At 73.5% G+C, this 110,800-nt stretch carries 101 protein-coding genes and 5 pseudogenes; 52 read left to right on the forward strand and 54 right to left on the reverse strand.

Going from position 1 to position 110,800, the window contains the following annotated elements; all coding sequences use genetic code 11:
* Window positions 1-145: 145 nt before the first annotated feature.
* The 3 genes from ACFZAU_RS19420 to ACFZAU_RS19430 are packed head-to-tail and all read right to left on the reverse strand — an operon-like array spanning window position 146 to window position 5,372.
* Window positions 146-3,265 carry an alpha-mannosidase gene (locus ACFZAU_RS19420; protein WP_500553172.1) on the reverse strand — a complete coding sequence of 1,040 codons (3,120 nt, stop codon included), beginning with the start codon at window positions 3,263-3,265 and terminating at the stop codon, window positions 146-148.
* A 14-nt stretch (window positions 3,266-3,279) separates the two neighbouring features.
* On the reverse strand, window positions 3,280-4,623 hold the full coding sequence (locus ACFZAU_RS19425; RefSeq protein ID WP_500553173.1) for a 6-phospho-beta-glucosidase: 1,344 nt from the start codon (window positions 4,621-4,623) through the stop codon (window positions 3,280-3,282).
* Window positions 4,620-5,372 (reverse strand): DeoR/GlpR family DNA-binding transcription regulator, encoded by a 753-nt coding sequence (locus ACFZAU_RS19430; RefSeq protein WP_499600835.1) that lies wholly within the window; start codon window positions 5,370-5,372, stop codon window positions 4,620-4,622. Before ACFZAU_RS19430 ends, ACFZAU_RS19425 begins: the two co-directional genes overlap by 4 nt.
* Before the next feature lie 197 nt (window positions 5,373-5,569).
* Between ACFZAU_RS19430 and ACFZAU_RS19435 the strand changes: the two genes are divergently transcribed.
* From ACFZAU_RS19435 to ACFZAU_RS19450, 4 genes are all read left to right on the forward strand, one after another.
* Window positions 5,570-6,622, forward strand: coding sequence for a carbohydrate kinase family protein (locus ACFZAU_RS19435; protein ID WP_500553174.1), 1,053 nt, complete (start codon window positions 5,570-5,572; stop codon window positions 6,620-6,622).
* Between the two features lie 9 nt (window positions 6,623-6,631).
* On the forward strand, window positions 6,632-7,906 hold the full coding sequence (locus tag ACFZAU_RS19440; protein ID WP_500553175.1) for an ABC transporter substrate-binding protein: 1,275 nt from the start codon (window positions 6,632-6,634) through the stop codon (window positions 7,904-7,906).
* A 142-nt stretch (window positions 7,907-8,048) separates the two neighbouring features.
* The gene (locus ACFZAU_RS19445; protein WP_499600938.1) at window positions 8,049-8,933 is read left to right on the forward strand and encodes a carbohydrate ABC transporter permease; all 885 of its coding nucleotides are present in this window, start codon (window positions 8,049-8,051) and stop codon (window positions 8,931-8,933) included.
* Window positions 8,930-9,769, forward strand: a complete 840-nt coding sequence (locus tag ACFZAU_RS19450; protein ID WP_500553176.1) for a carbohydrate ABC transporter permease — start codon at window positions 8,930-8,932, stop codon at window positions 9,767-9,769. Before ACFZAU_RS19445 ends, ACFZAU_RS19450 begins: the two co-directional genes overlap by 4 nt.
* A 51-nt stretch (window positions 9,770-9,820) precedes the next feature.
* Here ACFZAU_RS19450 and ACFZAU_RS19455 read toward each other — a convergent pair whose 3' ends face one another.
* On the reverse strand, window positions 9,821-10,576 hold the full coding sequence (locus tag ACFZAU_RS19455; RefSeq protein WP_500553177.1) for a DUF4097 family beta strand repeat-containing protein: 756 nt from the start codon (window positions 10,574-10,576) through the stop codon (window positions 9,821-9,823).
* Between the two features lie 235 nt (window positions 10,577-10,811).
* Between ACFZAU_RS19455 and ACFZAU_RS19460 the strand changes: the two genes are divergently transcribed.
* The 8 genes from ACFZAU_RS19460 to ACFZAU_RS19495 all read left to right on the forward strand — a co-directional run bounded on the left by ACFZAU_RS19460 (window position 10,812) and on the right by ACFZAU_RS19495 (window position 16,262).
* Window positions 10,812-11,276 carry a Na+/H+ antiporter subunit E gene (locus ACFZAU_RS19460; protein ID WP_500553178.1) on the forward strand — a complete coding sequence of 155 codons (465 nt, stop codon included), beginning with the start codon at window positions 10,812-10,814 and terminating at the stop codon, window positions 11,274-11,276.
* Complete coding sequence (locus ACFZAU_RS19465) at window positions 11,273-11,551, forward strand: MrpF/PhaF family protein (protein ID WP_499600841.1); 279 nt, start codon at window positions 11,273-11,275, stop codon at window positions 11,549-11,551. Before ACFZAU_RS19460 ends, ACFZAU_RS19465 begins: the two co-directional genes overlap by 4 nt.
* Complete coding sequence (locus tag ACFZAU_RS19470; protein ID WP_500553179.1) at window positions 11,548-11,850, forward strand: monovalent cation/H(+) antiporter subunit G; 303 nt, start codon at window positions 11,548-11,550, stop codon at window positions 11,848-11,850. Before ACFZAU_RS19465 ends, ACFZAU_RS19470 begins: the two co-directional genes overlap by 4 nt.
* On the forward strand, window positions 11,847-12,140 hold the full coding sequence (locus ACFZAU_RS19475) for a Na(+)/H(+) antiporter subunit B (protein WP_499600843.1): 294 nt from the start codon (window positions 11,847-11,849) through the stop codon (window positions 12,138-12,140). The genes ACFZAU_RS19470 and ACFZAU_RS19475 overlap by 4 nt, the downstream gene beginning before the upstream one ends.
* The gene (locus tag ACFZAU_RS19480) at window positions 12,137-12,865 is read left to right on the forward strand and encodes an MnhB domain-containing protein (RefSeq protein ID WP_500553180.1); all 729 of its coding nucleotides are present in this window, start codon (window positions 12,137-12,139) and stop codon (window positions 12,863-12,865) included. Before ACFZAU_RS19475 ends, ACFZAU_RS19480 begins: the two co-directional genes overlap by 4 nt.
* Window positions 12,862-13,206, forward strand: coding sequence for a sodium:proton antiporter (locus tag ACFZAU_RS19485; RefSeq protein WP_500553181.1), 345 nt, complete (start codon window positions 12,862-12,864; stop codon window positions 13,204-13,206). The genes ACFZAU_RS19480 and ACFZAU_RS19485 overlap by 4 nt, the downstream gene beginning before the upstream one ends.
* Before the next feature lie 11 nt (window positions 13,207-13,217).
* Window positions 13,218-15,095 (forward strand): complex I subunit 5 family protein, encoded by a 1,878-nt coding sequence (locus tag ACFZAU_RS19490; RefSeq protein WP_500553182.1) that lies wholly within the window; start codon window positions 13,218-13,220, stop codon window positions 15,093-15,095.
* 294 nt (window positions 15,096-15,389) lie between these two features.
* Entirely contained in the window at window positions 15,390-16,262 is an 873-nt protein-coding gene (locus ACFZAU_RS19495; protein ID WP_500553183.1) for a DMT family protein, read from the forward strand.
* A gap of 21 nt (window positions 16,263-16,283) precedes the next feature.
* Here ACFZAU_RS19495 and ACFZAU_RS19500 read toward each other — a convergent pair.
* A pseudogene (locus ACFZAU_RS19500) lies at window positions 16,284-18,662 on the reverse strand (phosphoketolase family protein); the annotation flags it as partial.
* A gap of 288 nt (window positions 18,663-18,950) precedes the next feature.
* On the opposite strand from ACFZAU_RS19500, the gene ACFZAU_RS19505 reads away from it, so the two are divergent.
* Window positions 18,951-20,864, forward strand: a complete 1,914-nt coding sequence (locus tag ACFZAU_RS19505) for a PAS domain S-box protein (RefSeq protein WP_500553184.1) — start codon at window positions 18,951-18,953, stop codon at window positions 20,862-20,864.
* Here the strand turns inward: ACFZAU_RS19505 and ACFZAU_RS19510 are convergent.
* Window positions 20,839-21,261 (reverse strand): VOC family protein, encoded by a 423-nt coding sequence (locus ACFZAU_RS19510; RefSeq protein WP_500553185.1) that lies wholly within the window; start codon window positions 21,259-21,261, stop codon window positions 20,839-20,841. The two genes, ACFZAU_RS19505 and ACFZAU_RS19510, sit on opposite strands and share 26 nt — an antisense overlap.
* Window positions 21,262-21,396: 135 nt before the next feature.
* Between ACFZAU_RS19510 and ACFZAU_RS19515 the strand changes: the two genes are divergently transcribed.
* Window positions 21,397-22,128 carry a class I SAM-dependent methyltransferase gene (locus ACFZAU_RS19515; RefSeq protein ID WP_500553186.1) on the forward strand — a complete coding sequence of 244 codons (732 nt, stop codon included), beginning with the start codon at window positions 21,397-21,399 and terminating at the stop codon, window positions 22,126-22,128.
* Window positions 22,129-22,139: 11 nt separating this feature from the next.
* Here ACFZAU_RS19515 and ACFZAU_RS19520 read toward each other — a convergent pair.
* The 4 genes and pseudogenes from ACFZAU_RS19520 to ACFZAU_RS19535 all read right to left on the reverse strand — a co-directional run.
* Window positions 22,140-23,168: pseudogene (locus ACFZAU_RS19520) on the reverse strand (alpha-hydroxy-acid oxidizing protein); the annotation flags it as partial.
* Window positions 23,169-23,186: 18 nt separating this feature from the next.
* Complete coding sequence (locus ACFZAU_RS19525; RefSeq protein ID WP_500553187.1) at window positions 23,187-23,723, reverse strand: DoxX family protein; 537 nt, start codon at window positions 23,721-23,723, stop codon at window positions 23,187-23,189.
* Window positions 23,724-23,850: 127 nt separating this feature from the next.
* Entirely contained in the window at window positions 23,851-24,462 is a 612-nt protein-coding gene (locus ACFZAU_RS19530; RefSeq protein ID WP_500553188.1) for an NAD(P)-dependent oxidoreductase, read from the reverse strand.
* A gap of 63 nt (window positions 24,463-24,525) precedes the next feature.
* Window positions 24,526-25,401, reverse strand: coding sequence for an Fpg/Nei family DNA glycosylase (locus ACFZAU_RS19535; protein ID WP_500553189.1), 876 nt, complete (start codon window positions 25,399-25,401; stop codon window positions 24,526-24,528).
* Between the two features lie 147 nt (window positions 25,402-25,548).
* Here ACFZAU_RS19535 and ACFZAU_RS19540 point away from each other — a divergent pair, with 147 nt between their 5' ends.
* A complete protein-coding gene (locus tag ACFZAU_RS19540; protein ID WP_500553190.1) occupies window positions 25,549-26,247 on the forward strand; it encodes a hypothetical protein in 699 nt (232 codons plus the stop codon).
* Between the two features lie 504 nt (window positions 26,248-26,751).
* Here ACFZAU_RS19540 and ACFZAU_RS19545 read toward each other — a convergent pair.
* Complete coding sequence (locus ACFZAU_RS19545) at window positions 26,752-28,533, reverse strand: ATP-binding SpoIIE family protein phosphatase (protein ID WP_500553191.1); 1,782 nt, start codon at window positions 28,531-28,533, stop codon at window positions 26,752-26,754.
* Between the two features lie 709 nt (window positions 28,534-29,242).
* Here ACFZAU_RS19545 and lnt point away from each other — a divergent pair.
* Window positions 29,243-30,694 (forward strand): apolipoprotein N-acyltransferase, encoded by a 1,452-nt coding sequence (gene lnt, locus ACFZAU_RS19550; RefSeq protein WP_500553252.1) that lies wholly within the window; start codon window positions 29,243-29,245, stop codon window positions 30,692-30,694.
* Here the strand turns inward: lnt and ACFZAU_RS19555 are convergent.
* On the reverse strand, window positions 30,666-31,580 hold the full coding sequence (locus tag ACFZAU_RS19555) for a Gfo/Idh/MocA family protein (RefSeq protein ID WP_500466174.1): 915 nt from the start codon (window positions 31,578-31,580) through the stop codon (window positions 30,666-30,668). The genes lnt and ACFZAU_RS19555 overlap by 29 nt on opposite strands.
* A 13-nt stretch (window positions 31,581-31,593) precedes the next feature.
* The gene (locus tag ACFZAU_RS19560; protein WP_500553192.1) at window positions 31,594-32,805 is read right to left on the reverse strand and encodes an FAD-dependent monooxygenase; all 1,212 of its coding nucleotides are present in this window, start codon (window positions 32,803-32,805) and stop codon (window positions 31,594-31,596) included.
* A 638-nt stretch (window positions 32,806-33,443) separates the two neighbouring features.
* Between ACFZAU_RS19560 and ACFZAU_RS19565 the strand changes: the two genes are divergently transcribed.
* Together ACFZAU_RS19565 and ACFZAU_RS19570 are read left to right on the forward strand one after the other, a co-directional pair.
* Window positions 33,444-34,052, forward strand: coding sequence for a TetR/AcrR family transcriptional regulator (locus ACFZAU_RS19565; protein ID WP_500553193.1), 609 nt, complete (start codon window positions 33,444-33,446; stop codon window positions 34,050-34,052).
* A gap of 39 nt (window positions 34,053-34,091) precedes the next feature.
* On the forward strand, window positions 34,092-34,601 hold the full coding sequence (locus ACFZAU_RS19570; RefSeq protein ID WP_500553194.1) for a DinB family protein: 510 nt from the start codon (window positions 34,092-34,094) through the stop codon (window positions 34,599-34,601).
* A gap of 4 nt (window positions 34,602-34,605) precedes the next feature.
* On the opposite strand, the gene ACFZAU_RS19575 is transcribed toward ACFZAU_RS19570, so the two are convergent.
* The 7 genes from ACFZAU_RS19575 to ACFZAU_RS19605 form a co-directional block, all read right to left on the reverse strand.
* Window positions 34,606-34,926 carry a hypothetical protein gene (locus ACFZAU_RS19575; protein ID WP_500553195.1) on the reverse strand — a complete coding sequence of 107 codons (321 nt, stop codon included), beginning with the start codon at window positions 34,924-34,926 and terminating at the stop codon, window positions 34,606-34,608.
* Window positions 34,927-35,122: 196 nt separating this feature from the next.
* Entirely contained in the window at window positions 35,123-35,803 is a 681-nt protein-coding gene (locus tag ACFZAU_RS19580; RefSeq protein WP_500466169.1) for a uracil-DNA glycosylase, read from the reverse strand.
* A 77-nt stretch (window positions 35,804-35,880) separates the two neighbouring features.
* On the reverse strand, window positions 35,881-36,864 hold the full coding sequence (locus ACFZAU_RS19585) for an aldo/keto reductase (protein WP_500553196.1): 984 nt from the start codon (window positions 36,862-36,864) through the stop codon (window positions 35,881-35,883).
* A 100-nt stretch (window positions 36,865-36,964) separates the two neighbouring features.
* On the reverse strand, window positions 36,965-37,726 hold the full coding sequence (locus ACFZAU_RS19590; RefSeq protein ID WP_499600865.1) for an SDR family oxidoreductase: 762 nt from the start codon (window positions 37,724-37,726) through the stop codon (window positions 36,965-36,967).
* Between the two features lie 22 nt (window positions 37,727-37,748).
* Window positions 37,749-38,510 (reverse strand): 3-oxoacyl-ACP reductase FabG, encoded by a 762-nt coding sequence (gene fabG / locus ACFZAU_RS19595; RefSeq protein WP_018558636.1) that lies wholly within the window; start codon window positions 38,508-38,510, stop codon window positions 37,749-37,751.
* A 119-nt stretch (window positions 38,511-38,629) separates the two neighbouring features.
* Window positions 38,630-39,022, reverse strand: coding sequence for a DUF3037 domain-containing protein (locus ACFZAU_RS19600; protein ID WP_499600866.1), 393 nt, complete (start codon window positions 39,020-39,022; stop codon window positions 38,630-38,632).
* On the reverse strand, window positions 39,019-39,837 hold the full coding sequence (locus ACFZAU_RS19605; protein WP_499600867.1) for a HipA family kinase: 819 nt from the start codon (window positions 39,835-39,837) through the stop codon (window positions 39,019-39,021). Before ACFZAU_RS19605 ends, ACFZAU_RS19600 begins: the two co-directional genes overlap by 4 nt.
* A 796-nt stretch (window positions 39,838-40,633) precedes the next feature.
* Here ACFZAU_RS19605 and ACFZAU_RS19610 point away from each other — a divergent pair.
* The gene (locus ACFZAU_RS19610; protein ID WP_499600869.1) at window positions 40,634-41,119 is read left to right on the forward strand and encodes a Rieske (2Fe-2S) protein; all 486 of its coding nucleotides are present in this window, start codon (window positions 40,634-40,636) and stop codon (window positions 41,117-41,119) included.
* Here the strand turns inward: ACFZAU_RS19610 and ACFZAU_RS19615 are convergent.
* Window positions 41,102-41,773 (reverse strand): isochorismatase family protein, encoded by a 672-nt coding sequence (locus tag ACFZAU_RS19615; RefSeq protein WP_500553197.1) that lies wholly within the window; start codon window positions 41,771-41,773, stop codon window positions 41,102-41,104. The two genes, ACFZAU_RS19610 and ACFZAU_RS19615, sit on opposite strands and share 18 nt — an antisense overlap.
* Window positions 41,774-41,858: 85 nt before the next feature.
* Here ACFZAU_RS19615 and ACFZAU_RS19620 point away from each other — a divergent pair, with 85 nt between their 5' ends.
* Window positions 41,859-42,329, forward strand: a complete 471-nt coding sequence (locus ACFZAU_RS19620; protein ID WP_500553198.1) for a pyridoxamine 5'-phosphate oxidase family protein — start codon at window positions 41,859-41,861, stop codon at window positions 42,327-42,329.
* Between the two features lie 32 nt (window positions 42,330-42,361).
* On the opposite strand, the gene ACFZAU_RS19625 is transcribed toward ACFZAU_RS19620, so the two are convergent.
* Window positions 42,362-43,276, reverse strand: a complete 915-nt coding sequence (locus ACFZAU_RS19625) for a LysR family transcriptional regulator (RefSeq protein WP_500553199.1) — start codon at window positions 43,274-43,276, stop codon at window positions 42,362-42,364.
* A 68-nt stretch (window positions 43,277-43,344) separates the two neighbouring features.
* On the opposite strand from ACFZAU_RS19625, the gene ACFZAU_RS19630 reads away from it, so the two are divergent.
* A complete protein-coding gene (locus ACFZAU_RS19630) occupies window positions 43,345-44,349 on the forward strand; it encodes a DMT family transporter (protein WP_500553253.1) in 1,005 nt (334 codons plus the stop codon).
* 13 nt (window positions 44,350-44,362) lie between these two features.
* Here ACFZAU_RS19630 and ACFZAU_RS19635 read toward each other — a convergent pair whose 3' ends face one another.
* Entirely contained in the window at window positions 44,363-45,694 is a 1,332-nt protein-coding gene (locus tag ACFZAU_RS19635; protein WP_500553200.1) for an aminotransferase class I/II-fold pyridoxal phosphate-dependent enzyme, read from the reverse strand.
* A gap of 35 nt (window positions 45,695-45,729) precedes the next feature.
* Here ACFZAU_RS19635 and ACFZAU_RS19640 point away from each other — a divergent pair, with 35 nt between their 5' ends.
* Both ACFZAU_RS19640 and ACFZAU_RS19645 read left to right on the forward strand, forming a co-directional pair.
* The gene (locus ACFZAU_RS19640; protein WP_500553201.1) at window positions 45,730-46,401 is read left to right on the forward strand and encodes a pyridoxamine 5'-phosphate oxidase family protein; all 672 of its coding nucleotides are present in this window, start codon (window positions 45,730-45,732) and stop codon (window positions 46,399-46,401) included.
* A gap of 14 nt (window positions 46,402-46,415) precedes the next feature.
* Entirely contained in the window at window positions 46,416-47,087 is a 672-nt protein-coding gene (locus tag ACFZAU_RS19645) for an FMN-binding negative transcriptional regulator (protein WP_500465043.1), read from the forward strand.
* Here the strand turns inward: ACFZAU_RS19645 and ACFZAU_RS19650 are convergent.
* The 4 genes from ACFZAU_RS19650 to ACFZAU_RS19665 all read right to left on the reverse strand — a co-directional run bounded on the left by ACFZAU_RS19650 (window position 47,051) and on the right by ACFZAU_RS19665 (window position 52,156).
* Entirely contained in the window at window positions 47,051-48,571 is a 1,521-nt protein-coding gene (locus ACFZAU_RS19650; RefSeq protein WP_500553202.1) for an FG-GAP repeat protein, read from the reverse strand. The two genes, ACFZAU_RS19645 and ACFZAU_RS19650, sit on opposite strands and share 37 nt — an antisense overlap.
* A gap of 810 nt (window positions 48,572-49,381) precedes the next feature.
* Window positions 49,382-50,362 carry an EamA family transporter gene (locus tag ACFZAU_RS19655; RefSeq protein ID WP_500553203.1) on the reverse strand — a complete coding sequence of 327 codons (981 nt, stop codon included), beginning with the start codon at window positions 50,360-50,362 and terminating at the stop codon, window positions 49,382-49,384.
* Window positions 50,363-50,374: 12 nt separating this feature from the next.
* On the reverse strand, window positions 50,375-50,914 hold the full coding sequence (locus tag ACFZAU_RS19660; RefSeq protein ID WP_500553204.1) for a peptidase: 540 nt from the start codon (window positions 50,912-50,914) through the stop codon (window positions 50,375-50,377).
* Window positions 50,915-51,073: 159 nt separating this feature from the next.
* Complete coding sequence (locus ACFZAU_RS19665; protein ID WP_500553205.1) at window positions 51,074-52,156, reverse strand: aldo/keto reductase; 1,083 nt, start codon at window positions 52,154-52,156, stop codon at window positions 51,074-51,076.
* Window positions 52,157-52,311: 155 nt separating this feature from the next.
* On the opposite strand from ACFZAU_RS19665, the gene ACFZAU_RS19670 reads away from it, so the two are divergent.
* Window positions 52,312-53,232: an AraC family transcriptional regulator gene (locus tag ACFZAU_RS19670; RefSeq protein ID WP_500553206.1), complete on the forward strand. Its 921-nt coding sequence runs from the start codon at window positions 52,312-52,314 to the stop codon at window positions 53,230-53,232.
* Window positions 53,233-53,236: 4 nt separating this feature from the next.
* Here the strand turns inward: ACFZAU_RS19670 and ACFZAU_RS19675 are convergent, their stop codons facing one another.
* From ACFZAU_RS19675 to ACFZAU_RS19685, 3 genes are all read right to left on the reverse strand, one after another.
* Complete coding sequence (locus tag ACFZAU_RS19675) at window positions 53,237-53,932, reverse strand: pyridoxine/pyridoxamine 5'-phosphate oxidase (RefSeq protein WP_500553207.1); 696 nt, start codon at window positions 53,930-53,932, stop codon at window positions 53,237-53,239.
* 72 nt (window positions 53,933-54,004) lie between these two features.
* Window positions 54,005-55,432, reverse strand: coding sequence for an RICIN domain-containing protein (locus ACFZAU_RS19680; protein ID WP_500553208.1), 1,428 nt, complete (start codon window positions 55,430-55,432; stop codon window positions 54,005-54,007).
* Window positions 55,433-55,733: 301 nt separating this feature from the next.
* Window positions 55,734-57,965 carry a pectate lyase-like domain-containing protein gene (locus ACFZAU_RS19685; RefSeq protein ID WP_500553209.1) on the reverse strand — a complete coding sequence of 744 codons (2,232 nt, stop codon included), beginning with the start codon at window positions 57,963-57,965 and terminating at the stop codon, window positions 55,734-55,736.
* A gap of 594 nt (window positions 57,966-58,559) precedes the next feature.
* Between ACFZAU_RS19685 and ACFZAU_RS19690 the strand changes: the two genes are divergently transcribed.
* The 3 genes from ACFZAU_RS19690 to ACFZAU_RS19700 all read left to right on the forward strand — a co-directional run bounded on the left by ACFZAU_RS19690 (window position 58,560) and on the right by ACFZAU_RS19700 (window position 61,251).
* Window positions 58,560-59,855: a ThuA domain-containing protein gene (locus ACFZAU_RS19690; protein WP_500553210.1), complete on the forward strand. Its 1,296-nt coding sequence runs from the start codon at window positions 58,560-58,562 to the stop codon at window positions 59,853-59,855.
* A gap of 174 nt (window positions 59,856-60,029) precedes the next feature.
* Window positions 60,030-60,458, forward strand: a complete 429-nt coding sequence (locus ACFZAU_RS19695) for a type II toxin-antitoxin system Rv0910 family toxin (RefSeq protein WP_500553211.1) — start codon at window positions 60,030-60,032, stop codon at window positions 60,456-60,458.
* A gap of 166 nt (window positions 60,459-60,624) precedes the next feature.
* Window positions 60,625-61,251: a hypothetical protein gene (locus tag ACFZAU_RS19700; protein ID WP_500553212.1), complete on the forward strand. Its 627-nt coding sequence runs from the start codon at window positions 60,625-60,627 to the stop codon at window positions 61,249-61,251.
* 800 nt (window positions 61,252-62,051) lie between these two features.
* Here the strand turns inward: ACFZAU_RS19700 and ACFZAU_RS19705 are convergent.
* Window positions 62,052-62,663, reverse strand: coding sequence for a PadR family transcriptional regulator (locus ACFZAU_RS19705; protein WP_499600891.1), 612 nt, complete (start codon window positions 62,661-62,663; stop codon window positions 62,052-62,054).
* 210 nt (window positions 62,664-62,873) lie between these two features.
* On the opposite strand from ACFZAU_RS19705, the gene ACFZAU_RS19710 reads away from it, so the two are divergent.
* The 3 genes from ACFZAU_RS19710 (at window position 62,874) to ACFZAU_RS19720 (ending at window position 65,062) form a co-directional block, all read left to right on the forward strand.
* Window positions 62,874-63,494, forward strand: a complete 621-nt coding sequence (locus ACFZAU_RS19710; protein WP_500553213.1) for an L-threonylcarbamoyladenylate synthase — start codon at window positions 62,874-62,876, stop codon at window positions 63,492-63,494.
* 219 nt (window positions 63,495-63,713) lie between these two features.
* Window positions 63,714-64,277 carry a DinB family protein gene (locus ACFZAU_RS19715; RefSeq protein ID WP_500553214.1) on the forward strand — a complete coding sequence of 188 codons (564 nt, stop codon included), beginning with the start codon at window positions 63,714-63,716 and terminating at the stop codon, window positions 64,275-64,277.
* A gap of 335 nt (window positions 64,278-64,612) precedes the next feature.
* Complete coding sequence (locus ACFZAU_RS19720; protein WP_500553254.1) at window positions 64,613-65,062, forward strand: DUF2199 domain-containing protein; 450 nt, start codon at window positions 64,613-64,615, stop codon at window positions 65,060-65,062.
* Window positions 65,063-65,133: 71 nt separating this feature from the next.
* Here ACFZAU_RS19720 and ACFZAU_RS19725 read toward each other — a convergent pair whose 3' ends face one another.
* Window positions 65,134-65,682: a hypothetical protein gene (locus ACFZAU_RS19725; protein ID WP_500553215.1), complete on the reverse strand. Its 549-nt coding sequence runs from the start codon at window positions 65,680-65,682 to the stop codon at window positions 65,134-65,136.
* Between the two features lie 159 nt (window positions 65,683-65,841).
* On the opposite strand from ACFZAU_RS19725, the gene ACFZAU_RS19730 reads away from it, so the two are divergent.
* The 4 genes from ACFZAU_RS19730 (at window position 65,842) to ACFZAU_RS19745 (ending at window position 71,501) form a co-directional block, all read left to right on the forward strand.
* On the forward strand, window positions 65,842-66,444 hold the full coding sequence (locus ACFZAU_RS19730; RefSeq protein WP_500553216.1) for a hypothetical protein: 603 nt from the start codon (window positions 65,842-65,844) through the stop codon (window positions 66,442-66,444).
* Window positions 66,445-66,665: 221 nt separating this feature from the next.
* Entirely contained in the window at window positions 66,666-68,093 is a 1,428-nt protein-coding gene (gene rox / locus ACFZAU_RS19735; RefSeq protein WP_500553217.1) for a rifampin monooxygenase, read from the forward strand.
* Window positions 68,094-68,321: 228 nt separating this feature from the next.
* On the forward strand, window positions 68,322-70,934 hold the full coding sequence (locus tag ACFZAU_RS19740) for a Pls/PosA family non-ribosomal peptide synthetase (protein WP_500553218.1): 2,613 nt from the start codon (window positions 68,322-68,324) through the stop codon (window positions 70,932-70,934).
* A gap of 111 nt (window positions 70,935-71,045) precedes the next feature.
* Complete coding sequence (locus ACFZAU_RS19745; protein WP_500553219.1) at window positions 71,046-71,501, forward strand: tellurite resistance TerB family protein; 456 nt, start codon at window positions 71,046-71,048, stop codon at window positions 71,499-71,501.
* Window positions 71,502-71,598: 97 nt separating this feature from the next.
* On the opposite strand, the pseudogene ACFZAU_RS19750 reads toward ACFZAU_RS19745, so the two are convergent.
* Together ACFZAU_RS19750 and ACFZAU_RS19755 are read right to left on the reverse strand one after the other, a co-directional pair.
* Window positions 71,599-72,572 (reverse strand): annotated as a pseudogene (locus tag ACFZAU_RS19750) (M56 family metallopeptidase).
* Window positions 72,573-72,580: 8 nt separating this feature from the next.
* Entirely contained in the window at window positions 72,581-72,964 is a 384-nt protein-coding gene (locus ACFZAU_RS19755; protein WP_500553220.1) for a BlaI/MecI/CopY family transcriptional regulator, read from the reverse strand.
* A gap of 163 nt (window positions 72,965-73,127) precedes the next feature.
* On the opposite strand from ACFZAU_RS19755, the gene ACFZAU_RS19760 reads away from it, so the two are divergent.
* Window positions 73,128-73,367, forward strand: a complete 240-nt coding sequence (locus tag ACFZAU_RS19760; RefSeq protein ID WP_500553221.1) for a twin-arginine translocase TatA/TatE family subunit — start codon at window positions 73,128-73,130, stop codon at window positions 73,365-73,367.
* 95 nt (window positions 73,368-73,462) lie between these two features.
* Here ACFZAU_RS19760 and ACFZAU_RS19765 read toward each other — a convergent pair.
* Both ACFZAU_RS19765 and ACFZAU_RS19770 read right to left on the reverse strand, forming a co-directional pair.
* Window positions 73,463-74,493 (reverse strand): annotated as a pseudogene (locus tag ACFZAU_RS19765) (hemolysin family protein).
* Complete coding sequence (locus ACFZAU_RS19770; RefSeq protein WP_500553222.1) at window positions 74,490-75,791, reverse strand: hemolysin family protein; 1,302 nt, start codon at window positions 75,789-75,791, stop codon at window positions 74,490-74,492. Before ACFZAU_RS19770 ends, ACFZAU_RS19765 begins: the two are co-directional and overlap by 4 nt.
* A 465-nt stretch (window positions 75,792-76,256) precedes the next feature.
* On the opposite strand from ACFZAU_RS19770, the gene ACFZAU_RS19775 reads away from it, so the two are divergent.
* Entirely contained in the window at window positions 76,257-77,099 is an 843-nt protein-coding gene (locus ACFZAU_RS19775; RefSeq protein ID WP_499600906.1) for an undecaprenyl-diphosphate phosphatase, read from the forward strand.
* A 12-nt stretch (window positions 77,100-77,111) separates the two neighbouring features.
* Here the strand turns inward: ACFZAU_RS19775 and ACFZAU_RS19780 are convergent, their stop codons facing one another.
* Window positions 77,112-78,353: a serine/threonine-protein kinase gene (locus ACFZAU_RS19780; RefSeq protein ID WP_500553223.1), complete on the reverse strand. Its 1,242-nt coding sequence runs from the start codon at window positions 78,351-78,353 to the stop codon at window positions 77,112-77,114.
* 101 nt (window positions 78,354-78,454) lie between these two features.
* Window positions 78,455-79,180 (reverse strand): DUF2625 family protein, encoded by a 726-nt coding sequence (locus ACFZAU_RS19785; protein ID WP_500553224.1) that lies wholly within the window; start codon window positions 79,178-79,180, stop codon window positions 78,455-78,457.
* 131 nt (window positions 79,181-79,311) lie between these two features.
* Here ACFZAU_RS19785 and ACFZAU_RS19790 point away from each other — a divergent pair.
* Window positions 79,312-79,935, forward strand: a pseudogene (locus ACFZAU_RS19790) (TetR/AcrR family transcriptional regulator).
* A gap of 26 nt (window positions 79,936-79,961) precedes the next feature.
* Here ACFZAU_RS19790 and ACFZAU_RS19795 read toward each other — a convergent pair.
* The 4 genes from ACFZAU_RS19795 to ACFZAU_RS19810 form a co-directional block, all read right to left on the reverse strand.
* Window positions 79,962-80,702 carry a GNAT family N-acetyltransferase gene (locus ACFZAU_RS19795; RefSeq protein WP_500553225.1) on the reverse strand — a complete coding sequence of 247 codons (741 nt, stop codon included), beginning with the start codon at window positions 80,700-80,702 and terminating at the stop codon, window positions 79,962-79,964.
* Between the two features lie 125 nt (window positions 80,703-80,827).
* Window positions 80,828-82,273: a glyceraldehyde-3-phosphate dehydrogenase gene (locus tag ACFZAU_RS19800; RefSeq protein WP_499600917.1), complete on the reverse strand. Its 1,446-nt coding sequence runs from the start codon at window positions 82,271-82,273 to the stop codon at window positions 80,828-80,830.
* A gap of 85 nt (window positions 82,274-82,358) precedes the next feature.
* Window positions 82,359-82,835, reverse strand: coding sequence for a hypothetical protein (locus ACFZAU_RS19805; protein ID WP_500553226.1), 477 nt, complete (start codon window positions 82,833-82,835; stop codon window positions 82,359-82,361).
* Window positions 82,836-82,997: 162 nt separating this feature from the next.
* Entirely contained in the window at window positions 82,998-84,944 is a 1,947-nt protein-coding gene (locus tag ACFZAU_RS19810; RefSeq protein WP_500553227.1) for an N-acetylmuramoyl-L-alanine amidase, read from the reverse strand.
* A 655-nt stretch (window positions 84,945-85,599) separates the two neighbouring features.
* Between ACFZAU_RS19810 and ACFZAU_RS19815 the strand changes: the two genes are divergently transcribed.
* The 3 genes from ACFZAU_RS19815 to ACFZAU_RS19825 are packed head-to-tail and all read left to right on the forward strand — an operon-like array spanning window position 85,600 to window position 88,476.
* Window positions 85,600-87,111 carry a GMC family oxidoreductase gene (locus ACFZAU_RS19815; protein WP_500553255.1) on the forward strand — a complete coding sequence of 504 codons (1,512 nt, stop codon included), beginning with the start codon at window positions 85,600-85,602 and terminating at the stop codon, window positions 87,109-87,111.
* 2 nt (window positions 87,112-87,113) lie between these two features.
* Window positions 87,114-87,842: a molybdopterin-dependent oxidoreductase gene (locus ACFZAU_RS19820; protein WP_500553228.1), complete on the forward strand. Its 729-nt coding sequence runs from the start codon at window positions 87,114-87,116 to the stop codon at window positions 87,840-87,842.
* Window positions 87,784-88,476, forward strand: a complete 693-nt coding sequence (locus tag ACFZAU_RS19825) for a cytochrome b/b6 domain-containing protein (protein WP_500465084.1) — start codon at window positions 87,784-87,786, stop codon at window positions 88,474-88,476. Before ACFZAU_RS19820 ends, ACFZAU_RS19825 begins: the two co-directional genes overlap by 59 nt.
* A gap of 73 nt (window positions 88,477-88,549) precedes the next feature.
* On the opposite strand, the gene ACFZAU_RS19830 is transcribed toward ACFZAU_RS19825, so the two are convergent.
* From ACFZAU_RS19830 to ACFZAU_RS19840, 3 genes are all read right to left on the reverse strand, one after another.
* A complete protein-coding gene (locus tag ACFZAU_RS19830) occupies window positions 88,550-89,122 on the reverse strand; it encodes a CGNR zinc finger domain-containing protein (RefSeq protein ID WP_500553256.1) in 573 nt (190 codons plus the stop codon).
* Between the two features lie 112 nt (window positions 89,123-89,234).
* Window positions 89,235-90,203 (reverse strand): SDR family NAD(P)-dependent oxidoreductase, encoded by a 969-nt coding sequence (locus ACFZAU_RS19835; RefSeq protein WP_500553229.1) that lies wholly within the window; start codon window positions 90,201-90,203, stop codon window positions 89,235-89,237.
* Window positions 90,204-90,411: 208 nt separating this feature from the next.
* Window positions 90,412-90,885, reverse strand: a complete 474-nt coding sequence (locus tag ACFZAU_RS19840) for a MarR family winged helix-turn-helix transcriptional regulator (protein ID WP_500553230.1) — start codon at window positions 90,883-90,885, stop codon at window positions 90,412-90,414.
* Window positions 90,886-91,059: 174 nt separating this feature from the next.
* On the opposite strand from ACFZAU_RS19840, the gene wrbA reads away from it, so the two are divergent.
* The 4 genes from wrbA to ACFZAU_RS19860 all read left to right on the forward strand — a co-directional run bounded on the left by wrbA (window position 91,060) and on the right by ACFZAU_RS19860 (window position 94,108).
* A complete protein-coding gene (gene wrbA, locus ACFZAU_RS19845) occupies window positions 91,060-91,668 on the forward strand; it encodes an NAD(P)H:quinone oxidoreductase (protein WP_500553231.1) in 609 nt (202 codons plus the stop codon).
* Window positions 91,669-91,784: 116 nt separating this feature from the next.
* Window positions 91,785-92,435, forward strand: a complete 651-nt coding sequence (locus tag ACFZAU_RS19850) for a DsbA family oxidoreductase (RefSeq protein ID WP_500553232.1) — start codon at window positions 91,785-91,787, stop codon at window positions 92,433-92,435.
* Window positions 92,436-92,513: 78 nt separating this feature from the next.
* A complete protein-coding gene (locus ACFZAU_RS19855; RefSeq protein WP_500465088.1) occupies window positions 92,514-93,401 on the forward strand; it encodes a helix-turn-helix domain-containing protein in 888 nt (295 codons plus the stop codon).
* Between the two features lie 146 nt (window positions 93,402-93,547).
* A complete protein-coding gene (locus ACFZAU_RS19860; protein ID WP_500553233.1) occupies window positions 93,548-94,108 on the forward strand; it encodes a hypothetical protein in 561 nt (186 codons plus the stop codon).
* Window positions 94,109-94,342: 234 nt separating this feature from the next.
* Here ACFZAU_RS19860 and ACFZAU_RS19865 read toward each other — a convergent pair whose 3' ends face one another.
* The 4 genes from ACFZAU_RS19865 to ACFZAU_RS19880 form a co-directional block, all read right to left on the reverse strand.
* Window positions 94,343-95,059 carry an SDR family NAD(P)-dependent oxidoreductase gene (locus ACFZAU_RS19865; RefSeq protein WP_500553234.1) on the reverse strand — a complete coding sequence of 239 codons (717 nt, stop codon included), beginning with the start codon at window positions 95,057-95,059 and terminating at the stop codon, window positions 94,343-94,345.
* A gap of 90 nt (window positions 95,060-95,149) precedes the next feature.
* The gene (locus ACFZAU_RS19870; RefSeq protein ID WP_500553235.1) at window positions 95,150-96,403 is read right to left on the reverse strand and encodes a YbfB/YjiJ family MFS transporter; all 1,254 of its coding nucleotides are present in this window, start codon (window positions 96,401-96,403) and stop codon (window positions 95,150-95,152) included.
* A 116-nt stretch (window positions 96,404-96,519) separates the two neighbouring features.
* Window positions 96,520-96,822 (reverse strand): muconolactone Delta-isomerase family protein, encoded by a 303-nt coding sequence (locus ACFZAU_RS19875; RefSeq protein WP_499611444.1) that lies wholly within the window; start codon window positions 96,820-96,822, stop codon window positions 96,520-96,522.
* Window positions 96,823-97,028: 206 nt separating this feature from the next.
* Window positions 97,029-97,418, reverse strand: a complete 390-nt coding sequence (locus ACFZAU_RS19880) for a YybH family protein (protein WP_499611443.1) — start codon at window positions 97,416-97,418, stop codon at window positions 97,029-97,031.
* Window positions 97,419-97,588: 170 nt separating this feature from the next.
* Here ACFZAU_RS19880 and ACFZAU_RS19885 point away from each other — a divergent pair, with 170 nt between their 5' ends.
* Window positions 97,589-98,620 carry a nitronate monooxygenase gene (locus ACFZAU_RS19885; RefSeq protein ID WP_500553236.1) on the forward strand — a complete coding sequence of 344 codons (1,032 nt, stop codon included), beginning with the start codon at window positions 97,589-97,591 and terminating at the stop codon, window positions 98,618-98,620.
* A 52-nt stretch (window positions 98,621-98,672) separates the two neighbouring features.
* Here the strand turns inward: ACFZAU_RS19885 and ACFZAU_RS19890 are convergent, their stop codons facing one another.
* The gene (locus ACFZAU_RS19890; protein WP_500553237.1) at window positions 98,673-99,293 is read right to left on the reverse strand and encodes an HAD-IA family hydrolase; all 621 of its coding nucleotides are present in this window, start codon (window positions 99,291-99,293) and stop codon (window positions 98,673-98,675) included.
* A gap of 312 nt (window positions 99,294-99,605) precedes the next feature.
* On the opposite strand from ACFZAU_RS19890, the gene ACFZAU_RS19895 reads away from it, so the two are divergent.
* On the forward strand, window positions 99,606-100,664 hold the full coding sequence (locus tag ACFZAU_RS19895) for an alpha/beta fold hydrolase (RefSeq protein WP_500553238.1): 1,059 nt from the start codon (window positions 99,606-99,608) through the stop codon (window positions 100,662-100,664).
* A gap of 383 nt (window positions 100,665-101,047) precedes the next feature.
* On the opposite strand, the gene ACFZAU_RS19900 is transcribed toward ACFZAU_RS19895, so the two are convergent.
* Window positions 101,048-102,733 (reverse strand): cytochrome c biogenesis protein DipZ, encoded by a 1,686-nt coding sequence (locus ACFZAU_RS19900; protein ID WP_500553239.1) that lies wholly within the window; start codon window positions 102,731-102,733, stop codon window positions 101,048-101,050.
* A gap of 120 nt (window positions 102,734-102,853) precedes the next feature.
* A complete protein-coding gene (locus ACFZAU_RS19905) occupies window positions 102,854-103,258 on the reverse strand; it encodes an Ohr subfamily peroxiredoxin (RefSeq protein ID WP_500553240.1) in 405 nt (134 codons plus the stop codon).
* A 216-nt stretch (window positions 103,259-103,474) separates the two neighbouring features.
* On the opposite strand from ACFZAU_RS19905, the gene ACFZAU_RS19910 reads away from it, so the two are divergent.
* The 4 genes from ACFZAU_RS19910 to ACFZAU_RS19925 all read left to right on the forward strand — a co-directional run bounded on the left by ACFZAU_RS19910 (window position 103,475) and on the right by ACFZAU_RS19925 (window position 106,784).
* On the forward strand, window positions 103,475-103,654 hold the full coding sequence (locus ACFZAU_RS19910; protein WP_499611430.1) for a hypothetical protein: 180 nt from the start codon (window positions 103,475-103,477) through the stop codon (window positions 103,652-103,654).
* Window positions 103,655-104,047: 393 nt separating this feature from the next.
* Window positions 104,048-105,064 carry an alcohol dehydrogenase catalytic domain-containing protein gene (locus ACFZAU_RS19915; RefSeq protein WP_500553241.1) on the forward strand — a complete coding sequence of 339 codons (1,017 nt, stop codon included), beginning with the start codon at window positions 104,048-104,050 and terminating at the stop codon, window positions 105,062-105,064.
* An 82-nt stretch (window positions 105,065-105,146) separates the two neighbouring features.
* Window positions 105,147-105,737 (forward strand): TetR/AcrR family transcriptional regulator, encoded by a 591-nt coding sequence (locus tag ACFZAU_RS19920; protein WP_500466157.1) that lies wholly within the window; start codon window positions 105,147-105,149, stop codon window positions 105,735-105,737.
* Between the two features lie 219 nt (window positions 105,738-105,956).
* Window positions 105,957-106,784: a PhzF family phenazine biosynthesis protein gene (locus ACFZAU_RS19925; protein ID WP_500553243.1), complete on the forward strand. Its 828-nt coding sequence runs from the start codon at window positions 105,957-105,959 to the stop codon at window positions 106,782-106,784.
* Window positions 106,785-106,796: 12 nt separating this feature from the next.
* Here ACFZAU_RS19925 and ACFZAU_RS19930 read toward each other — a convergent pair whose 3' ends face one another.
* Window positions 106,797-107,618 carry a CPBP family intramembrane glutamic endopeptidase gene (locus tag ACFZAU_RS19930; protein ID WP_499611420.1) on the reverse strand — a complete coding sequence of 274 codons (822 nt, stop codon included), beginning with the start codon at window positions 107,616-107,618 and terminating at the stop codon, window positions 106,797-106,799.
* Between the two features lie 34 nt (window positions 107,619-107,652).
* Window positions 107,653-109,149 (reverse strand): glutamate-cysteine ligase family protein, encoded by a 1,497-nt coding sequence (locus ACFZAU_RS19935; RefSeq protein WP_500553244.1) that lies wholly within the window; start codon window positions 109,147-109,149, stop codon window positions 107,653-107,655.
* A gap of 561 nt (window positions 109,150-109,710) precedes the next feature.
* On the opposite strand from ACFZAU_RS19935, the gene ACFZAU_RS19940 reads away from it, so the two are divergent.
* The gene (locus ACFZAU_RS19940; RefSeq protein ID WP_499611416.1) at window positions 109,711-110,301 is read left to right on the forward strand and encodes a hypothetical protein; all 591 of its coding nucleotides are present in this window, start codon (window positions 109,711-109,713) and stop codon (window positions 110,299-110,301) included.
* Between the two features lie 248 nt (window positions 110,302-110,549).
* Window positions 110,550-110,756: a DUF5999 family protein gene (locus ACFZAU_RS19945; protein ID WP_499611414.1), complete on the forward strand. Its 207-nt coding sequence runs from the start codon at window positions 110,550-110,552 to the stop codon at window positions 110,754-110,756.
* The last annotated feature ends 44 nt before the right edge of the window (window positions 110,757-110,800 follow it).

Below are 110,800 nucleotides of genomic sequence, written 5' to 3' on the forward strand. Positions count from 1 at the left end.
GCGGGGGGTTTTGGGGGGGGGGGGGGCCCCCCCCGGGGGGGGGGGGGGGGGGGCGGGGGGGGGGGGGGGGGGGGGGGCCCCCCCCCCCCGACGGCCCGGAACGGTGGGGCGGCCGGTGGCCGGACCGCTCCGGGCGGTGGGGCGGCTACGCGCTCGGCGTGAGACGCAGGGTGAGGATCTGGAACGGCCGCAGGGCCAGCCGGACCCCGCCGTCGGGCCCGAGCTCCGCCTCCTCCCCCTCCAGCGGGCGTTCCAGCAGGTCCGTGACCTGCACCCGCGCCACGGGGAACGAGGCCCGCAGGGTCGTCGCGGCGCGCCCGCCGAGGGACTCGTACAGCCGGACGACGACGTCGCCGGAGCGGTCGTCGGCGAGCTTGACCGCCTCGATCGCGGCCCGCGTGCCGTCGAGCGTCACCAGGGGCGCCGCCGGCCCGGCGTCCGCGGCCCCGGCGGTGACCCGCAGCGGCAGGTTGAGCTCGTAGCCGCCCGCCACGGCGTCCTCGACGGCCGCGCCGGGCAGCAGCGCGTACGTCATGCGGTGCGGGCCCTGGTCGGCGTGCGGGTCGGGGACGCGGGGCGCGCGGACGAGGCTGAGCCGCAGCGTCGTGGTGGTCCCGCCGTCCTCGCGTGAGGTGCGGCCCACGTCGTGGCCGTAGGTCGAGTCGTTGAGCACGGCCACGCCGTACCCGGGCTCCGCCACGTGCGCCCAGCGGTGGCAGAACACCTCGAAACGGGCCGCGTCCCAGCTGGTGTTGGTGTGGGTGGGCCGGAAGACGTGCCCGAACTGGATCTCGGCCGCGCTGCGGTCGGCGTGCACGTCCAGCGGGAAGGCCGCCTTGAGGATCTTCTCGCTCTCGTGCCAGTCGATCTCCGTGTCGAAGTCGATCCGCGGGCTGCCGGCGCGCAGCCGTACGGTCTGCGCGAGGCGGGAGCCGCCGAAGGACCGCTCGACGCGGATCGCGCCGACGAGCGGGCCCTCCTCGACGACGGTGATCGCGTCCACGGCCGTCAGGTCGGTGTACTGCCGCCGGTAGTGGCGGTCGATGTCCCAGGCGTCCCACTGGTTGGGCAGGTCGGTGTGGAGCCGCAGCAGGTTGCCGCGCTCGCCGGGGGCCAGCACCTCGCGGCCCGCTCGCAGGTCGAACACCGAGGTGAGCAGCCCGTCGTCGTCGAGTTCGACGCGGACCAGCCCGTTGTCCAGGACGCGTTCGGTGACGGTCACCCTCCCGTCCGGCTCGGCCGCCACGACCGGCCCCGCCCCGGAGGCGGGCAGCTCGGCGAAGACCGCCACCCGGCCGTCGGAGAGCGGCTGGCCCTCGGCTCCGTCCGGCGCCGCCGGCACGGCGACGACCTCCGCCCGGGGCCGCGGCGAGGTGTTGAACACCCACGGCGCCGACGGCCCGGTGCCGGGGTCGCCGGCCACCACCGCGGCGGCGCCCGCGGTGACCGCCTCCAGCTCCTCCTTCAGGCGGGCGTAGGTCGCCTCGGCCTCGCGGTGCACCCACGCGATGGAGGAGCCGGGCAGGATGTCGTGGAACTGGTGGAGCAGGACCGTCTTCCACAGCCGGTCGAGGTCCTCGTACGGGTACGCGTACGACGGGTCGCGCAGCGCGGCCGTGGCGGCCCACAGCTCGGCCTCGCGCAGCAGGTGCTCGCCGCGCCGGTTGCCGGACTTGGTGCGGGCCTGGCTGGTGTAGGTGGCGCGGTGCAGCTCCAGGTAGAGCTCGCCGGACCACACCGGGGCGTCCTCGTACTCCGCGCGGGCCTCGCGGAAGAAGGTGTCCGGGTCCTGGACGACGACCTTGGCCGAGCCCTCCAGGTCGCGCAGCCGCCGGGCCTTCTCCAGCATCTCGCGGGTGGGACCGCCCCCGCCGTCGCCGTGGCCGAAGGGGACCAGGGAGCGCGTACCGCCGCCCTTGTCGGCGTAGTTGCGGACGGCGTGGGCCATCTCCTCGCCGGAGAACACCGCGTTGTAGGTGTCGACGGGCGGGAAGTGCGTGAAGATGCGGGTGCCGTCGATGCCCTCCCACCAGAAGGTGTGGTGCGGCATCTTGTTCGTCTGGTTCCACGAGATCTTCTGCGTGAGGAACCACTCCATCCCGGCCAGCCGGGCGATCTGCGGGTAGGCGCCGGTGTAGCCGAAGGAGTCGGGCAGCCACACCCCCCGGCACTCGACGCCGAACTCCTCGGCGAAGAAGCGCTTGCCGTGGATCAGCTGGCGGGCCATCGCCTCGCCGCCCGGCAGGTTGCCGTCGGCCTCCACCCACATGCCGCCGACCGGCACCCAGTTGCCGGCCTTCGCCGCCTCCTGCATGCGCCGGTACACCTCGGGGTTGCGCTCCTTGACCCAGGCGTACTGCTGGGCCTGGGAGCAGGCGAACACCAGCTCCGGGTAGTCGGCCGCGAGCGCGGTGACGTTGCAGAAGGTACGGGCGGTCTTGCGCCTGGTCTCGCGCAGCGGCCACAGCCACGCGCTGTCGATGTGGGCGTGGCCGACCGCGGACAGCGTGTGGGCGCTGGCGTGGGCGGGCCGGGACAGCACCCCGGCGAGTTCGGCGCGGGCCGCGGCGGCGGTGCCGGCGACATCGGCGATGTCGAGGGCGTCGAGCATCCGCTCCAGGGCGCGCAGCAGTTCGTGGCGGCGCGGCTCGGCCGTGGACAGTTCGCGCATCAGCTCACCGGCGACCTCGATGTCGAGGACGAGGTGCCACACGTCCTCGTCGAGGACGGCGAGGTCGGCGCGGGCCATCGTGTACAGCGGCTCGGCGGGGGCGGTGAGCCGGTCGCCGAGCGGGGTCGGCAGGAAGCCCTTGGCCAGGACGTCGGGGTTGGCGGCGGCCTCCAGCAGCAGTTCCACCGGTTCACCGCCGGCCGCGGGATTCGCCACGGGCACGTACTGGTTGCGCGGCTCGATGCCCTTGACCGGGGTGCCGGAGGCGTCGTGGACCAGGGCCTCGGCCTGGCCGCCGGGCCAGTCGCCGATGAAGCCGAGGTCGAAGACGGCCTCCACGCGGCGGCCCGCCCACTCGGCGGGGACGGTGCCCCGGGCGCGTATCCAGCTGGTCGACCAGGGGGTGCCCCAGCGGTCGCCGGTCGCGAAGGGCACGTACTCGGCGGCGAGTGCCTCGCCCACCGGCACCGGTTCGCCCTCCACGTGCCACGCGGTGAGCGTCAGCGGTACCGACGCGCCGTACACCGCGGGGCGGATGCGCTGTTCCAGGACGCGGTCGAGGCGCGCCTCGACCTGCTTGCGGTCGTCGTGCATGGGTGCTGGTCCCCTCAGTCCCGGAGGTAGGCGAGGTCGGGTACGTGCTTGCGGTATCCGTCGAGCAGGCGCCGGGCGACGGCGACGGAGTCGACGAGCGGGTGCAGCGCGAAGGCCCGCAGTGCGGCGGCGCCGTCGCCGGTGGTGGCGGCGGTGATGACGTCGCGCTCGACGGCCTTGACGGCGGTGACCAGGCCGACGGCGTGGCCGGGCAGCGGGTCGCCGACGATGGGGCGGGCCCCGTTGGCGTCCACGTGGCAGGGCACCTCGACGACGGCCTCGGAGTCGAGCGGCTCGAGGGCGCGGCGGTTGCGGACGTTGAGGATCAGCGTGGTGCGCTCGTCGAGGGCGATGGCCCGCATCAGGGCGAGGGCGACCTTCTCGTAGCCGCCGGACTCCAGGTCGCACGAGTCGCGTTCACCGGCCCCCGCGGCCTCGCGGACGTCGGCGCCGTAGGTCGTCTCGCGCTCCAGGCGGGTGGCGTCCCAGGCGGCGAAGGGTTCGGTGCCCGGGGCGCGCATCTTCTCGTAGAAGCGCTGCTGCTGCTCCAGGAGGAAGGCGCCGCGGGTGTGCTCGGCGTCGCGCGCGGCGGCGACGGCCTCGCGGTTGGAGTAGTAGTAGTTCAGGTACTCGTTGGGCACCGAGCCGAGGGTGCGCAGCCAGTCGGCGCCGAAGAGCTTGCCCTCCTCGAAGGAGGTGAGCGCCGCCTCGTCGGCCAGCAGCCGCGGGAGCAGGTCGACCCCGTCCACGCGCACCGCGCGCAGCCAGCCGAGGTGGTTCAGCCCCGCGTAGTCGAACCAGGCCCGGCCGGGGTCGATGCCGAGGGCGCGCGCCACCCGCCTGCCGAGGCCGACCGGCGAGTCGCAGATGCCGATGACGCGGTCGCCGAGGTGGTGGGACATGGCCTCGGTGACCAGGCCGGCGGGGTTGGTGAAGTTGATGACCCAGGCGTCGGGGGCGAGCCGCGCGATGCTGCGGGCGATGTCGACGGCGACGGGGACGGTGCGCAGCCCGTAGGCGATGCCGCCGGCGCCGACCGTCTCCTGACCGAGGACGCCCTCGTCGAGGGCGACGCGCTCGTCGACGACGCGCCCGGCGAGGCCGCCGACGCGGATCGCGGAGAACACGAAGTCGGCGCCGGTGACCGCGTCGTCGAGGTCGGTCGTGACGGTGACCTCGGGCGCGTCGGGGTATCCCTGCGCCTGCTGCCGCAGCACCCGGACGATGGCGTCCAGCCGTGCGGGGTCGAGGTCGTGCAGGGTGACGTGGGTGACCCGGCCCTCCGCGCGGTCCTCCAGCAGGGCGCGGTGGACCAGCGGGACGCGGAAGCCGCCACCGCCGAGAATCGTGAGCTTCATACTTCGACCACCTCCACCCCCGCCTCGCGCAGCGAGGTCCGGGTCGTCGCGTCCGCCGGGGCGTTGGTCACCACGACGTCGATGTCCTCCGGCCCGCACACCCGGGCCATGCCGGTGCCGGGGAACTTCCCGGCGTCCGCCACGAGCAGCACCTGGTCGCTCGCCGCGATCATGGCCCGTTTGACGGGTACCTCCACGGCGGTCGTGTCCAGTATCTGCCCGTCCGGACGGATGCCGCTGGTGCCCATCACCAGCCGGTCGGCCCGGACCTGGCGCAGGTTGTCCTCGGTGAGGAAGCCGACCAGGGAGCGGTACTCGCGGCGCACCACCCCGCCGAGCAGCACCAACTGCACGTCCTTCTCGTCCTGCAGCTCCTCGTAGACCGCGAGGTTGCTGGTGATCACCGTGAGCGAGCGGCCGCGCAGGTGCCGGGCGACCCGCAGCGCGGTCGTCCCGATGTCGAGCAGGACGGTCTCGCCGTCCTGGATGGTCTCGGCGCAGCGGACGGCGATGGCGTCCTTGGCCTCGACGCGGACCGCGGCGACGTCGGGGAACGGGTCGTCCTCGCCGGTCAGCGGGACCGCGCCGCCGTAGACGCGCTTCAGCAGGCCCTCGTCCTCGAGCTGGATGAGGTCGCGGCGGATCGTGGCCTGGCTGGCGCCGATCCGCTCGGCCAGCGCGGTCACCGAGGTGGGGCCGTCCGACCGCAGTGCGCGGAGGATCAGCTCATGTCGTCGGTCGGGGAGCATGCCCCGAACCCTACCCGGGCTCTCTGCAAAGTCAATCAAAGTCGAGCAGGTTTGTGATTGACCCTTGTCAAACCACTGCACAGCATGCAAGCTCTTGCCTACTTCAGGCCAGGGCGTCCCCCCGTCCGGGCCTGGACCGGGGGGACACGAAGCACCGGGCGCGCTCCGCGCCGGTGCCCCTGGAGAGGTAGGTCGCAATGCCGCGGTCGACACACGCCGGCAGCACCCGGGAGGAGGCAGCCGATGTCTTCCTGTCAGGGCTGCTCTTCTTCGACCTGGGTTTCACCGGGCTCCCCTCGGCGCCCACCCCGGGCGCCGAGGTGTGGACCAAGGACATGGGCACCTCCCCCGGCGGGATCGCCAACTTCGCGGTCGCGCTGAGCAGGCTGGGGCTGCGTACGTCGCTGTCCGCGGCCTTCGGCGAGGACCTGCTCGGCACGCACCTGTGGCACGAGCTGTCCGTCGCCGAGGGCGTCGACCTCTCGCGCTCGCGCCGGTTCGCCGGATGGCCGACGCCGGTGACCGTCTCCCTCGCCTACGACGGCGACCGGGCGCTGGTCACCCACGGCCAGGAGCCGCCGCTCGGCCCGGACGCGATGATCGGCGAACCGCCGCCCAGCCGGGCCGCGATCGCCCACATCGGCGCCGAGCCGCTGGAGTGGGTGGGGCGCGCGCACGCCGCGGGCACCCTGGTCTTCGCCGACGTCGGCTGGGACCCCTCGGAGCGCTGGAGCCCGGCGGTACTGGAGCAGCTCGCCCTGTGCCACGCCTTCATGCCCAACGCCGACGAGGCGATGGCCTACACCCGCACCACCACCCCGCGGGCGGCGTTGTCCCGGCTGGCCGACCTGGTACCGCTCGCCGTGGTCACCGACGGCGCCGGGGGCGCCCTGGCGGTGGACTCCTCGACGGGCGAGACGGCGTCGGTGCCGGGCCTCGCGGTGGACGCCGTCGACACCACCGGCGCGGGCGACGTCTTCGGTGCCGGGCTGGTCGCCGCCACCCTGGCCGGCCGGCCGCTCGCCGACCGGCTGCGCTTCGCCAACCTCGTCGCCGCGCTGTCCGTCGGGCGGATCGGGGGCGCCGCCGCCGCACCGGACCTGGCCGCCGTCGGCCGCTGGTGGCGGGCCGTGCGCGACTCCCCCGGCAACGACGGACTGCGCTCCGCGTACGCCTTCCTCGACCACGCCGTGCCGGCCGCCGCGACGACCGCCGCGGGCCCGCACCACGCCGATCAGCCCGAGCAGTAGGAGAACCCCGTGGACCTTTCCCGCAGACGATTCCTGCAGGCGACCGTGCTCACCGCCGCGGCCGCCGGCCTCACCGCCGCGTGCGGCGGAGGCGGCGCGGGCGGCACCAGGAACGGCAAGAACCTCACGCTCTGGTACTGGGGCGGCGGGCTGAGTGACAAGGTTGTCAAGGACGCCGAGGCGCACTTCACCGAGGTGACCCTGAAGTCCGCGCAGATAGGCGGCGACTTCAAGCAGAAGTTGCTCACGACGCTGACCGGCGGCCAGTCGGTGCCCGACATCACCGGCATCAAGGGCGAGGACATGGCCTCGTTCCTGCCCAACGCCAACCGCTTCCTGGACCTGAACGAGCTGGGCTTCAAGGACATCGCCCCGCAGTACCTGGAGTGGAAGACCAAGCTGGCGCGCAGCGAGGACGGCCGGCAGATCGGCTTCCCGATCGACATCGGCCCCACCGCGATGTTCTACCGCGCGGACTTCTTCGAGCAGGCCGGGCTGCCCTCCGAGCCGAGCGAGGTCGCGGCGCAGATCAAGACCTGGGACGACTGGTTGGACGCGGGCCGGGAACTGCACAAGGCGGTGCCGTCGGCGTCGCTGATCAACAGCGCGAGCGCGGTCTTCGACATCGCCGTCGGGCAGGGCACGCAGCGCTTCATCGACGCCGGCAACCACTTCGTCGGCGACCAGGACCACATCCGTGCCGCCTGGGACCTGGCCGTCCGGCCGTACCAGCTGGGGCTCGACGCCAAGATCAACGACAACAGCTGGAACGCGGCCATCGCCAAGGGCACCCTGGCGACCGAACTCGGCGCCGCCTGGCACGCCCTGGACATCTCCTCCGCCGCCCCCGACTCCAAGGGCAAGTGGCGGGTGGCCCCGATGCCGGGCGGCCCGTCCAACCTCGGCGGCTCGTTCCTGGCGCTGCCCCGCCAGTGCCGCAACCCCGAGCAGGCCTTCAAGGTCGTGAGCTGGCTGCTGAGCCCCGCCAACGACGCCCGCGGCTTCGCCGACGCCGCGATCTTCCCGGCCGCCCCCGCCGCGTACGCCATGCCGCAGATGACCTCCGGCGACCCGTACTTCGGCGGCCAGAAGACCATCGACGTCTTCGGGCCGGCCGCCAAGGCGATCCCGGCGGCGTACGAGGCCCCGGCGGACGCGGCCGTCATGGCCACGTTCAAGACCGAGCTGACCAACATCGAGACCAAGGGCAAGAAGCCGGACGACGCGTGGAAGGACGCGGTGGCCCAGGCCAAGCAGATCGCGCAGCGGCAGGGCGTGCGCTGACATGGCGGCGCCTCCGACCACCGGCCCCGGCTCCGTCGCGGTGGGCACCACCGACGGCGGGGCGGGGCGGCCGCGCTTCCGTCCGCGCCGTTCCGCGCCCGCGCACCATCTGCCGCCGGCGCCGCGCGCCGCCCGGCGCGGGGTGCTCTCCTTCTGGCCGCAGTACCTGGCGATCTCGCCGTTCTACCTGGTCTTCGGCGTGTTCATGCTCTGGCCGGTGTTCTACTCGCTCTACCTGGCCTTCCAGCGCTGGGACGGCATCGGCGAGATGCAGTTCGTCGGGTTGCAGCAGTTCCGCTTCCTGATGGACGACCCGGTCTTCTGGCTGTCGATCCGCAACACCCTGGCCATCTGGGTGCTGTCGACGGTGCCGACGCTCTTCGGGGCGCTGGTGCTGGCCACGCTGCTCAACTCGGTGCGGCGCTTCAAGTCCTTCTACCGGATCGCGCTCTTCCTGCCGAACGTCACCTCGATCGTCGCCATCGCGATCTTCTTCGGCGCGGTCTTCAGCAACAACTTCGGCCTGGTCAACGCGATCCTGCACATGGCTGGCCTGCCCGAGGTCCAGTGGATGAGCAATCCGTGGACCATCAAGCTGGTCATCGCGCTGCTGATGACCTGGCAGTGGACCGGCTACAACATGATCATCTACCTGGCGGGGATGCAGGCCATCCCCGGCGAGGTCTACGAGGCGGCGAGGATCGACGGGGCGGGGCCGGTGCGGACCTTCTTCCGCATCACGGTGCCGATCCTGCGTCCGGTCATCCTCTTCACCGTGGTCATCTCGACGGTCAACGGTCTGCAGAGCTTCACCGAACCGCAGGTGCTGTTCGGCAGCAACGCGGCCAACGCCAATCTCGGCGGCCCCGGCCAGGCCGGCCTGACCACGCTGCTCTACTTCTACCAATCCGCGTTCTCCAACAACGACTTCGGCTACGGCGCCGCCATCGTCTGGGCGTTCTTCGTGCTCATCCTGGTGCTCGTCGCCGTCAACTGGCGCCTCGTACAGCGCGGGAGGAAGTCATGACGCGCACCGCACGGTCGCTGCGGCCCAAGGGGCTCTACGCCCACCTCGTGCTGATCGCCGCGGTCCTCGTCTCGATCTTCCCGTTCTACTGGACGATCGTCATGGCGACCAACACCACGCGCGACATCTACCGGACGCCGCCCAAGGTCTCCTTCGGCCCGCACCTGCTGGACAACGTCCGCACGGTGCTCGACAGCGTCGACTTCTTCGGCTCGATGCTCAACACGCTGGCCGTCGCCTGCGTCTCGACCCTGCTCGTGCTCTTCGTCGACTCGATCGCGGCGTTCGCCTTCGCCAAGTTCGACTTCCCCGGACGCAGGTGGCTCTTCGGGGTGCTCCTCGTCTTCATGATGCTGCCGCTGCAGCTGGCGATCATCCCGCAATACCTGATCATGATGCACCTGGGCTGGCTCGGCACGCTCAAGGCGCTCATCCCGCCCGCGCTCGCCAACGCCTTCGGCATCTTCTGGCTGCGCCAGTACATCAGCGGCGGCGTTCCCGACGAACTCCTCGACGCCGCCCGCATGGACGGCTGCGGCTTCCTGCGCCAGTACTGGCACGTGGTGCTGCCCATGATCCGCCCGGCGCTGGCGTTCCTCGGCATCTACGCCTTCGTCAACGCCTGGAACGACTACGTCTGGCCGCTGATCGCCCTGGTCAACCCCGAGCACATCACGCTCCAGGTCGCGCTGGCCCAGCTGAACGTCGGCCGCTCCACCGACTACAGCGTCGTGATGGCCGCCGTGCTGCTCGCCTCGGCGCCCCTGGTGCTGGTCTTCGCGCTCTTCGCGCGGGGCTTCATCGCGGGCGCGACCGAGGGGGCCGTCCGCGGTTGACCGCACGGCTCCCGGGGCACCGCCGTTCGCCGCGGTGCCCCGGGCGGGCGGTCAGCCCGTCCGCACCGTGACCATGCCGTTCCCGGTGGTGGCGGTGATCCTGCGCGCCGACGACGCATCGGTCGGCACGCTCACCTCGCTCATCCCGACGCCGGTCCGGGCGCGCACGTCGTAGGCGGTTCCGGGGGGCACGGTGACGGTGACCATGCCGTTCCCGGTCGTGGTGGTGACCTCCTCCGGCGCGGCCTCGAAGGTCGCCTCCACCGTGCCGTTCTCGCTCGTCAGCGAGGCCCGGCGGGCGCCGAGGGCGGTGCCGGTGACGCCGCCGTTGCCGGTGCCGAGGTCGACCGCGCCGGTGACGCCGTCCGCCTCGACCTGCCCGTTGCGCACCCTGACGCTGACGGGCGTCGAGGCGGGCACCCTGACGACGTAGTCGACCTTGCACGGCCGGCTGTTCCCGCACCCGGAGCCGGTCAGCCTCAAGGTGCCGCCCTCGACCCGATGGCGGGTGGCCGGCTTCACGGCGCCGTACTCCAGGGTCTCGGTCACCGACATCGGCCCGCTGCCCACGGTGATCCGCACGGAACCGTTCTCGTTGCGCACGTCGAGCGCCTTCGCGCCGGAGATCTCGTAGGAGCGCGGGGAGGACCCGTCGGTCGCGCCGCCGGGCGACCCCTTCCCCGAGGGGACGGCGGAGCCGGTGACGTCGGCACCGGGTGCCCCGTCGCCGCCCGCGTCGCAGGACGCCAGGAACCCCGTCGCCGCGAGTGCCAGGACGACCGCCACCGCGCGCCAACTCTTCACCACTGCCTTCTCCTTGCACGTCGTCAACCATCGCCCCATGCGGAGCATATAGCTACAAAGGGGGCATTCCCGATCCCCCGATGGGGTGACTGGCCCGCCGATGCGCGGGTACACGCGCTTCGACCGCGGTGCGGCGAACGGGTGGCAGCGGCCACGCGGGCGGCGCGCGGGGCGGGCCCCCGGCGCCGCGGCCGGTAGACCTGGCGGGCGGGGCGGCGGACGGGAACGGGAGGGCAGGATGCGGCGCAGGGCGGCCGAGGTGACGGGGTGGCTGCTCGTGCTGCTCGCCCTGTACGTGGTGCTGATCGGGCCGGTCACGGTGCTGGAGGTCGCGGTCGGCGCGGCCGGCGCGCTGCTGGCCGGCATCGCCACGCGCACGGTGCGGACGGCCTCCGGCGCGACGCCGGGCGGTGCGCGGCACGCGGCGCGTGCGGTACGCGCCTGGCCGGGCGCGGTGCTCACGGAGACCTGGCAACTGGCCGTCGCCGCCTTCGGCGGGCGGGCCCACCGCGGCGGGCTGCAGACGCTGCGGCTGCCCGAGGGCGTGGGGGCGGGATGGGCGACGGCGATGCTGTCCGCCACCCCGGGCACCCTCGTGGTGGACGTCGACGACAGCGGCGAACGCGTCGTCACGGTGCACCGGCTCGGCGCCGGGACGTCGGCGATGGAGCGCGCGCTGGGGGCCGAGGAGGTACGGGGATGAACGCCTGGCTGATCGCGGCCACCGTGCTCATGGCCGCCGGGCTCGGCCCGTGCGCCTGGCTGGCGCTGCGCGGGCCGGCGCACGTCCGGCTCGCCGGCACGAGCCTGGCGACGACTCTTGTGGCGGTCGTCTTCCTGCTGCTGGCCCAGGGGTTCGGGCGCTCCTCGTACACCGATCTCGCGCTGGTGCTCGCCGTACTGGGTCCGGTGGGCACCCTGGTCTTCACCCGCTTCCTGGCCGGGGAGCCGCACGAGGGCGGCGGTGCGGCGACATGACGGCCCGTCACGTCATCGCGCTGGCCCTGCTGGTCGCGGGCTGCGCGGTGCTCCTGCTGTCCGCCGCGGCGCTGGTCCTGCTGCCCGGCCCCTACCGCCGCCTGCACGCCCTCTCCCCCGCCGGCGCGCTCGGCGCCCCCCTGGTGGCGCTGGCCCTCGCGGTGGAGACGGGACCGGGCCGGGCCGCCCTGAAGCTGCTGTTCGTCGGGCTGCTGCTGGCCGCCGGCGGCACCGTGACCACGATGGCGCTCGGGCGGCTGACCGTGCGCATGGACGAGCGAAGGGAACCCTCCACGTGACGGGCACCGATGCGCCGGCCGTGATCGCGCTCCTGCTGGTGGCGGTCACCGCCACGGCGGCCGTACTGACCCGCGACCCGGTGCGGCAGTCCGTCGTCCTGGCCTTCCTGGGCCTGGCGCTCGCGCTGCTGTTCACCGTGTTCCAGGCCCCCGACGTGGCGCTGTCGCAACTGGCCGTCGGCTCGGTTCTGACGCCGCTGCTGATCCTGCTCACCGTGCGCCGGGTCCGGCGCGGGCCCGCGGCCGAGCGGGACGGGCGGACCGGGCGGCGCGGGCGGGACGGCCGGTGAGCCGCGCCACGCGGATCCGGCTGTTCGCCGTCGCCGCCGCGGTGCTGTTCGCGGGCTGGGCACTGGCCTGTGCCGAACTGCCCCCGTTCGGCGGTGACGTCCACCCCTACGGCGAGCGGGCGGTCTCCGCGGCCCTGTCCCGGCACACGGCGAACGTGGTCTCCTCGGTCAACTTCGACCAGCGGGCCTTCGACACCCTCGGCGAGGAGTCGGTGCTGTTCGCGGCGGTCCTGGGGGCCACCGTGCTGCTGCGGCTGGCCCGCGACGAGCGCAAGGTCGGCCCGGCGCCCCGGTCGGTGCTGCCGGCCACGCGGCTGTTCGGCGCGCTGCTGCTGCCGGTGGCGCTGCTGACCGGCTGGTACGTCGTCGCGCACGGCCAGTTGAGCCCCGGCGGCGGCTTCCAGGGCGGGGTGGTGCTGGCCGCGGGCCTGCACCTTGCGTACGTGGCCGCCGACTACCGGGTGCTGGGCCGGGTGCGCCCGCTGGCCGTCCTGGAGGTGACGGACGCCCTCGCGGCGGCGGCGTTCACCGCGCTGGGGCTGGTGGGGCTGGCGGTGGCCGGCGCGTACCTGGCCAACACGCTGCCGCTGGGGACCTTCCGCGACCTGGCCTCCGGCGGGCTCGTGCCGCTGATCAACGCCGCCGTCGGGGTGGAGGTGGGCTCGGGCGTCGTCGTCCTGCTCGCCTCCTTCCTCGACCAGGCCGTGGAGGTGACCGACAAGTGAGCGTGCTGCCCTACCTCGTGGCGGGCTGGGTCTTCCTGGCCGGCATGTACGGGCTGGTGACCAGCCGTGACCTCATCCAGGCCGTGGGCTGCCTCAGCGTCGCCCAGGCCGGGACGTACGTGCTGCTGCTGGCCGTCGGCTACCGGCGCGGCGGCACCGCCCCCGTCTTCTCCGACGCCTCCGTGCACACCCCGGTCGTCGATCCGGTCGTGCAGGCGCTGACCCTGACCGACGTCGTGGTGGGCGCGGTGGTGACCGCGCTGCTGCTCAGCCTCGTCATCCAACTGCGCAAGCGGCACGGCACCCTGGACCCGGAGTCGCTCACCGGGCTGAAGGGCTGAGGGCGCCGACCGTGGGGCCGGACGCCCTGCTGCCGCTGGCCGTCGCCGTTCCGCTGCTCGGCGCGGTCCTGCTGGCCGTGTGCGGCCGATGGCTGCCGCGGCTGGGCTGCGACCTGCTGGCGACGGTCTGCGCCGCGGCGGAGGTGCTGGTCGTGGCGGCGCTGTGGACGCGGGCGGGCGACGGGCTGTCCGTGGCGTGGCTCGGCGGCTGGCGGCCGCAGGCCCCGGGCGGCCACGGCGTCGGCGTCGTCCTCGCCGCGGACCGGGTGGGCGGCGGGATCGCGCTGCTCGCCGCGGTCCTGGTGCTGGCGGTGGTCGTGTACTCGTGGCGCTACTACGCCGAGCCGGGCGGCGACCACGCGGGCAACTTCCCCGCACTGCTGCTGCTCTTCGAGGCGGGCATGTGCGGCTTCGCCCTCACCGGGGACCTCTTCGACGCCTTCGTCTTCTTCGAGCTGATGGGCGTGGTCGCGTACGCCCTGACCGGCTACCGCATCGAGGACCCCCGGCCGCTGCAGGGCGCGCTGACCTTCGGCCTGGTCAACTCGCTCGGCGCGTACGCCTCCCTGATGGGCATCGGCCTGCTGTACGCGCGCACGGGCGAGCTGGGCTTCGCCGCGATCGGCCGCGAACTGGCCCGGAACGACGGGCCGGACGCCCTGGTGGTGTGCGGTTTCGTGCTGGTCGTGACGGGGCTGCTGGTGAAGGCCGCGATGGTGCCCTTCCACCTGTGGCTGCCCGACGCGCACGCCGTCGCGCCGACCCCGGTGTGCATGCTGCTGTCGGGCGTGATGGTCGAACTGGGCGTCTACGGGGTCACCCGCGTCTACTGGGCGGTGTTCTCCGGACCCGGCGGCATCCCGCCGCACGCGCTGCGCGACACCCTGACGGCCTTCGGGGTGCTGACGGCGCTGGTGGGGGCGGTGATGTGCTGGCAGCAGCGGCACCTCAAGCGGCTGCTGGCCTTCTCCACCGTCTCGCACGTGGGCCTGTTCCTGGTGGGCGTCGCCACGCTCACCCCGCTGGGCACGGCGGGAACCGCCGTGTACGTCGCCGGACACGCCGGGGCCAAGGCCGCCCTGTTCGGCCTGAGCGGGGTGCTGCTGGACCGGTACGGCTCGGTCGACGAGCGCGGGCTGCACGGAAAGGCCCGCGAACTGGTGCTGCCGGGCGCGCTCTTCCTGCTGGCCGGGCTGGTGCTCGCGGGGCTGCCGCCGTTCGGGACGGGGCTGGGGAAGGCGCTGGCGGAGGACGCGGCGGCGCACTGGCTGGGGTGGCTGCCCGCCGTGTACCTCGTGGCCTCGGCGGTGACCGGCGGCGCCGTGCTGCGTGCCGCGCTGCGCGTCTTCCGCGGTGCCGGGCCGCTTCCCCCGGCCCACCCCGGCGGGCCGGAGACCAGCGGCGAGGGCGAGGAGCCGGAGATCCGCGGGCCGCGCCGGGTCGTGCCGGTGATGATGGTCGCCGTCCCGGCGCTGCTGCTGCTCGGCAGCCTCGCGGTCGGCCTCGTGCCCGCGGTGGGCGCCTCCCTGGCCCGTTCCGCGACGGGGTTCACCGACCACGCCGGCTACGCGGCCGCGACGCTCGGCCCGCCGGGGGCGGCCGCGCCCACCGGGGTCCCGCCGGAGGCCGGATGGACCCCGGAGGGCGTGCTGCTGGGTCTGCTGTCCACGGCCGCCGCCGCCGCGTTGGCGGCGGCCGCCGTGTGGGGCCCGGCTGCCTCCGGCGCCCTGGCGCGGCGCGCCCGCACCGCCGCCTCCGCGGTGACCCGTACGGCCGTGGTGCCGCTGCGCCGGCTGCACTCGGGACTGCCCGGCGACTCCGTCGCCTGGCTGACGGTCGGCGTCGCCGTACTGCTGGTGGCCTTCGGCGCCCAGGCGGGCGGCGGCTGAGACGTCACGCGCGCACCACCGCGCTCCCCAGCGTCCCGTCCGCGCACCCGAGAGGCACCGGGGAACCCGCCATGAGGCCCACCGAAGGCGGCGGTCCGGCAGAGCGCGCAACGGAGAAGCGGGTCGAGGCGTTCGGGACCCGCGTGTCGTTCTGCGTCGGGACCGGGCGCTCGTGCGGGGCACCGGGGCCGCAGGGGGCCGACGCCACCGCGGAGCGGCCCGCCGGGCGCGGTGCGGGGATGTGACGCGTGGCGGTCGTACCGGGCGGCCGCCCTGGGCGGTTACGGTCCGTGCATGGGACCGGGTATCGCGTTCGCGCTGTGTGCCGCCGTGCTGATGGGCACCGCGACGGTGCTCCAGGCCATGGGCGCGCGCCGGGCCGCCGCGGCCGCGCCGGGGGCGCCGTGCGCGGGGGCGCGGACGCTGGTGCGGGCGCTGCGCTGCTGGCCGTTCGTCGCGGGTGTCGGGATGGACGCGCTGGGTTTCGCGGCGGAGCTGGTCGCGCTGCGGTCCGTCGCGCTGTTCGTGGTCGAGGCGGCGCTGGCGTCCTCCCTCGCCGTCACCGCGGTCGTGGCGGCGGTGCTGCTGAAGGTGCGGCTGCGCGCGGCGGAGTGGACGGCCGTCGGCGCGGTGTGCCTCGGACTCGCGGTGCTGGCCGTCTCCGCGGGCCGGGACGGCGGGAGCGAGGGCGACCCGCCGCTGCGGCTGGCGATCCTCGTGACGGCCGTGGTCCTGGCGGTCGCCGGGCGGGTCGTGGAGCGCCGTGCGAAGCGGAGCCGGGCGGCGGTGCTCGGCGCCGTGGCCGGACTCGCGTTCGGCGTCGTGGCGGTGGCGGTGCGGATGCTGATCGGGTTCGCGCCGGGCGAGCTGCTCGCGGACCCGGCGACGTACGCCGTCGTCATCTCGGGCGTCACCGGCTTCGTCTTCCTCGTCGACGCCCTCGCCGCGGGCTCGGTCACCGCGGCGACGGCGGCGATGGTCATCACCGAGTCGCTGTGGCCCGCGCTCTTCGGCGTGGTGTGGCTGGGGGACTCCACGCGGCACGACCGGGCCCCGCTCGCCGTGCTCGGCTTCGCGCTGTCGATCGCGGGCGCGCTGGCCCTGGCCCGGTTCGGGGAGGCGGAGCAGGACGTGCCGCCCGCGTCGGCCGCGGGCGGCACGCCGTAGGACCGGCCGCCGGCAGGCCGGTCAGCGCCCGGGCCACGTCCAGTCGGCGACCTCCGGCAGGTCCGTGCCGTGCTCGCGGATCCACGCGTGGTGCCGCAGCCGTGCGTCCTCCATCAGTTGCCGCACGGGCGCGGCCCGGACCGCGAGTCCCGGCACCCGGTCGATGACGTCCATGACCAGCCGGAAGCGGTCGAGGTCGTTGCGGACGACCATGTCGAAGGGCGTGGTCGTGGTCCCGATCTCCTTGTAGCCGCGCACGTGCAGGTGGGGGTGGCCGGCACGGCGGTAGGCGAGGCGGTGGATGAGCCACGGGTAGCCGTGGTACGCGAAGATCACCGGCTTGTCGCGGGTGAAGAGCGCGTCGTAGTCCGGGTCGGCCATGCCGTGCGGGTGCTCGTCCTTGGGCAGCAGCCGGGCCAGGTCGACCACGTTGACCACCCGCACCGCCAGCTCCGGCAAGTGACGGCGGATCAGCGAGGCGGCGGCCAGCACCTCCTGGGTGGGCACGTCCCCCGCGCAGGCGAGGACGACGTCCGGCTCGCGGGTGCCGTCCTCCGTCCCCGCCCACTGCCACACGCCGGCGCCGCGGGCGCAGTGGGCGCGGGCGGTGTCGAGGTCGAGCCAGTCGAAGCAGGGCTGCTTGCCGGCGACGACGACGTTGACGTAGTCGCGGCTGTGCAGCACGTGTTCGGCGGTCGACAGCAGGGTGTTGGTGTCCGGCGGCAGGTAGACGCGTACGACCTCGGGCGCCTTGTTGAGGATGTGGTCGATGAAGCCGGGGTCCTGGTGGGAGAAGCCGTTGTGGTCCTGCCGCCACACGTGCGAGGTGAGCAGGTAGTTCAGCGAGGCGATGGGCCTGCGCCAGGCCAGTTTCCGGGTGGTGCGCAGCCACTTGACGTGCTGGTTGACCATCGAGTCGACGATGTGGACGAAGGCCTCGTAGCAGGAGAACAGCCCGTGCCTGCCGGTGAGGAGGTAGCCCTCCAGCCAGCCCTGGCAGGTGTGCTCGGAGAGGATCTCCATGACGCGGCCGTGCCGGTCGAGGTGTTCGTCGACGGGGAGGACCTCGGCCTGCCATGCCTTGCCGCTGGCCTCGTAGACGGCCTGGAGCCGGTTGGAGGCGGTCTCGTCGGGGCCGACGAGCCGGAAGTCGCGGCGTCCGGCGGTGTCGGCCATGACGCGTTCCAGCAGGCCGCCGAGGACCCGGGTCGGCTCGTGCAGGGTCGAACCGGGCTTGTCGACCTCGACGGCGAACCGCTCCAGCGGCGGCACGGGCAGGTCGCGCAGCAGCAGCCCGCCGTTGGCGTACGGGGTGGCACCGAGCCGCAGGTCGCCCTCGGGGACGCAGGCCAGCACCTGTGCGGTGGGCGCGCCGTGCTCGTCGAACAGCTCCTGCGGCCGGTAGGAGCGCATCCACTCCTCGAGCTGCCGCAGGTGCTGCGGGTTGTCGCGGACCGCGGCCAACGGCACCTGGTGGGCGCGCCAGGTGCCCTCCACGGGCAGGCCGTCGACCTCGGCCGGCCCGGTCCACCCCTTGGGGGTGCGCAGCACGATCACGGGCCAGCGCGGACGCCCGCGCCCCCCGCCGTCGCGCCCCCCGCCCTCGCGGGCGGCGCCCTGGATCTCCGCGATGCGGTCCAGGGCGGTGTCCATCGCCTCGGCCATCGCCGCGTGCACGGCCCGTGGTTCGTCCCCGGTGACGTGCAGCGGCTCGTGGCCGTAGCCGCGCAGCAGTTCGTCGAGCTCGCTCTCCGGGATCCGGGCGAGCACGGCCGGGTTGGCGATCTTGTAGCCGTTCAGGTGCAGGACGGGCAGGACGGCCCCGTCGTGGACGGGGTCGAGGAACTTGTTGGAGTGCCAGGACGCGGCGAGCGGGCCGGTCTCGGCCTCGCCGTCGCCGATGACGCAGGTGACGACGAGCCCGGGGTGGTCGAAGGCGGCGCCGTAGGCGTGCGAGAGCGAGTAGCCCAGCTCACCGCCCTCGTGGATCGAGCCGGGGGTCTCCGGTGCGACGTGGCTCGGCACGCCCCCGGGGAAGGAGAACTGCCGGAACAGCCGGTGCATGCCCTCCGCGTCGCGCGGGACGTCGGGGTAGGTCCGCGAGTACGTGCCCTCCAGCCACGAGTTCGCGAGGACGGCCGGGCCGCCGTGCCCCGGTCCCCAGACGGCGAGTGCCCGCTGCCCGCGGGCCTTGATCACCCGGTTGAGGTGGGTGTGGACGAGGTTCAGGCCGGGCGAGGTGCCCCAGTGGCCGAGCAGCCGTGGCTTGATGTGCTCGGGGCGGAGCGGCTCGGTCAGGAGCGGATTGGCCATCAGGTAGATCTGGCCGACGGCCAGGTAGTTCGCGGCGCGCCAATGGGCGTCGAGGGTGCGGAGCTCCTCGTCGTGCACGGCTTCCTCCGGGACATCGGGTACGGGAGACCTCTCCTTCCCAGACTCGGCATTCCCGGTGACGGACCGCTAGGGCCGGACGGGGCCTCTTCGGGGCCGTCCGGACGCCGGCGCGATGTCCGACCCGGGCCCTGATGTGGAGTGCGCGTGCCGTAGGAGGAGGCAGGGAAGATCACGGATTGAGCGGATCCGGGCGAACCGGACCGCTTTCGGCGCATCCCCGGCACGGCGGGCCGCCAGGCCCTACGTTCCCGGAACCGGCCCCGTGAGGACGCCGCGAAGGACAGGGGGACGACGATGCACGAGACCCGCACCGACACGGCGGCCCCGGCGGTCGATGACCCGGCCGCCGGGGAGATGTTCCGCGCGCTGCTCGAGGCGGCCCCGGACGCCATGGTCATCGTGGACGGCACCGGCGTCATCAGACTGGTCAACGCCCAGACGGAGTCCCTGTTCGGCCACACCCGGCAGGAGCTGCTGGGCCGCCCCGTCGAGGTGCTGGTCCCCGACCGCTTCCGCGGCCACCACCCCGCCTACCGGCACGGCTACGCGGACAACCAGCAGGTGCGGCCGATGGGCGCCGGCTTGGAGCTGTACGGGTTGCGCAAGGACGGCCGGGAGTTCCCGGTCGAGATCAGCCTCAGTCCGCTGCAGACCGCCGACGGCCTGCTGATCTCCGCGGCGGTCCGCGACGTCAGCGAGCGCAAGGCGGCGGAGGAGCGCATCAACGAGCTGGCGGTGCTCGTCGAGTCGTCCCAGGACGCGATCCTCGCCAAGACCCTCGACGGCCGGATCACCTACTGGAACGCCGCCGCGCAGCGGCTGTACGGCTACTCGGCGGGGGAGGCCATCGGCCGGCACGTGTCCATGCTGGCCCCCGCGCACCTGAAGGAGGAGATCGCGGCCCTGCTGGAACGCCTCGCCCGCGGGGAGCGGGTGGAGCACTTCGAGACGCTGCGGGTGACCAGCACCGGGCGGCTGCTGGACGTCGACGTGACCCTCTGGCCGATCCGCGGCCGCGACGGGGCCATCGTGGGCGCCTGCTCCATCGTGCGCGACATCGCCGACCTCCGGCGCGCCGAGGAGGAGCTGACGGAGCTGTACCGGCAGCAGCGGCACATCGCGCTGACCCTGCAGCGCAGCCTCATGGGGTCGCCCGCCGAACCGCCCGGCATGCGCACCGCCAGCCGCTACTTCCCCGCCACGCAGGGTGCCGGGGTCGGCGGCGACTGGTTCGACCTCATCCCGCTGGGCGGCGGTCAGGTGGGCGTGCTCATCGGCGACGTGATGGGACGCGGCCTGGAGGCCGCCGCGGTGATGGGGCAGCTGCGGTCGGCGGCCCGCGCCCTGGCCAAGACCGGGATACCGCCGCGGCAGTTGATGCAGGCGCTCGACGCCTTCGTCACGGACCTCCCCGACCAGCTCGTCACCTGCTGCTACCTGGTGGTGGACCCCGACGCGGGCGAGGTGACGGTCTGCTCGGCGGGACATCTGCCGGTCCTGCTGGTGGACCCGGGCCCGGGCGCCGCCGTCCGCGAACTGCCCGCGCCGATCAGCGTGCCGCTCGGCGTCGGCGAGGTGCCGCACCAGCAGGTGTGCCTGCCGGTTCCGGCCGGGTCGACGCTCGTGCTGTACACCGACGGGCTGGTCGAGACGCCGCGCTCCGACATCGACGAGCAGCTGCGCCGGCTCGGCGCGGAGCTGCGCACCTCCTTCGCCCGCTCCCCCGGGCTGGAGGAGGCCGCGGACATGGTGCTGGCCTCGCTCCGCCCCGACGCCGACGGCCACGCCGACGACGTCACACTGCTGCTGGCCCGGCTCCCCGAGGCACCCCTCGCCGCGACGGCCATGGAGGTGACGGCCGTCCCCTCGGCGGTCGCCGAAGGGCGCGGCTTCGTCCGCGAGACCCTGGCGCAGTGGGGCTGCGCGGGGGTCTCGGACGCCGCCTGCCTGCTGGCCTCGGAGGTCCTCACCAACGCCGTGCGGCACGCCCAGGGGCCGCTGCGGCTGCGACTGCACCGTACCGAGCGGGAGATCACCGTCGAGGTGACCGACCACAGCACGCACATCCCGCAGCGCCGTCCGGCCGAGCTGGGCGACGAGTCGGGGCGCGGCCTGCTGCTGGTGGAGGCGCTGGCCGCGGGCTGGGGCACCCGGCCGTCCAGCGACGGCAAGACCGTGTGGTTCACCCTCCGGCTGGTGCACGGGTGACGCCGGGGACGGCGGCGCCGCGCGCTTCGGTCATCTCGACGAAGTGCGGGTTGTACATCACGCCGAGCAGGTTCCCGAAGGGGTCGACGGCCGCGCCCGCCACGAAGCCGTGGCCGTGGTCGCGCGGAGCCTCGTGCGGGCGGGCCCCCAGGGAGATCAGGCGCCCCCAGACCGCCTCGACGTCGTCGACGTGCCAGTAGGCGACCACGCCGGCGGGCGCGGAGGGCGTACGGGAGACGCCCAGCTCCTGGCTGTGGTCGCCGAGGCGGAACTCGATGTAGTCCGGTGTGTCGAAGTAGGGCTCGACGCCGAGCAGTTCGGTGTACCAGGCCTTCGCGGCCGCCAGGTCCTCCGCGTGGTAGCGGATGGTGGCCAGACCGCGGAATGTCGTCGTCATACCGTCATGCTCGCGCGCCTTGCGGTCGCTTCCGGTCCGCATCGCGCGAGTCCCGGCGCCCGGACGGTGGTGCGGACGCGGGCCCGGCCGCGCGCCGCCCGTCCCGGTCCGGGGCCCGTCCGTAGCATCGGTTCCATGGCAACCCTGTGGGAGCTCATGCGCGACTGCATCCCCGACGACCACGCCCGCCAGGTCACGTCGCGCTTCTACCTCGACGAGGTCATGGCCTCCGCCCAGGCACCGGACCGGGTGGTGGACCTCGGGTGCGGCCGCGGCACCTCGGCCGCGCTCTTCCGCCGGCACGACCCGCAGGTGCGCTGGGTGGGCGTCGACATCAGCGACTCCCCCGAGGCGCGGCAGCGCACCGCCGGCGGCGACCCGGTCCTCCACTACGACGGCGTCCGGCTGCCCTTCCGCACCGGCGCGGTCCCGCTGATCTACTCGCACCAGGTGTTCGAGCACGTCTCGCGCCCCCGGGAACTGCTGGCCGAGATCGGCCGGGTGCTCCGGCCGGGCGCCGTCTTCATCGGCAGCACCTCGCAGTTCGAGCCGTACCACTCCTTCAGCCTCTGGAACTACACGCCGTACGGTTTCCGGGTGCTGGTCGAGGAGGCCGGGCTCGCTTTGGAGGAGATCCGGCCCTCGCTGGACGGGGTGACCCTCATCATGCGCTCGTACCACGGCCGCCCGTCCGAGTACGGCCGCTACTGGGACGAGACGTCACCCCTGAACGCCGAGATCGACACCTGGGCGCGGCGCACGAAGCGCGGCGCCGCCCTCGCGAACCTCCGCAAGCTGACGTACTGCGGGCAGTTCGCCTTCCGCGTCCGCAAGCCGGCGGAGGCCGGCGCGACGGCGCCTGCCTGACGTTCCGCCACCTACGGCACCTGCTGCAACGACTGCGGACCCAGATCCCCCGGCCGGGAGTGGCCCGACAGGGCGAGGGTGAGGTCGAACTCGGCCAGCAGGCAGCGGATGACGTGCTCGACGCCCGCCTGGCCGTCGAGGCCGAGGCCGTAGGCGTAGGGACGGCCGAGAAGGACGGCGGAGGCCCCGAGGGCGAGGGCCTTGAGGACGTCGTCACCGGTGCGGACGCCGCTGTCGAAGAGGACGGCGAGGCGGTCACCGACGGCACGGGCCACCGCGGGAAGGGCGTCGGCGGCGCCGATGGCGCCGTTGACCTGGCGGCCGCCGTGGTTGGAGACGACGACGCCGTCCATGCCGGCGTCGGCGGCCAGACGGGCGTCGTCGGGGTGCTGCACGCCCTTGAGGACGATGGGGCCGTCCCAGTTCTCGCGCAGGAAGGCGAGGTCGGGCCAGGTCTTGGCGGGGTCCGAGAACATGCCGACGAAGTGCAGGACGGCGGCGTTCAGGTCCTGTTCGACGGGCTTGGCCAGCCCCGCGAGGAACGCGGGGTCGGTGAAGTAGTTGGCGGTGCCGATGCCCTTCAGGAAGGGCAGGTACGCCTGGTCCAGGTCGCGCGGCCGCCAGGCGAGCAGCGGGGTGTCGAGGGTGACGAACAGCGCGGTGTAGCCGGCGGCCTTGGCGCGGCCCAGGAAACTGCGCGTCACCTCGCGGTCCTTGGCCCAGTACAGCTGGAACCAGCGTTCCGCGTCGCCCATGGCCTCGGCGACCTCCTCCATGGGCGTGCTGGACGCCGAGGAGAGCACGAACGGCACGCCCTGCGCCGCGGCGGCACGGGCGGCCGCGCGCTCGGCGTCGGGGTGCACGATGGACAGCACCCCGACCGGGCCCAGCGCGAGCGGGGCGGCCAGCGTACGGCCGAGGACCTCCACGGACAGGTCGCGCGCGGACACGTCGCGCAGCATGCGCGGCACGATCCGCAGCCGGTCCAGGGCCTCCCGGTTGGCGCGTTCCGTGCGGCCGCTGCCCGCGCGCACCGCGACGCCGCGTCCACCGTCCGGTCAGGCCTCTGGCAACTCGGCCGCCATGTCGGCGCGTACGGCCGCGTTGCGGCGGGAGATGACCACCGCGGCGGCGACGGCGCTGGCCGCGAAACAGGCCGCGACCGTCCAGGGGCAGTCCAGTACGTCGCCGGTCACGTGGTCCAGGGAGTAGCGGCCGGGTCCGGCGACACCGATCGCGGCCGCCGTGAAGCCCAGGAACGCCGGGAACTCGAAGCCGCCCGAGGCGGAGAAGAAACCGGCCGGCAGGTGCACGGAGACGGCGCCGGCCATCCCGCCGGCGGCGGCCGCGCCGGCGGCCGGGGTGGCCAGGCCGAGCGCCAGCAGGGTGCCGCCGCCCGCCTCGGCGAGGCCCGAGGCGAGCGCGCTGCGCCGGCCGGGCCGGAAGCCCATGGACTCCATCGCCTCGCCCGTGCCCTCCAGGCCGTGACCGCCGAACCACCCGAAGAGCTTCTGGGAGCCGTGCGCGACGAGCACCGCGCCGGCCCCGAGGCGCAGCGCGAGCAGTCCGAGGTCCTTGCGGCGGCTGTTGGGCATGGGGCGGGGTCCTTCCGGGCGTGGTGCGGGGCGGTGGGGGCGCGTACGGCCAGTCTCGGCGCCCGCCGCGGGCCGCGCCGCCCGCGGTGGGCCGTACGGGCGGTCGGGAGGCGGGGCGGAACGCGGGTCAGGAGGCGATGGCCACGGCCTGCCGCACGCAGTCCTCGGAGCCGAGCGCGCGGAGCATGAAGTCGGCGAGGTCGGCCCGGCTCACCCGGGATCCGAGGCCCAGCCGCAGGTCGGAGCCGGTGCGGTAGACACCGGAGTAGCGGCCGCCGGTGATCACCGCGGGCCGCACGATCGTCCACAGGTCGCCCTCGGCGCGGATGACCTCCTCCTGCCGGTCCTTGTCCCGCATGAGGGCCGGGATGAGCAGCGAGGTCGCGACCCGGTACGCGCCGCGCCTGCCGGGCCCGCACCCGTACGCGCCGACGGCCACCAGCCGCCGTACGCCGAGCGCCCGCATGGCGGGGAGGATCCGCCGCATCCCGTCGGCGCAGACGGTCCCGCCGCGCGGGGGACGGGTGCCCAGGGCGCTGAGCACCCCGTCGGCGCCCGCGACGACCCGCCCGACGGCCTCGGCGTCCCGGACGTCGCCGGGCACCACCGTCAGCCGTTCGTGCGGGGTGAGGGCGGCGGGGTCGCGGGCCAGGGCGGTGACCTCGTGGCCCGCGTCGAGCGCCTGCGTGACGAGTTCGCGTCCCACATGGCCGGTGGCTCCGAAGATCGCGATGCGCATGTCGGCGTGGCTCCGGGTCGGGGAAGGGTCATCAGCCATCCTGGGCCACCGCCCGCCGGGCGGCTACTTCAGCAGCCGCGACATCCTGCGGTCGGCGAGCGGCTTCCCACCCGTCTGGCAGGTCGGGCAGTACTGCAGGGAGGAGTCGCTGAAGGAGACCTCGCGGATGGTGTCCCCGCAGACGGGGCACGCTTCGCCGGTCCGCCCGTGCACCCTCAGCCCGGTCTTCTTCTCGCCCTTCAGATCGCCCGCCGCGAGGCCGCGGGAGCGCTCGACGGCGTCCTGGAGGGTGGTGCGCAGCGCTTCGTACAACCGGCTGACCTCCTCCTCGGAGAGGTTCGCGGCGAGCGCGTACGGCGACATCTTCGCCGCGTGCAGCACCTCGTCCGAATAGGCGTTGCCGACACCGGCGATGACGCCCTGGTCGCGCAGGACGCCCTTGATGCGGCGGCGTTCGCCGGAGAGCAGGCCGGCGAAGACCTCGCGGGTGAAGGCGGGGTCGAGCGGTTCGGGGCCGAGGCGGGCGATGCCCGCGACGTCCTGGAGGTCCCGGACGCAGTACACGGCCAGCCGCTTCTGCGTACCCGCCTCCGTCAGGTCGAAGCCGGCGCCCTCCGGTTCGGCCATCAGCAGCCGCAGCGCCAGCGGGCCCTTGCCCGGGCGGGGCGGCGCCGTGGGCAGGTCGTCCTTCCAGCGCAGCCAGCCGCCCCTGGCCAGGTGGACCGCGAGGTACGGGCCGTCGCCGCCGTCGGTGGTGAACACCAGGAACTTGCCGCGCCGGCCGACGGAGGTCACGGTGCGCCCGTGCAGCGCGTCCAGCGGCGGGTCGTAGGTCTTCAGGACGCTCACCGCCACCGGCAGGACCCTGCCGACGGCGTGCCCGGCCATCCGGCCGGAGAGGAACCCGGCCAGGGCCTCGACTTCGGGCAGCTCCGGCATGCGACCAGTGTGCGCCCCGGGGCGCCGGGGTGCGAACGCCGACGGGACGGTTCCACCCGGTTTCTCCGTCAATACCGCACCATGAACAGACAGTTGGATCTTCGGGAGAACTGGACATCGGGCCGCCGGATGTGAATGATCGCAGCCATGGCCGATTCTCTCCCCCTGCCCGCCGAGGCACCGAACCACCTGGACCCCGGTGCGCTGGATCCCACCGAGGTGATACCCCGGCCGCAGCCGGTGGAGGCCGGTGAGGCCGCGGAGGTCAGGGTCATCAGCGGGGAGGTCGTCGGCGCCCGTCACCGCGGGCAGCGCCGGGGGCCCGGCCGCGGCTCCCTGGGCACGGCCGTGCTGACCGCGACCGGCGCGGTCGCGGGGCTGTCCATGCTCATGCCGCACGGCGGCGCGGGGGGCGTCGCGGAGGCCGCCCAGGAACCGGCCAGCACCGTGCCGGACGGGGTCGTCGAGGACGTCATCGTGCCGACCGCCGCGGGCGCCGCCGTCGCCGCGGAGTCCCCGCAGGCCGGCAACGAGGTGGTCACGAAGGCCGCGTCGACGGGCACGGGTACGGGCACCGCCACGACTCAGGGCACGGGCACGGGATCCGGCACGCGCGACGCCGCCCGGACCGACACCCCGGACGACACCCCCACCCCGGGCCGCCACGCCCGCGTCAGCGGCAGCTGGGACAGCGACGAGTGGCAGGAGGCCGTGTCCCGCGCCATCGCCGCCCACCGCTCGGGCGAGCAGGGACACCACAGCGGCCGCCACCGCGCCGGCAACGACTCCGGCTGGACCGGCACCCAATGGGGCGGCACCCGCCACGGCGGCTGGCCCCGCGGCTGACGCCCCTCCCCATCCCCGAACGCGGCCCCGCGCGACGCGCGGGGCCGCGTCACGTCCGGCGGGCCGCCGGGGCCTGCCGATGACACGATCGGATGAACTGCACGGCCCTCCCTGAGCGGCGCCGGATCACGGGCGGGCGGCACGCCGCAGCTCGCATCGAGCGCCGCACAGTCCGGCGCACCGCTTCGAGCCGATCAGTCCATGCCACGATCGGATGAACTGCGCGGCGCTTCTTGAGCGGCGCCGCATCACGGGCCGGCCCCGTACGACCCGGCCGCCGCTCGCCCGGCGTCAGGCACCGACGCCGGGCGCAGACCCCAGCCGGAACCGTGGCAACGCCGGCGCCCGGCGCCGTCAGGCGCGGGCACCACGGAACCACCCCACGGGCCGCACACCGCTCCGAACCCGCACGCACCGAGACCGGCCGCCGGCCCAGCCCGCACCGCCCCGCGCACGACGCCACCCACACCCGGGCCCGGGCCGGGCACCGCGTCGAGGCCGGGGTCAGGGGAGTTCCTGCTCGGCCCAGATCGTCTTGCCCGTGGGGGTCTGGCGGGAGCCCCACCGCTGGGTGAGCTGGGCGACGAGCAGCAGGCCGCGGCCGCCCTCGTCGAGGATGCGGGCGCGGCGCAGGTGCGGGGCGGTGCTGCTGGTGTCGGAGACCTCGCAGATCAGGGTGGCGTCGCGGATCAGCCGGAGCTGTATGGGGCCGCCGCCGGCGTAGCGGATGGCGTTGGTGACCAGTTCGCTGACGACGAGTTCGGTGAGGAACACGACGTCCCCGAGCCCCCACCTCCGGAGTTGGTCCGCGGCCCTCCTGCGGGCGTCGGCGACGACGGCCGGGTCGTCGGGCACCTCCCAGGTGGCGACCTGGCGGGCGTCGAGCGCCCGGGTGCGGGCGACGAGCAGGGCGATGTCGTCGCCGGGCCGGTCCGGCAGCAGCCCGTACAGCACGTTGTCGCAGAGCTCCTCCAGGCTCCCGGCGGGCCGGATGAGCGTCCGGGCGAGCAGCGCGAGTCCCGCGTCGACGTCGTGCCCGGCGGATTCGATGAGGCCGTCGGTGTAGAGGGCCAGCAGGCTGCCCTCGGGCAGTTCGAGCTCCGCCGACTCGAAGGGCAGCCCGCCCAGTCCCAGCGGTGGGCCGGCGGGCATTTCGGGGAACTCGGCCCGGCCGCCGGGCAGTACGACGGCGGGCGGCGGGTGGCCGGCGCGTGCCATGGTGCAGCGCCGGGAGACGGGGTCGTAGACCGCGTACAGGCAGGTCGCGCCGACCTCCCCGGCGGACTGGTCGGAGGCGCCGGCGCCGTCCTGCCCCTCCTCCATGTCGAGGCGCACCACCACGTCGTCGAGCTGGGTGAGGAGTTCGTCGGGCGCCAGGTCGACGTCGGCGAGGGTGCGGACCGCCGTGCGCAGCCGCCCCATCGTCGCCGAGGCGTGCACCCCGTGGGCGACGACGTCGCCCACGACGAGCGCCACCCGGGCGCCGCTGAGCGGGATCACGTCGAACCAGTCGCCGCCCACGCCCGCCCGGGAGCCGGCCGGCAGGTAGCGGGAGGCGACCTCGACGGCGGCCTGCCGCGGCGAGCGCCGCGGGAGCATGCTGCGCTGCAGGGTGAGGGCGGTGGAGCGTTCCCTGGAGTAGCGGCGGGCGTTGTCCACGCAGACGGCGGCCCGGGCGGCGATCTCCTCGGCGAGCATCAGGTCGTCGGCGTGGAAGGCGTCGGGGGTGCGGTGCCGGATGAAGATCGCCAGGCCCAGGGTGGTGCCGCGGGCGCACAGCGGGACGACCATCAGTGAGTGCACGCCGTAGTCGACGACGCTCTTGCCGCGGGCGCGGTCGTACTCCGTCCAGCGCCGGATCTCCGGCTCGTGGGTGCGGTGCAGTGACCCCCGCCCGGTGACGAGGGCGCGGGCGGCCGGTGTGTAGTCGGGCACCGTGTCCAGCTCGCCGATCTGCGCGGCGGCCTCGGGGCAGCCGGGCAGTACGGACTGCTGGGCGACGCGGCGGAAGGCGAGGTCGCCGGTGGCGGGCAGGGGGCCGGGCTCCTCGCCGCGGACGACGGAGTCCAGCAGGTCGACGCTGACCATGTCGGCGAAGCGGCGTACGGAGACGTCGGCGAGTTCCTGCGCGGTGCGGGTGATGTCCAGGGTGGTGCCGATGCAGGTGCTCGCCTCGTTGACGATGTCCAGCCGGCGCCGGGCGTGGAACTGCTCGGTCGTCTCGTACACCGCGGCGGACACCCCGGTGACCTGCCCCGATCCGTCCCGCAGCGGGAAGACGAGCATCGCGTAGGCGTGGTCGCGGTCGTCGCCGGGCGGACGGCCCAGGCTCTCCAGGCGCGCGGTCTCGGCCGTTCCTCATGACCGCTTCCTGGACGCGGTCGAACTCCTCGAAGGCCGCTCCGGGCATGAACTCGCGCAGCCGCAGTCCGCGCACCTCCGCCACCCTCCTGCCGACCAGCCGCTCCATCGCGGCGTTGGCGGTGAGCCCGTCCAGGACCGCCCGGCGGCGATCCGGCGGAGTGCGGCGAAGGGCAGCGGGTCGGCGCGGAGGCCGACGGCGGGCCGGCCGAGCACCTCGGCGGAGGACCAGCCGAGCAGGCGGCGGGCGTCCTCGCCCCAGGCGGTGAGCACTCCGGTGTCCCCGGCAGCGACGGCCGCGGCCGCGGGCGGCGTCGGCCCGTGGCGCTCGTCCCCTCCCCCGTGCTCGCCGTGGCCGGTGCGCCTTCCCATGGGTACGTCCTCGCCCTCATGGCCGTCCCCCTCAGCATGGTCCTCCGCCGGGGCGCTCTCAACCGGCGTGCGCGGCGGCGGTGCGGCGCGCACGGCACGGGGCCGCCGGCTCACGCGCTGTCGCCCTCTGGGCAAGGCCGTCCGGACGAACGAGACTGAGGCCAGGCGAGCGTGAGGAGTGGCGCAGGTGACGGTGAAGGTCGACGGGCCGCTGACGGCCTCCCCCCGGCGCGCCTCGCCCTGGACACGCGGCACGGCGGCCATGGCGGCGGGGGCGCTCCCCGCGCTGGCGTTCCCCGCGCCCGCGCTGTGGTGGCTGGCGTACGTCGCCCTGGTGCCGTGGATGCTGCTGGCGCGTGCCGCGCCGACCGGGCGGCGGGCCGCGCTGGACGGATGGCTGGGCGGGGCCGGCTTCATGGTGGCCGTGCACCACTGGCTGATCCCGAGCCTGCACATCTTCATCGTGCTGATAGCCCTGCTGCTGGGGGCCCTGTGGGCGCCGTGGGGGTGGCTGGTGCGCCGGCTGCTCGGGGGCACCCCGGACGGCCGCTCGGTGGTGGCGGCGGCGGTGCTGGTGCCGTGCGCCTGGCTGCTGGTCGAACTGGTGCGGTCGTGGGAGTACCTGGGCGGGCCGTGGGGGCTGCTGGGCGCGAGCCAGTGGCAGGTGACGCCGGCGCTGCGGCTGGCGTCGATCGGGGGCGTGTGGCTTGTCAGCTTCCTGGTGGTGGCCGTCAACACGGCGCTGGCGGCGCTGCTCGCGGTGCCCTCCGGCCGGGCGGCCGCGGGGTCGGTGCTGGCGGCCGCGGCCGTGGGGACGACGGCGGTGTGGGCCTGGGCGCCGGTCCCGTCCCGCAGCGGGGAGTCGGTGCGGGTGGCGGTGGTGCAGCCGGGGGTGGTCGACGGGCCGCAGCCGCGCTTCGACCGGGGGGAGGAGCTGACCCGTACGCTCGCGGGCCGGGGCGTGGACCTGGTGGTGTGGGGGGAGAGCAGCGTCGGCTTCGACCTCTCGGCCCGCCCCGACCTGGCGGACCGGCTGGCCGCGCTGTCCCGCGACGTCGGCGCCGACCTCCTCGTCAACGTGGACGCCCGGCGGGCGGACGGCCTCGGGATATCCAAGACCTCGGTGCTGATGGGCCCGGACGGACCGGTGGGCCCCAGCTACGACAAGATGCGGCTGGTGCCCTTCGGCGAGTACGTACCGGCCCGCACCGTGCTGGGCTGGGCCACGTCGGTGGGCAGGGCGGCCGGCGAGGACCGGATCCGCGGCGACCACCAGGTGGTGATGGACGCGGGCGCGGTACGGCTCGGGCCGCTGGTGTGCTTCGAGTCGGCGTTCCCCGACATGAGCCGGCACCTCGCCGACGACGGGGCGCAGTTGCTGGTGGCGCAGTCCTCCACGTCCTCGTTCCAGGAGAGCTGGGCGCCCGCGCAGCACGCCTCGCTGGCGGCGTTGCGCTCGGCGGAGTCCTGGCGGCCCATGGTGCACGCGACGCTGACCGGGACCAGCGTGGTCGACGACGCCCGCGGCGAGCGGATCGGCCCGGTGCTGGGCACGTCGAGCAGCACGGCGCGGGTCTACGACGTGCCGCTGGCCTCGGGGCGCAGCCCGTACGACCGGCTCGGCGACTGGGTGCCCCGGCTGGCCGTCCTGCTGCTCGCCGGGGCGGGGGCGTACGAGGCGGCGCTCAGGAGGTCTGCTCGGTCACGGCCGTGACGACGCGCTCGCACAGCTCGTGGGTGAGCAGCGCGTCGCGGGCGTCGAGGGGCTTGCCGTGCCGGACGGCGTCGAGGAACGCGAGGGCGATCCCCTCTATGCCGCGCTGGCGGGCGACGGGCACCCAGTCGCCGCGCCGGCGGACGGTGGGCTGGCCCTTGTGGTCGACGACCTCGGCCAGGTTGAACACCTGGCGCTTGCTGTCGTGGCCCATGACCTCCAGGACCTCCTCGTTGGAGCCGCTCATGCGGTTCATCACGCCGATCGCGGTGAAGCCGTCGCCGGACAGCTGCAGCGTGACGTGGTGCAGCAGCCCGCCGCGGACCCGGGCCCGGACGTCGGTGTGCTCGACGGGGCCCGGGAGGAGGAAGCGCAGGGTGTCGACGACGTGGATGAAGTCGTCGAAGACGACGGTGCGCGCGGTGTCCGGGTGGCCGATGCGGTTCTTCTGCATCAGCACCAGGTCGCGCGGGTGGTCGGCGCACTGGACGTAACCGGGTGCGTGGCGGCGGTTGAAGCCGACCGTCAGCCCGACGCCGCGCTCCTCGGCGCGGCGCACCAGGTGCTCGGCCCCGGCCAGGTCGTAGGCGAGCGGTTTGTCGACGTAGACGGGGACGCCCGCGTCGATGAGGCGTTCGGTGATCTCGACGTGCGTCTCGGTCGGGGCGTGCACGAACGCCCCGTCGAGCCCCTGGTCGAGCAGGGCGTCGAGGGTGTCGTGGCGGTGCGGGGCCGGGACGCGGTGGGTGTCGCCGACGGTGTCGAGGGTCGCGCGGGTGCGGGTGTGCAGGTGGAGTTCCACCCCCGGCTGGGCCGTCAGCACCGGCAGGTACGCCTTGCGCGCGATGTCGCCGAGTCCGATGACCCCGATCCTGAGGGGTTCCATGTGCCGCTCCCGCCTACGCCTGCCCTGCCCGACCTGTGCCGTCGGCAGCATACGGGCCGGTCGGCGGCCGCCAGTCGGCGATCCCGTCGAGGCTGCGCAGCGCCAGGCGCGGGCCGACCCGGTTGACGCCGGCGAACAGGGCGTCGCGCAGCGCCACGGCGGGCCGGGACGACCATGTGGTGAGCCGCCCGACGCCCCAGGAGCGGCGCACGACCGCGGTCGTGCGGGGCAGCCGCTGCGCGGTGTACGCGGCGAGGGCACGCGCGAGGGCGTCCTCCCCGGCGTCGGGGGCCGCGAGGTGGGCGAGGACGACGGCGTCCTCCAGCGCCTGGCAGCCGCCCTGGCCGAGGTTGGGCGTCATGGCGTGCGCGGCGTCGCCGAGCAGGACGACGCGCCCCCGGTGGAAGGCGGGCAGCGGGCGCGCGAGGTGGTGGACGTCGTTGCGGAGCACGGTCCCGGGCGCGGCGGAGTCGATCAGCTCGGGGATCGGCCGGTGCCAGTCGCCGAACAGCCGCCGCAGCTCGGCCCGTTCGTCCCCGCCCGGGGCGCGGCCGCCGGGCGCGGTCACGGCGGTGGCGTAGCAGTAGACGCGGCCGCCGGTGAGCGGCACCGTGCCCCACAGCCGGCCGCGCCCCCAGGTCTCGTGCGGCAGGTACGCGGCGGGCGCCGGCACGACCGTGCGCCAGCTGGTGAACCCGCTGTAGCGTGGCCCCGGATGCTCCGGGAAGAGCGCGGCGCGCACGGCGGAGTTGATCCCGTCGGCGGCGACCACCAGATCGGCGTCGACCGTCCCGTCCTCAGTGGTGACCTTCCCCTCGGGCGATGCGGACACCACCCGGGTCCCGGTGCGCAGCGCGCCGTCCGGCAGGAGGCCCGCGAGCACGGCGACCAGCTCCGCCCGGTGGGCGATGACCACGGGTCCCCCGAAGCGCTCGGCGGCGGCCTCACCGCTGGTCCGCGACAGCCAGCGCCCGTCGGGCCGGCGCAGCCCGCCCTCGCCCTGGAAGGCCGCCATGGCGCGCACGGCCTCCCCGACCCCGAGCACGTCCAGCGCCCGCAGGGCATTGGGCGCGATGCCGATCCCGGCGCCCACCGGTTCCAGCGCCGCCGCGCGCTCCAGGACGGTCACCCGCCAGCCGCGCCTGCGCAAGGCCACGGCGGCGGCCAGTCCCCCGATCCCGGCCCCGACGACAACGGCGTGCGGCTGCGGCGGTGTACGGCCCATGGCGTCCGCTCCCCTTCCCCTTACTACAGGTGTAGTCACTACTGTACTACACCTGTAGTGACCGGAGGAAGACGCACCCCGGGAAGCGGTTCCGTCCCGGGACGAGACCGCCCACGGCGACGGATCCCGCACACGCCCCGCCGCCGGGGGCGCAGGCAGGACGAGGACCGCCCCGGACCGGCCACGAGACCACCCCGTGACCCCGAAGCCGGCCGACGGCGCCTCCCAGGACCGCCACCGGGGCGCCCTGCCCCAGGGCGACGGGCCCCGGCCGGACACCCCGGCACGCTCCACCGAACCGCCCACGGCGACGGATCCCCTACACACCCCACCCCCAGCGCCGGAGGCCTACCGGAAACCCTCCGCACGACCCGCCGACCAGGCGGGGGCACAGGAAGGACGACGACCGCCCCGGACCGCCGCAAGACCACCCCGTGACCCCGAAGCCGGCCGACGGCGCCTCCCAGGACCCCCGCCGGGACCGCCCTGCCCCGTGCGCGACGAGCCGCGGCCAGGCACCCCCGGCACGCTCCACCGGAGAGAGCCGCACCCGGCCCGGCTGCCGCAGGCGTCCCGGGCACCGGGGGCGGAAGGTACGGCGGGGCGGGAGCGCGGATGGGGACCGGTAGGTTGCCGTCATGAGCACCGCGCAGACCTCCCGGCCCGAGCTGATCGCCGACACCGCACTCGCGCTGCTCGCGGAGCGCGGCATGCGGGGGCTGACGCACCGGGCGGTCGACGAGGCGGCCGGTCTGCCGCAGGGCTCGACGTCCAACCACGCCAGGACCCGGGCGGCCCTGCTGGAGGCGGCGGTCCGCAGGCTGGCCCTCCGCGAGTCGCAGGCCGCCGGCTCGTCCGCGAGCCGGGCGCCCGCCCCCGGGCCCGAGGGGCTGGCCGCGCTGCTCGCGTACTTCCTGCACCGCTCGGTCACCGAGTCCCGCGACCTCACCCGCGCCCGGCTGGAGCTCGCCCTGGAGGCCACCCGGCGCCCCGAGTTGCGCACGGTCTACGACACCGCCGGCCGTGCCTTCCGCGAGCAACTGGAGGCGATGCTGCGCGCCGTGGGCTCCGCCGAGCCGGAGCGGCACGCGCGGTCCCTCATCGCCTGGTGCGACGGCGTCCTCTTCCACTCCGTCGCAGGCGCCGGGTCCGTGTCACCGCCGTCCGAGGCCGAGTTGCGGGCGGGCGCGGGTGACCTGCTGCGGGGCATGCTCGGCGCCGGCGCCGACGCCGACGCCGGCGGCTGACGCGTCGACGCTGTCGGAGGGGTCCGCCATCATGGCGGCATGACGACGTCACCGGAGCGCACCGACCCGCCCTGCACCGCCGACGAGCGCACCATGCTGGAGAGCTGGCTGGACTTCCACCGCGACACCCTCGCGATGAAGTGCGCCGGCCTGGACGACGAGCAGCTTCGCACGGCCGCCGCACCCCCGTCCGACCTCACGCTGCTGGGCCTGGTCCGGCACATGGCCAACGTCGAACGCGGCTGGTTCCGCAATGTCCTCGCCGGCGAGGACATCTCGCCGTTCTACCGCAGCGACGCGGATCCCGACGGTGAGTTCCACGACCTCGACAAGGCCGACACCGCCGAGGCGTTCGCCACCTGGCGCGCCCAGATCGTGCACGCCCGCGATGCGGCCCGCGGCCGGTCGCTCGACGAGACCGGGCTGCGGCACGGCAAGCACGAGGTCTCACTGCGCTGGATCTACGTCCACATGATCGAGGAGTACGCCCGCCACAACGGCCACGCCGACCTGATCCGCGAGCGCATCGACGGCGTCACGGGCGACTGACGCGTCACTCCGGCACCCGGTGCAGCAACTCGTCGCAACGCACGCCCGGGTCGCCGGAGTGCACGCACAGCCGGACGTCGTCGCGCCAGTCCTCTACGACGCCCAGCTCAGAGGAACCGTCGAGCTCCACGGAGCCGTGGTGGAACGTCCACGTGCCCTCCGTGGTCCTCGCCCCGTCGGTCCACCGGCCCGGGGTGAAGGCCTGGGCGGGCATCCGGGAGGCGGAGAAGTGGCCGTCGGGGTCGAACCGGATCGAGCCCTCCCCGTCGTCCGTCGCCCAGGTGCCGATCACCGCGCTCGGGGACGCGACGGATGCCGGTGTCACGTCCGCCGCCAGGAAGCGCAGGATCAGCCGACGTCGACCGCCAGGGCGAGCAGCAGCCCGGCCGTCCACGCCGCGGCTTCGGCCCGGCGGCGCGCCCTGCTCGTGCGCGGCCCCGTCCATCCCGTCCACTCCATGCGCACCCCCTCGGCCCGGGCCGGGCGACGACCCCCGTGCGCCGTCCGGCCCGGGCCGGTCCTCACTCGCCCAGGTTCGGGATGCGCCAGTCCACCGGGTCGTGGCCCTGTGCCTTGAGCGCCTCGTCGATCTGGGTGAAGGGGCGGCTGCCGAGGAAGAGCTTGGCCGACAGGGGCGAGGGGTGGGCGCCCTGGACGACCGCGTGCCGCTCGGTGTCGATCAGCGGCAGCTTCTTCTTGGCGTAGTTGCCCCACAGGACGAAGACCGCCGGCTCGGGCCGGGCGGCGACGGCCTTGATGACCGCGTCGGTGAACTTCTCCCAGCCCTTGCCCTTGTGCGAGTTGGCCTCGGCCTCGCGCACCGTCAGCACCGCGTTGAGCAGCAGCACGCCCTGCTCGGCCCACGGCATCAGGTAGCCGTTGTCCGGGATCGGGTAGCCGTACTCCTCCTTCATCTCCTTGAAGATGTTCCGCAGCGACGGCGGCGTCCTGACGCCTGGCTGCACGGAGAAGCACAGCCCGTGCCCCTGGCCCTCGCCGTGGTACGGGTCTTGGCCGAGGACCAGCACCTTCACCTTGTCGTAGGGAGTGGCCTCCAGGGCCGCGAAGACCTGCTCGCGCGGCGGGAAGACCTTGTGCTTCCCACGCTCCTCCTCCACGAACTCGGTGAGCTGGGTGAAGTAGGGCTTCTCCAGCTCCTCACCGAGGACGGCCTGCCAGGACTCGGGCAGCGTGATGGGCACGACGGGAACCTCCGGTACGCGATCCGTTACTGGGGACGAACGTACCGTCCCGCACCGACAATCCGCCCGGCCGGGTGTCAGGCGGCGTCCAGCCGGGCGCGCAGCTCCGGTGCGAGCACCAGGTCGGCCGCGGGCAGGAGTTCGTCGAGCTGGGCGACACTGCTGACCCCGAGCACCGGCAGGACGGGCACGTCACCGCCCAGCAGCCAGGCCGGCACGACCTGGTGGGGGGTGGCCCCGGTCTCCCGCGCCACCTCCCGCAGGACGCGCAGCCGGCGCGGCGTTCCCTCGTGCCGGTACTGCTCGGGCAGTTCCTTGTCGCCCCGGGTGCAGGCGCCGTGGACGAGCGTGGAGTACGCCGTTACGTCCAGGTCGGCCGCCCCGCCCGCGTAGGCGAGGAGTCCGGCGTCGGCGTGCCGCTGCACGCCGAAGCGCGCGCCCGGCCGCGGCCGCAGGTAGGTGTGCCGCTGCTGCACCACCCGGTAGCCGGGCAGCCCGCGTTCGGCGGCGATCCGGCGGGCCTCGGCGATGCGGCCGGTGGCGTGGTTGCTGACGCCGAGCGTGCCGGCCGAACCGTCGGCGACGAGGCCGGCGAAGGCCTCGACGGTCTCCTCCAGCGGCACCCGCGGGTCGTCGATGTGGGCGTAGTGGACGTCCACGCGCTCGGTGCCGAGCCAGCGCAGGCTGTCCCGCAGCCCCGCGCGGACGACGTGCCCGGCCAGGCCCTCGGCGTTGCCGAGGTCGCCGTCGTCGCCGATCCACCGCGTGCCGCGCGCGGGGTCGGGCCGGGCGCCGACCTTGGTGGCGAGCACGACCCGGTCCCTCGCCCGGCGGCTGCGCAGCCAGCGGCCGAGCAGCAGTTCACTCTCGTCGCCGGTGGCGCCGTCCACCCAGCAGGCGTAGTTGTTCGCGGTGTCGACGAAGGTGCCGCCGGCCTCCGTGAAGCGGTCGAGGATCGCGAAGGAGGTCGCCTCGTCGACCGTGGTGCCGAAGGGCAGGGCGCCCAGGCACAGGGTGCTGACCTTCGGTCCGGCGCCGCCGGCCAGTGTGCGGTATCGCATGGTGCGCACTCCTCGGATGCGGGAAGTCCCTGGTGCCGGCCGCCGTCTCGGCGGCCGGCACCAGGGACTGTGCACGTTGGAGTGCGGACGAGCGCAAGCCTCAGGCGCCGACGCTCGCGTTGAGGAAGATGCCGCCGTCCACGACCAGCGTCTGGCCGGTGATCCAGGCCGCCGCGTCCGAGAGCAGGAAGGCGGCGGCGCCGCCGATGTCCTCGGGCACGCCGAGCCGCCCCAGCGGGTACGCGGACGCGGCCTGCTCCTCCCGGCCCTCGTACAGGGCCGAGGCGAACCTGGTCTTGACCACGGCCGGGGCGATGGCGTTGGCGCGGACGCCGGGGGCCATCTCGGAGGCGAGCTGCAGCGTGAGGTTGACCATGGCGGCCTTGCTCATGCCGTACGCGCCGATGAACGGGGAGGCGCTGATGCCCGCCACGGAGGCGATGTTGACGATCGCGCCGCCGTTCTCCTTCATCCACGCCCGGTAGGTCTGCTGGGCGAAGCCGAGCGCGGAGATGACGTTGGTCTCGAAGACCTTGCGGGCGACACCGAGGTCGAGTTCGGCGAGGGGGCCGAAGACCGGGTTGGTGCCGGCGTTGTTGGCGAGGTAGTCGACGCGGCCGAAGGCCTCCATCGTGCGCTCGACGACCTCGGCCTGGTGCGCCTCGTCGTGGGCCTTGCCGGCCACGCCGAGGGCCCGGTCGGCGCCGAGCCGTTCGACGGCCTCCTTCAGCGCCTCCTCGTTGCGGCCGGTGATGACGACGCGGTCGCCGCGGGCGACCAGGGCCTCGGCGATGCCGTAGCCGATGCCGCGGCTGGCGCCGGTGACGATCGCGACGCGGCCGTCTTCGGGCTGGGTGCTCATGATGCGGGTCTCCTGTCGCGGGTCAGTCGAGCGGTCCGCCGGCCACGTACAGCACCTGGCCGGAGACAAAGCCCGCGGCGTCGCCGGTGAAGAAGGCGATGGCGTTGGCGACGTCGTCCGGGTTGCCGACGCGCTGCACGGGGATCTGGGTGGCGGCCGCGGCCTGGAACTCCTCGAAGCCCATGCCGATGCGGGCGGCGGTGGCGGCGGTCATGTCGGTGGCGATGAAGCCGGGGGCGACGGCGTTGGCGGTGACGCCGAACTTGCCGAGCTCGTGCGCGAGGGTCTTGGTGAAGCCCTGCAGGCCGGCCTTGGCGGCGGAGTAGTTGGCCTGGCCGCGGTTGCCGAGGGCGGACGACGAGGACAGGTTGACCACGCGGCCGAACTTCGCGTCCACCATGTGCTTCTGGACGGCGCGGGTCATCAGGAAGGCGCCGCGCAGGTGCACGTTCATGACCGTGTCCCAGTCGGCCGCGCTCATCTTGAACAGCAGGTTGTCGCGGAGCACGCCCGCGTTGTTGACGAGGATCGTCGGCGCCCCGAGCTCCTCGGCGACGCGTGCGACCGCGGCCGCGACCTGCTCCTCGTCGGAGACGTCGGCGCCGACGGCGACGGCCCGGCCGCCCGCCTTGGTGATCTGCTCGACGGTGTCCTTGCACGCGGTCTCGTCGAGGTCCAGCACGGCCACGGCGCGGCCCTCGGCGGCCAGGCGCACTGCGGTGGCGGCGCCGATGCCGCGCGCCGCCCCCGTCACGATCGCTACGCGCTGCTCGGTGGTCGACATCTGCTCTCCTCAGCCCTGTGGGGAGCGGTCGCGCAGGTGAGCGACCGCTTAGTACGTCCCGTAGCCGAAACCGTAGGAGTGCAGTGACCCTGTGTCAACGCCCAAGGCGCCGATGTGGCTCAGCGCACCAGAAGATCCAGCAGACGGTCCACCTCGGCCTCGGGGTCCTCCGTCAGCCCGGTGTGGATCGGGCCCGGCTGCACGATGGTGCTGCGCGGCGCCGTCAGCCACCGGAAGCGCCGCCCGGGATCGTCCTCCGCCGCCTGCCCGGCCCGCGCACCGCCCGCGCAGATCCCCTCGTACCCGCGCAGCGCGGCCCGTACGCCGGCGACGTCCACCTCGGGGTCGAGGCAGCGCAGCCGGGTCTCGTCCAGGTGGACCCGGGCGCCCACGAAGGACTTGGCGCGGCAGTACACGAGCACGCCCGCGTTGATCAGCTCACCGCGCTCGATCCGGGGCATCACACGCACCAGCGCGTACTCGAACACATCGCGCCCGCTCGCCGTGCTCACTTGGCGGCCTTTCCCTCGACCCAGGTGCGCAGCCACTCCGGCGGCGCCTGCTTCTCCTGCTGCTTCGGGGCCAGGACGATCCGCTCCCCCACGGTGCCGGCACGCGCCAGCAGCACCCGCTCGTACGCGCGCCGCACCTCGTCGGGGTCCGCGAAGCCGGGCTCGTCCACCAGCCACTCGTCGGGGACCTGGGCGGTCACCTCGCGCAGCAGCGCCTCGTCCACCCGCGGGGCGAGGTCGCGGGCGGCGGCCTCGACGTCCGGCGCGAAGCGGGCGAGGGCGTGGTCCGCGGCGTCGTACGGCTTGTCGGCGGCCTGGTCGGCGCCCTTCCAGTTGTGGTGGAAGATCAGTGAGGCGCCGTGGTCGATCAGCCAGAGGTCCTGGTGCCAGACCAGCATGTTGGGGTTGCGCCACGAACGGTCGACGTTGCCGACGAGCGCGTCGAACCACACGATCCGCCCCGCCTCGCCGGACTCCACCTCGAAGACCAGCGGGTCGAAGCCGAGCGCGCCGGGCAGGAAGTCCATGCCGAGGTTGAGGCCGCCGCTGGCCTTCAACAGGTCCTGGATCTCCTGGTCCGGCTCACCGAGCCCGATCACCGGGTCGAACTGGAACCGCACCAGCACCGGTACCCGCAACCCCAGCCGCCGGGCCAGCTCCCCCGCGACCACCTCCGCCACCAGCGCCTTGCGGCCCTGTGCGGCACCCACGAACTTCACCACGTACGTCCCCAGGTCGTCGGCCTCGACGACACCGGGCACCGATCCGCCCTCACGCAACGGCGTGACATAGCGGATCCCGGTCACTTCCTCCATGGACGCATCCTAATGACCGGTGTCCCACGGCCACGCCACGCCGTCGCCTCCCGCCGGGAACGTGCCGACACGCCTCCGTCGACTGGAGGGTCGTCGAGGCGCCTCCGTCAGCTCCGGAATCATCGGGATCCGATCGCCGATGCCGACGACGTTCCTCTTGAGGCTCCGTGAGGTGACCGAGGCCCCGGCCGCATCCGCGGGCCGGGGCTCCTCTTACGTCTGCGACGCGCTACTCCGACGCGGGCTCGCGCTCGTAGCGGACGTCGCGCTGGTGATCCCAGCGGTACGACCACTTCATCTCGCTCGTGACGCCCTTGACGCTTTCCCTCCGGCAGTTGCTCCATGGCGGCCGCCACGGCTGCCTTGGCGGCGGCCTCGTATGCCGCCCGGACCCTCGGTGCTCCAACCGTCGACCCTGCGGTCTGGAGATCGAAGTCCAGTGTGATCGTCATGTGCTTGGGTACGGGCTCCTCGGCCATACGCCCCCCTCGGGTGATCGGCGGAGCCGCCAGTATCGGCCTCACTCCCGGCACACCGCCATCGTTCGGACGAAAACCCTCACTTAGGTGCTTCCAAGCATCTGTGGGCGGCCTCGGCCACAACTACCGGCCGGCCATCGTGCCGCACGCACCGCGGCTCTCGGCGCTGCGCGCCGCCGCGGGCCGCGCCGGGTGATTTTCCGGGGATGGTTGAACGGCTCACCCATCTCGTCCGTACGACTGGGCAGGGCGTGACCCACGCTCCCGGGCGCCTGTACGGCGGTCCGGAACGGACGAGGCAACAGGATGTGTGACGCATGGCCGAGACGACTGGCATCGCAGGAGCTCCGACCCGCCGCGCCGTGGTCGCGGGAGTGGGCGCGGCGGGGCTCGCGGCCGCGCTGGCCGCCTGCGGCGACTCCAACGACTCCGCGGGCGCCTACAGCCCGGCCGCGCCGCCGCAGGACGGCGGCGACCAGGGCACCGGGGGGTCGGCCCCGGCCGGCGGCGGGGCCGAGGCGGCGCTGGCCAAGACCTCGGAGATCCCGGTGGGCGGCGGCAAGATCTTCGCGGACAAGAAGGTCGTCGTCTGCCAGCCCGAGGCGGGCTCCTTCAAGGCCTTCTCCGCGATCTGCACCCACCAGGGCTGCGCCGTCAACGAGATCGCGGGCGGCACGATCAACTGCCCCTGCCACGGCAGCAAGTTCAGCATCAAGGACGGCAGCGTGGCCAACGGCCCGGCGACCCAGCCGCTGGCGGCGGCGAACATCAAGGTGGAGGGGGACTCAGTGGCCCTGGCCTGAGTCCGGACCCGGCCCGGACCGTTCCCAGCTGCCGATGACCTCGTCGGCGGTGGTGACCGTGGCGACGAGCGCGAGGGTGTACCGCAACATGTCGGCGGTGTACGACTGCGGCACCCCGGCGATGGCGTCGCCGGGCACGACCGCCTCGTAGCCGAGGTTGACCGCGTCGAAGACGGCGTTGGGAACGGCCACGTTGGCCGACACCCCGGTGACGACGACCGTGCGCACGCCGAGATTGCGCAGCACGGCGTCGAGGCCGGTGCCGGCGACCGGCGACAGCCCGTGCAGCCGTCGCACGACGAGGTCGCCGGCACCGACCGGTATCTCCTCGGCGAGCTCGACGGCCGGCGTGCCGGCGACCTGGAGGACGGGCAGCCGCTCGGCGGCGCGGAAGATCCGCGCGTTGCGGCTGGACCCGCGGCCGTCGGCGCGGCGTTCGGCGACCGCGTGCACCACGGTGGCGCCCGCCGCGTGGGCCGCGGCGACCAGCCGTGCGGTGGCGTCGAGCGCCCCGCCGTCGCGCACGGCGGCCGCGAGTTCCGGGAGCGCGCCGCCCGGGCCGACCACCCCGCGCTGGCACTCCACGGTGAGCACGGCGGTGGACCGGGGGGTCAGGAGCGCGTCGAGCCTCCGCTGCCGGTCGCCGTCCGCCATGCTTGCCCCCTCGCGCGCGGGTGCCCTACCGTCGTCCCGGGTGACCGTATCTGACGGAACGTCAGACTGGGAAGTGGGGGCGCGCATGACCGTCGCACAACGCCGCGGACGCCGGATCATGATGACCCCGGAGGAGGTCGACGCCTTCCTCGGCGAGCAGCGCACCTGCCGTGTCGCCACCGTCTCGCCCGACGGCCGCCCGCACGTGGGCGCGTTGTGGTTCGTCTGGGACGGGACGTCCCTGTGGCTGTACTCCATCGTCCGCAGCCGCCGCTGGGCCGACCTCCGGCGCGACCCGCGCGTCGCGGTCGTCGTCGACGAGGGCACGGAGTACGGCGACCTGCGCGGCGTCGAGCTCTCCGGCACCGTCGAGTTCGTGGGCGAGGCGCCCCGCACCGGCGACCCCCACCCCGCGCTGGAGGCGCCCGAGCGGCTGTTCGCCGCCAAGAACTTCGGCCTGGAGTCCATGCCCCACGACGGCCGCCACGCCTGGCTCCGCCTGACCCCGGACTCCGTCGTCTCCTGGGACTTCCGCAAGTTGCCGGGCCCCGGCTAGGGCACGCGCACGACCGCGTCTCTCAAGGGTGATCAGCCCTCGGCCGCCGCCACGTCCTCCCCCGCCCGGCGGAGGGCCTCCACGGCGGCGCGGATGGCGGGGCGGCGGTCGGCGTCGGAGCGCCAGACGGCGTAGATGTGGCGCTTCATGGTGTGGCGCACGGGGATGGCGCGGACCCCGGCCGGCAGGGGGCCGCGGCCCAGGCGCGGGACGACGGCGACGCCCAGGCCGGCGGCGACGAGGGCGAGGACCGTGGGGTGCTCCTCGGCGTGGTGGGCGATGCGGGGTTCCACGCCCTTGCCGCGCAGCGTGAACAGCAGCCACTCGTGGCAGAAGCCGCCGTCGGGCCAGGCGATCCAGTCGTCGTCGGCGAGTTCGCCGAGGTCTGCCTCGGCACGGCCGGCCAGGGGGTGGCCCTCGGGGACGACCACGTCGGCGATGTCGTCGAGCAGCGGCTCCTTGGCCAGGCCGCCGGGCAGCGAGAGCGGCTTGTTGTACCAGTCGAGGACGACCGCCATGTCGATGTCGCCGCGGACGAGCCGGGCCAGCGCGTCCTGGGGCTCCATCTCGTGGACCATCGCGCGCAGCTTGGGGTGCTCGCGCCGCGTCGCGGCGAGCGCCTGCGGGAAGAGTCCGCGCACCGCGGTGGGGAAGGCCCCCATGCGCAGTTCGCCGACCGCGGCGCCGCGGTGGGCCTCCAGGTCGGAGTGGGCGAGCTCGACGAGGGAGAGGATGCGGCCCGCGTGCCCGGACAGCAGCCGGCCCGCGTCGGTGAGCCGGACCCCGCGGCCGTTCTTGGCGAGCAGGGTCTGCCCGGTCTCGCGTTCGAGCTTGCCCATCTGCTGGGAGACGGCCGAGGTCGTCACGTGCAGGACGTCCGCCGCGGCACTCACCGAGCCATAGGTGGAGATCGCGTGCAGGACGCGCAGGCGCTCGAGGTTCAACATGTAAGCAACACTACGTGATCGCCGGGAGGTTTTCTCGCTTGTCCTAAGAGGTTCAATCCGTCATCGTGATGGCCATGAGCGCACCCAGCACCCGCCGCCCGGCCGCCGAGGCCGCCCCCTCCCCCGCCGACGCCCCACCCGCCGTCGCCGTCGCCGGCGCCGTCGCCGTCGCCCCGGCCACCGCCGGGCGCCGCCGTCGCGTCGTGGACTGGCGGGTCAACTGGGCCGTGCTCGCGCTCATCTGGGGCTTCAGCTTCCTGTTCATCAAGGTGGGCACCGAGGCCTACGCCCCGCTGCAGGTCGCGCTCGGCCGCATGGCGTTCGGCACCGCGGTGCTGGCCGCGGCCTTCGCCGTGAAGCGGGAACGGCTGCCGCGCGGCGCTCGCGCCTGGGGGCACATGGCCGTGGCCGCGCTGCTGCTGAACACCCTGCCGTTCACGCTCTTCGCGTACGCGGAGCTGACCATCCCGTCGACGCTCGCGGGCATCTGCAACGCCACGACCCCGCTGTGGAGCATGGTGCTGTCGGTGGTGGCGCTCTCGGACGACAAGCCGACCCGGCAGCGGGTCGCGGGCGTGGGCATCGGCTTCGTCGGCGTGCTGACCGTGCTGGGCGCCTGGCAGGGCTTCTCCGGGACGGACCCCGCGGGCACCGCGATGGCGCTGGGCGCCTCGGCGAGCTACGCGGTGGGCTGGATATACGTGCGCCGCACGCTGAGCGGCAGCGGCAACTCGGCCCTGTCGATGTCCTCCGCGCAGCTCTTCCTCGGCACCGTCCAACTGGCCGTGCTGACCCCGCTGTTCACCTCGGCGCCCGGCTCGTTCCCGCTCTGGCCGACGCTGTCGGTGGTCGCGCTGGGCGCGCTGGGCACCGGGATCGCCTTCCTCCTCCAGTACGGGATCGTCGCGGAGAAGGGCCCGACCATCGCCACGATGGTCACCTACCTCATCCCGGTCATCGCGACCGCGGCCGGTGTCGCGCTGCTGGACGAGCACCTGACGTGGAACGAGCCGGTCGGCGCCCTCGTGGTGCTCGCCGGCGCGGCGCTGACCCAGCGCCGCCCGGCGGGCTGAACCACCTTCGCCGTCAGCCGAAGCGCCCCGCGCGGTGCGGGCGGACCGCGGCGGCGACGGCGTCGGCCAGGGCCGGGACCTCGTCCGCGGTGACCGGCGAGATCGTGATGCGGATGCCCGGCGGTGACTGCAGCCGGAAGCGCGCGCCGGGCGCCACGGCCCAGCCCGCCTGCAGGAGCCGGGCCACCGCCCCGGTCTCGTCCGGCACCGGGACCCACACGTTCATGCCGCTGCGGCCGTGCGCCGCGACGCCGAGGCCGTCCAGCGCCAGCACCAGCGCGTCACGGCGCGCGGCGTACGCGGCGGAGACGGCGGGGACGTCGACCGCGCCGGTGCGCCACAGGTGCGCGACGGTGCGCTGCAGGAGGTGGCTCACCCAGCCGGGCCCGAGCCGATAGCGCCCGCGGACCCGGTCGACGGTGACCGGGTCGCCGGTGAGCACGGCCAGCCGCAGGTCGGGGCCGTAGGCCTTCGCGGTGGACCGGACCAGCATCCAGTGCGCGGTGCTGCCGGCGAGCGGGTGCAGCGGCAGTTCGGTCAGGCCGTTGACGTGGTCGTCGTCGATGACCAGCACCTGCGGGTGGCCGCCCAGGACGGCGCGCAGCGCGCCGGCGCGTGCCGCGGAGAGCGTGGCGCCGGTCGGGTTCTGGCCGCGGTCGGTGACGATCAGCGCCCGGGCGCCCTGCCGGAGGGCCGCGTCCACGTCCTGCGGCAGCGGGCCCTCGTCGTCCACGCCGACCGGGACGGCGCGCAGGCCCAGGGCCGGGACGAGGTCGAAGACGCTGCCCCAGCCGGGGTCCTCCACCGCCACGGCGTCCCCGGGCCGCAGGTGGGCGGTGAGCGCGCGCTCCATCGCGTCCAGCGAGCCGGAGGTGAGGCCGACCGGGCCGGCCGGCACGCCGTCGGCGTCGAAGGCGGCCCGTGCCAGGGCGGCCAGCTCCTCGTCGACCGGGGCGTGCCCGTACAGCATGGGCCGTTGCGCGTTCCGCGCGGCCGCCTCGGCCAGCGCCTCCCCGAGCGGGGGCAGCAGCGCGGTGTCCGGGTTGCCGGTGGACAGGTCCCGCACCCCCGGCGGCACTTCCAGGCGGAGCTCGTCCCGCGCGGTGGTCGCCGGACGCCGCCGCACCCGGCTGCCGCGCCGGCCCGCGGTCTCGATGACGCCGCGGTCGCGCAGCAGACGGTAGGCGGCGGCGACGGTGTTGGGGTTGACGCCGAGTCCGGCGGCGAGCTCCCGCAGCGGCGGCAGCGCGGCACCGGGCGCGAGGGCGCCCTCCCCGATGGCCCGTTCGACGCTCGCCGCGATGTCCGCTGCGCCCCGGCCGGTGAACGTGTACTCTCCTAGCACAAAAAGCATTATGCACTAGTGCAAAGGATCGCGCCATGTCCGCCACGCCCTCCGCTGCCGATGCGTACGCTCCCACCGACCGCACCGTCCCCACCCGCAGCCGCGAGCGGGCCCCGTACGACCGCGACCTGGTGCACGCGATCCTCGACGCGGACTACCTCTGCCACCTCGGCTTCGTCCGCGACGGTGCGCCGGTCGTGCTGCCCACCCTCTACGCGCGCGTCGGCGAGCGGCTCTACGTGCACGGTTCCACCGGCTCCCGTCCGCTGCGCGGCGCCGGCGAGGACACCGGGCTCCCGGTCTGCCTGACCGTGACGCACCTGGACGGGCTCGTGCTGGCCCGGTCCGCGTTCCACCACTCGATCAACTACCGCTCGGTGGTGGTGCACGGCGTGGCCCGCCAGGTCACCGACCCCGCCGAGCGCTCCGCCGCCCTGGACGCCCTGGTCGACCACATCGTGCCCGGCCGCGCCGCCGACTCCCGTCCCGCCAACGCGAGGGAACTGGCCGCCACCGCCGTCATCGCCCTGGACCTGAACGAGGTCTCCGCCAAGGTGCGCACCGGCGGCCCCGGCGACGACCCCGAGGACCTGGCGCTCCCCCACTGGACGGGCGTGCTCCCCGTCACCCGCGCCTACGGGACGCCCGAACCCGCCGACGACCTCGACCCGTCGATCGCCGTCCCCGGCTACCTCACCGCGCGCTGAAAGGAGCCCCGCACATGCTCGTCCACCCCTGGGACGCCGCCGTCGACGAGGCCGAGTGGCAGGACTGGCTCGCCGCACACGACTTCGGCCAGCTCGCCGTCAACGGCCTCGACGGCGAGCCCCCGTTCGTCCAGCCGCTGCACTTCGCCTACGACGCGGGACGGGGCGAGGCGGTCACCCACCTCGCCCGCCCCAACCCGCTGTGGCCCGCGCTGGAGGCGCACCCCCGGGTGACGCTCAGCGTCGTCGACGACTACACATTCATCCCCGGCCCCTGGCACGCCCCGGAGGGCACCCCGCCCGAGCACGGGACGCCCACCAGCTACTACGCCGCCGTGCAACTGCTGTGCGTGGCCCACCTCGTGGACGACCCCCAGGAGAAGGCGGACCTGCTGCACCGGCAGCTCGCCCACTTCCAGCCGCGCGGCGACCACGCCCCCGTCGTCCCCGGCGAGGCGCCGTTCGGCCGGATGCTGCCCGGCATCCGCGGGATCCGGCTGGAGGTCACCGACGTCCGCGCCAAGTTCAAGTTCGGCGGGAACCGGCCGCGCGAGACGCAGTGGCGGGTCAACCGGCTGCTGGCCGAGCGGGGTGGTCCGGGCGACGAGGCCGCCCGGACCCGGCAGTCGCACCGCCTCGGGCAGCCCGGTCAGTCGTCGATCGCCGCGCCGAACCGGGCGTTCTGAGACGGCGCGCCGAGCGAACCCCCGCCGTACGTCCAGCCACCCGGCAGCTTGAGGCCGCCGGCATCGGCCGAGAACACCCACACCACACCGTCGTCGGTGTTCTCGCCCGGGGCCGCGACGAGCAGACCGAAGTAGCCGTCGCGGTTGGGGTCGGTGAAGGAGACCTGGGCGCCGAACTTGTCCGCCTTCTCCGCGCCGCCCGGGACACCCGCGGTGTTCTGGTTGACGTCCAGGACACCGGCGGTGGTCAGGCCCCGCGCCGAACCGCGCAGCACCCACACGGCCCCGGCGTCGGCGACGCTGCCGATGTCCTCGCCGGAGGCGCCGATCGCGACGTCCGCGTAGCCGTCGCGGTTGACGTCGCCGACGGAGAGGTCGGAACCGAAGCCGTCACCACGCTCGGAGACGCCCGGCACGCCGGCGTTGTCCTGGGTCCACCAGACGGGCGGGCTCCCCGGGCCCTCCTGCCCGGCCGGCCCGTCCGGGCTGCCGTAGTAGACGCCGACCATGCCGCCGGTCATGGACGCGCCGCCGTCGTCGGGGCTGTGCGGCTCCCCGGTGACCAGGTCGTCGAACCCGTCGCCGTTGACGTCGCCGGAGGCGACGACGGGGCCGCCGCGCAGGGCGGTGACGGGCAGCGGGTCGATGTCGTCGCTGAGGATGACGTATGACCAGCCGTGGCCCGGCTCGGCGCCCAGGCTCAGGCCGGAGACCACGATGTCGGCCAGGCCGTTGTCGTCGTAGTCGCCGGTCGTCAGCGAGGTGGGCGCGATGCCGGGGCCTTCCGCCTGCCGGGCGAGCGGCGTGCGCCGCCGGTCCTTGAAGGGCGTGAAGGTCCCCGCGTCCCCGCCCTTGCGGGCGGCGGCCTGCGGCACGGACTCGTACTGGAAGATCGACAGCCCCACCTTGTCGGTCACGGCGAGCAGGTCGCCCGGGACGTAGGTGGTGAAGTGCCCCGCGGCCAGGGCGCTGCCGAACCGGTCGCCCTTCATAGCACTGACGGACTGCAGCCAGTCGCTCGCGGCGCCGGACAGCCCCTTCGCCGAACCCCACAGGACGACGATGCCGCCCGCGTCGGCGCCGACCCCGACCAGGTCCTCGCCGGGGATACCGACGACGGCGTCGTCGTACCCGTCCCCGTCCAGGTCGCCGCTGGCCACGGCCTGGCCGAAGGCGTCCCCGGTCTCGGCGGCGCCGGGCACGCCGGAGGTGTTCTGGCTGAAGACCTTGGCGCTGGTGGTGACCCCCTTGGGGCCGCCGTACTGCACGGTGACGACACCGGCGCCGGAGCGGCCGCCCACGGTGGCCCCGGGCGCGCCGGTCAGCACGTCCTCGTACCCGTCGCCGTTGAAGTCCCGGTTGCGATCGCTCGCGTGGGTGCCGCCGGGGGTCCCGGCGAACGAGGCGGGCGCGGTGGCGATGGCCGCGCCCGTGATGAGGAGAAATGACGCCGCGGTGACCGCAGCCGAGCGGTTCTTGTGCATGAGCGGCTCCTTCGCTCAAGAACGACCGGGCGGTGCGGGGGTGTCCCGGAAAGAGCCCGTTTCCTTCTCCGGCACCGTCTTTGACACACCGTGGGAAGAAAGGGTTGTAGGGAACGCGGGACAGGCGTCGGTCGGGTGACGGGGGTGGGTGGGTGCGGGTTCGTCTCGCGCCCTGCGGGCGCACAGCGCCGGCTGCGGAGGGGAGGGTGGGCGGTCCGGGGGCGGTCGGCAGTGTGCGGGTGGGTGGGTGGCCGGGGTTCAGGCGCCGGAGCGGGGCGCCTCTCCGCTGGTGTCGGTCTCGTTGCCGTCCGCGGGTATAGACGGCCACTTCCACGCCTACTGCTGGTGCTGGGCGCGCCCGCCGCAACCCGCGACTGCGGGTGATTCGAGGTGCTGTCGAGCGATCGGAACGACATCGGGCTCTGCTTCGACGGTATGGACGTCGAAGCAGAGCCCGATCTTTGAGCCGGGCGAGATCGGGCTCGCTTTCAGCGGAATAGCCGTCGGAACAGAGCCCGATGTCGGATCGGGGAAGCACCCGCAGACGCCGGTTACGGCGCGCGCGCCACCCACAAACAGTGGGCGTGGTCACCGGCCATCTGCACCCGCGGACGGCAACGAGACCCGAGCCAGACGAACAACCAACCCCGCTCCGGCGCCCGAACCCCAGCCGACCACCGGGCCGCACACTGCGAACAAGGCAGGGCCCCCACCCTCCCCTCCGCAGCCGGCGCAGTGCGCCCGCAGGGCGCGAGACGGCGGGACAGCCGAAGAACCGGCGCACCACCGCCACCACCCACCGGCGCCGCGCTACACCGGCTGCGTGCGGGGGTTCGTGGTGTCCGCGTCGGACGGGGTGCCGGAGGCGATGACCGTGGTCGTCCCCTGCTTCTTGGCGGTCTGGGCGACGAAGGCGCCCGCCAGCACGAGCGTGCCGCCGATGATCTGCGGGACGCCGAGGTGTTCGCCGAGCAGCACCCACGCGAACACGGTGCCGACCACCGCCTCCAGGCAGGCCACGACTCCGGCCACCTGCGGCGACAGCCGCCGCACGGCGACCACACCGGTCAGGTAGGCGAGCACGGTGGCCACCAGCACGACCCAGCCCACGAGCAGGACCGCGGGCACGTCGGTCTCGCCGAGCGCAGCCTGCCGCGTGAGCACCGACCAGTCCATCGACCAGGGACGGGAGACGGCGGTCAGCACGACGGCACCGATGGTCAGGCCGTACGCGATGACGGCGACCGGGTCCGGGGCGTCGTCGCCGTCGCTGCCGTGGTCGGCCAGCACGAAGTAGCTGACCTGGCAACAGGCGGCGCCGAAGGCGAGCGCCAGGCCCAGCGGGTCGAAGGCGAGCCCGGACCACACCTCGACCACCGCCGCCATGCCGCCGACGGCCAGCACGACACCGATCGCGGCGGCCTTGCTGACGGCCTTGCGCTGGACGAAGCGCACCCAGCCGAGCAGCAGCGCCGGGCCGAGGAACTCCACGAGGATCGCGACGCCGACCGGGATGCGCGATATCGCCGCGAAGTAGAGGGTCTGGACCCCGGCGACGCCCAGCAGGCCGAAGCCGAGCAGCAGGCCGGGGCGGCGCAGCAGGAGCGCCCGGTGCCGCAGCACCACGGGGAGCATGATGAGCGTGGCCCCGGTCACCCGGAGCCACACGACGTGCAGCGGGTCGAGGCCCGCCTCGATCAGCGGCTTCGCCGCCACCCCCGAACCGCCGAACGCGAACGCGGAAACCAGCGCGAGCCAGAGCCCGGCGTTCCTCCCCTGAGAGACATGCATCGGGCCATGATGTCAGCTCGCGACAGGACCGTCATCCCGGTAGCGGCTGTCCTCCTCGCCGCTCGGCGACGGCAGGCGGACGGCCAGGACCCGCGGTTCGACCCCCGCCGACCTCAGCACCTGCGCCGCCCGGCTCCCCTCGTCGGCGACGAGCGCGGCAAGCAGGTCGGTGCCCTCCGCCCGTGAAGCGCCCCGCTCCCCGGCCTGGACGGCGGCCGCGCGCAGGGCCGCGGCGGCCGCCGGGCTCCAGCCGGGCGCGGCCACGGCGGCGAGCACGGTCCCGGAGCCGGCGTCCTCCACCGTCTCCCGCCAGGCGATGCCGTAGCCGATGGTGCGTTGCGCGAGGTAGCCGAGGACGCGTGCCACCCGCCCGCCGCCCGCCGCTCCCGCCGCCCCGTCGACGGCCTCGCGGGCCCTCGGGTCGGCCTCGAGAAGGGAGTGCAGGAGGTGGGCGGTGTCGACCTGACGGTCCCCGTCCCTCGTGGCGCGCCGCCGGGCCGCGGCGGTCACCGTGCGCAGCTCGGCCCCGAGCCGCGAGTCGTTCCAGTGCACGCCCTCCACCCCATCAGCCCGCACCGCCCCGCGGCATCGCCGCGCGGTACCGTTCCGGCGTCCTGCGCGGGTCGGGTGCGCCCGTACGCGGCGTCCTCCTCAGAGATGACGGCGGCCCCGCAACGGATCCGGGTCCGGGTCCGGGCGCCGCACGAACGCTCAGTAGCGGACGTCGCTCTGCAGCAGCGGCGGGTACACCGCGGACGTCTCGCCGTCGACCGTGGTGCCCGCGAACTGCAGCATCGCCCGCATCGCCCCGTGCAGAGGCGCCGGGTAGCCCAGGACCGGGGCGGACACCTCGTCCAGGCGCCGCAGGTGCTCCGGCGCGAGGACGGTGTCGAGGCCGGCGAGGTTGTCCTCGAGGTGTTCCAGGCGCCGGGCGCCGACGATCGGCACGACGGTGCCCTCGCGGGCCCGCAGCCACGCCAGGGACACCGCGGCCGAGGTGGTGCCGAGTTCGTCGGCGACGGCGGCGACCTCCTCGATGACGGGGTACTCGTCCTCACCGGGGCCGCCCACGAACGCCGTGCGCGCGGAGTCGGCGACCGTGCCGCCGCGCCGGTACTTGCCCGACAGGAAGCCGTTCTTCAGCGGGCTCCACGGCACGAGCGCCATGCCCTGGTCGAGGGCGAGCGGGGCGAGTTCGCCCTCCACGGTGCGGGCGAGCAGCGAGTACTCCACCTGCAGCGCGATCAGCGGGGTCCAGCCCTTGAGCAGCGCGGTGGTCTGCGCCTGCGCGGTCAGCCAGGCGGGGGTGTTGGAGAAGCCGACGTAACGGATCCTGCCCGCGCGCACCAGGTCGTCGAGGGTGCGCATCGTCTCCTCGATCGGCGTGTGCCGGTCCCAGTTGTGCAGCCAGTACAGGTCCAGGTAGTCGGTCCGCAGCCGGCGCAGGGTCTCGTCGAGCTGGGCGACGATCGAACCGCGGCCCGCGCCGCCGCCGTTGGGGTCTCCGGGGAACAGGTTGGTGAAGAACTTCGAGGCGAGCACCACGTGCTCGCGGCGTCCGGGGTGCGCGGCGAACCAGTCGCCGAGGATCCGCTCGGAGTGGCCGTTGGTGTAGAAGTTCGCGGTGTCCACGAAGTTGCCGCCGCGGTCCAGGTAGGTCGCCAGGATCTTCTCGGACTCCTCGACGCCGCACCCGGCGCCGCCGGGGTCCTCGCCGAAGGTCATCGCGCCGAGGGCGAAGGGGCTGACCCGCAGCCCGGACCGGCCGAGGGTGACGTAGTGGTCGAGCGGCATGTTCGTGCTCCCTTGTGCGTCGGATTCGGTGCTCTCCATGCAACGGGAGGCCGCTGCGGCGGGGTAGACCGATCCTCGCGGGCTCTTGCCCGATCCTGCCGACTTCGCCCGGATCGGGCTTGCCCGGCCCTGGCCGCGGGTGGTTCGGTGAGGGGGTGCGTACCCCTCCCGGACTCCTCCTGGCCGAGCTCCGCGACCTCATCGCGACGCACGCCCGGCCCTCCCTGCGGACCGCGGTCGACGGACTGCTACTGTCCCGGGTCGCGACGGCCCCGCCGGACTACTCGCTGACCGAGCCGCTGCTGGTCGTCATGGCCCGGGGCGGCAAGCGCCTGCTGCTCGGCGAGGAGGTGCACGACTACCGGGCGGGGCAGTACCTGCTGGTCACCGCTGTCCTGCCGGTCACCGGCCACTACCTGGACGTGAGCGCCCGGGACCCGGCACTGGGCATGGGAATGGTGCTGCGGGCGGCCGCCATCGCCCCGCTGCTGCTGGAGGCACCGCCCGGCCGCCGGGCCCGCACCACGTCCGCGCCGCCCGCGCTCGCCACCGGCGGGGCCGGACCGGAACTGCTCGACGCCGTCGTACGGCTGGTGCGGCTGCTCGACCACCCCGCGGACGCCCCCGTGCTCGCCCCGATGGTCGAGCGGGAGATCCTGTGGCGGCTGCTCACCGGGCCGCACGGCGCCATGGTCCGCGAGATCGGCCTGGCCGACAGCGGGCTGTCGCACGTCAGCCGGGCCATCCACTGGATCCGCGACAACTACGCGGAGCCCATGCGGGTCGACGACCTGGCCCGCCTCGCCGGCATGAGCCCGTCCGCCTTCCACCGGCACTTCCGTGCCGTGACGACGATGAGCCCGCTGCAGTTCCAGAAGCGCATCCGGCTGCAGGAGGCCCGTTCGCTCCTCGTGGCCCGCCCCGACGACGTCGCGGGCGTCGGCCACGTCGTCGGCTACGCCAGTCCCACCCAGTTCAACCGCGAGTACCGCCGTCTGTTCGGCGCCCCGCCGGGTCAGGACGCCGCCCGTGTCCGCGCCGCCGCCACCCCCGCGGGCGTGCGGCACCTGCCCTGAGGGGTCAGGGCCAGAGCAGCCCGCGCGCCCAGCCGTCGGGGACGGCCGGGTCGCGGGTGTAGCGGAGGCGGACGTGGCCCTGCGCGGGGGCGGCCTGCCAGAACTCGGCCTCGTCGGCAACGAGGCGGTAGACGGTGTGGCCCTCCGGTACGTCGTCGGGGTGGGCGGCGACGTGCCCGGTGGCCCGGCGGCGGGCCTCCTCGTACGCGGCGCGGCCCTCCAGCGCGGCGCTCATCGTTCCCGTGAAGCCGGCGACGCGGGAGGCCTCGCGGCGGCCGAGGAAGTCGCGGCGGGCGGCGGCGCGGTCCAGGGTCCCGACCGGTCCGGTCACCCGGATCTGCCGGCCGTGCCGCGGCCAGTACCAGCTGAGCGCGGCGTAGGGGCGGTCCGTCAGGTCGCGGCCCTTGCGGCTGCCCGCGTCGGAGGCGAAGTCGAAGGAGGGGCCGTCGAGGTCGACGCCGCGCAGCATGAGGACCCGCGCGGAGGGCCGGCCGCCGGCGTCCGCCGTGCTGAGCGTCATGACGTGCGGCTCGGGGACCCCGTCGTCGAGGGCGTACGCCAGCCAGCGGGCGAACAGCGGCCCCGGTGCCGGTCCTGCGGTGGCGGGGTCGAAGGCCGGGAGGGGCCCGGCGAGGACGGGCGCGGAGCGCATGCGCTCCCGGAGGGCTTCGGCGGTCACGGGTGCCTGGTCGTCGGTCACGTCCCGATCCTGGCATGCGGCCGCCCGGCGCGCCGCGGATCCGCGGTGCGCCGGGCGGCGGCGGTGGGGCCGTCAGGCCGGGAGGTGGAACTGCTGGTTGGTGCCGCCGGCGCAGGTCCAGATCTGCAGCCGGGCGCCGTTGGCGGTGGACTTGTCGGTGACGTCCAGGCACTTGCCGGAGACGGGGTTCACCAGGGTGTCCCCGCTGCCGCGCTGCCAGACCTGGGCGCCGGTGCCGTTGCAGTCGTAGAGCTGGACCTTGGTGCCGTTGGCGGTGCCGGCGGCGGTGAGGTCCATGCACTTGCCGAGGGCGCGCAGGGTCCCGTCGGTGCCTACCGTCCACTGCTGCGCGGTGGTGCCGTTGCAGTCGTACATCTGGACGGCGGTGCCGTTGGCGCTGCTCGCGGCGGCAACGTCGACGCACTTGCCGCCGAGGCCGGTGACCTGGCCGGTGGAGCCGGTGGGCGGCGGGGTGGTGCCGCCGCCGGTCACGGTGTTGAAGACGGAGGAGAACTGCCAGGCGCTCTGCGGGGTGCCGCTGCAGCTATCGGAGAGCTGGCCGTTGGTGGCGCAGGCCTTGTCGCGGCCGAGCGCCCAGAAGGCGAGTTCCTGGATGCCCTTGGACTTGGCGAAGTTGGCGAGCGTGGTGGCGTTCCCGGTGGTGAAGATCTCGCTGGTGTCGTCGTTGACCCCGATCATCGGGGTGTTGCCCTCCATCGCCCACAGCTGGGCGTCGGACTTCTCCGGCCAGATCGCGCCGAGCTGGCCGCGCAGGGCGGTGGCGGCGTCGGTGGCCGCCTTGCCCATGTCGCGGGTCCCGTCGTAGTAGTCCATCGTCATGATGTTGACGAGGTTGACGTTCAGCCCGTTGCTCTTGGCGTTGGAGAGCAGCTTCGTCCCGTTGTCGTCCAGGCCGTTGGGCATGGACGGCAGGGTGTACTGGACGTCGAGCCTGCGCCCGGCGGCCGCGTACTCCTGCTGGAGCTGGGCGAGGGCCTTGTTGCGGCGGTCGTTGGCCGCGGTGTTGGCGATCGCGCTGCCCTCGACGTCCAGGTCGATGCGGGTGAGGTTGAGTGCGTCCACGACCTTCTTGTACTGGGCCTTGAGCGCGGACACGCTCGTGCAGGACAGGCCGATCTCGGTGCCGGAGGCCCCGCCGAAGGAGACGATGACGTCGCCGCCGGCGGCCCGCAGCGAGTTGACCGCGGAGGTCCAGCCGGCGTCGGTGACGGGCGTGTCGCCGTTGAACAGGGCGTTGCAGCCGCCGCCGTCGATGACGAAGGCGAGCGTGAAGTACTTCAGGCCCGTCGCGTTGCGGACGTTGGTCATCGCCGAGGGCGAGTTCCAGGTCTCGACGTAGGGCGCGGCGTAGTGGGCGGGGAAGCCGGGGCCGGGGTTGGCGGCGGCGCTCGCGGAGCCGCCGGTGGCGACGACGGCGGTGGCGGCCATCGCGAGGACGGCGGGGGCGGCGGTGAGGGCTCTGACGGCGGATTTCAGCACGGGACGGCTCCTTCGTGTGCGCGACCGGAGTGCGCGTCGTGGGGGGCAAGCCGTTGGGGAGGGGAGGAACGGGGTGGGGGTCTGGACAGCCGTTCATGTAGGTGAACGTCGCCTCACTACATGAACAGCTGATGGCCGATGACGGTATGGACTAGACCAGCCTCACGTCAATACCCCTTACGTCATCGGCTTGTTGGGAGCCGCGACAGCGGCCTGAGGGCGCGCGGGCATGCCTGGTGGCGGGGTCGCCGCCGCCCGCCGTGCGGACGGCGGAGACCCCGCCTGCTGTCGTCCGGCCGGGTCAGGGACCGGAGACGAGGTTGGCCACGTTGTTCGAGGAGTTGGACGGCCCCCCGCTGTTGTTGATGACGTGGCTGATCGTGCCCGTGCCGCCGAGGGAGACCGTCACCATGTCGTGGAAACGGACCCCGGACACCGCGGGCACCTCGAAGGCCCGGTCGGCGACGACGGACGGGTTGACGTTGAAGTAGCAGTAGCTGCCCAGGCCCCAGGCCTCGTGGCTGGTCACCGAGGGGCTGACCTTGTAGGCGTCGTAGCCCCTCGTGGAACCGTTCATCCAGGCCGCCTGGTTGGGCGGGTCGTACGGCATCTCGTTCTGGAAGAAGTACGTGCGGCCGCCGTTGCCGTTCCAGATCACCTGGTGCTGCTGGTAGTGCTCCACGAACAGCCCGTACATCGTCACGTTCGTGCCGTTGACGATCAGGCCGTTGGCGGCGGTGTTGCTGTTCCAGCCCACCCCGCTGCCGTGGTCGGCGCGCCACAGCCACATGTGGTCGCCGATGACGTCCGAGCTGTTGACCACCAGGCTCTGGGAGGCCTTGCCGACGCCGGCACCGCCGATGCGGAAGAAGACGTCGTGCAGCGAGATCGGGTCGGCGGTGTGCCGCGCGGACGAGCCGGCGGGGCCGACCTGCATCAGCGTCTGCGAGTTGGTGGTGCCCGCGTCGATGAGGAGTCCGGCGATCTTGACGCCGTCGACGTCCGCGACGTTCACCGCGGTGATGCCGTTGTCCGGGATGACGGTCGCCAGGCCCAGGCCGAGGACGACGGTGCCTGCGCGGTTGACGTTCAGCGTCTGGTTGAGGTGGTAGACGCCGGGCGTGAAGAGCAGGTTCTTGCCTTGGGCGAGCGCGCCGTTGATGTCGGTGGCGGTGGCGCCGGGCTTGACGACGAAGAACTGGTCGATCGGCAGCGAGCTGCCCGCGGGGCTGCCGCCCGCCCAGGTCGTGCCCTGGGTGTTGGTGCGCAGCGCCGGGACGAAGACCTTGTACGCACCGGCCGGGTCCACGTACAGGAACGGCTTCTCGCGGGTCACCGGGGACTGCGCGACGGTCGTGTAGGGCGGGCTCGGGAAGGTGTTCGCGGGCGCGTTCACGTCCCCGACGAAGACCATGTTCCAGTTGGAACCGGTCCAGCTGCCCCACTGGCTGTTCCGCGACAGCCACTGCTGCTGCGAGCCGGAGCGCACCTGGCCGTCGATCTTGGAGTCGGCGATCAGTCCGCCGCTGGACCATCCGCCGTCGTCCAGCTGCAGGTTGCCACGGACGTGCATCCGGCGGTAGGGGGCGGCCTGCGAGACCGCCCAGCGGTCGGTGCCGCCTGCCGGGTTGACGGAGAGGTTCTCCGCCGAACGCCAGAAGTTCTGGGTGGCGTTGCCCTGGAACCAGTCGGCCTCGGCGTGGACCGCGCCGTTGATCGTCACGTCGTCCGGCGAGAGGCCGAGGCCGGCGACCTGGGTGTAGAAGCCGACGTTGGCGTCCACGTTGTAGCTGCCGGGCTTGAAGAGCAGGGCGTAGCGCTGGGAGCCGAACTGGTTCGACTCCTGCTGCCCGAAGACCTGGTTGAGCCGGCCCTGGATGGCGGCCGAGGACATCGACGGGTCGAAGACCGAGACGTTCGGGCCGAGGTCGGGGGTGCCCGGCGGGTTCTGCGGGGCGTCGGTGGAGCCCAGGCTGAAGGACTGCGCGGCGGTGCCGTTGCAGGTGTACTGCTGCATGCGGGCGCCGTCGGCGACCGATGCGGCGGGCACGTCGAGGCACTTGCCGCTGTTGCGGTTCACGAAGTGGTAGCTCCCGCCGGCCTCCTCGACCGGCAGCCACTGCTGGTTGGCGCCGTTCGAGTACGACCAGAGCTGGACCGGTGCGGCGTCCGCCGTGGAGACGTCGGTGACGTCCCAGGCCTTGCTCGCGTCGTTGCGGTTGTTGACGCGGACGTAGCCGTCGCTGGTCGCCTGGAACTGCCACTGCTGCGCGGTGGTGCCGTTGCACGCGTACTGCTGCACGGCGGTGCCGTCGGCGGTGGCCGCGGCCGCGGCGTCGACGCACTTGCCGCTGTGCTTGGCGGCGACGGTCACCCAGCCGGTGGGGAGGGTGGCGGCCTGCGCCTGCGGGGCGGTCAGCACGACGGCTGACAGGCCCGAGGCGAAGAGCGCGCCGAGCGCGAGCGGGACGACGCGGCGCCGGGCGCGGCCGCGTCCGGGGACGCCGCGGGGCGGCGCTCCGAGGGTTCTCATGGATGACTCCTGTGCCGCGCGGGGCGCGGCGCCGTGGGGGGATGTGAGCGGGCATGCCGAAGCGTGCGGCGGCATGACGTGTCACGACGGGGTGGGGGGTGGCCCGGGCGCGGGCGCCCGGCCGTGCGACAGCAGCTCAAAGGTCGGAACGACCTTTCTTCACGGCGTGAAGTTAGGCTTCCGCAGCGGACACGTCAAGAGGTCGCGCTACGGATTTCGAACGCCGCCGGATTCGTGGTAATGCCTCAACTCGACGCGCGGCCAGGGTGTTTGTGCTGCTGGTGGCCGATGCGGGACGGCACGGCGGGGCGCGGCGGGTAGACCCCGGCGTCTTGGGGCCGGACAACACTTGAACGCGCCCTGCCCGGTGGGCCACCCCGCGGGGTCCGCGGGCCCTGATTGCCCTTCAGGAAGTGCTGATCAACGGCGGCCACCTGCACGGACCGTACTGGTCTGTACCAGAGTCTTGACTGCGCCCTTCCTTCACACCTTAAATCACGAGTTGACGAAGGCCTCCCCACCGCCTCCCCCCACCCCCGCTCCCCCCACCGGCGCCCCCCACACGCGCCCGCCGACCGGGAAGGACCTCCCCCCATGACCCGTGCCACGAGCGCCGCGAGGCGCGCCGCCGCCCGCCTGTTACTGCTGCTCGCCGTCCTCCTGGGCGCCGTCGCGGCACCCGCCACGTCCGCCCCCGCCGCCGCCCCCTTCAAGGTGCTGGCGTTCTACAACGGCACCTGGGACGCAGCCCACATCGACTTCGTCAAGGAAGCCAACCAGTGGTTCCCGCAGGCCGGGGCCGCCAACGGCTTCACGTACACCTCGACGACCAACTGGAACCTGCTGACCGACGCGGCCGCCCTGAAGCAGTACCAGGTCGTCCTCTTCCTCGACGACGCCCCGCAGAGCGCCGCCCAGCGCTCCGGCTTCGAGGCGTACATGCGGGGCGGCGGGGCCTGGATGGGCTTCCACGTCTCGGCCTGGACCGACAACGCGCAGAGCTGGCCCTGGTACTACAACCAGTTCCTGGGCAGCGGCAACTTCCGCTCGAACACCTGGGGCCCCACCGCCGCGACGCTGCGCGTCGAGGACCGCGCCCACCCCGCCACCTCGCACCTGCCGGCGACGTTCACCTCGTCGGTGAGCGAGTGGTACAGCTGGAGCAACGACCTGCGCAACAACCCGGACATCGACATCCTGGCGTCCGTCGACCCGGTCAGCTTCCCGCTGGGCACCGACCCCAACCAGTCCTGGTACAGCGGCTACTACCCGATCCTGTGGACCAACACCAAGTACCGCATGCTGTACGCCAACTTCGGCCACAACGCGATGAACTACGACACGAACACCCGGCTGTCGTCGACCTTCGCCAGCGCCACCCAGAACACCTTCCTGCTCGACGGGCTCAAGTGGCTCGGCACCGGCTCCACCGGCGACCCCGCCCCCACCGACCCGATCTCCGAGACGTCCTGGTACTCCCTGGTCAACGCCGGCAGCGGCCGCTGCGTGGACGCCCGGGCCGCCGCCGCGGCCAACGGGACCGTGATCCAGCAGTACACCTGCAACTCCACCACCGCGCAGGACTTCCGCGTGCTGTCCACCGACAGCGGGTACGCCCGCCTGGCCGCCCGGAACGACACCACCAAGGCCGTGGACGTCACGGACGTCTCCACCGCCGACAACGCCCCGCTCCAGCTCTGGACGTACGGAGGCGGCGGCAACCAGCAGTGGAAGCCGGTCGCCGATTCCGGCGGCCGCTACCACTTCACCGCCCGCCACAGCGGCAAATGCCTCACCGCCCCCACCGGCGACCCCAGCGGCACCCAACTCGTCCAGCGCACCTGCGACGGCTCGGCCGCGCAGTCCTTCCAGCTCGTCGTCCGTCCCTGACCCGGACGACGGGATCCCGGTGCCGCCCCGCCCCCACAAGGGCCGGGGCGGCACCTCCGCGTCCGGCCCGCCCCGGCACCGGCCCTCACCATTTCTGACAGATCGTCAGTCTTGAAACTTCCGGCCACGGCCGTTACGTTCCGCTCACTCGCCGACGCAAGGGAGTGTGGTCGTATGGCCGAGGTCTCCGCCCAGGCCCGCATCGCGGCACCGGCCGAGAAGGTCTGGCGCACCCTCACCGACTTCAGCTCGCACACGCAGTGGAGCACCACGCACACCGGCTTCCCCGACGGCGGTCCCCAGCCGCTGGAGACGGGCGCGACCTACCGGGAGAACATGAAGCTGATGGGCTTCCCCGCCGCGGTGAACTGGGAGGTCACCTCGGTGGACCCCGGCCGCGGGTTCGCGATCGCGGGCAAGGGCCCGATGGCCGTGGACCTGCTGACCCGCTACAGCCTGACCCCGGACGGCGACCAGACCGACGTCCGCATCGACGGCTCCTTCAACGGCGCGGCCGTCGCCCTCATGGCGGGCAAGCTCAAGGACACCGCCACCGCGGCGCTCCACGAGTCGCTGCGCAAGCTCGCCGGCCTCGTCGAGTAACCGGGGACCGGAGCCACCGGACGGTCCGCAGGGCGGCCCCACGTCACTCGTCGCTGATCGCTCGTCACCCACACGTGGACGATGGGGCATTGATCCGATGTGCCCGGGTACGGTACCGCTTGCGCCGGCCGTGCCGTGCCGACGGACCGACAGGGGAGCCCCGCCCATGCAGATCGCCCGCACCGCCGCCGTACGCTCCGCCGCCGCCTTCGCACTCGCCGCCCTCGCCGGCGCGACGACGGCCTGCGACCCCGCCGACGGCAGCGGCACCACGGGCGACGACCGACCGGCCGCGAGCGCTCCCGCCACGGCCGGGCCGGCCGACCTGCCCTCGTTCGCCGGCATGGGTCTGCAGGCCGCCCAGGACAAGGCCCAGACGCTGGGCTTCTACCGCCTGGACTCACACGACGCGCTGGGCCGGGGGCGCGACCAGATCTGGGACCGCGACTGGAAGGTCTGCTTCCAGCGCCCCGTGCCGGGCAGCCGGTCCACCACCGTCACCGTCGACTTCGGCACCGTGAAGCTCACGGAGTCCTGCCCCGCCCGGGACGCCTCCCCGCCGGCCGCGGCGGGCGTGACGATGCCCGACCTCACGGGCACCTCCGTGAAGGTGGCCCGCACGACGCTCACCGCCGCGACCAGCATCACGGCGGAGGACGCCTCCGGGCAGGACCGCTTCATCCTCATGGAGAGCAACTGGAAGGTGTGCTCGCAGTCGCCGGCCGCGGGCGCCCGGCTCACGGGGCAGCCGATCGCCTTCGAGGCCGTGAAGTTCGGCGAGGCCTGCCCGTAGAGGTCACGTGCCGACGGGGGCGTGTTCGTGGTGGCGTGTGGACGCTCCTGGAGGCGGTCGCCGCCCGTGTTGGGGGCGGACCCTGGTGGGGCGACCGCCCCGCCGTCTCGCGCCCTGCGGGCGCACAGCGGCTGGCTGCGGATGGGAGGGTGGAGGCTCGGGGCTTGTCGGCAGTCTGCGGGGCGGTGGGAGGTTGGGGTTCAGGCGCCGGAGCGGGGTGGGTTGTTCGTCTGGCTCGCGTCTCGTCGCCGTCCGCGAATGATGGCCGGTGACCACGCCCACCGTTCGTGGGTGGCGCGCCCGCCGTAACCGGCGTCTGCGGGTGCTTCCCCGATCCGACATCGGGCTCTCTTTCGACGTCTATACCGCTGAAAGCGGGCCCGATCTCATCCAGCCCGAAGAACGGGCTCTGTTTCGACGTCCATACCGTCGAAAGCGGGCCCGATCTCCCGCCGACCTCCCGGCAGCACCTCGAAGCACCCGCAGTCGCGGGTTACGGCGGGCGCGCCCACCACCCACGGATGGCGTGGCAACCGGCCATCTATATCCGCTGACGGCAACGAGACCCCAGGCCACCGGAAAGGCAACCCGCTCCGGCGCCTGAACCCCAGCCGACCACCGGGCCGCACACTGCCGACCGCCCCCGGGCCGCCACCCTCCCCTCCGCAGCCCGCATCTTTGCGCCCGAAGGGCGCGAGACGAACCCGCACCCACCCACGTCCACGTCACCACGCCCGACCGAGGGACGCCGGTGGCCCGGGACACGTGTGCATCCCGGGCCACCGGCGTACAGAGGGCTGTCAGTCCTCGTCGGCGAGGATCAGGTAGAGCTTCTTGCGGGCCTCGTTGACCACGCCCAGCGCCTTGTCGCGCTGCTCGGGCGTACCGGTCGCCCAGACCTGCCGGAAGGCGTCGACCAGGCCGGCGCCCGCCTTGCGGATCTCGTTCATGGCCTCCCAGTCGATGCCGCGCCCGGCCTCTTCCCAAGGGGCGTCGGGCCCCGCCTCAGCCTCGGTACGGCCGGCCTCGGTGAGCGTGAAGAGCTTCTTGCCGCCCTCCGACGCGCTGCTGATCAGGCCCTCGTCCTCGAGCAGTTGCAGCGTCGGGTAGACCGAGCCGGGGCTCGGCTTCCACGCGCCGCCGCTGCGCTCGGCGATCTCCTGGATCATCTCGTAGCCGTGCATGGGCCGGTCCGCGAGCAGCGCCAGGATCGAGGCACGCACGTCGCCGCGCCTCGCCCGGCCCCGCGGGCCTCCCCTGCCGCCCCGCCCGCCGTGCCACGGCCCGGGCCCCCAGGGCCCCCCGCCGAACGGCGGTCCGAACGGCCCGAACGCCGCGCGCCGCCCTTCCTGCTCATGGTCGCCGCGGCCGTGATGGCCGGGCCCGAAGTGTCCATGTCCATGGGAACGCATGGTGACGCTCCTTCCATCGTCGTACGGTCGCGATGCTTCAACGATATATCGGCAACAGTCGCAGAGCAAGGCCCTCCCGCCTGCGGAACTGTCCTGTTCCAGCGAAGACGCACCGGTCTCACCGAAGATTGACGACTGGGCTGTCGGTAGTTGCGACGACGGGGCGCGGCCCCGCGAGTGCGGGACCCGGGTACGGCATAAGCTCGGCAGATGGCGAAGTACTTCGACGTGCACCCCGAGAACCCCCAGCCCCGCAGCATCGCCCAGGTCGCCGACGCCGTGCGGTCGGGAGCGCTCATCGCATACCCCACCGACTCCTGTTACGCGCTGGGCTGCCGGCTGGGCAGCAGGGACGGCATGGACCGGATCCGCTCGATCCGCCGCCTCGACGACCGGCACCACTTCACCCTGGTGTGCCGGGACTTCGCGCAGCTGGGCCAGTTCGTGCAGGTGGACAATGACGTGTTCCGGGCGGTGAAGGCGTCCACGCCCGGCAGCTACACCTTCATCCTCCCGGCCACCCGTGAGGTGCCGCGCAAGCTGCTGCACCCGAAGAAGAAGACCGTGGGTGTGCGCATCCCGGACCATGTGGTCACCCAGGCGCTGCTGGCCGAATTGGGCGAGCCGCTGCTGTCCAGCACACTGCTGCTGCCGGACGAGGAGGAGCCGATGACCCAGGGCTGGGAGATCAAGGACCGGCTCGACCACGCGGTGGACGCCGTGGTCGACTCCGGGGACTGCGGCACCGAACCGACGACGGTGGTCGACTTCTCCGGCGGCGTGGCAGAGATCGTACGGCGGGGCGCGGGAGACACCTCGCGGTTCGAGTGAGGCCGCGCCGCTCGCCCTGCCCCTCGCAGCCTCAACAGCCGCGAAGGCAGGGCACCGGTCACACTTCATTGAGAACGCTCGAACTTCACTGAGACGGGACAGGAACTGTTGACCTGCGTCAGCGGGTGTTGATCGATTGCCGGCGAAGGCCGATCGACAGTGGAGGATGACCGCAGACGCCGACGATCACTCTGCTCGACGGGTCTGTAGTGTGCGGCAATGACAAGAAGTGAGCGGCTCGCCGAGCAGTTGGACTGGTACTGGCGCAAGAACCTGCGGCCACGGCTGGACGGTCTTACCGACGAGGAGTACTTCTGGGAGCCGGTACGGGGCTGCTGGAGCATCCGCCCACGTGACACGTCGGCCGCACCGGTGCCGGAAGGTTCGGGGGAATGGACGATGGACTCCGCGTCCCCTGCCCCGGTGCCGGCGCCGGTGACCACGATTGCCTGGCGGCTGGCGCACATCATCGTCTCGTGCCTGGGCTATCGGGTCGGGTGGTACTTCGGCGGCCAGGACCTCGACTCCCGGACATTCGCCTACGCGGGGACCGCTGACGAGGCGCTGAAACAGCTCGATGAGATGTACGGGAGATGGAACGCGGGGGTCCGCGAGCTCTCGGACGCCGACCTGGACAATCCGCCCACGGTGGGTCCCGAGCGGTTTCCCATGGAGAACAGGGTCCTGCACGTCAACAGGGAGCTGATCCATCACGGCGCCGAGATTTCCCTGCTGCGCGACCTCTACCGCTGGCAGGACGGAGCCACACCGCGCCGAATATGACTCTCGGCAACCGGCGATCGAGCTTCGGGAAGTTACTTGGACTCCGTGACGCTCCGTGGCTGCTGCCGCCGAGAGGCCTTTCCGATGATGAGTCGGTCTGTGGCCCGGAAGGTGCTTCGGGTTGCGGCGTGCGCCGCTGACGACCGGCCTGTGCGTCTCATCGAGGCTTCACCGGCTGGGGCCGACCAGTCGGACGCTGAATGACGGCGGCAGCGCGCCGCGAGCGACTGGACGGTCAAGGGCGACCCCCGTGCAGGGCTCGCTAGGCTCACGGCATGTCCAACGATCTCGGTTTCACGTGCTCGTGCTGCGGCGAGCGCCACGCAGAGCTCCCCATGAGCTACTCGACGATGGCCCCGGACGTGTGGGACCACAGCTTCGAGAGTGATCCGGACAGCATGCTGTCGTCCGACCAGTGCGTGATCAAGGGCCGGCACTTCTTCGTCAAGGGCCTGATCGAGATACCCGTGATCGGCAGCCAGGACGTCTTCTCCTGGGGCGTCTGGGTCTCACTGAGCAGGGACAACTTCGCCCGTGCCCTTGAGGTGTGGAACACGGAGGGCCGCGAGGCCGAGAAGCCGTATTTCGGCTGGCTCAGCACCGAGCTCGCGCTTTATCCCGAGAGCACGACCAACCTCAAGACGAACGCTCACACCCGACCGGTCGGCAAGCGGCCCTTCATCGAGTTGGAGCCCACCGACCACCCGCTCGCCGTCGAACAGCGCTCCGGAATCACGCAGGACCGCGTGCGTGAGATCGCCATGGCGGTGCTCCACCCGGCGTGACGGGCCGCGTCGGCCGAAGTTCACTGAGACCGGTCGAACTTCGCTGAGACAGGACATGGGAGGCCGCGACCTCATGCGTGAAGGTCGCGTGGTCCACGCGAGACCAGAGGGCGGCCGCCGTCGACCGGCAGGACAACGAGGAACCGCCATAGGTCGTCCTCGACGCGGGCCAGGCCGATCGTCGAGGCGGCGGCGACGGCATCGGCGACAGTCCCTGCCCCCTCGGTCAACTCGTCGAGCCTCGCATAGTCCCGCGCCAGGGCTTCGGATGGACCGCTGATCCACAAGTCGACCCTCGCACCTTTGCGCAGGGCGACGAGCAGGTCATCGCGGACCCCGTCCTTCGCTGCGGCCTGGACTCTGTCGTGAAGGCGTTCCTGTGCGCATGGCTCCGTGGGAGCGGCCTGCGCCTTCTCACGACACCGCAGACATGAATGCAGAGCACCAGGATCGAACAGGTGCAGGTAGCCAGTGGTGCACCGCGCCGATTTCCCGCACAGGGTCCCGCGCGCGCCCACCGCGTGCTCGACACCGGGGGCGCCGTCCACCCCGCAGGCACCGAATCGAGCCGGCACCCGCGCTGTCGCGAAGGACCAGCCGTCGCTCGGCGCATCGATCATGCGGACGAGCATGCCACGGGCGTCGATCGTCGTCGGCCCGGGCGGAGTCGGGTGGTGCGACCTCGACGGCGCAGGTCGCTCGGCCGCGCGACAGTACGGCCGGACCCGAACGCCGGGGCGAGTGTCGGGCGCACAGGCGGATCAGCCATACTGCCCGCCGTGGAGCAGAGCAGAGGTCCGAACATCCCGCTCGTACAGGCCGCCGGCATCGATCCGGCCTACGTCCCCGGCATCCTCGCGCCGGAACCGGGGGGCGACGACAGAACCGAGGCCGCGGCCTCCGAGACCGGAAGTGCGTCCGACGTGACGACCGGTGCCGCGCCGTCGCCCGCCGAGGCCGAAGCCGGAACCGAGGACGCGACCCCGGAGGAGTCCGCCACCGACACCGATGACGACCATGCCGACGAGGTCGACGACGAAGGCACCGAAGGCTCCGGCGAGGAGCGGGTGTTCGAGGCGGCGGACCGCAGGGGGGCGATCCGGGCGGACCGGCACGGCCTCGCCTTCCGACTGGACGACACCGAGGCCGAGTTCCGCTGGAAGGAGATCCGCGCGGTCGAGGTCGACGTCCCCAAGTGGGGGCATCGCTTCGGCGTCACGGTCTACCTGTCCGAGCGCCGCTGGTTCGAGACGTGGGTCGACGCGCCCAGCCGACGCCGGTTGCGGGCCTGGAACGATGAGTTCGACGCCGTCCTCGACGTCTACTTCGAAACCGGCACCGAGGAGCCGGACCCCGAGGAGCGCGACTCCGCGCAGCAGTAGGCGTCGACTCCAGCCGTCGGCCCGGTCGGCGCCCGGTCGGCGCCCGGGCCGCGGTGCGTCGCTTCGACGGCACGACGACAAAGCCCGCCGAAGACAAAAGGCAAGGAGCGCCCGCTCCTTGCCACTCTCAAGCTATAGCGCACGGGGGGCCTTGCGGCAAGGCCCCCGTCGTGCCGCAGAATCACCGCCCTGAACCGGAAACCACGGGCTGGGGTGTGTTGATGATCGACGTCATCGTCGTCGGCGGCGGGCCGACCGGGCTGATGCTGGCGGCCGAGTTGCGGCTGCAGGGCGTACGGGTGCTCGTGCTGGAGCGGGACGCGGAGCCGAGCGTGCAGACCCGGTCGCGCGGCCTGCACGTCCGCAGCATCGAGGTGATGGACCAGCGGGGCCTGCTGGAGCGGTTCCTCGCGCACGGCAGGAAGGTCACGTCCGGCGGCTTCTTCGGCGGCCTCGGCAAGCACTGGCCCGAGGGGCTGGACACCGCGCATTCGTACGTCCTCGCCGTCCCGCAGCCGGTCACCGAACGCCTGCTGGCCGAGCACGCCGCCGGACTCGGCGCCGAGATCCGGCGCGGCCGCGCACTGTCCGGGCTGAGCCAGGACGACGACGGGGTCACCGCCGAACTGGCCGACGGGACGCGGTTGCGCTCGCGCTACCTCGTCGGCTGTGACGGCGGACGCAGCACCGTGCGGAAGCTGCTCGGCGTCGGTTTCCCCGGCGAGCCCTCCAGGGTCGAGACGCTGATCGGCGAGATGGAGGTGGCCGCGCCGCCGGAGACGGTGGCCGCCGTGGTGGCCGAGGTCCGCAGGACGCGGGAGCGGTTCGGCGTCATCCCCGAACCGGACGGGCGGTACTGCGTGATCATGCCCGCCGAGGGGGTGGCCGAGGACCGCGCGGCACCGACCTGGGAGGAGTTCAAGGGACGGCTGCGGGCGATCGCCGGCACCGACTTCGGCGTGCACTCGCCGCGCTGGCTCTCCCGCTTCGGTGACGCCACCCGGCAGGCCGAGCGCTACCGGGTGGGGCGGGTGCTGCTCGCCGGCGACGCGGCGCACGTCCATCCGCCGACCGGCGGGCAGGGGCTAAACCTCGGCCTCCAGGACGCGTTCAACCTCGGCTGGAAGCTCGCGGCGGCGGTGCTCGGCCGGGCGCCCGAGGGGCTGCTGGACAGTTACCACGCCGAACGGCACCCCGTGGCCGCCGACGTGCTGGAGAACACCCGCGCGCAGATGCACCTGCTGTCCGCCGAGCCGGGACCGCGGGCGGTGCGCGGACTGCTGGCGGAGCTGATGGGTTTCGAGGAGGTGAACCGGCACCTGATCGGGAAGATCACCGGGATCGCGGTCCGCTACGACCTCGGCGAGGGCCACGAACTGCTCGGCCGCCGGCTGCGGGACGTGGAGCTGAAGCAGGGACGGCTGTACGCGCTGATGCACGCCGGCCGCGGTCTGCTGCTCGACCGTACGGGCGGCGCGCTGTCCGCGGCGGGCTGGGAGGACCGGGTCGACCACGTCGTCGACGCCGGTGGGGAGCCGGACGTCCCCGCGGTCCTGCTGCGCCCCGACGGCCATGTCGCCTGGGCCGGCGCGGACCGGCAGGATCTTCTGGCCGCCCTCGCCCGCTGGTTCGGCGCTCCCAGCGGCTGACCAGGGGGTATCACCCTCCGTCGGACGGGAGTTGCCCACGGTGACCGTACGGCCGAGTGGCATTCGCGGCGTCCGGGGCCGAGACTGCGAGTACGACACAAAGATCCCCGAATGCCGGACACAGGGCACACCCACCGCTTCCGGATCGCCCGCCCGGACGCCGGCCGAGGCGTGCCGCCTTGGTTGCCGGCCCGAGGGCGGGTGGTCCGCACCCCACATGGAGCCGCCATGGCGGACATCCCGGTCGACGTCCTGACCCCCGATCCCGACCCTGATCCCGACCCCGGTACCGGCCCCGACCCCGATACCGATCCCGGCCCCGATGGCGACGCGTTCGCCGCCACCGGCCGCGAACGGGTGATCGCCGAGGTCCTGGCCCCGGTCGTGCAGGCGGAGCGAGTCCCGCTCGACAGCAACTTCTTCACGGACCTCGGCGCGGACTCCATGGTCATGGCCCGCTTCTGCGCGCGGCTCAGGAAGCGCGAGGACGTACCGCCCGTCTCGATCAAGGACGTCTACCGCCACCCCACCGTCAGGAGCCTGGCTGCATCCCTCGCGGACGCCCCGCCCCCGGCACCCGCGCCGGCTCTCGCGGCGTCCCCCGCGACGGGCACGGCGCCGTACGGACCGGGCACCCCGGGCACGCCGGGTGGCCCGTCGGGCGCGCCGCGTTACGCGCTGTGCGCGACGCTCCAACTGCTGTTCTTCCTCGCGTACTCCTTCGCGGCGGCCCTCGTCCTCACGGCCGGCGTCGAGTGGATCGCGGACGGTTCGGGTCTGCTCGTCACCTACCTGCGTGCGGTCCTCTTCGGGGCCGTGGCCTTCCTCGGGGTCTGCGTACTCCCGATCCTGGGCAAGTGGGTGCTCGTCGGCCGGTGGCGCCCGCGGGAGATCCGGCTGTGGAGCCTGGCGTACGTCCGCTTCTGGTGCGCCAAGACGCTGATCCGGGCGAATCCGCTGGCGCTGTTCGCGGGTTCCCCCGTCTACTCCCTCTACCTGAGGGCGCTGGGCGCGAGGATCGGCCGGCGGGTGACGGTCTTCACCCGCCACGTGCCGGTCTGCACCGACCTGCTCACCGTCGGCGACGACACCGTCATCCGCAAGGACGCCTTCCTCAACTGCTACCGGGCGCAGTCCGGGGTGATCAGGACCGGCCCGGTCACGCTCGGCCGTGACGTGCTGATCGGCGAGGCGACGGTGCTCGACATCGGGACCTCCATGGGCGACGGCACCCAGCTCGGGCACTCCTCCTCGCTGCACGCGGGCCAGTCCGTGCCCGTCGGCGAACGCTGGCACGGCTCCCCGGCCCAGCCCACCGACATCGACTACCGCCGCGCGGCCGGCCCCGCCCGCTGCGGCACCCTGCGCAGGACGGCGTACGCGTCGACGCAGGTGCTGACGGCCCTGGTGCTGTACGTGCCCCTGGCCGTCGGCGGCGCGGCCCTGCTGACGGCCGCGGTCCCGCAGTTCCGCGCGCTGCTGGCCCCCGGGCCCACGGCGCTGACCGGCTGGACGTTCTACGCCGACGCCCTGGCCGCCTCCGCGATCTTCTTCTTCGGCGCCGTCGTCGTGGGCGCCCTGCTCTCGGTGACCGTCCCGCGCGTGCTGGGTCCCGTCGTGCGGCCGGGCCGGGACTACCCCCTGTACGGTTTCCGCTACGGGGTGCACCGGGCGGTCGGCTTCCTCACCAACCGGCGCTTCCACAAGGTCCTGTTCGGCGACAGCTCGGCGATCGTCGCCTACCTGGGCCGTCTCGGGTACGACCTGGGCGAGGTCGAGCAGACCGGCTCCAACTTCGGCCTCACGGTGCGGCAGGACACCCCGCGCCTGACCAGCGTCGGCCGGGGGACGATGGTCGCCGACGGGCTGTCGGTCATCAACACCGACTACACCGGCACCTCCTTCCGCACGTCCGAGGTGACGATCGGCCCGCACAACTTCCTGGGCAACTACATCGCGTTCCCCGCCGGGGCCAGGACCGGCAACAACTGCCTGCTGGCGACCAAGGTGATGGTGCCGCTCGACGGGGAGGTACGGGAGGGCGTCGGCCTCCTCGGTTCGCCGAGCTTCGAGATCCCCCGATCCGTCCTGCGCGACAGCAGGTTCGACCACCTCGTCCGGGACCGCGTGGCGTTCCGGCGCCGCCTGGCGGCCAAGAACCGGCACAACGCCGCCACGATGGCCCTGCACCTGGGCTCGCGGTGGCTGTTCTTCTTCGCGGTCGCCCTGGTCGTGTCGGCGGCCGCGGACCTCTACGGCACGTTCGGTCCGGCTGTGATCGCGCTCGCCAACGTCCTCACCGTCCTGTTCGCCGTCGCCGGCATGGTGCTGACGGAACGCGCCACCGCGGGCCGGCACGGCCTGCGGCCGCTGTACTGCTCGATCTACGAACGCCCCTTCTGGCGGCACGAGCGCTACTGGAAGATCACCAACCCGACCGAGGCGATCGCGGTGTTCAACGGCACGCCCTTCAAGACCGTCGTCTGGCGGCTGCTCGGCGTCCGCATCGGCAGCCGGGTCTTCGACGACGGCTGCTACGTGCCGGAACGGTCCCTGGTCAGCATCGGCGACGAGTGCGTCCTCAACGAGGGCACCCGGATCCAGTGCCACTCGCAGGAGGACGGCACCTTCAAGTCGGACCGCACCACGCTGGGCAGCCGCTGCACCGTCGGCGTGGGCGCCCTCGTCCACTACGGCGTGACGATGGGCGACGGGGCGGTCCTGGCGCCCGACTCCTTCCTGATGAAGGGCGAGGAGGTGCCGGAGCGGGCCCGCTGGGGCGGCAACCCGGCCCGGGAGATGCGGGACGCCGCGATGGGCGCGCCCGGCACGCCCGGCTGAAGCCGCCCCGCGGGGAACCTTCTTGAGCCGGCTCCCGTTTCTACAGCGCTGTAGTAAACGCGGGAGCCCGTCCGGGAGCCGGTCCGGGCGCCGCCGAGACCTGGAGCGTTCATGCCCCTGTGGGACCGCATCAAGGAATCCGCCGCCACGATGCACACGCAACTCGTGGCCAAGAAGAACGACCTCAAGAGCGGTGCCTTCCGTGACGCCGCCATGGCGATGTGCGCGCTCGTCGCCGCGGCCGACGGCACCATCGACCCGTCCGAACGGCGCCGGGTCGCCCAGCTGATCGCCACCAACGAGGTCCTGCAGAACTTCGACGCGACGGACCTCCAGCGCCGTTTCGACGCCAACCTCGCCAAGCTCACCTCGGACTTCGACTTCGGCAAGGTCAGCGTGCTGCAGGAGATCGCCAAGGCCGCCAAGAAGCCCGCCGAGGCCCGCGCCGTCGTCCAGATCGGCATCGTCATCGGCGGCGCCGACGGCGATTTCGACAAGACCGAGCAGGCCGTCGTCCGCGAGGCCTGCCACACCCTCGGCCTGCCGCCGCACGAGTTCGACCTCTAGATCCAGGCCGCAGGCGCCTCGCCACCGGGACGGGCCGGGACCGGCGGACGACCGGGTGCTGCCGTCCGCCCCGGCGGCAGCACCCCCGGCCGGCGGCCTACAGCGGGGTGGCCGCGTGCAGGACGAGGAACAGGGTGACCGCGGCGTTCGCCGAGGAGAGCGCCGAGGCGGCGGTGCCCGCGGCGGCGCCCCAGGCGGCCAGGCCCACCGCCGTGCAGACCGGCGGCCAGACGCGCCCGGCGGGGGCGGGTGCCAGCAGGGCGGCGACACGGCGCGGCACCGGGCCCGTCGTCGCGAACCCGGCGAGCCCGGTGATCCCCTCGGAGCCGGCGGACCCCACGAAGCCCGCGAGGCCCGCACCCGGAGCCCCCGCGGAGACGAGTGCGGCCCGGCCGATGGCCAGCGCGACGGTACGACGGCTGCCGACCGTACGGGCGGCCTCCTCGTCCGCCCACCGTTCGGTCGTGTACGAGACCGCCGAACGCAGCGGCCGCAGGAAGGGGTTGGCCCTCGCCGCGAGGTGCACGACCAGCAGGAACCGGTGGTGGCGGCGGGCGAGGTGGGACCGTTCGTGGGCGAACAGGGCGCGACGCTCGCCCGCGGTCAGCCGGCCCAGCATCCCCGTGCTGACCACGATCCGGGGCCGGCGGCCCGGCAGCGCGTACGCGTAGGGCGCGCCGTCGCGCAGCACCGCGACCGGGCCGGCCGGCAGGCCCTCCAGCGCGCGCCGCGCCCGGCCGTGGACCGCGCGGTGCCGCCACACCGCCCGCGCGCACGCGCCGAGCACGACGGCCAGACCCGGTATGGCCGCCTTGCCGGCGACCTCGTCGTACGGGACCGCCGCACGCACCTGCGGGTCCGACCAGCCGTCCGGCAGCGGGTTGCCCGGCAGTTGAGCGGTGCCGACCACCATCAGCAGGGCCAGGCAGAGCGTGCTGCACAGCGCGAGCACCCCGGCCACCGCCGACAGGAGCCAGGTCGCCGTGCGGGGTGCAGGTGCTGCGCCGCGAGCCGGGCGACGGGCCACGCCGTCAGGGGCAGGACCAGCGGAAGGAAGACGAAGACCCCCATGGCCCGCCCTACTCCTCGGATTCCCCGGCCTGTTCCAGCAGTTCGCGCAGCATCTGCTCGTCCTGCGGCAGCAGTCCGGTCACGAAGCTGGCCAGGACGGCCTGCCGGTCCTGCTCCCCGTCCAGCACCTTGCGCATGCGCAGCGCCGCCAGGTCCGCCTGGTGGGCGGTCGGGGTCCACACGAACGACCGGCCGGCCCGCTCCCGTGTCACCGCGCCCTTGGCGAGCAGCCGCGTCAGGATGGTCACCACCGTGGTGTAAGCGAGGGCGCAGTCCAGCTCCTCCTGCACCTTCGCCGCACTCGCCGGTCCCGGCGCCGCGCGTAGCGCCGCCAGCACCTCGGCCTCCAACTCGCCCTGACCGCGCCGCCTGCCGTGCACCCGGTCCCTCACCCCGTCTCCCTCCAGCCGGCCGCGGCACCCGCCGTGGCCGGGGCGGTTCATCGTAGCCAGCGGCGGCCGTGCGCCCTGGCCCACGCCTACTACAGTGCTGTAGTTTCACAGGGTCGTCACTTCGGGCGCCGCGCGCCCCGTCCAATCGGAGGGAATCCGCACGATGTTCGGCCTCAGCGAACTCGCCCTGCTGCTCATCGTGGTCGTGGTCGTGATCGGCATCAGAAAGCTGCCGGACCTCGTCCGCTCCGCCGGCAAGGCCACCCGCATCCTCAAGAGCGAGGCCGCGGCCATGAAGGCGGACGACGACCCGGCGGCCGAGCGGCCCGCCCCGCGGGTCATCCGGGCGGCTCCCGGGGACGTGACCCGCGCGTCCGACGAGCCCGGCGGCTCCGGCCGCTGAAACCTCCCCCGCTACCCGGCCGAGGGGCCGTCGCGCCGCCCGCGTGACGTCCCCCGGCGGGCGGCCGTCGGGCGGCCCGCCGGGGGCGGGACGGATCAGGCCGGCTCCTCGACCTCCGCGGCGGGGCCGACGAGTTCCTCGAGGACGTCCTCCATGGTGACGTAGCCGAGCAGCGTGCCGTCGTCCGCGGTGACCGCGGCCAGGTGGGTGCCCGCGGCCCGCAGGGCGGTGAGCGTGTCGTCCAGCGGGGTGGTGGGGCGCAGCCTGATGACGGGGCGGAGGGCGCTCCCGGGGAAGGGCCGGTCGCGCTCGGCGACGCCGAGGGTGTCCTTGATGTGGAGGAAGCCCAGGACGCCCCCGTCGGGGCCGGTGACCGGCAGGCGCGAGTAGCCGGAGGCGGTGGCGGTCCGCTCCAGCTCGTCCGGGGTGACCCGCTCGCCGACGGTGACCATGCGGGCGGCCGGCACGAGGATCTCCCCACCGGGCGGCTGCCCAGTTCCAGGGCGTCGCGCAGGCGCTCGCCGCCCGTGGCGTCGAGCAGTCCGGCGGCGCTGGAGTCCTGGACCAGGCGGGCCAGTTCGTCGTCGGTGAAGACGGCGGCGACCTCGTTCCTGGGCTCGACGCGCAGCAGCCGCAGCAGGGCGTTGGCGAAGGCGTTGATGCCGAAGACCACCGGCCGCAGCGCGCGTGTGACGGCCACCAGGGGCGGGCCGAGCAGCAGCGCGGAGCGCTCGGGCGCGGCGAGCGCGATGTTCTTGGGCACCATCTCGCCGACCAGCATGTGCAGGTAGGTGGCCGCCGTCAGGGCGATCACGAACGAGATCGGGTGCACCAGCGCGTGCGGGACGTGCGCGGCCTCGAAGCCCGGCTCCAGCAGGTGCGCGATGGCGGGCTCGGCGACCGCGCCCAGCACCAGCGAGGAGACGGTGATGCCCAGTTGCGCGGTGGCCAGCAGAGCGGACAGGTGCTGCAGGCCCCACAGCACGGTGCGGGCGCGCCGGTCGCCTCCTTGCGCGCGCGGCTCGATCTGGCTGCGGCGTACGGAGATCAGGGCGAATTCACCGCCCACGAAGAAGGCGTTGGTCAGCAGGGTGAGGGCGCCGACGGCCAGCTGCAGCGCGGTCATCGGGCGTCCTCCGTGATGCGTGCGACGCGTACCCGCTCGGCCACGTGGTGGTCGACGCTGAGCACGGTCAGCCGCCAGCCGTCGTGATCGATGCTGTCCCCGGGGGCGGGGATGCGGGCCAGCTCCGTCGAGACGAGGCCGGCGACGGTCTCGTACGGGCCGTCGGACGCGGTCAGGCCGATGCCGGCCAGCTGGTCCATGCGGACGTTGCCGTCGGCCTCCCAGGAACCGTCGTCCGCGGGGGCGAGGTCGGGCCGCCGCTGGGGGTCGTGCTCGTCGCGCACGTCGCCGACGACCTCCTCCACGACGTCCTCGACGGTGACGACACCGGCGGTACCGCCGTACTCGTCGATGACGACGGCCATGGTGCGGCGGCTGCGCAGCCGGTCCAGCAGCCGGTTCACCGGCAGGCTGTCGGGGACGAGCAGCGGGGCGGTGGCCAGTGCCTCCACGGGCGTGGTGGCGCGCTCCCCGGCCGGGAGGGCCAGCACGTCGCGGATGTGGACGGTGCCGATGACCTCGTCCAGGCCGTCCCGGTGGACGGGGAACCGGGACAGGCCGGTGGCCAGCGAGAGCGCCACGGCGTCGGCGGCGGTCGCGCGGGCCTCCAGGGCCCGTACGTCCACGCGCGGGGTCATGACGTTCTCCGCGGTCAGCTCGCTCAGGTGGAGGGTGCGGACGAAGAGCTCGGCGGAGTCCGGTTCCAGCACGCCCGCGGCGGCGGAGTGCCGGGCCAGGGCCCGCAGCTCGTCCGGTGTGCGGGCGGAGGCCAGTTCCTCGGCCGGTTCCAGGCCGAAGCGGCGCACCAGGCGGTTCGCGGTGTCGTTGAGGTGATGGATCAGGGGTGAGAAGGCCGCGGTGAAGCCGCGCTGCGGCCCGGCCACCACCTTGGCGACGGCCAGCGGGCTGGAGATCGCCCAGTTCTTGGGGACCAGCTCGCCGATCACCATCAGCACGACGGTCGAGACGAACACGCCGAGGACGGTCCCGGTCACGGACACGGCGCCCTCGGGCAGGCCGGCGGCCTGGAGGGGGCCGCCCAGCAGGACCGCCAGCGACGGCTCGGCGAGCATGCCGATGACCAGTGAGGTCACCGTGATGCCGAGCTGCGCGCCGGACAGCTGGAGGGTCAGCCGCCGCACGGCCTCGAGGGCGCCGTCCGCGCCGCGCTCGCCGGCGGCGGCGGAACGTTCCAGCTCCCCGCGCTCGACCGTGGTCAGGGAGAACTCCGCCGCGACGAACACCGCGCAGGCCAGGGTCAGCACCAGGGCCAGCAGGAGGAGCAGGACTTCGGTCACCGTGTCACCTCCGTTCCCACGCCTCGGCGGGTCTGTCGGGGGGTGACACGGTCGGTACTCGGTGGATGGTCCATCGCGGGAACCGCGGCTCCTTCTTCGTGCTCGGTACGGCGGGTTTCCCCCATGGTAAAGGAAGCGCAAAGGAGGCCGTCAATGGAGACGGCCCTTCTGTGGCACGGGCGACCCGACCGCGCGACCGGCGGGATTCCGCTCGGCCATGTGGGTGTCTTGGGAACTTCTTTACCTGACGCGGTAGTTCTGCGGGTGGCCCGCAGGGGCCGACGGAACCACAGGTGAAGGAGTGAACGCACGGCCCGCTCCACCGCGGGCCGCACCCCCGCCCGTCCGGCCACCCGCACCGCCACCGCCCCACGACCGCCGTACGACCTCATGTCGCGCACCTCACCCGAGCGGCTCCGTCCCGCCGGGCCGTGCCGACCCGACCATCCGTGGAGTCACCCCCCGATGTCCTGGTTCGAAGCCGCCGTCCTCGGCCTGCTGCAGGGGCTCACCGAGTTCCTGCCCGTCTCCTCCAGCGCCCACCTGCGCGTGTTCTCCGCCCTGGCCGGCTGGAAGGACCCCGGTTCCGCCTTCACCGCGGTGACGCAGCTGGGCACCGAGACGGCGGTGCTGATCTACTTCCGCCGCGACATCGTCTCGATCGTCAAGGCCTGGACGACGTCCCTCTTCGTGCCCGACCGGCGCAAGGACCCCGACGCCCGCATGGGCTGGTTCGTCATCATCGGGACGGTCCCCATCGCGGTGCTCGGCGCCGTCTTCCAGCACAGCATCGAGACCTCCCTGCGCGACCTGCGGATCACCGGCGCCGTGCTGATCCTCTTCGGGCTGGTCCTCGCCGTTGCCGACCGGACCCGGGCGATCCGCAAGGCCAAGCCCATCAGCGAGCTGACCCTCCCGCACGCCCTCGGGTACGGCTTCGCGCAGTCGCTCGCCCTCATCCCCGGTGTCTCCCGCTCCGGCGGCACGATCAGCGCGGGGCTCTTCCTCGGCTACAGCCGTGAGGCGGCCGCCCGCTACTCGTTCCTGCTGGCCATCCCGGCGGTGCTCGCCTCCGGCACGCTGGAGCTGTTCAAGATCGGCGACGGGTCCGCCCCCGCCTGGGGGCCGACGCTGCTCGCCACCGGGATCGCCTTCGCCGTGGGCTACGCGGCCATCGCCTGGTTCCTCAAGTACGTCTCCACGCACAGCTTCACGCCGTTCGTGGTCTACCGCGTGCTGCTCGGCGTGCTGATCCTGGGGCTCGTCGCGGCGGGTGCCGTCGCGCCGGGCGCGGGCGGCGTGGGCTGACCGCCGCCGGGCTCAGTCCTCGTCCTGCGACTCGTCACCCTGGTCGTCGCCCTGGTCGTCGTCACCCTGACCGCCGCCCTGGCCGGCGGACGGCGTGAGCGACCCGGGCGAGGACCCGCTCCCCTCGGTCGACGTCGCGCTCGGACCGTCGGTGGGGGTCTTCGCGGAACTGCTCTCCGGCGAGAACCAGACCATGCCGAGGATCACGGCCACCACGAAGGCCACCACCCCGGCGATGGCGCTCGCGACGCGGGGCCGGTAGCGGATGAACTCACGGGGGGTGCGGCGCTGCGCCGGAGCGGCCCGCCGCCTGGAGGCCGACGCCGCCGAACGGGCGCTGCGTGCCGAGCGCGTCGCCGGCGGCCGGACCAGCGCCGCCGTACCGGCCTCGTGCCCGGCCCCGCCCGGGGCGCCGTTCGACGGCACGGTGGCCAGCGGCGGGACGGAGTGCGCGCGCCACGCGTCCGTACGGAACCAGTCGGCGACGTCCTGGGCCGTCGGCCGCTCCTCGGGCTGCTTGGCCAGGAGCCCGAGCAGGTAGTCCTCGAAGGCGGAGGGCAGGTCGGCGCCCAGCTGGGAGGGCGGCACGGGGGCACTGTCGATGTGCTGGTAGAGCAGCGCCGTCGCACTGTCGCCCTGGAAGGGTGCGCGGCCCGTCAGCAGTTGGTAGAGGACGCAGCCGAGGGCGTACACGTCGGAGGCGGGTCCCGCCGTCCGGCCCAGGGCCCGTTCGGGCGCGAGGTAGAGGCTGGTGCCGACGATCTGCCCGGTCATGGTGAGCCCTGCGGCGGGATCGTCGACGAACCGGGCTATCCCGAAGTCGCCGATCTTGAGCGATCCCGCGGCGTCGAGCATCAGGTTGCCCGGTTTGATGTCGCGGTGGACGATGCCCTGCTGGTGGGCGGCCGCCAGTCCCGCGGCGGCCTGCGCGGCGACGACCGCGACGTGATCGGCGGTCAGCAGGTGCCCGGCCTCCAGCAACTGGGCGAGGCTGTCGCCTTCGACCAGTTCCATGACGAGGAAGAACCGCCCGTCCCAGGCCCCGAAGTCGAAGACCGCCACGACGTGCGGGTGCCCCAGACGCGCCGCCGTCTGTGCCTCCAGCCGGAACCGCGCGGCCGCCGAGGGGTCGGACCCGTCGCCCAGCAGCAGCTTGACCGCGACGGAACGTCCCAGCACCTCGTCGGTCGCCCGCCACACCTCGCCCATGCCGCCGCGGCCGATGGGCGCGTCCAAGCGATACCGATCCGCCACCAGCACGTCGTACGACCTCGATCCCGCGAGCCAAACCAGACCCCCCTTAAGGTACTTCACCCGCGCACCCGCGATGACCTGCGGCCGCAACCGCCGGGGGCTCACACCTCGCCGAGGAACCCCGGGTCGGCCGGGCCCGTCCGCCGGGCGAAGTCGGCGGCGGCGCCCACGAGTTCGCGCATCGGAACCGCCGTCCGGGTCGTCGCCGCGAGGTCGGCGTGCGCCTCCTCGGACCACAGGAACGGGTACACGGCGAGCCCCTGCGAGGGGGCGAGTGCCGCGGCCTCCTCGCGCCACGCCGGCGGGCGCAGCCCCTCGTAGAACATCGCCGTCCGCCCCGAGAGCAGCCAGGCGACCCACTCGGCGTAGCCCATGTCCATCGCCTCCCAGGCGAGGGTGTCGGGCGCGAAGTACGTCATCCGGCCGGGCGCCCCGGGGCGTCCCACGGCGGCGGGATCGTGGCCGTTGAGTGCGAACACCCCGCCCAGCACGTCCTGGCCGACGACGAGCCCGGTGCCGGGGTGCCAGGCCGGGTCGAAGGCCGCCGGGAAGCGGTTGGCCCGCCCCAGGCTCGGCAGGCCCCCCTCGCCCGTCCCGCCGCCGCCGAACACCCGCACCCATCCGTCGTCCAGGAGCAGCCCGCCGGTGTTCAGCACCAGGGCGCCCAGGGCCGACCGGGCCGTCACCTGCAACTGCAGCAGGCACCGGCGCCCTTCGCCGGGATCCGCGGGCAGCACCCGGACGGGCACGGGGGCGGCGGTGAGCATGGTCTCCAGCTCCGGCCAGGCCGGGGCGTCCACGTCGGTCAACTCGTCGATCTGGCGCATTTGAGGATGATCCCAGCCGGGCCCCGGCCCGCCGGACTCAGCCCCGCCGGACTCAGCCCCGCCGGTCCCAGGCGGCGTTGTGCAGGAAGTGGGTGTCGTACCGTTCCTGCACCTCCAGCAGGCTCTCCGGGGTGGCCCCGCCCAGGGCGACCGCTGCAAGTGGCGGAAGTACTCGTACGATCCGGACGCGCCGGGAGCGCGAGCGAGCCGACCGCGAGCAGCTGATCATCACGGCCGCGCGGGAGCCGGCCGAGGCCGAGGGCTGGGACGCGGTCACCACACGGCGGCCGGCCGCCGAGATCGAGTACAGCCAGCCCGTCCTGTACAGCCACTTCAAGGGCAAGGACGCCATCATGGCCGCCGTCGCGGTGCAGGGCTTCGCGGAACTCGCCGCCGATCTGCGCCGCGCGCGTACCGAGGCGCCGGACCCACGGGAGACCTTGCCGCGGTGAGCGAGGCGTACACGGCGTTCGCGCGGCGGCGGCCGGCCCTCTACGACGCGATGTTCACCCACCAGGTCGGCCTGCCGTTCGCCACGCCCGAGGCCCCGGCGGCCCTGCGCGAGGCGTTCGGCGAACTGCTGCGGGCCGTCGAGCCGGTCGCGGGTGCCGGCGACGCACCGGACCTCCTCACGGAGACCTACTGGGCCGCCCTGCACGGCCTGGTCACCCTCATGCGCAGCGGACGGCTGCCAGGAGGCGGCACACGGGCGCCGACTCGCCCTGCTGAACGCCCGCTTCACCGGCGGCGGTTGACCCGCCGCCGGTGGCATCCGGGTCCCTCAGGGGACGAGGACGGTGAGTGAGGTGTCGGTGACGGCGAACCCGAGCCGCTCGTACAGCCGGCGGGCGGGGTTGGCGTCGCTCACGGCCAGGCCGATCCGCGGCAGACCGCCCGCCGCCGCGTCCGCCAGCACCCGGCGCAGCAGCCGCGAACCGAGACCGGCGTAGCGGGAATCCGGCTGCCGGAAGACCGTCGTGACCCACGGGAGGCCGTCCCGGTCCGTCACGACGACCCCCGCGACCACCTGGTCGGCCTCGTCGACGGCCAGGGTGCTGCACGGCAGGACGGGCCCGAGCACGGCGCCCGCCAGCAGCGGGGCCAGCTGGCTGTCGAGAGCCGCCTCGTCACCGCCCTGGACGTGGTCGGGATGACCGGGTCCGAAGGCGGCACGCCAGGCGGGGAACAGCTCCCGGGCCCCGCGGTCGCAGGGCGCCGTGCGCAGCCCGTCCGGCAGGGGCGAGGTGCCCCACTCGCGCGGCGGGGGGTCGGCGACGAGGTCCCGCGCCATTCCGTGCGCGTGCCGGAGCACCCGGGCACCGTGCCGTACGAGCTGCTCGCCGAGTTCGACGGAACCCGACACGGCCCACCCCCGCATGCCCGCGAGCACGGCCGGGACGGGGTCGGGCCCCACCGCCTGGGCGAGGTCGGCCCATGGGCGGCCGTCCCGGACCCCCTCGACGTACGTCAGTTCCGGCAGTCCCCCGGGCCCGCGCAGGACCAGGCGCTCTTCCTCGTGCACGGTCACTCAGTACCCGCCCGCCGGCGTCGGCATCGCTCTCATGCGGCCCATGCTGCGGGCCGCCCGCCGGTGGGCGCAAACGAATTGCGGCCGGGGCCGCGGCGGCGCACCGGCGCGCCCGACCGTCAGGCCCGCGGGGCCGGGTAGGTCGGGTACTCGACCTCGGAGACGTGCTGGACGACCCGGATGACCTGGCAGGAGTAGCCGAACTCGTTGTCGTACCAGAGGTAGAGGATGGCGTTGTCACCGTCGACCTTGGTGGCGCCGGCGTCGACGATCGAGGCGTGCCGCGAGCCGACGAAGTCGCTGGAGACGGCGTCGGGGGCGCTGATGAAATCGATCTGGCGCTTGAGCGGCGAGGTCAGCGACACCTCGCGGAGGTGGTCGAGGACCTCCTCGCGGGTGGTCTCGCGGCCGAGCTGCAGGCTGAGGATCGCGATCGAGACGTCCGGTACGGGCACGCGGATCGAGCTGCCGGTGATCTTCGCCTTGAGGTCGGGCAGCGCCTTGGCGACGGCCGAGGCGGCGCCGGTCTCGGTGATGACCATGTTGAGCGCCGCCGAGCGGCCACGGCGGTCGGAGCCGTGGTAGTTGTCCAGCAGGTTCTGGTCGTTGGTGAAGGAGTGGACCGTCTCGACGTGGCCGCGCAGGACGCCGTACTCGTCGGCCATCGCCTTCAGCGGCGGCACGATGGCGTTGGTGGTGCAGGAGGCGCAGGACAGGATCCGCTCGTCCGGCTTGATCATGTCGTGGTTGACGCCGTGGACGACGTTGGGCACGTCCCCCTTGCCCGGCGCGGTCAGGACGACCTTGTCGACACCGGGCCGCAGGTGCTGCGACAGCCCCTCGCGGTCGCGCCACCGGCCGGTGTTGTCGATGAGGATGGCGTCCTTGATGCCGTGCGCGGTGTAGTCGACCGACGCCGGGTCGTCGGCGTAGATCACCTTGATCACGTTGCCGTTGGCGATGATGGTGCCGTTCGCCTCGTCCACGGTGATCGTGCCCTGGAACTGGCCGTGGACGGAGTCGCGGCGCAGCAGCGAGGCGCGCTTGACGAGGTCCTGCCCGGAACCCCTGCGGACGACGACGGCACGCAGCCGCAGGCCGTTGCCGGACCCGGCCTTCTCGATCAGCAGCCGGGCCAGGAGACGGCCGATGCGGCCGAAGCCGTAGAGGACGACGTCGCGCGGCTCGCGGCGCTCGATCTTGCCGTCACCCGTGGCGCCCGCGACGGCCTGGGCGGTGAACTCCTCGACGGACAGCCCGCGGTCGTCGTCCCGGTAGCCCGCGGCGAGCATCCCGAGGTCGATCTGGGAGGGTCCGAGGTCGAGCGTGGTGAGGGCCCGCAGGAACGGCAGCGTCTCGGTGACCGACAGCTCCTCCCCGGCGATCTGCCGGACGAACCGGTGGGCCTTGAGGATGCTGATCACCGACGTGTTCACCAGGGAGCGGCTGTGCAGCAGGACGGTCACGTCCCGCTCCCTGTGCAGCTTCCCGATGATCGGGATCATCGATTCCGCGATCTCCTCGCGGTGCTTCCAGTCGGTGAACGAGTCGTCATTGACAGTCACAGGCTTATCTTTCGAGCTAGGCGGTGCTCATATGTTAACCACACGGCCACCTCGTGCTTCCCGCGGGTCCTGCCGCCCGCCGCCTTCAGGAGACGGCGACGACCCCGACGGCCGCCGAACCGGTCCGCGCGCGCAGGAGGACGTCGTAGAGGAACCGGTCGCCGGCCCGCGGCGCCACGACCGCCCGGGCACCGGTCGGCAGCGCGCGGGACACGCTCTCGTGCCGCTCCCCCGGCGCCGAGCCGCTGACCGCCACCAGCCGCACCGAGGTCCTGCCGATGTTCTCGAACGTCACGGAACGGGTCCGGGGACAGGGACCGTCGTGCTCGCCCGCGCAGTGGAAGCGGACGTCGCCGAGCTCCACCAGCCCGCACGAGACGTCGGTGGCGAACGCGAAGTGGGAGGAGCAGACGGCCCCGACCCGCAGTTCCTGCGCGGGCGCCTCGGCGGCCGTGCCGCCCGGACGGGGGTCGTCACCGGGGCGCGGCGCGTCCGCGCAGGAGACGGCCGACACCCCCAGGGCGGCGGTGGCGAGGGCTGCGGGCAGGAGTGCTGTGCGCACCTGTGGCTCCAGAAGTGGTGCGGTCGGCGAGCCGGCGCTCGCCGCGCTGCCGGACCGGTCGCCGGCGGGAGGGCGGGGTGGGGGGAGGACCGGGGGCCCGGACGCGGGTGGGGCCCGGAAGCCGTGGCTCACGGGCCCCACCCTCACTGCGTCGTACGCGTGTCAGCCGTTGTGCGCGGGGCGCTGCGTGGCGATGACGTCGTTCGCGTACACCAGGGCCACCCGGTGGTTGAACTGGATGGTGTACATCTTCTTGGCGCCGAAGACGACCTTGCCGTCGGCCTTGAAGTAGTCGTCGGTCAGGGCCGGCGCCGCGGTGGCGACGTAGGCCTGGCCGGACGGGATGGAGTACATGCTCAGCGGGGCCTGGGTGGAGGCGCCGTAGCCGGCCGGGTACTCCGCGGCGTCCGGGTAGCTGGAGCCGTACACCTTGGCGGGCGGCGTGGCGGGGGTGACGCCGGCCTTGATCAGGGTGTAACCGCCGCGCGCCACGAGGGTGTTGGCGCCCTTCGGGTTGTGGAACCACACCTTCGCGCCGCTGAACCAGATCGCGGTCCAGGGGCCCTCCTTGCCGGCGACCACGAACTGCTGGCCGGCCTGCACGGTGTTGCCCCAGTCGTTGATCCGGTCGGTGCCGTTGCCACCGGAGTGGATAGCCTGGTCACCGAAGAGGGGCGCGGTGTCGCTGGGGGCGGTGCGCACGAACAGGGAGTTCGACGGCTGCGTCACCTTGGTGCACTCGGGGGTGGCACCGGTCGGGTCGTCGCTCGGGCAGATCTCGACGGTCTGCTCGTTGTGCTCGAAGCCGGGCGCGATGGTCACCACGGAACCGACGTCGCCGACGCCGCGCTTGCCCTCGGCGGGCGCGCCGACGAGGTCCATGAAGTGCTCCCAGTCCCAGGACGGGCCCGGGTCCCAGTGCATGCCGGAAACGGTCGCCGACGTCGGGCCGACAACGTTGTCGTGTCCGACGATGTGCTGCCGGTCCAGCGGGATGTCGAAGCGTTCGGCCAGGTACTTCACCAGCTCGGCGGTGGCCTCGTACTGCGCCTCGGTGTACCAGTCGGCCCCGTGCGCGGCGAAGCCCTCGTGCTCGATGCCGATGGAGTGCATGTTGGACGAGTAGTTGCCCGCGTGGAAGGCGATGTCCTTCGTGGGCATCATCTGCGTCACGGCGCCGTCCGAGGACCGCATCACGTAGTGCGAGGCGGCCGAGCTGCCCGGGGTCTGGAAGGTGGCGATGGCGGACTCGTAGGAGCCCTCGATGTCGTGGATGACGATGGTGTCGATCCGGATGCCGTTGGCCGGCCGGCTGGAGACCTGGCCGTTGCTCGACGCCGCCGGCACGAAGGTGCAGTCCACGGTGGTGGGGCACTCGGTGTCCGCGGTCGCCGCGACCTTCAGGCGCAGCTTGGCCAACTGGCCTGTTGCGGGCTCGACCTGCGGCATGGCGGCGAGGCGGACCCGCTGCCCGTCCGCCGTGGTCCGGCCGGCGCCCTTGGCCAGGGTGGCGAAGACGCGGTTCGCGAAGGCCTTGGCGCCCTGCGCCTGCGAGGCCTGGCTGTAGCGGGCGACCGCCCCGTACCAGTCACCGGCCTCGGCGGAGACCGAGCCGCCGGTGGCCTTCTGGTACGACGCCAGCAGCGCCGCGCCGCCGCGGATGTTCGCGGCCGGGTCGCCGCGCAGTTCCGCCGCGGTCAGGCCGGTCAGCTTCGCCGCGGCCTGCAGGGTGTGCTGCGCCGGGTCGGCGACGAAGGACGCGATGTCGCTGCGGCCGGCCGCTCCGGCGGCGCCGCCGGACACCATCTCGGTGGTGACGTCGGTGAGGTGCATCGGGCCGTAGCCGCCCGCGGCGCTGTGCCCGCCGGCGTGCCCGTCCCACGCCGACTCCTGGTACGCCACGGCCAGCAGCAGCTGCTCCGGCACGTGGTACTCCTCGGCCGCCGCGGCGAAGTCCCGCTGCCGGGCGGTGTCCGCCGGCGCGGCGCCGGTGGCCTGCGCCGTCAGCGGCACGGCCACCGAACCCGCGACCACCAGCGCGCCGGCCGCGGCCAGCAGGCCGGGCCGGCGCCGTTTGGCATGCCGGCGGGTGGATGTCTCTGAAGTCATGAACGATCCCAAATCTTGAACGAAGGGGGCCAATTCCCCCGGCCACACTGCGATGTGACGTGTCGCCGCCCCGTGGAGGGCTCGCGGATTCTACTCACGCCGCATCCCGCGGAACTGAGGCGCCGTCACTATCGAGCCACGCGCGCCCGGCCGGCCGTGGAATCCCGGACCGGGCGGCCGCGCGGGAAGGGCGCGGGGGTCCATCAGCCGGATTCCCGGCACCCGCCGCGACTCCCGTTCCCGCACCGGGGATCCGGCAGGGAGGGAAGGGCGCGGGCCGTGTTCGCGGACGGATCCGGCCGCTGTGTCGCAGCCGCACGGCGCCCCTGTGCGTCACCGCCCCGACGGTGGAAACTCACGGAGATCCTCTTCCTGTCCGGACGGGCGTGCACACGGGAGCCGCGGGCCCCGGCCACTTGGCGCTTGCTGCGTCAAGGAGTAGATCAAGGGAGAGCTGCATCATGCAAGTAAGTGCCGGGACATAGCCGCCCCAAAACGGGCATTCACGGTCCGGTTGCGGAGCAGAAGTCCATTCCTTGGAATGAATCACCACCTTGACAGGTGACGTTGTCGTGTGCCAGTGTCGTCACCACTTCAATGGGTGACGAGGCGGTCATCGCGCCACCGGAACGGGAGAGGCTGCGTGAGCCAGGCAGTGGAGTACGACTACCTCGTGGTGGGCGCGGGAACGGCGGGCAGCGTGCTGGCCGCGCGCCTGTCCGAGGACGGCGACGCCCGCGTCCTCCTGCTGGAGGCGGGCGGGTCCGAGGTGCCCGACGCGATGCCGGTGCCCCCCGCGTGGCCGCGGCTGCTGGGCACGTCGTCCGACTGGGGCGACCGCACGACCGAGCAGGCCGCGGGCGGCGCGTCCGTCCCCCTCGCGCGGGGCCGCGGCCTCGGCGGCTCGTCGGCGATCAACGCCATGGTCTTCACCCGCGGGCACCGCAGCTCCTACGACGCCTGGGCCGCCGGCGGCGCCGAGGGCTGGGACTTCGACGCCCTCCTGCCGTACCTCATGCGCAGCGAGCGCGCGCAGGGCCGTGACCCCCGTACGCGCGGGCAGCACGGTCCCCTGACCGTCGCCCCCGCCCGCGAGCCGAACCCGGTGCTGGAGGCCTCTCTGGAAGCGGCCGCCGAGGCGGGCCACCGCAGGGCCCGCGACATCAGCTCCGGGCTGGAGGAGGGCTTCGGCCGGCCGGACCTGAACATCGTCGACGGCCGGCGCCAGAGCGCCGCCGACGCCTACCTCACGCCCGCCTCCGGACGGGCCGGCCTCCGCGTCGTGACCGGTGCGCTCGCCCACCGCGTCCTGCTGGACGGCGACCGCTGCACCGGCGTGGCGTACACCGCCGGCGGAGAGCGGGTCACCGCCCGCGCCACCCGCGAGGTGATCCTCACGGCCGGCGCCATCGGCACCCCGCACCTGCTGATGCTCTCGGGCATCGGCCCGCACCGGCACCTGCGCGAGACCGGCGTCGAGGCCGTCCACGACCTGCCCGGTGTGGGAAGCGGTCTGCAGGACCATGTGATGGCGGGCGTGGTCCACTCCGCCGCCCGCCCGGTCCCCGCCGCCCGGAACAACCACGGGGAGGCCCTCGGCCTGCTGCGCAGCACGCCCACGGCCGACGCCCCCGACCTGCAGATCATCTTCGTCGACGTCCCGAGCCACTCCCCCGCCCTCGCGGGTCCGCGCGAGGGCTACACGATCCGCGTGTCGCTGATGCGCCCGCACAGCCGCGGCACGGTGCGGCTCGCGGCGCCCTCGCCGGGCACCGCCCCGCTCGTCGACCCGCGGTACTACAGCGACCCGCGCGACCTGCGGGCCATGGTCGCCGGCATCCGCGCGGCCCGCGAGATCGGCCGGGCCAGGGCGCTCGACGGCTGGCGCGGCGAGGAGGTGCTCCCCGGCCCGGACGTCGAGGACGACGCGGCGATCGCGGCCTACCTCCACCGGGACCTGGCCTCCTACTTCCACCCGGTCGGCACGTGCCGGCTCGGCACCGACGAGGGCGCCGTCGTCGACGAGGAGCTGAGGGTCCGCGGCCTGGAGGGACTGCGCGTCGCCGACGCGTCGGTGATGCCGTCGATCGTCTCGGGGAACACCAACGCGACGGTCTACGCCATCGCCGAACGGGCCGCCGAGTTCGTCTCGCGGAAGGGGGCGTGAGCATGAGCGACCAGGAGAACCGGGCGGAGCGCGGGGCCCCCGTCGCACGCCGCGCCATGCTCGGCATGCTCGGCGCCGGGGTCGCGGGTGTCGCCGCGGCGCCCTGGCTGCAGCGCGGCTGGGAGAACTTCCTCGGAGCCGCCTCGCAGGCGGACCCCACGGGACTGACCGGAGTGCTGCCCAACCCGGGCGGCTTCCGCTACTACAGCGTCGTCGGCTCGGTGCCCCGCAAGGACGCGCGGACCTACCGGCTGAGGGTCAACGGTCTCGTCGACCGGCCGCGCACGTACACCCTCGACGAGCTGCGCGCCCTCCCGCAGCGGCGGATCGTGCGCGACGTGCAGTGCACCGATGGGTGGCGGGTGGCGGACACCCCCTTCGAGGGCGTGCCGCTGTCGGACCTGCTGGACGCCGCGGGCGTGCGTCCCGACGCCAAGGCGATCCACTTCACCTGTTTCGACGGCGTGTACACCGAGAGCCTGACCCTCGAACAGGCCCGCCGCCCCGACATGCTGGTCGCCCTGAAGATGCAGGACAAGCCGGTCAGTCATGAGCACGGCGGCCCCGTCCGGCTCTACGCCGCGCCCATGTACTTCTACAAGTCGGCCAAGTGGCTGTCCGGAATCACCGTGACCGACGAGGTCGTCCCCGGCTACTGGGAGGAGTACGGCTATGACGTCGACGGCTGGCTCGACGGCGCCGACCGGCGCGGCGGCGCGCAGGCCGCCTGAGCGCGCGGCGCGCGTGCTGCGGTTCACCCGCGCCGAACGCTGGGTGCACCGCGGCACGGGTCTGCTGATGCTGCTCTGCCTGACGACCGCGGCCTGCCTCTATCTGGGGCCGCTGGCCCAGCTCGTCGGGCGGCGCCACCTGGTCGCGACGGTCCACGAGTGGTCGGGGATCCTGCTTCCGCTGCCCCTCCTGCTCGGTCTGGCCTCCCCGGCCTTCCGCGCCGACCTGCGAAGGCTGAACCGTTTCGCCTCGTACGACCGGCGCTGGCTGCGTGCGGCGCGTAAGCGTCTGACCGCCCCGGACCTGCGGCCCGCCGGCAAGTTCAACGCCGGCCAGAAGCTCTACGCGGGCTGGCTCGCCGGGGCCGTGCTGGTCATGACGGGCACCGGGCTGCTGATGTGGTTCACCGGACTGCTGCCCGCGGTCTCCCGCACCAGCGCGATCTTCGTGCACGACGTCCTGGCCTGGGCGATCGCCCTGGTGGTGATCGGTCACCTGCGCAAGGCGTTCCAGGACCCCGAGGCCCGGCTCGGGATGCGCACGGGCTACGTGTCCCTGGGCTGGGCGAAGCGGTGGCACGCCCACTGGCTGGAGGAGGACCGCCCGGCGGCGAAGCACTCCCGGGAGCCCTGAACCGCTCCCGCGCACGCACGGCAGGCGGCCGGTCCCCGATCCCCGGGGCCCGGCCGCCTTGCGTGTCGTGGGGCTACGCGCCGCGCGCGCCGGACACGGCCGGCGGCTTGGCCGCCTTCTTCCGCGCGCGGTACGCCGCGGCCTTCACGCGGTTGCCGCAGGGGTCCATGGCGCACCACTCGCGGCGGCTGCCGTGCGAGCGGTCGAGGTAGATCTGCGTGCACTCCGGCCTGCTGCACTCCTTGACCAGCTCCGCGTCAGGGCCGCTGAGCAGCCGCACGGCCTCGCGGGCCAGCGACGACAACGCCTGCTGTGCCGTCGCCTCGACCCTGCGCCCCTCCCTGGTCAGCTGCGGGACGGCGGACGGCCCGCGTGCCGCCGCGTTGAGGAGCGCCAGCGCGTCGCTCTCGTAACCCCTCTTGTTCAGGGCGGAGCTGACGAGCGAGAAGACCGCCTCCCGGAGGGAGACCGCGTCCGCCACGTCGTTCGGCTGCGAGCGCACGTCCACGTCGACGAGTCCCGACTCGCGGAACCAGGCGTCCAGGCTCTCCGGCGTCGTGAGCATCTCCTGGGGGTCCGGGTTACGGCGGCGCCTCAGGGTGCCCACGAAGTCCAGCACGGGCAGACCGCACTTGAACACATGCATCATGTCACCATTTTGACAGGTGACGAACAAGAGGGCAAGGTGCCCGCGCCGACGACTGTGCGGCTTCCCCTCCCGGGCCCGGCCCGGGGCCGGGCTCAGGAGGCGACCGGGGTCAGGAGACGACCGGGGGCGCGGCGGCGAGCAGGTCGAGGGAGAGCTGCCACAGACGCGCGGCGCTCCGCGGGTCCACGGCGTGGGCGGCCACCCCGCGGCGCAGCCCCGGCCGGTGCGGAGCGGCCTCGGCGCAGTCCTCGAAGTACCGGCCGGTGACGCCCTCGACCAGCGGGGACGCCGCGAGCAGCACCGAAGTGGCGGCGCCCTGCTCGATGTTCTTCACCGAGACGCCGTCGCTCCGGCCGGGCTCGAAGGACGCGGGGGCGTCGAGGGCCGATCCGATGTGCCGGGCGAGGTTGGTCTCGGCGATCCGGCCGGGGTTGAGGGCGTTGACGCTGATGCCGTCGCCGGCCCAGCGCGCGGCCGCCTCCACCGCGAACAGCACGTTGGCGGTCTTGGACTGGCTGTAGGCGGCCCAGGCGTCGTAGGGCCGGCGCTCGAAGTTGACGTCGTCGAAGAGGACGTCGCCGTTCACGTGGCCGACCGAGGCGACCACCACCACGCGGGCGTCACCGGCGGCCCTGAGCGCCGGGTGCAGTCCGGTGGCCAGGGCGAAGTGGCCGAGGTGGTTGGTGGCGAACTGCAGCTCCCAGCCCTCGGGGGTGCGGGTCTCGGGGGACGCCATGACGCCCGCGTTGGCGACCAGGATGTGCAGCGGTCCCTCCCACGCGGCGACGAACGCGGCGACCGACGCCCGGTCGGCCAGGTCGAGGGGTACCGTCAGGACCCGCGGGTTCCCGGTCCCCGCGGTGAGGGCGGCGGCGACCCGCTCGCCCGCCGCGGTGTCGCGTACGGCCAGGGTGACCTCGGCGCCCGCGGCGGCGAGGGCGCGTGCCGTCTCCACGCCGATGCCCGAGGAACCGCCGGTGACGACGGCCCGCCGTCCCGTGAGGTCCACGCCGGCGACGACCTCCGCCGCGGTGGTCCGCGCTCCGAACGGGGTGGTGACGAGTGCCTGCTCGGTCATGGCGTCTGCCTTCCTGTGCGCCCCGTCCTGCGGAGCGGGGATGGGATGTCCGCTCTCCAGGCAAACACCGGGAAGCACAGGTCAGGGGGGTGGAAGCAGGCCCCGTCCGACAGGGGTCCGGCAGTACCCCCCAGGGCCGGGCCGACGGGCCCCGGGGGCGTCGCGGCGTGGCGGGGCCGGCGATCGCCCCGGCCCGGGGCGGCCGGGATCAGGCGTGGTCGCCCTGGCCGCTCGCCACGTGCTGCAGGGCGACGGTCAGCGCGGCGAGGTCCTGGCCGCCGAAGTGGTCCACCAAGTGGCGCCGCACGCTGGCGAGATGCGTCGGCCAGGCCTGCTCCAGACGCTCGAACCCGGCGTCCGTGAGAACGGCGTTCCAACCACGGCCGTCCTCGGCGCATTTCACGCGCTCCACCCAGCCGTGCTTCTCGAGCCGGATGACGACGCGGGTCATCCCGCTGAGGGAGAGGCTGCAGGCGGCGGCGAGTTCACTCATCCGCATCGCCCGGTCCGGGGCCTCGGACAGGTACATCAGCGGCGAGTACTCGGAGAGCGGCAGCCCTGCCCCCTCGACCATGTCGGCGTCGACGGCGCGGGGGAGTTCCATGAGCACCCGGCCCACCGCGCGCACGAACGCCTCCTCGCTCGCGCTGAGGGGCTGCAACCGCTGCTTCGTGGACGCCATTACTCCACTGTAGCTGCTTGACCGGTCAATGAGCCTCCATGACCGCCACGCGGGTGCGGGCACATGCCTTTGACAGTTGTCGACCGGTCGTCTAGCTTGAAATAGGCGACCGGTCGGTTAGTACCGGTTCGATCATCCCCCCATGGCAACGAAACGAAAGAAACGGAGTGCCCTGTGGCCACCCCCGTCAAGCTCGCCATCGTCCACTACTCGTCGACCGGCACCATCACCGAGATCGCGAAGGAACTCCACGACGCCGCCGTCAAGGCCGGCGCCGAGGTGCGCCTGGTCAAGACGGCCGAGCTGGCCCCCCAGACCGCCATCGACACCAACCCGGCCTGGGCGGCCCACCACGCGGCGACCGCACACCTCCCGATCGCCACGCCCGAGGACGTCGAGTGGGCCGACGCCGTCATCTTCGGCACCCCCACCCGCTTCGGCAACGTCTCGGCGCAGCTCAAGCAGTTCATCGACACGCTCGGCGGCCTGTGGGCCGAGGGCAGGCTGATCGACAAGGTCTTCAGCGGCTTCGTCTCGAGCGCCACCGCGCACGCCGGCCAGGAGGCCACGCTGCTGTCCCTCTACACCTCGATCCACCACTTCGGCGGGATCACGGTCACCCCGGGCTTCACCCAGCCGTCCAAGTTCATCGACGGCAACCCCTACGGCACCTCCCACGTGGACGGCCAGGGCAACAACCCCGTGGACGAGGTCACCCGCACCGCGGCCCGCGTCCAGGCCGAGCGGGTCGTCCGGGTCGCCGCGCAGCTCAAGGCCGCCTGACCCGTACCGGCACCCCACCGGCAGCGGCGCCGCGCGGCCCCACCACCCCGACACCGGAGCCGCGCGGCGCCGCCCCCACACCCCCACCGAACCCACGAACAGGGAGATGCCCCACCATGCGCGTCGAGATCTGGACCGACACCGCCTGCCCCTGGTGCTACGTCGGCAAGGCACGCTTCGAGCGGGCCCTCGCCGGCTTCCGGCACCGGGACGGCGTCGAGGTGCTGCACCGGTCGTTCGAGCTCAACCCGGACGCCCGCAACGGCTCGACGCCGATCATCGACGCCGTTGCCGCACAGTACGGGCGCACCCGCGAGCAGCAGGTCGCGCGCGAGGAGCAGGCCGCCTCCGAGGCCCGCAAGGAAGGCCTGGGCTTCCGGATCGGCGGCCGCGTGTACGGCAACACCTTCGACGTCCACCGCCTGGCCCACCTGGCCAAGGCGCGCGGCGTCCACCAGGAGTTCCTGGACCTCGCCTTCCGCGCGAACTTCGCGGAGGAGCGCTCCGTCTACGACCGGCAGACCCAGCTGGACCTGGCCGCCGAGGCGGGACTGGACCGGGCGGAGGCGGACTCCGTCCTGGCCGACCCCGGCGCCTACGCCGCGGAGGTACGGGCCGACGAGCGGATGGCCACGGAACTGGGCGCCGGCGGCGTGCCCTTCTTCGTAATGGACCGGAAGTACGGCGTGACCGGGCTGCAGCCCGCCGAGATGTTCACCCGCGCCCTCGAGCGGGCCTGGGAGGACCACACCACGGCCCGGCCCTGACGCCTGGTCGCCGGGGGGGGTCCGGCAGTACCCGTCTGCGGCTCCCGACCGCGGGGCGGGCGTCGTAGCGTGGAGGAGATGGACGCGCACATGACCGGGACCGGGACCGACGGCCGGAACACCGCACTGGGTGACTTCCTGCGCTCGCGCCGCGCGAGGATCTCCCCCGAGCAGGCGGGCCTGGCCCCCACGCCGACCGCCCGCCGCGTGCCCGGTCTGCGCCGTGAGGAGATCGCCGGGCTGGCCGGCGTCAGCGTGGACTACTACGTACGCCTCGAACGCGGGCACCACGTCAACGTCTCCGGCACGGTCCTCGACGCCATCGCCCGCGCCCTGCGACTGACCGACGACGAGCGGGAGCACCTGTTCGCCCTGGCCAGGCCCGCCCGCCCGGCGTCCCGTCCGCAGCCTCCGCAGCGCGTGCGCCCCGCCGTGCACCACCTGCTGGAGACGATGGCCGACGTCCCCGCGGTGGTCGTGGGGCGGCGCACCGACGTCCTGGCCTCCAACCGCCTCGCCCGCGCGCTCTACACCGACTTCGAGGCGCTCCCCCAGCGGGAGCGGAACATGGCCCGCTACATCTTCACGGACGAGGCCGCCCGCACCCTCTACGACGACTGGGAAGGCGTGGCGCGCACGTCCGTCGCCGCGCTCCGCCTCTACGCGGGCAAGCACCCCCACGACCCCCGGCTCGCCGAACTCGTCGGCGAACTCTCCGCGCGCGACGAGGACTTCCGGGCGTGGTGGGACGACCACGACATCGAGCGCCGCACCTACGGGGTCAAGCACTTCCACCATCCGGTGGTCGGCGAACTCACCCTGCGGTACGAGGCCCTGGCCGTCACCGGCGATCCCGACCAGATCCTCGGCGTCTACACCGCGGAACCCGCGACCGCCTCCGAGCGCGCCCTGCGCCGCCTCGCCGAGTGGGCCGCGGACACCGGCCCCACCGTCCGGGCCGTCTGACGGTCGACCGTTGACGGTCGACGTCGGCGGCATGCCGCCGCCCGGCCCACCGACGAGCCCGTCCCCCGCACGTCGAGGACCCGGGCGCCTCCTTGAGTCCCCGGCCGGATTGTGTCCGTCGCGTCGAGTGGACGATCATGAGCCCGATGAACACGGACCACTGGGCGGTGCTCGCGGACTCGGAGCGGGAGCAATGGGGGTGTGTTCCCGGTCGGTCGGTCGGGCCGCTGAGCTTCGGAGTCGGTCGACGTGCAGCGGTGGAGATCATGGCGGGGCATGGCTTCGCTGCCGAGGAGCGCGAGATCGAGCGGTGGAATCCGCGGCGGGCCCAGTGGCGCGTGGAGTTCCGCAGGGCCGAGTCCCACGAGCAACGACCGGCCGTGAAGTCCTACTTCGTCGAAGGAGTGGGCTTGACCTGCGTGCTCGTCGACGGGCTGCGCGGTCCCCAGGTCATTTGCGACGGAGTCCGCCTGATCGACCGTGTGCCCTCGGAGTTGGACGCGGAGATGGACGCGCGCGCCGAGGAACGCGGCCTGGGCATCACGTACAGCCTCTCAGGTGACCTGTCCTGGCCCGGCTTCGACTTCGACCGAGGCGGGCAGCGCGCCGGCGATACGGTCGTGAGCTGGGCATCGTTCTTCAACACGGGAGGGATCGCGGGCACCTCCTGGGACATCACTCCTGCGGAGGTCTGGCATCACCAGTAGGCCGCGGGGATGAAGGTGCCGGCGGCTCGGCGCCGCGCCCCGTCGGGCACCACGCGCTCAACCATGTCCATGCCGGGAGCAGCGAGCCGGCGCCCATCCGTACACCGTCCGAGCGGTCTCCGAGTTCCGGCGGGAGCCGCTGCGGCTGACACCGCACACACGGCACGACGGCGGCCCCGGACGCCTTTGTCCGGGCCGCCGTCGTGGACCCGCTGCGCTCTCCGGCCGCGCCGGTCAGCGGCCGGCGGTCTGCCCACCGTCCACGGGGAGGGTCACACCCGTCACGAACGGGGCGTTCTCCAGGTAGAGGACCGCCTCGACGATGTCCTCGACCTCGCCCATGCGCCCGACCGGGTGCAGCGCGGCCAGCCACTCGTGGTTCTCCACCGCGTGCATCGGGGTCTTGATCGTGCCCAGCGCCACCGCGTTCGCGCGGATCCCCTGCGTCGCGTACTCGGTCGCCAGCGCACGGGTCGCCGCCTGGAGGCCGCCCTTCGTGAGCGAGGCCAGCACGGACGTGATCTTCGCGTCCGCCTGGTCGCCGAGGCTGCTGGAGATCTGGACCACGTGGCCGCCGCCCTGCTGCAGCATGCGCTCCACCGCCAGCTGCGTGATGCGGAAGAAGCCGTCCACGTTGATGCCGAGAACGGCGCGGTACTCCTCCTCGGTGTACTCGGTGAACGGCTTGGCCACGAAGACGCCCGCGTTGTTGACCAGCGTGTCGACCCGGCCGAAGCGCTCCACCGCCGTCGCGATGACCCGCTCGGCGGTCTCCCACTCGGCGATGTCGCCGCGGACGGTCACCACTCCCGGGTCCGTCGATTCACCGATGTTCCGCGAGGTGGCGACGACGGCGTAGCCGAGCTTGCGGTAGCCCTCCACCACTCCGGCGCCGATGCCCTGGGAGGCACCCGTGACGACCGCGACCTTCTGACCCTGAACGCTGCTCATGGTGTTCCTTCTCGTGGGGGATGTCCTACGGGCCCGGCGCACTAGACGACCGGTCACCTTCATTAAAAGTAGACGACCGGTCGAGAACTGTCAAAGACCCTGCGCGGAAGCGACGCCGTCGCGGGACGCACCCCGGACGCCCGGCGGCTCCATGCGGTGCGGGAAGCCGACGCGCAGCACGAAGGCGGCCGCGGCGGCGGCCAGGACGACGAGTGCCGCCAGCACCAGCGCCTGCCGGTAGCCGTGGCGCAGCAGGGGCTCGACGGCCAGTGGGCCGAGGATCTGGCCCACCGAGTACCCGGCGGTCAGCAGCGCGACCGCGCGCGGGAACCGCAGATGGGTCCCGGCGGCCAGGGCCACCGTGCTCACGCCGATGAAGGTGGCGCCGAAGAGGAACGCCGAGACCAGCGCCGCGGCCGGACCGCCGACCACGGCGGGCATCGCGATCCCCGCGGCCTGCACGACCAGCGCCGCGAGCAGCACGTCCGGGCGGGTCCAGCGCCGTCCCAGCCACGCCCACAGCGCGGCGGAGGGAACGGCCGCCACTCCGGCCAGCACCCAGGCCCCGGTGCCGAGCCGGCCGGGCGAGCCCTGGTCGATCGCGGCGACCAGGAAGGTGCCGGCGATGATGTAGCCGACGCCCTCCAGGGTGTAGGAGACGAACAGGGCGCCGAACCAGCGGTGCGTGCGCGGCGCCCCGGCACTCCCCCGGGCACCGGGGGCCGGCGCGGGCACCGCGGCCGGCGCGGAGTCCGTACGCATCGTCCACGCCGGGACCGAGAGCAGCGCGGCGAGGGCGGCGGAGGCCCACCACGCGGCCCGCCAGTCGGCGAAGCCGCGCAGCAGGAGGACGAGCAGTCCGGACAGCGCGATCCCGGCGCCGACCCCGCCGAAGCCCCAGCCGGGCAGGTGGGCGGGGTGCTCGCGGAGCCGCCCGAGGAGGGCACTGACCGCGATCACGAAGACGGTCGCGCTCACCGCGCCCGCGACCAGGCGGAGCACCAGCCACACCGCCGTCGTGTGCGTGAGCGGCATGGCCGCGAGGCTCACGACCAGCACCAGCAGCGAACCGCGCAGCACGGCGGCGGAACGCGTCAGCCGGGGCAGGAAGGTCCCGGCGAGCGCGCCGACGAGGTAACCGACGTAGTTGGCGGTCGCCAGGTGCGCGCCGGCGCCGGCCGTCAGGCGCGCCTGGGCGTGCATCAGGGGCAGGATCGGGGTGTAGACGAAGCGGCCGACCCCCATGGCCGCCGCCAGCGCCGCCGCGGCCCGGACCACGTGGCCCCAGGGCGAGCCGGACGGGCCGCCGGGTGCGGCGGCCGGACGCTGGATCGTTTCGCTCATGACATCTTCCTCGGCGGGTGGGTATCGGGGCCGGAACGGACCACGGCCCCCCGTCGCGACCGTGTCGGGGCGACGGGGAGCCGTGTGGGGGTGCCGGGGCGGCGGGGCGTGCGCTGTCAGGCGTCGCCGTCCGGCCTCCCCGGGTCGTTGGGGTGCGACTGCAGGGCGGTGACGACCGCGGACATCCACGGCCACAGCGGCAGGGTGCCGAGCACCGTCCCGTACAGCCCGGCCTCGTCGTCGGCACGCCACAGCCCGATGCTGCGCAGCTCGCCCACCGGGCGCCACAGCCGGACCAGGTGCCCGGTGGCGGCCAGTTCCCGGGCCCTGACGGCCTCGGCCGCACGACGCCGGTCGACCTCGGCCGGGTCGGTGCCCTCGGGAACGGTGGTGGTGAGCTCGACCAGGAACTCCTTCACGGTGTTGCCTTTCTTGGAACCTGGAAAACAGCCGGTAGCTTCTTCGGGCGGGCGGCTGGGCTGCCGGGGCCGGTGGCACACCTCCGGTCCTCCGTACCCCCCACCCTGCGCCCGCGGGCCGGGGCGGCGCCACGACCGGTTCCCTCCCTGCTGGGAGGCGCAACCTCGCAACGGGCCCCGCCCGGTGGGCGGGTGGACCCGCGGACTCAGTGGTCCGTGACGATGCGCGAGACGTGGTACGCGCGGATCAGCCAGTCGCCGCCCTCGCGCCGCAGGACCAGCGAGAGGTGCACGGGGGCCGTCCAGCCCTCCGCGCCCCGGAAGACGACGTCGGCGAAGCCCCCGGCCACCTGGTCGCCGATGCGGTAGCCCTGGATCTTCCCCACGTCCGCCCAGCGGTCCTCCGTCACCGCCCGGTAGTAGGCGCGCACCGCTTCCCGGCCGGCCGTGGTCTCGGGGCCGAAGCCCTGGAACAGGGCGTCGGAGGTGAACAACTCGGCCATCTCGTCCGGCCGGTGACCGTCGAAGGCGGCCTTCCAGCGGGACACCACCTCGTGCATCGGGTCGTTCGTCGTGTCCGTCGGGTCAGCGCTCATGTCGGTTCTCCTCTGGGTTCAACGGTGGAAGGGCGGCGGCCGTCCGCGTGCGGGAGGGCGACCGGCCCGGGCCAATGGCAATGATAGTCGACCGGTCTATTAAATATCGCCGTGCGGTCGTACAGTGATACCCACATACGTCGCCGCCCCGCGGGAGGAACACTCACACCATGGTCTCGCCACTGGTCGCTCTCGGGGTGGACACCCCCGTCCTCGCCGCGCCGATGGCCGGCGGCCCCACCACGCCCGCGCTGGTCGGCGCGGCCGCCCGGGCCGGCGGCCTGGGCTTCGTGCCCGGCGGGTACCGCACCGCCGCGGCGCTGGCGGAGCAGATCGCCGCGGTCCGGTCCGAAGGGGTGCCCTTCGGCGTCAACCTCTTCGCGCCCAATCCCGTCCCGGTCGACCCCGACGCCTTCCGGCGCTACGCCCGGGCCATCGCGCCCGACGCCGGGAGGCACGGCATCGACGCCCTGGCCGCGGAACCCGTCGAGGACGACGACCAGTGGGCGGACAAGGTCGCGCTGCTGCTCTCCGACCCGGTACCGGTGGTGAGCTTCACCTTCGGCATCCCGGAGTCCCCGGTCGTCGCCGCGCTGCGCTCCGCCGGGAGCCTGGTCGTCCAGACGGTCACCTCGGCCGCGGAGGCCCGGGCCGCCGCGGAGGCGGGCGCGGACGTGCTCGCCGTGCAGGCCTCCGCGGCGGGCGGGCACTCCGGCACGCTCACCCCACAGCGCATCCCGGCGGCCGTGCCGCTGGAGCAACTGCTCGGCGAGGTGCGCGCGGCGGTACCCCTGCCGCTCGTCGCCGCCGGCGGCCTGGCCACGCCGGCCGCCGTGGCCGGGGCGCTGCGCGCCGGGGCCGACGCGGCCATGGTCGGCACCGTCCTCATGCGCGCCGACGAGGCCGGCACCTCCGTTCCGCACCGGGCGGCACTGGCCGACCCGGCACGCACCGGGACGGTGGTCACCAGGGCGTTCACCGGACGCCCCGCGAGGGCGCTGCGCAACGAGTTCACCGACCGCCACACCGACGTGGCGCCGGCCGGCTACCCGGCCCTGCACCACCTGACCGGCCCGATGCGCAAGGCGGCCACCGCCGCGGGCGACCAGGAGCGGATCCACCTGTGGGCCGGCACGGGTTACCGTCAGGCCACCGAGGAGCCGGCCGAGCGGATCCTGCGCCGGCTGGCGTCCGGAATCTGATCCCGTACCCCCACGGGCGGGCCGCCCGCGGCGGCCCGCCTCCCGGTCCCCGTCAGCCCAGGGGAACGCCGAGCAGGACCTCCAGCCGCGCGATCGTCTCCGCGGGGTCCTTGGCGTGGACGCCCGCGAGTCCCAACTCGGCCGCGGGCGCGAGGTACTGCTCGGTGTCGTCCACGAACACGCAGGCCTCGGCGGGCAGTCCGAGCTTGCCCAGCGCCAGTTCGAAGATGGCGGGCTCGGGCTTGCGCATCCCGTGGTGCTCGGAGATGACCACCGCGTCGTACGAACCCTCCAGGTCGTAGCCCTCGTAGAGGTCCCACGGCGCGAAGCCGACGGAGTTGGAGAGGATCCCCACACGCACCCCGGCGCGCCGGGCGGCGGCCGCCGCGTCGATCAGGGCCGTCTCCGGCCTGAGGTCGGCGAAGATCCGGCCCATCAGGTTGCCGGGGGCCACACCGAGGCTGCGGGCGGCCGCGGCGTTCCACTCCTCCTGGGTGATCGCGCCGCGCTCGAGGTCGTGGGTGCGGCGGATGCCTTCCTCGTCGAGGTAGAGCGCGGTGATGCAGGCGCCCTCCGCCAGTCCCTCGCGCCGCTCGAAGGCGAGCACGGCGGGCAGCAGGGGCGTGGTGAGGACACCGCCGAAGTCGAGGATCAGGCCGGTGCGGTGGGACATGACGGAACTCCAGCGATAGCGACGAGGACGCGTGCCACCGCGATGCGGACGCGGCAGCCGCGTGGTGGGCGTCCGCCGGCGACGCTGCCGCACGGTGCCCGTGGGAGGCCGGCCGGGCGCGGCGGCCGGACGGGCGGCACGCGCGGGGCGACGACCGGACGCCATCCTGCCACCCCCCTCCACGCACCGGCCTGGCACCCCTCCCCCGAACCGGACACCACACCTGTCATGCGTCACCACCTTGACCGGTGACGCAGCCGCGTGCAAGGGTTGCCGACGGGAGAACCCCAGGAAAGTGAAAGAAGGTTGGGAATGATCGACAGGCGGAGCTTCGGCAAGGTTTTCGGTGCGGGCGCGGCCGCGGCGTCACTCGCGGGACTCACCGGCCTCGCGTCACAGCCGGCCTCGGCGGCGACGACGCACGGGCCTGCGCCGAGCACCGGCGGACCGGCCCCCCTTCGCGGGACGCACACCTCCCTCGGCACCCTCAAGCAGGTCGACGCGGGAGTCCTGAACATCGGTTACGCCGAGTCCGGCCCCGCCGACGGCCCCGCGGTGGTGCTCCTGCACGGCTGGCCGTACGACATCCACAGCTACGTCGACGTCGCGCCCCTGCTGGCGGCCGAGGGGTACCGCGTCATCGTCCCCCACCTGCGCGGCCACGGCACGACGCGCTTCCGGTCGCCCCGGGCGTTCCGCAACGCCCAGCAGTCGGTGGTCGCGCTCGACGTCATCGCCCTCATGGACGCCCTGCGGATCGAGAAGGCCGTCCTCGCCGGGTACGACTGGGGCTCACGGACCGCCGACATCATCGCCGCGGTCTGGCCCGAGCGCTGCAAGGCCCTGGTCTCCGTGACGGGTTACCTCATCACCAACCGCGAGGCCAACGAGCAGCCGCTGCCGCCGAAGGCGGAGTGGGCGTGGTGGTACCAGTACTACTTCGCCACGGAGCGCGGCCGGCTCGGCCTCCAGGAGAACCGGCACGACCTCGCCCGCCTGGTCTGGGAGTTCAACTCCCCCACGTGGGAGTTCGACGACGCCACGTTCCGCCGCACCGCCGCGTCCTTCGAGAACCCGGACTACGTCGCCATCGTGCTCCACAACTACCGCTGGCGCCTCGGCCTCGCGAAGGGCGATCCGCGCTACGACCGCCTGGAGGCCCGGCTCGCCGCGGGCCCGATGATCGGCGTGCCCACCATCACCCTCGACGGCGAGGCCGACCCGTTCACCCCCGCCGGGGACGGAGCCGCCTACCGCGCCAAGTTCTCGGGACCGTACGCCCACCGGACGCTGAAGGGCACCGGCCACAACGTGCCCCAGGAGGCACCGGAGGCCTTCGCGGCGGCCGTGGTCGACGTGGACTCCTTCTAGCCCCGGGGGCCGGTTCTGGGCGGATCGGGGGTACGGCACCTGTGGTGCCGTACCCCCGATCCGCCCCGTTGCGTTGTGCGTACCTCGCCGAGCCGTCCGGACACCGTGCGGACGGGGGCGGGGGCGCCGGGCCGGTACGGCCGGTCAGCGGCCTAGGTCGTGTCGTCAAATGAGCTCCCCCGGCTGGCGCTGGGAGGTGCCCCCACCGCCCGGAGGGCGGGCCCCACGGCGTCTGGTGCGGTGCATCGCAAGGCGGAGAGTCGTCCTCGTAGTGGGCTACTCGGACGATTCGACAACGCAGCGAGGTGCCGTGCCAGGCGCCGTGGGGTGGGGGCACCCCCGACCGAAGGTTGGGGGAGGGCATTTGACGACACGGCCTAGGGTCAGCCGAAGGTGAACGAGTAGGCGCTGAGCCCGGGCGAGAGCCTGAGCTCCAGGACGCCCTGGCGGGACGACCCCCCGCTCACCACACGGCGGATGCCCGGGGCGCCGGAGACGGCGAAGGTGCTGGTCCGCCCGTCCAGGGTCGCGGTGACGGTTCCGGTGCCGCCGACGTCGAGGTAGACGTCGCGGGCGAAGAAGTCGAGCGTGATCCCGGCGTCCCGCCCGCTGGTGACCGCCTCCTCGCCGGCCCTCCACGTCCCGGTCAGGGCGGCCTGCCCGGGAAGGAGCGCCTGCGGACGGGCGAACTCACCGCTCCCCGTCCTCACGGGCCCGTTCACCACGGCGGCGCTGCGGCCTGCCCCCAGCGGGATCTCGGGGGTCTGCCTCCGGTCGGTCGGGGTGCCGTCGGGCACATCCGTGGGGGGCGGCAGCGCGGCGCCGGGACGGGCGTCGGCGAGCAGCCGCCGGATCAGCGACTCGGTGCCGCCGTAACCGCCCTCGCCGACGGCGACGTGCCTGACCCTCCCGCGGGCGTCGATCAGGTACTGCGTGGGCCAGGCCTGGTTGCCGAAGTTCTCCCAGGTCTCGTACGCGTTGTCCAGGGCCACCGGGTACTCCACGCCGAGCCGCCGCGCACCCGCCGCGACGTTGCCGGGGTCGCGCTCGAAGGCGTACTCGGGGGTGTGCACGCCGATCACCACGAGGCCGTCGGAGCGGTAGTTCTCGTACCAGGCGTCGACGTGCTCGATGGCGCGCTGGCAGTTGATGCAGGAGTAGGCCCAGAAGTCGACGAGGACGACCTTGCCGGCCAGCGCCCCCTTCGTGAGCGGCGCGTCCCGCGGGGTGTTGAGCCACTGCTGGATCCCCGATATCTCCGGTGCCGCACCGCAGTCCAGGAGGACGGCCGCGGGTTCCGCCGCGCAGGAGGCCAGGTCCCGTGAACCGGAGGAACCCTGCCCGCCGGGGAGCCCGGGACCGGCGATCGCGTCGTTGACGCGGGAGGTGTAGTCGGGGACGGCACGCTGCACGACGTCGGTGAGGTTGAAGGTCAGGCCGAAGGCGAGCACGACGAAGGTCAGTCCGGCGGCGAACCGCACCCCGCGCTGCCGCTCGCGGAACGCGCGCACCCGCTCGCCCACCCGCCGGCCGGCCAGCGCGAAGAAGAGCAGCGGCACCGCCGTGCCGACCGCGAAGGCGACGGCGAGCACGACCGTCCCCGGGCCGATCCGGTGGGTGGCACCGGCGACGGCGATCGCGGCCAGCACGGGACCCGCGCAGGGCACGTACACCGTCCCGAGCACGAGTCCCAGGAGGAAACCACCGCGCCCGCCCCCGACGCGCCGCTGCCCGATCCTCGCGAACGGGCGCTCCAGCAGGTCCTGCACGGCCGGGAACATCATGGCCAGGCCGAGCAGGAGCAGCACCCCGAGGCCCGCCCAGCGCAGGATGTCCGGCGGCACCGGCAGGGCGCCGAGCACGAGGGTGCCGAACAGCGTGATGAGACTGAAGCTGACGACCAGTCCGGCCATCACGGCGTACGGCCGGCTCCGGCGCGCCGGTTCCGCTCCCTGCCGGGAGGCCGGGACCCCGCCCGAGAGGAAGACCAGGGGCAGGACGGGGAGCACGCACGGGGAGACGGCGGTGACGAAGCCGCCGACCAGCCCGATGAGCAGCAGCGTGAGCAAGAGGACCTCCGGACGGGGCGGTCGGGGACGGCCCCTGGGGAACGGCGCGTGCCGGGACCCGGGGGCCCGGCCGGCGCGGACGAACGGTGCCGCCGCGCCGGGCGGCGGCGGGCAACGGCCTCAGGCGGCGGTGGCCCCGACGGTCGCCGGGATGGCGAGCGCCGTGGAGCGGGGGCGGATCCGGGGGGCGCCGGCGCCGAGTTCACCGGCGGTCTCGAGGCGGAGCACGGCGCTCAGGCCGTACTCCCCCTGCTCGTGCCGGTGCTGGCGAGCGACCCCGGCGACGACGGCCACGTCCCGCACGCGCGCCGTGCGCCGTGCGGCCGTGATCCCCACCGCGCCGAAGACGCGGGAGGCCCGGTCGGCGGCGAGCAGTCGCCCGGGGTTGGTCGCCCGGCCCTTGCCGCCGGGCGGCTCCGGCACGACGAGGATGAGGTCGAGGGGCCCGTCGGCGGACGCCGCGCTGCCTTCGCCGCGACCCCCTCCGGTGGCGGTGACGACCCCGGTGCGGTTCGTCTCGGTCACATCGGTCCCTCTCTCTCGCGTCATCCGCGCCGATCCCGGACCAGCCGTCACCCGTCGGGATGGTGGCGACCCTGACAGAGTCATCGTCACCTGTCAAACAGGTGACGTACGCCTCAAACTCCTCCAACAGTGAGACGAATCACCCCCTTGACAGGTGACACCAGAGGGGACATCGTCGAGGAGAACGAACACCCTGCCCGCGGAGGAGACGACGCGATGCCGCCCACGCAACAGAAGACCCCCGACGCCGCCGCGGCGGCGCGCAAGGCCCGCTTCGGCAAGCTGCCGGAGCGCGTCCGGCCGGAGCAGATGGTCCAGGAGAGCCAGGTCACGGCGCCCGACCCGGCCAGGAACGTCTACGCCGCCGACGAATGGCTCGTCCGCTACTGCCTGTGAGACCGGCCGGCCGCCGCACCGGCCGGGAAGACGGAGGTTCCCCATGCGCATCCCCAAGCCGCTCCTGGCGGCGTCCCTGATGGTGCTCGCGGCTGCCGTGAGCGTCGCCTGTTTCGCACAGGTCGTCTGAGCACCCACCCCGACCCGCCACACCCGGCCCGCCCCGACCACCGTCGAGGCGGGCCGGCGCCGTCCCGTCCGGAACTCCGCCGGACCTCACGGACGGCGGCGCTTGACGCATCTGAGACGACCGGTCATATTGGTTTTCCGACGCAGGCCGCCCCTCGCTCCGGCGCGAGGTCCGCGGCCTGCGTCACGGCCGGGCGCCGCCGCCCCCGTGGCGCACCGACCCGGCCGCCCCCCACCCCCACCGGTCGACCCGTCAGGAGAAACATGTCCACGTACCGCGCATTCGAGGTCTCAGGCGCCCGCACCTTCGAGCTCGTCACCCGCGAGGTCGTCGCCCCGCCCGCCGGGCACGTCCGGCTGAGGGTGGAGAGCTGCGGCGTCTGCCACACCGACGCGCTCGCCGTGGAGGGCCTGCGGGCCGACCCCTCGCAGCCGGTCGTCCCCGGTCACGAGGTCGTCGGCGTCATCGACGCCGTCGGCGAGGGCGTGACCACCTGGAGCGTCGGCGACCGGGTCGGCGTGGGCTTCCTGGGCGGCCACTGCGGCGAGTGCACGCCTTGCCGTCGCGGCGACTTCGTCAACTGCACCGACCAGTCCCAGGTCGGCACCACCACCGACGGCGGTTACGCCGAGGTGCTGATCGCCCGCGGCAGCGGCCTGGTCCGGGTGCCCGACGAGCTCTCCCCCGCCCTCGCCGCCCCGCTGCTCTGCGCCGGCCTCACCATGTTCAGCGCCCTGCGCCGGCTGGACGTCCGCCCCGGCGGGCTCGTGGCGGTCCAGGGCATCGGCGGCCTCGGCCACCTCGGCCTGCAGTACGCCGCCCGGCTCGGCTACCGCGTCGCGGCCGTCGCCCGCGGCCAGGAGAAGGAGCGGCTCGCCCTCGAACTCGGCGCGAGCCACTACATCGACAGCTCGGCGTCGGACCCCGGGGAGGAGCTCCGCAAGCTGGGCGGCGCGGACGCCGTCGTCGCCACGGCGACGAGCGGCACGTCGATGACCCCGCTGGTCCCCGGGCTCGCCCCGCGCGGGCACATGGTCGTGGTCGGCGCCTCCATGGAACCGATCTCCGTGACCACGCCCGACCTGATCTTCGGTTCGCGCGCCATCAGCGGCGTCCTGACCGGCTCCGCGATCGACAACGAGGACAACCTCGACTTCAGCTCGCGCTCCGGCATCCGCCCGATGATCGAGACGATGCCGCTGTCGCGCGCCCCCGAGGCGTACGCGCGCATGATGTCCGGCGAGGCCCGCTTCCGGGTCGTACTGGACACCGCCGCCTGACCCGGAGGGCCGTGCCCTGCCGGGTGTATTTTTGACGGCACGGAGACGACCGGCCATATTGCGGTGCGGAAGAGGTGGTGTCATGGCCCGGCAGAGCATGCGCGAGGCGATCGTCGACGCGGCGGTCGCGCAGTTCCACGCGAAGGGGTACAACGCCGCGGGCGTGAAGGACATCACGGACGCGGCCGGAGTGCCGAAGGGGTCGTTCTACAACCACTTCGACAGCAAGGAGTCGCTGGCCCTCGTCGCGCTCGACCGCTACGGCGCGGGCCGCCGGTTGCACGAGCTGACCGAGCCCGGCACCCCGCCACTGGCCCGGCTGCGCGCGCACTTCGAGCTCCTGCGCGACGAGACCGTCGACGCGGGCTTCACTCGGGGCTGCATGTTCGGCAACTTCGGCACCGAGATCGCCGACCACAGCGAGACGCTCCGCGAGGGCGTCCGCGTGTCGCTCGGCCACTGGGCGTCGTTGATCTCCGGCACGCTCGCCGAAGCACAGCGGGCCGGCGACCTGCGGGCGGACCTCGACGTCGAGCGGACGGCCCGGTTCGCGCTGAACGCCTGGGAGGGCACGCTGATCGCCGCCCGCTCCGGCCGGTCGGGCGAGGCCTTCGAGGACTTCTTCGCCATGGTCTTCGGGACACTGCTCGCACCCCCGGCGGCCGCGTCCTGACGCGTGACGACGCGACGGTGCCGCGCGCCCCACGGCGCCCGGCACCGTCCCGTCCGCGTCCCCGGCCGTCCGCGAACCGCGGGGCGCCGGCCGTGCGGGCCCAAGTGGGGCCGCCCCGAACCCGGTTGCTGCGCGGGGCGGTCGCGGCGTCCGCGCCGCGGGCCACAACCCCCCGATTGGCCCTGGCCGCCCGCGCACGCACCTCCGTACGCTCGCGACATGCGGATCCGTATCGTCGACGCCTTCACCGACCGCCCCTTCGCCGGCAACCCCGCGGGCGTGCTGCTGCTGGACACGGACAGCTTCCCCGAGGACGGCTGGCTCCAGCGGGTGGCCGCGGAGGTCAACCTCTCCGAGACCGCGTTCGCCCATCCCACGCCCGCCGCCCAGGACGCGGACTGGGCCCTGCGCTGGTTCACCCCCAGGGCCGAGGTGAACATGTGCGGGCACGCCACCCTCGCCACCGCGCACGTCCTGCACGGCACGGGCGCCGCCCGTGGCCCGGTGCGGTTCAGCGCCCGCTGCGGCGTCCTCACCACGACCGCCGCCGACGACGGCACCATCACCATGGACTTCCCGGTCGCCCCGCTGACCTCGGCCGTCGTCACGGGCGAGATCTCCGCCGCGATCGGGGCCGACGTGCTGTCGGTGCACGAGACCGGTGACGACGTGGGCGACCTGCTGGTGGAACTGGTCGACGAGAAGACCGTCCGGGCGCTCGCCCCCGACATCACCGCCGTCGCCGCGCTGCCCTCCAAGCGCGGACTCATCGTGACCGCGGCGGCCGAGTCCCCGGCGACGACCGGCTACGACTTCGTCTCACGCGGCTTCTTCCCGGCCGTCGGCATCGACGAGGACCCGGTCACCGGCAGCGCCCACACCGCCCTGGCGCCGTTCTGGTCGCGCCGCCTGGGCCGCGACGAACTCACCGGGCTGCAGGCCTCCGCACGTTCCGGCCTGGTGCGCACGGTGCTCAGCGGCGACCGCGTACGACTGAGCGGCCGTGCCGTCACCGTGATCGACGGCGAACTGCACGCCCACCCCTGAGCCGTACGGCCCTCAGGCGGTCGGCAGCCACCCCACCTTGCCGGCGAGCAGCGCGTAGCCCACGAAGGCCACGATGTCGATGAGCGCGTGGGCCGCCACCAGCGGCCCCACCCGGCCCCAGCGCCGGTAGAGCAGCACGAAGACGACGCCCATCGCCATGTTGCCGATGAGCCCGCCGATGCCCTGGTAGAGGTGGTACGAGCCGCGCAGCACACTGCTGGCCACCAGCGCGCCGACCGGCGTCCAGCCCAACTGGCCGAGCCTGCGCAGCAGGTAGCCGACGACGACGACCTCCTCGAGCACCGCGTTCTGGATCGCGGAGGCGATCAGCACGGGGATCTTCCACCAGACGTCGGGCAGCGACTCCGGCACCACCGTGAGGTTGAACCCGGAGGCGCGCGCGCCCAGGTAGAACAGCAGCCCGGTGCCGCCGATGGCCGCGGCCAGGGCGGCGCCGCGCAGCAGGTCGGTCCGCGGGCGGCGCAGGTCGAACCCGATGGCCGGCATGCCCGTCCCCTCACGGGCCAGCAGGTGGGCCACGAGCGCGACCGGGACGAGCGCGGTGGCGACGCCGAACAGCTGCCAGGCCAGGTCGAGCCACGGCCGGCCCGGGGCGTGCGAGCCCACGAGGGTGGCCGCCTGGTCCTTGAGGCCGCCGGGCCTGGTCACCGAGCCGATGAAGCTGATCAGCGCCGAGAGCGCGCTGGCCCCGAGCGACAGGGCGAGCACCAGGAGGGTCTCACTGCGCAGGGTGCGCGGGGCGAGCCGCTCCACCGCCCCCGACCCGCCGGGCTCCACCGGATTGCTGTTGACTGATGCCTCCACCCGCGCCATCCTGCCTCATCCGCCCGGCGGCACGGGCGGCGGCTCAGCGTTCCAGCGGCCACTCGTGCACGGGGGCGCCGGTGTGCATCAGCTCGCAGTAGCGCAGGGTCATCGCGGCCAGTGCCCGCTGCCGGTCCAGTCCGCGGTCCAGCTCCTGGTGGAAGGCGACGGCCTGCCACTCGGCGCCGTTCATGCGGCTGCGGCAGCGGCCCTCGATGATGCCGAGGTAGTGGTCCCGGTCCACCGGGTCGATCCCCCAGGCGTCCAGTCCCGCGGACGCCATCGGCAGCAACTCGTCCAGCACGAGTTCGACGGCCCCGACCTCCACGAGCCCGCTGCCGCGGCCCTGCCGGGGCCAGGTGAAAACGGCGTCGACGCCGTGCCGGCACGCGGCGTCGAAGTTGGCCGCGGCGGCCGCGAACGGCAACCGGCTCCACACCGGGCGCGAGCCCTCGGCGAGGGAGCGCACGAGCCCGTAGTAGAAGGCGGTGTTGGCGAGCACGTCGGCGACGGTGGGCCCGGCGGGCATCACCCGGTTCTCCACCCGCAGGTGGGGCACCCCGTCGACGACGGCGTACACCGGCCGGTTCCAGCGGTAGATCGTGCCGTTGTGCAGCGTGAGTTCCTTCAGCTGCGGCACCCCGCCCTCGTCGAGGACGTGCAGCGGGTCCTCGTCCTCGCAGATGGGCAGCAGGGACGGGAAGTAGCGCACGTTCTCGGCGAACAGGTCGTACGCCGAGTCGATCCAGCGCTCGCCGAACCAGGTCAGCGGGCGTACGCCCTGGGCCCGGTGCTCCTCGGGGCGGGTGTCGGTGGCCTGCTGGAAGAGCGTGGGACGGGTCTCCCGCCACAGTTCGCGGCCGAACAGGAACGGGGAGTTGGCGCCGATCGCGACCTGGGGGCCGGCCACCACCTGTGCGGCGTTCCAGACCGCGGCGAAGCGCGCGGGGGTGACCTGGAGGTGCATCTGCATCGAGGTGCACGCGGCCTCGGGGGCGATCGAGCCGGAGACGCAGGTCAGCCGCTCCACGCCGGAGATGTCCAGGGTGATGTCCTCGCCGCGGGCGGCCAGGATGCGGTCGTTCAGCAGCATGTAGCGGTCGACGCGGGAGAGGTTGGCACCGACCAGGTCCTGGGCGCCGAGGGTGGGCAGGATTCCCACCATCACGATGCGGGCGCCGACCTCGCGGGCCTTTCTCTCGGCATATCCCAGGCCCATGCGCAACTCTTCGGCGAGCCGGTCGAGGACCCGGCCGGAAAGCCGGTGCGGGGCGATGTTCACTTCAATGTTGAACTGCGCCAGCTCGGTCTGGAAATCACGGCTCGCGATGCGCTCGAGGACCTCCTCGTTCATCATGCGCGGCAGCCCGTCGCGGTCGGTGAGATTCAGTTCGATCTCCAGCCCCATCAGATTGCGGGGACGGTCGAACCGCTTCTCCTCCAGCAGTCGCTCCAACCCCAGCAGGCACTGCTTCAGCTTCCGTCGGTACCGCTGGCGGTCGGCCAGGTCGAACCCCGTGGCCGCGACCTTTTCCCCCATCGGAGGTCCTTCCTCGAGTGGGCCGTGATCACATCATGCCCAGCCCTGAGATCGATAAGGCCCCCGGCGCCGCCCCCGAACCGCTAAGCTGGCCACGAGCACCGTCTCGCGGCACATTCCGGGGGCATGTACGGAATTCACATGCCGACGGCGGCCCTCTCGTGAAAAACACCGACGAGATTCAGCCATCCGCAGTAACGCGGAAAGCGCAGTTCACGGCGTCGGCGACGGTGCAATCGGGGAGCTATTACCTGTCCAGGGTGACCGGGAACCGCCTTGCCCGTAATATCACTGACGGCTAGATGAAACACTGCGCGAACACTACTCGTATATCCTTCGTTCACAGGCAGAGCTTCCGCGACCCGCCGCGCGCCCGCGACGCTTCCGGCCACGGGAAGGGATCCGCATGCCCACGCTGATTCCTTACGTCGCCGCCCCCACGCGCCCCGGGGATCCGGGCTGTCCCGGCCTGCCGCCGCAGTTCCATCAGCTCCACCGCTGACAGCGCTGTCCGCACCCCGCCGAACACCCCCCGTGTCTCCTCATGAGAGGCCGCCCACCATGCCGCTGCAGGTAGCCCCAGCCCCCGCTCCCGCCCTGCGGAGCGTTCTCGCCGCTCTGAGTTCCCCCACCGCCGTCCGCGAGGCCCGCACCCCCTCGCTGCGCAACGCCACGGGGCCACTGGTCGCCGAGCACCCTCTCCCCCTGCACGTCCTCGACCCCGTGATCACCGAACCGGGAGGACTGCCCCGGGCGCGGCTGACCGGCTGGCGCTTCCACATCCGCGCGGGCGAGAAGGTGGCCGCCGCGGGCGAGACCGTCGACACCCCGGACGGCTGGGCGTTCTCGCACTTCTGCGAGGGCCCGTACCTCGCCTCGACCGAGCGCGCGTTGCGCCAGGCCGACGCGCTCACCACCCCCTACCAGCCGCACCTGCTCTCGGTACCGGGGCTCTACATGCTGACGCTGTGGCTGCACGGAGACCTCTCGGCCGACGCGGGCTCGGCCCAGCCGGCCCACTCCGACCTGCTGATCCCGCTGGCGCCGGCGCCGCCGGGGATCGCCGCGCACCGCATGCACCGGCTCTCGGACCTGGTGCCGGTGCTGACCCTGCGGCTGGCTCCGCCACCCCTGCTCGGCACCACCGCCTGAGGCTCGCGGCTGGGGCGACCTCGCACGCCTCCGTGACCGTCCGGTCACGGAGGCGTTGCTTTGTCCGGGCAACCGCCCGCGAGAGTGAATGCGTCCCCAACTAACGAGGACAGCTCACGCGAAATCCCTGCGGAAATCCCTCAGTAGAGCAACACTGGGACCGACCGACTGAACGGGGGAGCGGCATGACTGAGGTTCCTACCCAAGGCAGCCGTACTTCACACCACTCGCAGCGAAAGACGTCGTCCATGTGCCCGCACCAGCCGCAGTGCCCGTCCGCCGGCAGCCCCGACCGCGAGGCCGCCCACATCACGGCCAGCCACCCCGAGCAGGGCTGGAGCCTGCTGTGCAACGGCGTCCTCCTCTTCGAGGACACCGGTGAGCTCCTCCCCGACGGGCGGATCATCGCCCCGCACCGTCCGCTCGGCAGCGGGCACATCGTCACGGCGGCCTGACCGGGCCGGGAACGACAAAGGGCCGACCCCGCTGGAACAGCGGG

The organism is Streptomyces sp. NPDC008238 (genome assembly GCF_042956445.1).
In the GTDB taxonomy this organism is placed as follows: Bacteria; Actinomycetota; Actinomycetes; order Streptomycetales; family Streptomycetaceae; genus Actinacidiphila.

Excerpts from the sequence above, each read along its gene's own strand:
- ACFZAU_RS19690 (WP_500553210.1), top strand. The coding sequence starts at position 58,560 with ATGACCCGTGCCACGAGCGCCGCGAGGCGCGCCGCCGCCCGCCTGTTA.
- ACFZAU_RS19435 (WP_500553174.1), top strand. The coding sequence starts at position 5,570 with ATGCCGCGGTCGACACACGCCGGCAGCACCCGGGAGGAGGCAGCCGAT.
- ACFZAU_RS19855 (WP_500465088.1), top strand. The coding sequence starts at position 92,514 with ATGGACGCGCACATGACCGGGACCGGGACCGACGGCCGGAACACCGCA.
- ACFZAU_RS19590 (WP_499600865.1), bottom strand. The coding sequence starts at position 37,726 with ATGAGCACCCAGCCCGAAGACGGCCGCGTCGCGATCGTCACCGGCGCC.
- ACFZAU_RS19420 (WP_500553172.1), bottom strand. The coding sequence starts at position 3,265 with ATGCACGACGACCGCAAGCAGGTCGAGGCGCGCCTCGACCGCGTCCTG.
- ACFZAU_RS19885 (WP_500553236.1), top strand. The coding sequence starts at position 97,589 with ATGGTCTCGCCACTGGTCGCTCTCGGGGTGGACACCCCCGTCCTCGCC.
- ACFZAU_RS19865 (WP_500553234.1), bottom strand. The coding sequence starts at position 95,059 with ATGAGCAGCGTTCAGGGTCAGAAGGTCGCGGTCGTCACGGGTGCCTCC.
- ACFZAU_RS19470 (WP_500553179.1), top strand. The coding sequence starts at position 11,548 with ATGACGGCCCGTCACGTCATCGCGCTGGCCCTGCTGGTCGCGGGCTGC.
- ACFZAU_RS19760 (WP_500553221.1), top strand. The coding sequence starts at position 73,128 with ATGTTCGGCCTCAGCGAACTCGCCCTGCTGCTCATCGTGGTCGTGGTC.
- ACFZAU_RS19465 (WP_499600841.1), top strand. The coding sequence starts at position 11,273 with ATGAACGCCTGGCTGATCGCGGCCACCGTGCTCATGGCCGCCGGGCTC.
- ACFZAU_RS19510 (WP_500553185.1), bottom strand. The coding sequence starts at position 21,261 with ATGACGACGACATTCCGCGGTCTGGCCACCATCCGCTACCACGCGGAG.
- ACFZAU_RS19650 (WP_500553202.1), bottom strand. The coding sequence starts at position 48,571 with ATGCACAAGAACCGCTCGGCTGCGGTCACCGCGGCGTCATTTCTCCTC.
- ACFZAU_RS19840 (WP_500553230.1), bottom strand. The coding sequence starts at position 90,885 with ATGGCGTCCACGAAGCAGCGGTTGCAGCCCCTCAGCGCGAGCGAGGAG.
- ACFZAU_RS19920 (WP_500466157.1), top strand. The coding sequence starts at position 105,147 with ATGGCCCGGCAGAGCATGCGCGAGGCGATCGTCGACGCGGCGGTCGCG.
- ACFZAU_RS19610 (WP_499600869.1), top strand. The coding sequence starts at position 40,634 with ATGGCCGAGACGACTGGCATCGCAGGAGCTCCGACCCGCCGCGCCGTG.
- ACFZAU_RS19890 (WP_500553237.1), bottom strand. The coding sequence starts at position 99,293 with ATGTCCCACCGCACCGGCCTGATCCTCGACTTCGGCGGTGTCCTCACC.
- ACFZAU_RS19940 (WP_499611416.1), top strand. The coding sequence starts at position 109,711 with ATGCCGCTGCAGGTAGCCCCAGCCCCCGCTCCCGCCCTGCGGAGCGTT.
- ACFZAU_RS19695 (WP_500553211.1), top strand. The coding sequence starts at position 60,030 with ATGGCCGAGGTCTCCGCCCAGGCCCGCATCGCGGCACCGGCCGAGAAG.
- ACFZAU_RS19930 (WP_499611420.1), bottom strand. The coding sequence starts at position 107,618 with ATGGCGCGGGTGGAGGCATCAGTCAACAGCAATCCGGTGGAGCCCGGC.
- ACFZAU_RS19825 (WP_500465084.1), top strand. The coding sequence starts at position 87,784 with ATGACGTCGACGGCTGGCTCGACGGCGCCGACCGGCGCGGCGGCGCGC.
- fabG (WP_018558636.1), bottom strand. The coding sequence starts at position 38,510 with ATGTCGACCACCGAGCAGCGCGTAGCGATCGTGACGGGGGCGGCGCGC.
- ACFZAU_RS19450 (WP_500553176.1), top strand. The coding sequence starts at position 8,930 with ATGACGCGCACCGCACGGTCGCTGCGGCCCAAGGGGCTCTACGCCCAC.
- ACFZAU_RS19860 (WP_500553233.1), top strand. The coding sequence starts at position 93,548 with ATGAACACGGACCACTGGGCGGTGCTCGCGGACTCGGAGCGGGAGCAA.
- ACFZAU_RS19880 (WP_499611443.1), bottom strand. The coding sequence starts at position 97,418 with ATGAGCGCTGACCCGACGGACACGACGAACGACCCGATGCACGAGGTG.
- ACFZAU_RS19745 (WP_500553219.1), top strand. The coding sequence starts at position 71,046 with ATGCCCCTGTGGGACCGCATCAAGGAATCCGCCGCCACGATGCACACG.
- ACFZAU_RS19515 (WP_500553186.1), top strand. The coding sequence starts at position 21,397 with ATGGCAACCCTGTGGGAGCTCATGCGCGACTGCATCCCCGACGACCAC.
- ACFZAU_RS19685 (WP_500553209.1), bottom strand. The coding sequence starts at position 57,965 with ATGAGAACCCTCGGAGCGCCGCCCCGCGGCGTCCCCGGACGCGGCCGC.
- ACFZAU_RS19665 (WP_500553205.1), bottom strand. The coding sequence starts at position 52,156 with ATGCCGCTCGACCACTACGTCACCCTCGGCCGGTCCGGGCTGCGGGTC.
- ACFZAU_RS19535 (WP_500553189.1), bottom strand. The coding sequence starts at position 25,401 with ATGCCGGAGCTGCCCGAAGTCGAGGCCCTGGCCGGGTTCCTCTCCGGC.
- ACFZAU_RS19740 (WP_500553218.1), top strand. The coding sequence starts at position 68,322 with ATGGCGGACATCCCGGTCGACGTCCTGACCCCCGATCCCGACCCTGAT.
- ACFZAU_RS19460 (WP_500553178.1), top strand. The coding sequence starts at position 10,812 with ATGCGGCGCAGGGCGGCCGAGGTGACGGGGTGGCTGCTCGTGCTGCTC.
- lnt (WP_500553252.1), top strand. The coding sequence starts at position 29,243 with ATGGCGGCGGGGGCGCTCCCCGCGCTGGCGTTCCCCGCGCCCGCGCTG.
- ACFZAU_RS19785 (WP_500553224.1), bottom strand. The coding sequence starts at position 79,180 with ATGCGCCAGATCGACGAGTTGACCGACGTGGACGCCCCGGCCTGGCCG.
- ACFZAU_RS19430 (WP_499600835.1), bottom strand. The coding sequence starts at position 5,372 with ATGCTCCCCGACCGACGACATGAGCTGATCCTCCGCGCACTGCGGTCG.
- ACFZAU_RS19505 (WP_500553184.1), top strand. The coding sequence starts at position 18,951 with ATGCACGAGACCCGCACCGACACGGCGGCCCCGGCGGTCGATGACCCG.
- ACFZAU_RS19525 (WP_500553187.1), bottom strand. The coding sequence starts at position 23,723 with ATGCCCAACAGCCGCCGCAAGGACCTCGGACTGCTCGCGCTGCGCCTC.
- ACFZAU_RS19570 (WP_500553194.1), top strand. The coding sequence starts at position 34,092 with ATGACGACGTCACCGGAGCGCACCGACCCGCCCTGCACCGCCGACGAG.
- ACFZAU_RS19895 (WP_500553238.1), top strand. The coding sequence starts at position 99,606 with ATGATCGACAGGCGGAGCTTCGGCAAGGTTTTCGGTGCGGGCGCGGCC.
- ACFZAU_RS19820 (WP_500553228.1), top strand. The coding sequence starts at position 87,114 with ATGAGCGACCAGGAGAACCGGGCGGAGCGCGGGGCCCCCGTCGCACGC.
- ACFZAU_RS19565 (WP_500553193.1), top strand. The coding sequence starts at position 33,444 with ATGAGCACCGCGCAGACCTCCCGGCCCGAGCTGATCGCCGACACCGCA.
- ACFZAU_RS19850 (WP_500553232.1), top strand. The coding sequence starts at position 91,785 with ATGCGCGTCGAGATCTGGACCGACACCGCCTGCCCCTGGTGCTACGTC.
- ACFZAU_RS19605 (WP_499600867.1), bottom strand. The coding sequence starts at position 39,837 with ATGGAGGAAGTGACCGGGATCCGCTATGTCACGCCGTTGCGTGAGGGC.
- ACFZAU_RS19560 (WP_500553192.1), bottom strand. The coding sequence starts at position 32,805 with ATGGGCCGTACACCGCCGCAGCCGCACGCCGTTGTCGTCGGGGCCGGG.
- ACFZAU_RS19530 (WP_500553188.1), bottom strand. The coding sequence starts at position 24,462 with ATGCGCATCGCGATCTTCGGAGCCACCGGCCATGTGGGACGCGAACTC.
- ACFZAU_RS19625 (WP_500553199.1), bottom strand. The coding sequence starts at position 43,276 with ATGTTGAACCTCGAGCGCCTGCGCGTCCTGCACGCGATCTCCACCTAT.
- ACFZAU_RS19835 (WP_500553229.1), bottom strand. The coding sequence starts at position 90,203 with ATGACCGAGCAGGCACTCGTCACCACCCCGTTCGGAGCGCGGACCACC.
- ACFZAU_RS19925 (WP_500553243.1), top strand. The coding sequence starts at position 105,957 with ATGCGGATCCGTATCGTCGACGCCTTCACCGACCGCCCCTTCGCCGGC.
- ACFZAU_RS19495 (WP_500553183.1), top strand. The coding sequence starts at position 15,390 with ATGGGACCGGGTATCGCGTTCGCGCTGTGTGCCGCCGTGCTGATGGGC.
- ACFZAU_RS19425 (WP_500553173.1), bottom strand. The coding sequence starts at position 4,623 with ATGAAGCTCACGATTCTCGGCGGTGGCGGCTTCCGCGTCCCGCTGGTC.
- ACFZAU_RS19870 (WP_500553235.1), bottom strand. The coding sequence starts at position 96,403 with ATGAGCGAAACGATCCAGCGTCCGGCCGCCGCACCCGGCGGCCCGTCC.
- ACFZAU_RS19945 (WP_499611414.1), top strand. The coding sequence starts at position 110,550 with ATGTGCCCGCACCAGCCGCAGTGCCCGTCCGCCGGCAGCCCCGACCGC.
- ACFZAU_RS19620 (WP_500553198.1), top strand. The coding sequence starts at position 41,859 with ATGACCGTCGCACAACGCCGCGGACGCCGGATCATGATGACCCCGGAG.
- ACFZAU_RS19725 (WP_500553215.1), bottom strand. The coding sequence starts at position 65,682 with ATGATCGATGCGCCGAGCGACGGCTGGTCCTTCGCGACAGCGCGGGTG.
- ACFZAU_RS19555 (WP_500466174.1), bottom strand. The coding sequence starts at position 31,580 with ATGGAACCCCTCAGGATCGGGGTCATCGGACTCGGCGACATCGCGCGC.
- ACFZAU_RS19545 (WP_500553191.1), bottom strand. The coding sequence starts at position 28,533 with ATGCTCGTCTTCCCGCTGCGGGACGGATCGGGGCAGGTCACCGGGGTG.
- ACFZAU_RS19710 (WP_500553213.1), top strand. The coding sequence starts at position 62,874 with ATGGCGAAGTACTTCGACGTGCACCCCGAGAACCCCCAGCCCCGCAGC.
- ACFZAU_RS19630 (WP_500553253.1), top strand. The coding sequence starts at position 43,345 with ATGGCCATGAGCGCACCCAGCACCCGCCGCCCGGCCGCCGAGGCCGCC.
- ACFZAU_RS19720 (WP_500553254.1), top strand. The coding sequence starts at position 64,613 with ATGAGCTACTCGACGATGGCCCCGGACGTGTGGGACCACAGCTTCGAG.
- ACFZAU_RS19645 (WP_500465043.1), top strand. The coding sequence starts at position 46,416 with ATGCTCGTCCACCCCTGGGACGCCGCCGTCGACGAGGCCGAGTGGCAG.
- ACFZAU_RS19640 (WP_500553201.1), top strand. The coding sequence starts at position 45,730 with ATGTCCGCCACGCCCTCCGCTGCCGATGCGTACGCTCCCACCGACCGC.
- ACFZAU_RS19810 (WP_500553227.1), bottom strand. The coding sequence starts at position 84,944 with ATGACTTCAGAGACATCCACCCGCCGGCATGCCAAACGGCGCCGGCCC.
- rox (WP_500553217.1), top strand. The coding sequence starts at position 66,666 with ATGATCGACGTCATCGTCGTCGGCGGCGGGCCGACCGGGCTGATGCTG.
- ACFZAU_RS19910 (WP_499611430.1), top strand. The coding sequence starts at position 103,475 with ATGCCGCCCACGCAACAGAAGACCCCCGACGCCGCCGCGGCGGCGCGC.
- ACFZAU_RS19655 (WP_500553203.1), bottom strand. The coding sequence starts at position 50,362 with ATGCATGTCTCTCAGGGGAGGAACGCCGGGCTCTGGCTCGCGCTGGTT.
- ACFZAU_RS19915 (WP_500553241.1), top strand. The coding sequence starts at position 104,048 with ATGTCCACGTACCGCGCATTCGAGGTCTCAGGCGCCCGCACCTTCGAG.
- ACFZAU_RS19830 (WP_500553256.1), bottom strand. The coding sequence starts at position 89,122 with ATGCATGTGTTCAAGTGCGGTCTGCCCGTGCTGGACTTCGTGGGCACC.
- ACFZAU_RS19705 (WP_499600891.1), bottom strand. The coding sequence starts at position 62,663 with ATGCGTTCCCATGGACATGGACACTTCGGGCCCGGCCATCACGGCCGC.
- ACFZAU_RS19700 (WP_500553212.1), top strand. The coding sequence starts at position 60,625 with ATGCAGATCGCCCGCACCGCCGCCGTACGCTCCGCCGCCGCCTTCGCA.
- ACFZAU_RS19715 (WP_500553214.1), top strand. The coding sequence starts at position 63,714 with ATGACAAGAAGTGAGCGGCTCGCCGAGCAGTTGGACTGGTACTGGCGC.
- ACFZAU_RS19585 (WP_500553196.1), bottom strand. The coding sequence starts at position 36,864 with ATGCGATACCGCACACTGGCCGGCGGCGCCGGACCGAAGGTCAGCACC.
- ACFZAU_RS19540 (WP_500553190.1), top strand. The coding sequence starts at position 25,549 with ATGGCCGATTCTCTCCCCCTGCCCGCCGAGGCACCGAACCACCTGGAC.
- ACFZAU_RS19775 (WP_499600906.1), top strand. The coding sequence starts at position 76,257 with ATGTCCTGGTTCGAAGCCGCCGTCCTCGGCCTGCTGCAGGGGCTCACC.
- ACFZAU_RS19935 (WP_500553244.1), bottom strand. The coding sequence starts at position 109,149 with ATGGGGGAAAAGGTCGCGGCCACGGGGTTCGACCTGGCCGACCGCCAG.
- ACFZAU_RS19615 (WP_500553197.1), bottom strand. The coding sequence starts at position 41,773 with ATGGCGGACGGCGACCGGCAGCGGAGGCTCGACGCGCTCCTGACCCCC.